Origin of the sequence: Pseudomonas grandcourensis, from assembly GCF_039909015.1 — a bacterium.
Taxonomy (GTDB): Bacteria; Pseudomonadota; Gammaproteobacteria; order Pseudomonadales; family Pseudomonadaceae; genus Aquipseudomonas; species Aquipseudomonas grandcourensis.
On record NZ_CP150919.1, the window covers coordinates 1,937,228 to 2,049,616 of the forward strand.

Annotated in this window: 121 protein-coding genes and 1 pseudogene (1 of these 122 running past the window's edge); 72 read left to right on the plus strand and 50 right to left on the minus strand. The window is 59.2% G+C overall.

Annotated features, from left to right (window positions below; translation table 11 throughout):
• Positions 1–44: 44 nt before the first annotated feature.
• From AABM52_RS08630 to minC, 6 genes are all read right to left on the minus strand, one after another.
• On the minus strand, positions 45–332 hold the full coding sequence (locus AABM52_RS08630; protein WP_347912717.1) for a hypothetical protein: 288 nt from the start codon (positions 330–332) through the stop codon (positions 45–47).
• 56 nt (positions 333–388) lie between these two features.
• Positions 389–1,678: a M18 family aminopeptidase gene (locus AABM52_RS08635; protein WP_007974949.1), complete on the minus strand. Its 1,290-nt coding sequence runs from the start codon at positions 1,676–1,678 to the stop codon at positions 389–391.
• A 213-nt stretch (positions 1,679–1,891) separates the two neighbouring features.
• Positions 1,892–2,527: an RluA family pseudouridine synthase gene (locus AABM52_RS08640; RefSeq protein WP_347911331.1), complete on the minus strand. Its 636-nt coding sequence runs from the start codon at positions 2,525–2,527 to the stop codon at positions 1,892–1,894.
• Positions 2,528–2,618: 91 nt separating this feature from the next.
• On the minus strand, positions 2,619–2,873 hold the full coding sequence (gene minE / locus AABM52_RS08645; protein ID WP_007974947.1) for a cell division topological specificity factor MinE: 255 nt from the start codon (positions 2,871–2,873) through the stop codon (positions 2,619–2,621).
• Between the two features lie 3 nt (positions 2,874–2,876).
• Positions 2,877–3,689 (minus strand): septum site-determining protein MinD, encoded by an 813-nt coding sequence (gene minD / locus AABM52_RS08650; protein WP_218436028.1) that lies wholly within the window; start codon positions 3,687–3,689, stop codon positions 2,877–2,879.
• Between the two features lie 202 nt (positions 3,690–3,891).
• Positions 3,892–4,629, minus strand: a complete 738-nt coding sequence (minC, locus tag AABM52_RS08655; RefSeq protein ID WP_046037759.1) for a septum site-determining protein MinC — start codon at positions 4,627–4,629, stop codon at positions 3,892–3,894.
• A 118-nt stretch (positions 4,630–4,747) separates the two neighbouring features.
• Here minC and AABM52_RS08660 point away from each other — a divergent pair, with 118 nt between their 5' ends.
• Together AABM52_RS08660 and AABM52_RS08665 are read left to right on the plus strand one after the other, a co-directional pair.
• Positions 4,748–5,680: a lipid A biosynthesis lauroyl acyltransferase gene (locus AABM52_RS08660; RefSeq protein ID WP_347911332.1), complete on the plus strand. Its 933-nt coding sequence runs from the start codon at positions 4,748–4,750 to the stop codon at positions 5,678–5,680.
• A gap of 34 nt (positions 5,681–5,714) precedes the next feature.
• A complete protein-coding gene (locus tag AABM52_RS08665; protein ID WP_347911333.1) occupies positions 5,715–6,887 on the plus strand; it encodes a patatin-like phospholipase family protein in 1,173 nt (390 codons plus the stop codon).
• 90 nt (positions 6,888–6,977) lie between these two features.
• On the opposite strand, the gene AABM52_RS08670 is transcribed toward AABM52_RS08665, so the two are convergent.
• The 8 genes from AABM52_RS08670 to puuE all read right to left on the minus strand — a co-directional run bounded on the left by AABM52_RS08670 (position 6,978) and on the right by puuE (position 15,034).
• Positions 6,978–7,763 (minus strand): outer membrane protein OmpK, encoded by a 786-nt coding sequence (locus AABM52_RS08670; protein ID WP_046037576.1) that lies wholly within the window; start codon positions 7,761–7,763, stop codon positions 6,978–6,980.
• Positions 7,764–8,140: 377 nt separating this feature from the next.
• Positions 8,141–8,926 carry a hypothetical protein gene (locus tag AABM52_RS08675; RefSeq protein ID WP_347911334.1) on the minus strand — a complete coding sequence of 262 codons (786 nt, stop codon included), beginning with the start codon at positions 8,924–8,926 and terminating at the stop codon, positions 8,141–8,143.
• A gap of 87 nt (positions 8,927–9,013) precedes the next feature.
• The gene (locus AABM52_RS08680) at positions 9,014–10,372 is read right to left on the minus strand and encodes a nucleobase:cation symporter-2 family protein (protein WP_057715762.1); all 1,359 of its coding nucleotides are present in this window, start codon (positions 10,370–10,372) and stop codon (positions 9,014–9,016) included.
• A 164-nt stretch (positions 10,373–10,536) separates the two neighbouring features.
• A complete protein-coding gene (locus AABM52_RS08685; RefSeq protein ID WP_347911336.1) occupies positions 10,537–11,838 on the minus strand; it encodes a urate hydroxylase PuuD in 1,302 nt (433 codons plus the stop codon).
• Positions 11,839–11,888: 50 nt separating this feature from the next.
• Positions 11,889–12,392, minus strand: a complete 504-nt coding sequence (locus AABM52_RS08690) for an ureidoglycolate lyase (protein ID WP_085723223.1) — start codon at positions 12,390–12,392, stop codon at positions 11,889–11,891.
• Between the two features lie 117 nt (positions 12,393–12,509).
• The gene (gene alc / locus AABM52_RS08695; RefSeq protein ID WP_347911337.1) at positions 12,510–13,505 is read right to left on the minus strand and encodes an allantoicase; all 996 of its coding nucleotides are present in this window, start codon (positions 13,503–13,505) and stop codon (positions 12,510–12,512) included.
• Between the two features lie 90 nt (positions 13,506–13,595).
• Positions 13,596–14,111 carry a 2-oxo-4-hydroxy-4-carboxy-5-ureidoimidazoline decarboxylase gene (gene uraD, locus AABM52_RS08700; RefSeq protein WP_347911338.1) on the minus strand — a complete coding sequence of 172 codons (516 nt, stop codon included), beginning with the start codon at positions 14,109–14,111 and terminating at the stop codon, positions 13,596–13,598.
• On the minus strand, positions 14,108–15,034 hold the full coding sequence (gene puuE / locus AABM52_RS08705; protein ID WP_347911339.1) for an allantoinase PuuE: 927 nt from the start codon (positions 15,032–15,034) through the stop codon (positions 14,108–14,110). The genes uraD and puuE overlap by 4 nt, the downstream gene beginning before the upstream one ends.
• 434 nt (positions 15,035–15,468) lie before the next feature.
• Here puuE and uraH point away from each other — a divergent pair, with 434 nt between their 5' ends.
• Positions 15,469–15,822, plus strand: coding sequence for a hydroxyisourate hydrolase (gene uraH / locus AABM52_RS08710; protein ID WP_007988144.1), 354 nt, complete (start codon positions 15,469–15,471; stop codon positions 15,820–15,822).
• 192 nt (positions 15,823–16,014) lie between these two features.
• Here the strand turns inward: uraH and AABM52_RS08715 are convergent, their stop codons facing one another.
• From AABM52_RS08715 to AABM52_RS08725, 3 genes are all read right to left on the minus strand, one after another.
• Positions 16,015–16,641 carry a LysE family translocator gene (locus AABM52_RS08715; protein ID WP_347911340.1) on the minus strand — a complete coding sequence of 209 codons (627 nt, stop codon included), beginning with the start codon at positions 16,639–16,641 and terminating at the stop codon, positions 16,015–16,017.
• A gap of 72 nt (positions 16,642–16,713) precedes the next feature.
• Positions 16,714–18,063 carry an NCS2 family permease gene (locus AABM52_RS08720; RefSeq protein ID WP_347911341.1) on the minus strand — a complete coding sequence of 450 codons (1,350 nt, stop codon included), beginning with the start codon at positions 18,061–18,063 and terminating at the stop codon, positions 16,714–16,716.
• Between the two features lie 315 nt (positions 18,064–18,378).
• A complete protein-coding gene (locus AABM52_RS08725; RefSeq protein ID WP_347911342.1) occupies positions 18,379–18,825 on the minus strand; it encodes a MarR family transcriptional regulator in 447 nt (148 codons plus the stop codon).
• 82 nt (positions 18,826–18,907) lie between these two features.
• Between AABM52_RS08725 and AABM52_RS08730 the strand changes: the two genes are divergently transcribed.
• Positions 18,908–20,074, plus strand: a complete 1,167-nt coding sequence (locus tag AABM52_RS08730; protein WP_347911343.1) for a PLP-dependent aminotransferase family protein — start codon at positions 18,908–18,910, stop codon at positions 20,072–20,074.
• Positions 20,075–20,156: 82 nt separating this feature from the next.
• Here AABM52_RS08730 and AABM52_RS08735 read toward each other — a convergent pair whose 3' ends face one another.
• From AABM52_RS08735 to AABM52_RS08745, 3 genes and pseudogenes are all read right to left on the minus strand, one after another.
• Positions 20,157–20,528, minus strand: coding sequence for a glutathione S-transferase N-terminal domain-containing protein (locus AABM52_RS08735; RefSeq protein WP_347911344.1), 372 nt, complete (start codon positions 20,526–20,528; stop codon positions 20,157–20,159).
• Positions 20,529–20,632: 104 nt separating this feature from the next.
• Positions 20,633–21,178: a GTP cyclohydrolase I FolE gene (gene folE, locus AABM52_RS08740; protein ID WP_010456659.1), complete on the minus strand. Its 546-nt coding sequence runs from the start codon at positions 21,176–21,178 to the stop codon at positions 20,633–20,635.
• Between the two features lie 22 nt (positions 21,179–21,200).
• Positions 21,201–21,411: pseudogene (locus AABM52_RS08745) on the minus strand (site-specific integrase); the annotation flags it as partial.
• A gap of 296 nt (positions 21,412–21,707) precedes the next feature.
• Here AABM52_RS08745 and AABM52_RS08750 point away from each other — a divergent pair.
• Positions 21,708–23,534, plus strand: coding sequence for an NACHT domain-containing protein (locus AABM52_RS08750; RefSeq protein ID WP_347911345.1), 1,827 nt, complete (start codon positions 21,708–21,710; stop codon positions 23,532–23,534).
• 174 nt (positions 23,535–23,708) lie between these two features.
• On the opposite strand, the gene AABM52_RS08755 is transcribed toward AABM52_RS08750, so the two are convergent.
• From AABM52_RS08755 to AABM52_RS08775, 5 genes are read right to left on the minus strand one after another with little or no spacing between them, the layout of a single operon-like run.
• Positions 23,709–24,845: a tyrosine-type recombinase/integrase gene (locus AABM52_RS08755; protein ID WP_347912599.1), complete on the minus strand. Its 1,137-nt coding sequence runs from the start codon at positions 24,843–24,845 to the stop codon at positions 23,709–23,711.
• Positions 24,749–25,090 (minus strand): hypothetical protein, encoded by a 342-nt coding sequence (locus AABM52_RS08760; protein WP_347911346.1) that lies wholly within the window; start codon positions 25,088–25,090, stop codon positions 24,749–24,751. Before AABM52_RS08760 ends, AABM52_RS08755 begins: the two co-directional genes overlap by 97 nt.
• 2 nt (positions 25,091–25,092) lie before the next feature.
• A complete protein-coding gene (locus AABM52_RS08765; RefSeq protein ID WP_347911347.1) occupies positions 25,093–25,314 on the minus strand; it encodes a hypothetical protein in 222 nt (73 codons plus the stop codon).
• A 47-nt stretch (positions 25,315–25,361) separates the two neighbouring features.
• Positions 25,362–25,541 carry a hypothetical protein gene (locus tag AABM52_RS08770; RefSeq protein WP_110659265.1) on the minus strand — a complete coding sequence of 60 codons (180 nt, stop codon included), beginning with the start codon at positions 25,539–25,541 and terminating at the stop codon, positions 25,362–25,364.
• On the minus strand, positions 25,538–26,125 hold the full coding sequence (locus AABM52_RS08775) for a hypothetical protein (protein WP_347911348.1): 588 nt from the start codon (positions 26,123–26,125) through the stop codon (positions 25,538–25,540). The genes AABM52_RS08770 and AABM52_RS08775 overlap by 4 nt, the downstream gene beginning before the upstream one ends.
• Before the next feature lie 67 nt (positions 26,126–26,192).
• Here AABM52_RS08775 and AABM52_RS08780 point away from each other — a divergent pair, with 67 nt between their 5' ends.
• A complete protein-coding gene (locus AABM52_RS08780) occupies positions 26,193–26,369 on the plus strand; it encodes a hypothetical protein (RefSeq protein ID WP_347911349.1) in 177 nt (58 codons plus the stop codon).
• Position 26,370: 1 nt separating this feature from the next.
• Here the strand turns inward: AABM52_RS08780 and AABM52_RS08785 are convergent, their stop codons facing one another.
• Positions 26,371–27,294, minus strand: a complete 924-nt coding sequence (locus AABM52_RS08785; RefSeq protein ID WP_347911350.1) for a DNA cytosine methyltransferase — start codon at positions 27,292–27,294, stop codon at positions 26,371–26,373.
• Between the two features lie 88 nt (positions 27,295–27,382).
• On the opposite strand from AABM52_RS08785, the gene AABM52_RS08790 reads away from it, so the two are divergent.
• Positions 27,383–28,162, plus strand: coding sequence for a hypothetical protein (locus AABM52_RS08790; protein ID WP_347911352.1), 780 nt, complete (start codon positions 27,383–27,385; stop codon positions 28,160–28,162).
• On the opposite strand, the gene AABM52_RS08795 is transcribed toward AABM52_RS08790, so the two are convergent.
• The 4 genes from AABM52_RS08795 to AABM52_RS08810 all read right to left on the minus strand — a co-directional run bounded on the left by AABM52_RS08795 (position 28,145) and on the right by AABM52_RS08810 (position 29,435).
• Positions 28,145–28,303 carry a hypothetical protein gene (locus tag AABM52_RS08795; protein ID WP_347911353.1) on the minus strand — a complete coding sequence of 53 codons (159 nt, stop codon included), beginning with the start codon at positions 28,301–28,303 and terminating at the stop codon, positions 28,145–28,147. The genes AABM52_RS08790 and AABM52_RS08795 overlap by 18 nt on opposite strands.
• 81 nt (positions 28,304–28,384) lie before the next feature.
• Positions 28,385–28,846 carry a hypothetical protein gene (locus AABM52_RS08800; RefSeq protein WP_347911354.1) on the minus strand — a complete coding sequence of 154 codons (462 nt, stop codon included), beginning with the start codon at positions 28,844–28,846 and terminating at the stop codon, positions 28,385–28,387.
• Entirely contained in the window at positions 28,843–29,079 is a 237-nt protein-coding gene (locus AABM52_RS08805; protein WP_347911355.1) for a hypothetical protein, read from the minus strand. The genes AABM52_RS08800 and AABM52_RS08805 overlap by 4 nt, the downstream gene beginning before the upstream one ends.
• Positions 29,076–29,435 (minus strand): hypothetical protein, encoded by a 360-nt coding sequence (locus AABM52_RS08810; RefSeq protein ID WP_347911356.1) that lies wholly within the window; start codon positions 29,433–29,435, stop codon positions 29,076–29,078. Before AABM52_RS08810 ends, AABM52_RS08805 begins: the two co-directional genes overlap by 4 nt.
• Before the next feature lie 768 nt (positions 29,436–30,203).
• Here AABM52_RS08810 and AABM52_RS08815 point away from each other — a divergent pair.
• Positions 30,204–30,524, plus strand: coding sequence for a DUF1654 domain-containing protein (locus AABM52_RS08815; RefSeq protein ID WP_347911358.1), 321 nt, complete (start codon positions 30,204–30,206; stop codon positions 30,522–30,524).
• A 51-nt stretch (positions 30,525–30,575) separates the two neighbouring features.
• Here AABM52_RS08815 and AABM52_RS08820 read toward each other — a convergent pair whose 3' ends face one another.
• Positions 30,576–31,424, minus strand: coding sequence for a S24 family peptidase (locus tag AABM52_RS08820; RefSeq protein ID WP_347912600.1), 849 nt, complete (start codon positions 31,422–31,424; stop codon positions 30,576–30,578).
• A 112-nt stretch (positions 31,425–31,536) separates the two neighbouring features.
• On the opposite strand from AABM52_RS08820, the gene AABM52_RS08825 reads away from it, so the two are divergent.
• The 38 genes from AABM52_RS08825 to AABM52_RS09010 all read left to right on the plus strand — a co-directional run bounded on the left by AABM52_RS08825 (position 31,537) and on the right by AABM52_RS09010 (position 61,261).
• Positions 31,537–31,773, plus strand: coding sequence for a hypothetical protein (locus AABM52_RS08825; protein WP_347911359.1), 237 nt, complete (start codon positions 31,537–31,539; stop codon positions 31,771–31,773).
• A 73-nt stretch (positions 31,774–31,846) separates the two neighbouring features.
• Positions 31,847–32,269, plus strand: coding sequence for a phage regulatory CII family protein (locus AABM52_RS08830; RefSeq protein WP_347911360.1), 423 nt, complete (start codon positions 31,847–31,849; stop codon positions 32,267–32,269).
• A 389-nt stretch (positions 32,270–32,658) separates the two neighbouring features.
• Positions 32,659–33,366, plus strand: a complete 708-nt coding sequence (locus AABM52_RS08835; RefSeq protein WP_347911361.1) for a helix-turn-helix domain-containing protein — start codon at positions 32,659–32,661, stop codon at positions 33,364–33,366.
• Positions 33,359–34,738: a replicative DNA helicase gene (gene dnaB / locus AABM52_RS08840; RefSeq protein ID WP_347911362.1), complete on the plus strand. Its 1,380-nt coding sequence runs from the start codon at positions 33,359–33,361 to the stop codon at positions 34,736–34,738. Before AABM52_RS08835 ends, dnaB begins: the two co-directional genes overlap by 8 nt.
• Entirely contained in the window at positions 34,738–34,947 is a 210-nt protein-coding gene (locus AABM52_RS08845; protein ID WP_347911363.1) for a hypothetical protein, read from the plus strand. The genes dnaB and AABM52_RS08845 overlap by 1 nt, the downstream gene beginning before the upstream one ends.
• Entirely contained in the window at positions 34,944–36,239 is a 1,296-nt protein-coding gene (locus AABM52_RS08850) for a site-specific integrase (protein ID WP_347911364.1), read from the plus strand. The genes AABM52_RS08845 and AABM52_RS08850 overlap by 4 nt, the downstream gene beginning before the upstream one ends.
• Before the next feature lie 5 nt (positions 36,240–36,244).
• A complete protein-coding gene (locus tag AABM52_RS08855) occupies positions 36,245–36,565 on the plus strand; it encodes a hypothetical protein (protein ID WP_347911365.1) in 321 nt (106 codons plus the stop codon).
• Positions 36,566–36,574: 9 nt separating this feature from the next.
• Positions 36,575–37,138, plus strand: a complete 564-nt coding sequence (locus AABM52_RS08860) for a hypothetical protein (protein WP_347911366.1) — start codon at positions 36,575–36,577, stop codon at positions 37,136–37,138.
• A gap of 638 nt (positions 37,139–37,776) precedes the next feature.
• The gene (locus AABM52_RS08865; RefSeq protein WP_347911367.1) at positions 37,777–38,106 is read left to right on the plus strand and encodes a phage holin, lambda family; all 330 of its coding nucleotides are present in this window, start codon (positions 37,777–37,779) and stop codon (positions 38,104–38,106) included.
• A complete protein-coding gene (locus AABM52_RS08870; RefSeq protein ID WP_347911368.1) occupies positions 38,106–38,444 on the plus strand; it encodes an HNH endonuclease in 339 nt (112 codons plus the stop codon). The genes AABM52_RS08865 and AABM52_RS08870 overlap by 1 nt, the downstream gene beginning before the upstream one ends.
• A 129-nt stretch (positions 38,445–38,573) precedes the next feature.
• Positions 38,574–39,050, plus strand: a complete 477-nt coding sequence (locus AABM52_RS08875) for a terminase small subunit (RefSeq protein ID WP_347911369.1) — start codon at positions 38,574–38,576, stop codon at positions 39,048–39,050.
• A gap of 3 nt (positions 39,051–39,053) precedes the next feature.
• Positions 39,054–40,733, plus strand: a complete 1,680-nt coding sequence (locus tag AABM52_RS08880; RefSeq protein WP_150715327.1) for a terminase large subunit — start codon at positions 39,054–39,056, stop codon at positions 40,731–40,733.
• Positions 40,734–40,735: 2 nt separating this feature from the next.
• Positions 40,736–41,950, plus strand: a complete 1,215-nt coding sequence (locus tag AABM52_RS08885) for a phage portal protein (protein WP_347911370.1) — start codon at positions 40,736–40,738, stop codon at positions 41,948–41,950.
• Complete coding sequence (locus AABM52_RS08890) at positions 41,937–42,578, plus strand: HK97 family phage prohead protease (protein ID WP_347911371.1); 642 nt, start codon at positions 41,937–41,939, stop codon at positions 42,576–42,578. Before AABM52_RS08885 ends, AABM52_RS08890 begins: the two co-directional genes overlap by 14 nt.
• Complete coding sequence (locus AABM52_RS08895; protein WP_347911372.1) at positions 42,575–43,777, plus strand: phage major capsid protein; 1,203 nt, start codon at positions 42,575–42,577, stop codon at positions 43,775–43,777. The genes AABM52_RS08890 and AABM52_RS08895 overlap by 4 nt, the downstream gene beginning before the upstream one ends.
• Positions 43,778–43,830: 53 nt before the next feature.
• The gene (locus AABM52_RS08900; RefSeq protein WP_347911373.1) at positions 43,831–44,049 is read left to right on the plus strand and encodes a hypothetical protein; all 219 of its coding nucleotides are present in this window, start codon (positions 43,831–43,833) and stop codon (positions 44,047–44,049) included.
• Positions 44,050–44,349 (plus strand): head-tail connector protein, encoded by a 300-nt coding sequence (locus AABM52_RS08905; protein ID WP_347911374.1) that lies wholly within the window; start codon positions 44,050–44,052, stop codon positions 44,347–44,349.
• Positions 44,349–44,681 carry a head-tail adaptor protein gene (locus AABM52_RS08910; RefSeq protein ID WP_347911375.1) on the plus strand — a complete coding sequence of 111 codons (333 nt, stop codon included), beginning with the start codon at positions 44,349–44,351 and terminating at the stop codon, positions 44,679–44,681. Before AABM52_RS08905 ends, AABM52_RS08910 begins: the two co-directional genes overlap by 1 nt.
• Positions 44,682–44,690: 9 nt before the next feature.
• Positions 44,691–44,861 carry a hypothetical protein gene (locus tag AABM52_RS08915; RefSeq protein WP_347911376.1) on the plus strand — a complete coding sequence of 57 codons (171 nt, stop codon included), beginning with the start codon at positions 44,691–44,693 and terminating at the stop codon, positions 44,859–44,861.
• A gap of 3 nt (positions 44,862–44,864) precedes the next feature.
• The gene (locus tag AABM52_RS08920) at positions 44,865–45,443 is read left to right on the plus strand and encodes an HK97-gp10 family putative phage morphogenesis protein (protein WP_347911377.1); all 579 of its coding nucleotides are present in this window, start codon (positions 44,865–44,867) and stop codon (positions 45,441–45,443) included.
• Entirely contained in the window at positions 45,436–45,822 is a 387-nt protein-coding gene (locus AABM52_RS08925) for a DUF3168 domain-containing protein (RefSeq protein ID WP_347911379.1), read from the plus strand. Before AABM52_RS08920 ends, AABM52_RS08925 begins: the two co-directional genes overlap by 8 nt.
• A gap of 55 nt (positions 45,823–45,877) precedes the next feature.
• Positions 45,878–46,375 (plus strand): hypothetical protein, encoded by a 498-nt coding sequence (locus tag AABM52_RS08930; RefSeq protein ID WP_347911380.1) that lies wholly within the window; start codon positions 45,878–45,880, stop codon positions 46,373–46,375.
• A gap of 39 nt (positions 46,376–46,414) precedes the next feature.
• A complete protein-coding gene (locus AABM52_RS08935; RefSeq protein ID WP_347911381.1) occupies positions 46,415–46,744 on the plus strand; it encodes a hypothetical protein in 330 nt (109 codons plus the stop codon).
• Between the two features lie 41 nt (positions 46,745–46,785).
• Entirely contained in the window at positions 46,786–46,992 is a 207-nt protein-coding gene (locus tag AABM52_RS08940) for a hypothetical protein (RefSeq protein WP_347911382.1), read from the plus strand.
• Positions 46,993–47,034: 42 nt separating this feature from the next.
• Positions 47,035–47,370 carry a hypothetical protein gene (locus tag AABM52_RS08945; protein WP_347911383.1) on the plus strand — a complete coding sequence of 112 codons (336 nt, stop codon included), beginning with the start codon at positions 47,035–47,037 and terminating at the stop codon, positions 47,368–47,370.
• A gap of 54 nt (positions 47,371–47,424) precedes the next feature.
• Positions 47,425–50,820: a tape measure protein gene (locus tag AABM52_RS08950; protein WP_347911384.1), complete on the plus strand. Its 3,396-nt coding sequence runs from the start codon at positions 47,425–47,427 to the stop codon at positions 50,818–50,820.
• Complete coding sequence (locus AABM52_RS08955) at positions 50,820–51,164, plus strand: phage tail protein (protein WP_347911385.1); 345 nt, start codon at positions 50,820–50,822, stop codon at positions 51,162–51,164. The genes AABM52_RS08950 and AABM52_RS08955 overlap by 1 nt, the downstream gene beginning before the upstream one ends.
• A 54-nt stretch (positions 51,165–51,218) precedes the next feature.
• Positions 51,219–51,920, plus strand: coding sequence for a phage minor tail protein L (locus AABM52_RS08960; RefSeq protein ID WP_347911386.1), 702 nt, complete (start codon positions 51,219–51,221; stop codon positions 51,918–51,920).
• Between the two features lie 3 nt (positions 51,921–51,923).
• Positions 51,924–52,706, plus strand: coding sequence for a Mov34/MPN/PAD-1 family protein (locus AABM52_RS08965; protein WP_347911387.1), 783 nt, complete (start codon positions 51,924–51,926; stop codon positions 52,704–52,706).
• A complete protein-coding gene (locus AABM52_RS08970; RefSeq protein WP_347911388.1) occupies positions 52,703–53,287 on the plus strand; it encodes a tail assembly protein in 585 nt (194 codons plus the stop codon). Before AABM52_RS08965 ends, AABM52_RS08970 begins: the two co-directional genes overlap by 4 nt.
• A gap of 39 nt (positions 53,288–53,326) precedes the next feature.
• The gene (locus AABM52_RS08975) at positions 53,327–56,986 is read left to right on the plus strand and encodes a DUF1983 domain-containing protein (RefSeq protein ID WP_347911389.1); all 3,660 of its coding nucleotides are present in this window, start codon (positions 53,327–53,329) and stop codon (positions 56,984–56,986) included.
• 15 nt (positions 56,987–57,001) lie between these two features.
• The gene (locus AABM52_RS08980; protein ID WP_347912601.1) at positions 57,002–57,313 is read left to right on the plus strand and encodes a hypothetical protein; all 312 of its coding nucleotides are present in this window, start codon (positions 57,002–57,004) and stop codon (positions 57,311–57,313) included.
• A complete protein-coding gene (locus AABM52_RS08985) occupies positions 57,310–57,993 on the plus strand; it encodes a hypothetical protein (protein WP_347911390.1) in 684 nt (227 codons plus the stop codon). Before AABM52_RS08980 ends, AABM52_RS08985 begins: the two co-directional genes overlap by 4 nt.
• 21 nt (positions 57,994–58,014) lie before the next feature.
• Positions 58,015–59,202, plus strand: coding sequence for a phage tail protein (locus AABM52_RS08990; protein ID WP_347911391.1), 1,188 nt, complete (start codon positions 58,015–58,017; stop codon positions 59,200–59,202).
• 404 nt (positions 59,203–59,606) lie between these two features.
• Entirely contained in the window at positions 59,607–59,936 is a 330-nt protein-coding gene (locus AABM52_RS08995) for a phage tail protein (protein WP_347912602.1), read from the plus strand.
• A gap of 61 nt (positions 59,937–59,997) precedes the next feature.
• Entirely contained in the window at positions 59,998–60,423 is a 426-nt protein-coding gene (locus AABM52_RS09000; protein ID WP_347911393.1) for a cell wall hydrolase, read from the plus strand.
• On the plus strand, positions 60,420–60,746 hold the full coding sequence (locus AABM52_RS09005; RefSeq protein ID WP_347911394.1) for a DUF6527 family protein: 327 nt from the start codon (positions 60,420–60,422) through the stop codon (positions 60,744–60,746). The genes AABM52_RS09000 and AABM52_RS09005 overlap by 4 nt, the downstream gene beginning before the upstream one ends.
• A 2-nt stretch (positions 60,747–60,748) precedes the next feature.
• A complete protein-coding gene (locus tag AABM52_RS09010; protein ID WP_347911395.1) occupies positions 60,749–61,261 on the plus strand; it encodes a DUF2514 family protein in 513 nt (170 codons plus the stop codon).
• An 89-nt stretch (positions 61,262–61,350) separates the two neighbouring features.
• On the opposite strand, the gene AABM52_RS09015 is transcribed toward AABM52_RS09010, so the two are convergent.
• From AABM52_RS09015 to AABM52_RS09035, 5 genes are all read right to left on the minus strand, one after another.
• Positions 61,351–62,490 (minus strand): acyltransferase, encoded by a 1,140-nt coding sequence (locus tag AABM52_RS09015; RefSeq protein WP_347911397.1) that lies wholly within the window; start codon positions 62,488–62,490, stop codon positions 61,351–61,353.
• Between the two features lie 259 nt (positions 62,491–62,749).
• Positions 62,750–63,109, minus strand: coding sequence for a hypothetical protein (locus AABM52_RS09020; protein ID WP_347911398.1), 360 nt, complete (start codon positions 63,107–63,109; stop codon positions 62,750–62,752).
• Positions 63,110–63,457: 348 nt separating this feature from the next.
• The gene (locus AABM52_RS09025) at positions 63,458–64,015 is read right to left on the minus strand and encodes a Smr/MutS family protein (protein WP_347911399.1); all 558 of its coding nucleotides are present in this window, start codon (positions 64,013–64,015) and stop codon (positions 63,458–63,460) included.
• Between the two features lie 78 nt (positions 64,016–64,093).
• Complete coding sequence (locus AABM52_RS09030) at positions 64,094–64,414, minus strand: hypothetical protein (protein WP_347911400.1); 321 nt, start codon at positions 64,412–64,414, stop codon at positions 64,094–64,096.
• 131 nt (positions 64,415–64,545) lie between these two features.
• Positions 64,546–65,136, minus strand: coding sequence for a cysteine hydrolase family protein (locus AABM52_RS09035; protein WP_347911401.1), 591 nt, complete (start codon positions 65,134–65,136; stop codon positions 64,546–64,548).
• 238 nt (positions 65,137–65,374) lie between these two features.
• Between AABM52_RS09035 and prmB the strand changes: the two genes are divergently transcribed.
• Positions 65,375–66,283 carry a 50S ribosomal protein L3 N(5)-glutamine methyltransferase gene (prmB, locus tag AABM52_RS09040; protein ID WP_347911402.1) on the plus strand — a complete coding sequence of 303 codons (909 nt, stop codon included), beginning with the start codon at positions 65,375–65,377 and terminating at the stop codon, positions 66,281–66,283.
• A gap of 108 nt (positions 66,284–66,391) precedes the next feature.
• Here prmB and AABM52_RS09045 read toward each other — a convergent pair whose 3' ends face one another.
• Both AABM52_RS09045 and AABM52_RS09050 read right to left on the minus strand, forming a co-directional pair.
• Positions 66,392–67,183 (minus strand): hypothetical protein, encoded by a 792-nt coding sequence (locus AABM52_RS09045; RefSeq protein ID WP_347911403.1) that lies wholly within the window; start codon positions 67,181–67,183, stop codon positions 66,392–66,394.
• 88 nt (positions 67,184–67,271) lie between these two features.
• Entirely contained in the window at positions 67,272–68,270 is a 999-nt protein-coding gene (locus AABM52_RS09050; RefSeq protein WP_347911404.1) for an alpha/beta fold hydrolase, read from the minus strand.
• An 83-nt stretch (positions 68,271–68,353) separates the two neighbouring features.
• Between AABM52_RS09050 and aroC the strand changes: the two genes are divergently transcribed.
• The 5 genes from aroC to mtnC are packed head-to-tail and all read left to right on the plus strand — an operon-like array spanning position 68,354 to position 72,497.
• On the plus strand, positions 68,354–69,445 hold the full coding sequence (aroC, locus tag AABM52_RS09055; RefSeq protein ID WP_347911405.1) for a chorismate synthase: 1,092 nt from the start codon (positions 68,354–68,356) through the stop codon (positions 69,443–69,445).
• A gap of 29 nt (positions 69,446–69,474) precedes the next feature.
• On the plus strand, positions 69,475–70,626 hold the full coding sequence (locus AABM52_RS09060; protein ID WP_347911406.1) for an MFS transporter: 1,152 nt from the start codon (positions 69,475–69,477) through the stop codon (positions 70,624–70,626).
• A complete protein-coding gene (locus AABM52_RS09065; RefSeq protein WP_347911407.1) occupies positions 70,623–71,243 on the plus strand; it encodes a methylthioribulose 1-phosphate dehydratase in 621 nt (206 codons plus the stop codon). Before AABM52_RS09060 ends, AABM52_RS09065 begins: the two co-directional genes overlap by 4 nt.
• A 20-nt stretch (positions 71,244–71,263) precedes the next feature.
• Complete coding sequence (locus AABM52_RS09070) at positions 71,264–71,809, plus strand: acireductone dioxygenase (protein WP_347911408.1); 546 nt, start codon at positions 71,264–71,266, stop codon at positions 71,807–71,809.
• Between the two features lie 4 nt (positions 71,810–71,813).
• The gene (mtnC, locus tag AABM52_RS09075) at positions 71,814–72,497 is read left to right on the plus strand and encodes an acireductone synthase (protein WP_347911409.1); all 684 of its coding nucleotides are present in this window, start codon (positions 71,814–71,816) and stop codon (positions 72,495–72,497) included.
• 124 nt (positions 72,498–72,621) lie between these two features.
• Here the strand turns inward: mtnC and AABM52_RS09080 are convergent, their stop codons facing one another.
• The gene (locus AABM52_RS09080) at positions 72,622–72,900 is read right to left on the minus strand and encodes a DUF3509 domain-containing protein (RefSeq protein WP_046042946.1); all 279 of its coding nucleotides are present in this window, start codon (positions 72,898–72,900) and stop codon (positions 72,622–72,624) included.
• Between the two features lie 367 nt (positions 72,901–73,267).
• On the opposite strand from AABM52_RS09080, the gene AABM52_RS09085 reads away from it, so the two are divergent.
• The 10 genes from AABM52_RS09085 (at position 73,268) to AABM52_RS09130 (ending at position 82,227) form a co-directional block, all read left to right on the plus strand.
• A complete protein-coding gene (locus AABM52_RS09085) occupies positions 73,268–75,106 on the plus strand; it encodes a long-chain-acyl-CoA synthetase (protein ID WP_347911410.1) in 1,839 nt (612 codons plus the stop codon).
• Positions 75,107–75,203: 97 nt separating this feature from the next.
• Positions 75,204–75,722: an ankyrin repeat domain-containing protein gene (locus tag AABM52_RS09090; RefSeq protein WP_223459068.1), complete on the plus strand. Its 519-nt coding sequence runs from the start codon at positions 75,204–75,206 to the stop codon at positions 75,720–75,722.
• Positions 75,723–75,876: 154 nt separating this feature from the next.
• Complete coding sequence (locus AABM52_RS09095) at positions 75,877–76,407, plus strand: hypothetical protein (protein WP_347911411.1); 531 nt, start codon at positions 75,877–75,879, stop codon at positions 76,405–76,407.
• An 80-nt stretch (positions 76,408–76,487) separates the two neighbouring features.
• A complete protein-coding gene (locus AABM52_RS09100) occupies positions 76,488–76,679 on the plus strand; it encodes a PLD nuclease N-terminal domain-containing protein (protein ID WP_347911412.1) in 192 nt (63 codons plus the stop codon).
• Between the two features lie 160 nt (positions 76,680–76,839).
• Positions 76,840–77,715 (plus strand): polyamine aminopropyltransferase, encoded by an 876-nt coding sequence (gene speE, locus AABM52_RS09105; protein ID WP_347911413.1) that lies wholly within the window; start codon positions 76,840–76,842, stop codon positions 77,713–77,715.
• 176 nt (positions 77,716–77,891) lie between these two features.
• The gene (locus tag AABM52_RS09110) at positions 77,892–78,125 is read left to right on the plus strand and encodes a hypothetical protein (RefSeq protein ID WP_347911414.1); all 234 of its coding nucleotides are present in this window, start codon (positions 77,892–77,894) and stop codon (positions 78,123–78,125) included.
• A gap of 210 nt (positions 78,126–78,335) precedes the next feature.
• Positions 78,336–78,680, plus strand: coding sequence for a ribonuclease E inhibitor RraB (locus AABM52_RS09115; RefSeq protein ID WP_020796118.1), 345 nt, complete (start codon positions 78,336–78,338; stop codon positions 78,678–78,680).
• 368 nt (positions 78,681–79,048) lie between these two features.
• Positions 79,049–80,458, plus strand: coding sequence for a circularly permuted type 2 ATP-grasp protein (locus AABM52_RS09120; protein ID WP_007988088.1), 1,410 nt, complete (start codon positions 79,049–79,051; stop codon positions 80,456–80,458).
• A gap of 12 nt (positions 80,459–80,470) precedes the next feature.
• Positions 80,471–81,421: an alpha-E domain-containing protein gene (locus AABM52_RS09125; RefSeq protein ID WP_007971901.1), complete on the plus strand. Its 951-nt coding sequence runs from the start codon at positions 80,471–80,473 to the stop codon at positions 81,419–81,421.
• Positions 81,418–82,227, plus strand: a complete 810-nt coding sequence (locus AABM52_RS09130; RefSeq protein WP_347911415.1) for a transglutaminase family protein — start codon at positions 81,418–81,420, stop codon at positions 82,225–82,227. The genes AABM52_RS09125 and AABM52_RS09130 overlap by 4 nt, the downstream gene beginning before the upstream one ends.
• 118 nt (positions 82,228–82,345) lie before the next feature.
• Here the strand turns inward: AABM52_RS09130 and AABM52_RS09135 are convergent, their stop codons facing one another.
• A complete protein-coding gene (locus tag AABM52_RS09135) occupies positions 82,346–83,167 on the minus strand; it encodes a cytochrome c (RefSeq protein ID WP_347912603.1) in 822 nt (273 codons plus the stop codon).
• 602 nt (positions 83,168–83,769) lie between these two features.
• Here AABM52_RS09135 and AABM52_RS09140 point away from each other — a divergent pair.
• From AABM52_RS09140 to AABM52_RS09150, 3 genes are all read left to right on the plus strand, one after another.
• Positions 83,770–84,975 carry an acetyl-CoA C-acetyltransferase gene (locus tag AABM52_RS09140; RefSeq protein WP_347911416.1) on the plus strand — a complete coding sequence of 402 codons (1,206 nt, stop codon included), beginning with the start codon at positions 83,770–83,772 and terminating at the stop codon, positions 84,973–84,975.
• A 25-nt stretch (positions 84,976–85,000) separates the two neighbouring features.
• Positions 85,001–87,145, plus strand: coding sequence for a 3-hydroxyacyl-CoA dehydrogenase NAD-binding domain-containing protein (locus tag AABM52_RS09145; protein ID WP_347911417.1), 2,145 nt, complete (start codon positions 85,001–85,003; stop codon positions 87,143–87,145).
• Between the two features lie 95 nt (positions 87,146–87,240).
• Positions 87,241–87,969 carry an amidotransferase gene (locus AABM52_RS09150; RefSeq protein WP_347911418.1) on the plus strand — a complete coding sequence of 243 codons (729 nt, stop codon included), beginning with the start codon at positions 87,241–87,243 and terminating at the stop codon, positions 87,967–87,969.
• A 150-nt stretch (positions 87,970–88,119) separates the two neighbouring features.
• Here AABM52_RS09150 and AABM52_RS09155 read toward each other — a convergent pair whose 3' ends face one another.
• The 7 genes from AABM52_RS09155 to pvdM form a co-directional block, all read right to left on the minus strand.
• Positions 88,120–89,091, minus strand: coding sequence for a magnesium and cobalt transport protein CorA (locus AABM52_RS09155; protein ID WP_347911419.1), 972 nt, complete (start codon positions 89,089–89,091; stop codon positions 88,120–88,122).
• A gap of 160 nt (positions 89,092–89,251) precedes the next feature.
• Positions 89,252–89,974: a 1-acylglycerol-3-phosphate O-acyltransferase gene (locus AABM52_RS09160; RefSeq protein ID WP_347911420.1), complete on the minus strand. Its 723-nt coding sequence runs from the start codon at positions 89,972–89,974 to the stop codon at positions 89,252–89,254.
• 894 nt (positions 89,975–90,868) lie between these two features.
• A complete protein-coding gene (locus AABM52_RS09165; protein WP_347911421.1) occupies positions 90,869–93,286 on the minus strand; it encodes a TonB-dependent siderophore receptor in 2,418 nt (805 codons plus the stop codon).
• A 125-nt stretch (positions 93,287–93,411) separates the two neighbouring features.
• Positions 93,412–95,061, minus strand: coding sequence for a cyclic peptide export ABC transporter (locus AABM52_RS09170; RefSeq protein WP_347911422.1), 1,650 nt, complete (start codon positions 95,059–95,061; stop codon positions 93,412–93,414).
• 191 nt (positions 95,062–95,252) lie between these two features.
• Complete coding sequence (locus AABM52_RS09175) at positions 95,253–96,125, minus strand: formylglycine-generating enzyme family protein (RefSeq protein WP_347911423.1); 873 nt, start codon at positions 96,123–96,125, stop codon at positions 95,253–95,255.
• Positions 96,126–96,141: 16 nt separating this feature from the next.
• Entirely contained in the window at positions 96,142–97,422 is a 1,281-nt protein-coding gene (locus AABM52_RS09180; protein ID WP_347911424.1) for an aminotransferase class V-fold PLP-dependent enzyme, read from the minus strand.
• 29 nt (positions 97,423–97,451) lie between these two features.
• Positions 97,452–98,801 carry a pyoverdine-tailoring dipeptidase-like protein PvdM gene (pvdM, locus tag AABM52_RS09185; RefSeq protein ID WP_347911425.1) on the minus strand — a complete coding sequence of 450 codons (1,350 nt, stop codon included), beginning with the start codon at positions 98,799–98,801 and terminating at the stop codon, positions 97,452–97,454.
• 251 nt (positions 98,802–99,052) lie between these two features.
• Here pvdM and AABM52_RS09190 point away from each other — a divergent pair, with 251 nt between their 5' ends.
• A complete protein-coding gene (locus AABM52_RS09190; protein ID WP_347911426.1) occupies positions 99,053–100,672 on the plus strand; it encodes a PvdJ/PvdD/PvdP-like protein in 1,620 nt (539 codons plus the stop codon).
• 129 nt (positions 100,673–100,801) lie between these two features.
• Here AABM52_RS09190 and AABM52_RS09195 read toward each other — a convergent pair whose 3' ends face one another.
• From AABM52_RS09195 to AABM52_RS09205, 3 genes are read right to left on the minus strand one after another with little or no spacing between them, the layout of a single operon-like run.
• Positions 100,802–102,196 (minus strand): efflux transporter outer membrane subunit, encoded by a 1,395-nt coding sequence (locus AABM52_RS09195; protein WP_347911427.1) that lies wholly within the window; start codon positions 102,194–102,196, stop codon positions 100,802–100,804.
• Positions 102,197–102,203: 7 nt separating this feature from the next.
• Complete coding sequence (locus AABM52_RS09200; RefSeq protein WP_347911428.1) at positions 102,204–104,177, minus strand: MacB family efflux pump subunit; 1,974 nt, start codon at positions 104,175–104,177, stop codon at positions 102,204–102,206.
• Positions 104,178–105,350: an efflux RND transporter periplasmic adaptor subunit gene (locus tag AABM52_RS09205; RefSeq protein ID WP_347911430.1), complete on the minus strand. Its 1,173-nt coding sequence runs from the start codon at positions 105,348–105,350 to the stop codon at positions 104,178–104,180.
• 334 nt (positions 105,351–105,684) lie between these two features.
• On the opposite strand from AABM52_RS09205, the gene AABM52_RS09210 reads away from it, so the two are divergent.
• The 6 genes from AABM52_RS09210 to AABM52_RS09235 form a co-directional block, all read left to right on the plus strand.
• Positions 105,685–106,167 carry a sigma-70 family RNA polymerase sigma factor gene (locus AABM52_RS09210; protein WP_347911433.1) on the plus strand — a complete coding sequence of 161 codons (483 nt, stop codon included), beginning with the start codon at positions 105,685–105,687 and terminating at the stop codon, positions 106,165–106,167.
• Positions 106,168–106,300: 133 nt separating this feature from the next.
• Positions 106,301–107,638: a SidA/IucD/PvdA family monooxygenase gene (locus AABM52_RS09215; RefSeq protein ID WP_347911435.1), complete on the plus strand. Its 1,338-nt coding sequence runs from the start codon at positions 106,301–106,303 to the stop codon at positions 107,636–107,638.
• 570 nt (positions 107,639–108,208) lie between these two features.
• The gene (mgtA, locus tag AABM52_RS09220) at positions 108,209–110,923 is read left to right on the plus strand and encodes a magnesium-translocating P-type ATPase (protein ID WP_347911437.1); all 2,715 of its coding nucleotides are present in this window, start codon (positions 108,209–108,211) and stop codon (positions 110,921–110,923) included.
• 128 nt (positions 110,924–111,051) lie between these two features.
• On the plus strand, positions 111,052–111,768 hold the full coding sequence (locus AABM52_RS09225; RefSeq protein WP_347911439.1) for an MgtC/SapB family protein: 717 nt from the start codon (positions 111,052–111,054) through the stop codon (positions 111,766–111,768).
• 105 nt (positions 111,769–111,873) lie between these two features.
• Entirely contained in the window at positions 111,874–112,275 is a 402-nt protein-coding gene (locus AABM52_RS09230) for a chemotaxis protein CheY (RefSeq protein ID WP_347911441.1), read from the plus strand.
• A gap of 106 nt (positions 112,276–112,381) precedes the next feature.
• Positions 112,382–112,389 carry the 5' portion of a response regulator transcription factor gene (locus AABM52_RS09235; RefSeq protein WP_347911442.1) on the plus strand. 619 nt of this gene lie beyond the right edge of the window, so only the first 8 of its 627 coding nucleotides appear in the window; the start codon lies at positions 112,382–112,384; the stop codon falls past the right edge of the window.

Here is a 112,389-nt window from a genome sequence, read left to right on the forward strand (position 1 = left end):
AGTGTACGAGCCCGTCAAAATCAATGCGAGCCAAGGGCGATGAATTATTCGTTGAGTTTGGCGAGGATCTTGATCACCACGGTCGCGAGAATGGTCAGCATGCCGATCCACATGGCAAACACACCAGCATTTTTATCGCGAAAGTTGAAGCCGACGGCCAGCAGGAGCATCCCGGCAAGAATCGGAATCAGCATGGCGTGGAAGGTAGACATCGAAATCATGGAGACAGCCTTGTCAAAGGGATACTTGAAGTCTAGGCCGCTTTTGATGCGGCCGGTGTGATGTGTGTAGGAGCTGCCGAAGGCTGCGATCTTTTGATCTTCGGCGAACAATCATGGCGTCAAAATCAGAATCAAAAGATCGCAGCCTGCGGCAGCTCCTACCGGCGTTACGGCAACTCGCGGCAGGCGTAGAACGCGCTCAGCACCTTGACCAGATGCGCCAGGTCATGGCTGCCGCACAGTTCGCGGATCGAGTGCATGGCGAACGTCGGCAGGCCGATGTCCACGGTGCGCACGCCCAGGTGGCTGGCGGTGATCGGGCCGATCGTCGAACCACAGCCCATGTCGCTGCGCACCACGAAGCTTTGCACCGGCACTTCTTCAGCCATGCACAGGTGACGGAAGAACCCGGCGGTTTCGCTGTTTGTGGCGTAGCGCTGGTTGCTGTTGACCTTGATCACCGGGCCAGCGTTGAGTTTCGGGCCGTGGTTGGCGTCGTGCTTGTCGGCGTAGTTCGGATGCACGCCGTGGGCGTTGTCAGCCGAAACCAGCAGGGATTTCTGAATGGTGCGTACGAATTCATCACCTTCAGGCAGCAGGCGACGCAAGGTTTGCTCAAGCATCGGGCCGTCGGCACCGCAGGCCGAGCAGGAACCGACTTCTTCGTGGTCGTTGCAGACCAGCACGCAGGTTTCGTCGGTGTCGGCCGTCAGCAGCGCTTGCAGGCCGGCGTAGCACGACAGCAGGTTGTCCAGGCGCGCGCCGGCGATGAAGTCGCCATGCAGGCCAATGACCGCCGCGCTTTGGGTGTCGTAGAAACTCAACTCGTAATCGAGCACCACGTCGGCATTCAGGCCGTGTTCGCGGGCGAGCTGGTCGGTGAGCACCGCGCGGAAGTCAACGCGCTCGTCACCGGCAAATTGCGCGAGGATCGGCGGCAGTTCGGTCTGGGCATTGATTGCCCAACCCATGTTGGCTTCCCGGTTGAGGTGAATCGCCAGGTTCGGAATGATCGCGACCGGGGCCTTGAAGTCGATCAACTGGCTTTCGACCTTGCCATCACGGCGGAAGGTTACGCGGCCCGCCAGGGACAGGTCACGGTCGAACCACGGCGCCAGCAGCGCGCCGCCATAGACTTCGACGCCCAGTTGCCAGAAGCCCTGGCGTTGCAGTTCCGGTTGCGGCTTGACGCGCAGGCACGGGCTGTCGGTGTGGGCGCCGACGAGGCGAATGCCGCCGTGCAGCGGTGAGTGACGGCCCATCTTGATCGCGACAATCGAAGAGTCGTTGCGGGTGACGTAATAGCGACCGTTGGCTTCGGTATTCCACGGCTCACGCTCGTCGAGGCGTTGATAGCCCGCCGCTTCCAGACGCTGGACAAGGCTGGCGGTGGCATGGAACGGGGTAGGGGAGGCCTTGAGGAAATCGATCAGGCCTTGGTTCAACTCTTCGCGCATAAAGTAGCTCCAGACAGCAGTGGCGCCAGTTTAACGTATTAGCCATGGAATTGGCGGTGGGCTGATGTTGGGAGGGGCGCCGAAGTTGAATGTGAAGGCGAACCCTGTGGGAGCGAGCCTGCTCGCGAAGACGGAGTGTCAATCGACATTTGCATTGTCTGATACACCGCTTTCGCGAGCAGGCTCGCTCCCACACTGACTGCAGTTGTAGCTTCAGAACGGTGCCGGACACTCGAAGCGCAGGCGCTCGCCACTTTGCGGGTGGGTGAAGCTGAGCATGCTCGCGTGCAGGCACAATCGCGGCCAGGCCGCCAGCGCTTGTTCATGGGCATAGAGCCCGTCACCCAGCAGCGGATGGCCAATCGAGAGCATGTGCACGCGCAACTGGTGGGAACGGCCGGTGATCGGTGTCAGTTCGACGCGGCACCAGTTGCCGCAACGTTCGAGCACCTTCCAGAAGGTCAGCGCATGTTTGCCGAATTCATGGTCGACCACGTGGCGCGGCTTGGTCGGCGGGTCGTAGCGCAAGGGCAGGTCGATGCTGCCGCTGTCCAGTTCCGGCTGACCCCAGCACAGGGCGGTGTAGGCCTTTTCCGTTTCGCGGTCGTGAAATTGCCGGGACAGCTCGCGATGGGTATCCGGGTCGCGGGCCAGCAGGATGATGCCGGACGTCTCCCAGTCCAGTCGGTGGACGATTCGCGCTTCCGGGTAGCCGTTTTCCTGCAGGCGGGTAATCAGGCAGTCCTTGTTGTCATCGGCCCGGCCAGGGACAGAGAGCAACAGGGTCGGTTTGTTCACCACCAGTACGGCGGCATCCTGATGGATGATGTGGATGTTGGACAACGGCATTAAAACAGCCTCGTAACAAACGCCAACGGCGGCTCAGGTCCCTTCCGGTTGCAGAAGGGACCTGAGCCGCCGTGGCTCCTGGCGGATCGACTCAGCGATCAGGCAGGGTGATATTGAGTTCCAGAATCGAGCAACTGCCCTGGCTTTCCAGTGCGACATGCACGTCATCGGACCCGATATTGACGTACTTGCGGATCACCTCGACCAGTTCCTTCTGCAAGGCCGGCAGGTAGTCCGGGGTACTGCGTTGGCCGCGTTCGTGCGCCACGATGATCTGTAGACGCTCTTTCGCTACCGACGCGGTGCTTTGCTTTTTGTTGGCACGAAAGAAGTCAAAAAGGTTCATTGCTTAGTTGCCTCCAAACAGGCGCTCGAAGAATCCCTTCTTCTGTACATCAAGGAAACGATGCTCCACGGTTTTGCCCAGCAGGCGGTCAACGGTATCGCTGTAGGCCTGGCCGGCATCGCTCTGGTCGTCGAGGATCACCGGAACGCCCTGGTTGGATGCCTTGAGCACCGCCTGGGATTCAGGGATCACGCCGAGCAGGGTCACCGATAGGATTTCCTTGACGTCTTCGACGCCAAGCATTTCGCCTTTTTCGACACGCTCCGGGTGGTAGCGGGTGATCAGCAGGTGTTCCTTGATCGGGTCTTCACCGCGTTCGGCGCGACGGGACTTGCTGGCCAGCAGGCCGAGCATGCGGTCGGAGTCACGTACCGAAGAGACTTCCGGGTTGGTCACGACGATCGCTTCGTCAGCGAAGTACATGGCCAGGTGGGCGCCTTTCTCGATGCCTGCCGGGGAGTCGCAGACCACGAACTCAAAGTCTTCCTTGAGTTGCATCAGGACTTTTTCCACGCCTTCGACGGTCAGCGCGTCTTTGTCGCGGGTCTGGCTGGCGGCCAGCACGTAGAGGTTTTCCAGGCGCTTGTCTTTGATCAGGGCCTGTTGCAGGTTGGCTTCGCCGTTGACCACGTTGACGAAGTCATACACCACGCGGCGCTCGCAACCCATGATCAAGTCGAGGTTACGCAAGCCCACGTCGAAGTCGACGATCACTGTTTTGTGGCCGCGCAGAGCGAGGCCGGTACCGATAGCGGCGCTGGTGGTGGTCTTACCCACACCACCCTTGCCGGATGTAACCACGAGAATCTTGGCCAAGGTGTTTCACCCCTAAGGAAAAAGGACTTTTCAGTCCCTGAAAAACATCTCCTGAAAAACTACTGCAGTCGGACAGCCTTGGCTGGAATCCGGTTTTGAGCGGCGTTTACCCCCGGTAAACACTGCTTTCGGCCTTTTTCCTACTTCGTTTGAGCCGTTTTCGCTACGTTTTAGAGATGCTTGGAAAATGCGGCAGTATCCGTTAAAGCCGAATGATGTTCAACACGTCGCCGGACAGGCTGACCTGCACACCCGAACCCCATAGAGGGTCGCGGCGCAGATCTTCGGAAACCTTGTAATGCCCGGCGATGGAAATCAGTTCAGCACTCATTTGCTGACAGAAAATCCGCGCCTTGGTGTCGCCCTTGACGCCGGCCAACACGCGACCACGCATCGGGCCGTATACATGGATGTTGCCATCGGCGAGAAGTTCCGCCCCCGGGCTGACCGAGGAGATCACCACCAGATCGCAGCCCTGGGCATAAATCTGCTGACCGCCGCGTACCGGCGAGGTGATGATTTTCGTCGGCTTGATGGTCGGCTCGGGCGGTTTTTCCGGTTTTTTCTTCGGTTCGCCTTCGGTGAGGTCCAGTGGACGCTCCCGGGCACCGGACGGTGGCAACACCGGCAGGTCGACCGCGATGGCGGCGGCGATGTCTTCGATACGGCTGGCACGGATCGCCAGGGTACGCAGGCCATGCTGGCGGCAGACGCGCATCAGCCCTGGCAGATCGACCGCGCCTTCGTTGGCCGGGAGTTTGTCCAGGGCCAGTACCAGCGGCGCGTTGCTGAAGAAGTTGGGCGCCTGGGCGACCTTGGCGGCCAGTTGCCGATCAAGGCTTTCGAGGTCGTTACGGGCCAGTTCCAGCACCGTAATGGCCAGCATGCTGCCCTTCAACTGGAACACGGGATCTTGGTCTAGCGGTTCGGTTTGGCTCATGGTCGGCATACAACGACTTGTCACTAAAAGTGCCGAGACTTATAACGAGAACGCCCGCGGGCCGCAAGCCGGGTCGAACGATGTAGAATGCGCGGCCATTGTCATTCCGGAAGCATTAATGGACCGCCCGCGTTTTCGAAAAGCATTTCTATCTCCACGTTTCTGGCCGTTGTGGTGTGGCTTGGGGCTGTTGTGGCTGATCGTCCAGCTGCCGTATCCGGCACTGCTGTGGATCGGTCGTGTCCTGGGCGCTTTGATGTATCGGGTAGCCGGCGACAGACGGCGCATTGCCAAGCGCAATCTGGAACTGTGTTTTCCGGAAAAAACCGCCGCCGAACGCAAGCGCCTGCTCAAGGAAAACTTCGCCTCCACCGGCATCGCTTTCTTTGAAATGGCGATGAGCTGGTGGTGGTCGCGCAAGCGCCTGGCGAGTCTCGCTCATATCGAAGGGCTGGAGCATTTGCAGAAGGCCCAGCGTGAGGGCAAGGGCGTGATCCTGATGGCCCTGCACTTCACGACGCTGGAAATCGGCGCGGCGTTGCTCGGTCAGCAGCACACCATCGACGGCATGTACCGCGAGCACAAGAATCCGCTGTTCGACTACATCCAGCGCCAGGGCCGCGAGCGGCACAACCTCGATTCGCTGGCGGTGGAGCGCGAAGACGTGCGCGGCATGCTCAAATTGCTGCGCTCGGGTCGGGCGATCTGGTACGCACCGGATCAGGACTACGGCGCCAAGCAAAGCATTTTCGTGCCGCTGTTCGGCATTCAGGCCGCGACCGTCACCGCAACCAGCAAGTTTGCGCGCCTGGGCAAGGCGCTGGTGGTGCCGTTCACCCAGGAGCGTCTGGCGGACGGCAGCGGTTATCGCCTGGTGATCCATGCGCCGCTCGAAGGCTTCCCCGGCGAAACCGAAGAAGAGGACTGCCTGCGCATCAATCAATGGATCGAAAGCGTTCTGCGCGAGCATCCCGAGCAATACCTGTGGGCCCACCGCCGCTTCAAGAGCCGTCCACCGGGCGAGCCCAAGCTGTACGCCAAGCGCGGTTGAGTAACCGTTTTTCCAAGCACCATGGAGTGTTGCGATGAGTCCAGTTGAACCGGTTACAGGGTTGATTCTTTCCGGTGGCGGGGCTCGGGCGGCCTATCAGGTCGGGGTGCTGGCGGCGATTGCCGAATTGCTGCCGCCGGGGGCTCGCAATCCGTTTCCAGTGATTGTCGGCACCTCGGCGGGCGCGATCAATGCCGTCAGCCTCGCCAGCGGGGCGATGGATTTTCGTAACGCCATCGAACGTCTGACGGCCTTCTGGCAGGGCTTTCGCAGTCATCTGGTGTTGCGCAGCGACTGGCCCGGGGTGATCCGCCAGGCCAGCCGCTTTGTCAGCCACAGTTTGCTCGGCATCGGAAGGCACATGCCGGTGGCGCTGCTCAACAGCTCGCCGCTGCGGGATCTGCTCAACGACAAGCTGCATATGGGCGGCATCGCCGAAGCGATCGCACAGCAACAATTGCATGCGGTGGCGGTCACCGCGTTCGGTTATGAGTCCGGCCAGGCAGTCACCTTCTATCAGGGCGGCGGCAAGATCGATGCCTGGTTGCGCCATCGACGCATCGGCGTTCCCACCCAACTGTCGGTTGAACATCTACTCGCCAGTTCGGCGATTCCGCTGCTGTTCGCCCCGGTGAAAATCGGCGAAGAGTATTTCGGTGATGGCGCGGTGCGTCAGTCGGCGCCGATCAGTCCGGCGCTGCATCTGGGCGCCAGTCGGGTGCTGGTGGTGGGCGTCAGCGGCAACCCGCGCGGGGTTGACCCGCAACAACCCTTGCCGCGCAGCTACACCGGTCAGCAGCCGACCCTGGCGCAGATCGGCGGGCACATGCTCAACAGTACATTCATTGACAGCCTGGAAAGCGACATCGAACTGTTACAGCGTCTGAACCAGTTCAGTCACCTGATGCCCGACGGTACACCCATCCGCGCATTGGGCGTGGCGCCGGTTGACGTATTGGTGATTTCACCGAGCCAGCCGATCGATGAGATTGCCGCGCGCCATCGCCAGGAATTGCCGGCGGCGTTGCGCCTGTTTTTGCGCGGGCCGGGTGCGACCAAGACCAGCGGGGCGGGGGTTTTGAGTTACCTGCTGTTCGAGGCGGGGTATTGCAGCGAATTGATCGAACTGGGGCGACGGGATGCGTTGGCCAAGCGCGGGGAGTTGTGCCGCTTTCTGGGGTTGGAAGAGCCTGTGCTTTCGGTTTGAGACTTGTGGTGAGGCTTTCGCGAGCAGGCTCGCTCCCACAGGGATTTTCGTTCCACTGTAGGAGCGAGCCTGCTCGCGAAGCTTCTTAAATCAGAAGTGAACCTTGACCAGGAAGCTGGTCACGCTCTGATCGGTCTTGAAGCCCTGGCTGTCTTCGATACCGTACTTGTTTTTCCAGTAGTCGTACTCGACACCCACGTACAACTGCTTGGCACCCAGGTTCAACGCCTTGCCCAAGTCGTATTTGACCTGCGGATTGAAGTGCAGGTTGGCGTGGTATTCGCCTTTTTTGTTCACGTCGTTGTCGACGACCCAATCCATGAAGCCGTCGATCAGCACGTCCGAGCCGCCCACCGGGATGGTGTAGGACCAGACCGGCGTGACCTGCCAGATGTTATCGCCCGGGCGGTCGCCTTCGGTGTGGCGGTTGTAGAAGTTCAGCTGGAAGTAATCGAAGCCCGGGATGGCCAGGTCGAAACCAGGGCCGATCAGGTAGGACTCGGTATCGTCTTCACCGAACTCGTAGGTCATGGCCAGCAGGACGTCCTTGATCGGGCCGAACTCGAACTTCTGGTCGAAGATCTTGTTGAACGACAGGCGCGGGCTGAGCTCACCGTAGTGGCTGTTCTTGCCCGCGAAGGCGTCTTCCTTGCCGTTGTAGAAGATCTTGTCGATGAAGAAGAAGTTGTCGCCGTATTTCCAACCGTCGGCGTGTTCAAAGGTCACCGTTTGCTGGATGCGCGGGTTGACCTGGAAGTCCTTGCCATAGAGGTAGCTCAGGCTGTTGTTCTGCCATTGCAGCAAGTCGCCGGCCATGGCCTGACCCCCCGCCAGCAATGATCCCGCCAGCATCAGGCTAGTGCACGTACGTTTCATTCGGTTGCTCCCAAAAAGTAGGTGGTTCCACGTTGTTATTTTAAAGTCGGCGCTCTGGTGTGGCGCCTGTTTCCGTAGCGGTAAAAAATCATCCATTCGGTCAGCTTTAATGCTGTTAGCAAGAGCTGAGCCAAGGCTTTCAAAAAGCAAAAAAACTCCCGTTCGGCGGCTCAAGAGCGGTCGATTGAGAGGGGTTTTGGAGTGCCTTGGTGCCTGCCGAAGCCGGGATAAGTTGGCTTCCTGGTCAGGTTTTACATCCGGGCTTTTTTTTAAACCGGATTCGGGCGGCCGCGGAGAATACTGACTCCTCGGCCAGGTCTCAAGTGCTCCGCAACGGCGCACCGACGACAGGTTTGGGGCGCGGTTGCGGGGCAGCATCAGAAGTGCACCTTTACCAGCAGGCTGGTGGTGTTTTCATTGGTGTCGAAGTTGGAGCTGTTTTCGATACCGTACTTGTCTTTCCAATAGCTGTATTCGACGCCGACGTACACCTGTTTCTCCCGCCAGCCCATGGCCTTGCCCATGTCGTACTTGATCTGCGGGTTGAAGTGCAGGTTGGCGTGATAAGTGCCGCGGGCGTTCTGGTCGTTGTCCACGACCCAGTCCATGTAGCCGTCGATCAACAGGTTCGAGTTGCCCAGTGGAAGGGTGTAGGACCAGGCGGGCGTGATCTGCCAGACGTCATCGCCAGGGCGCGAGCCTTCGGTCTGGCGATAGTAGAAATTCAGGGTGAAAAAGTTGAAGCCCGGTACCGCGAGGTCGAAACCGGGGCCGATCAGGTAGGCCTCGGTGTCGTCTTCGCCGTTCTCGTAGGTCATGGCCAGCAGCACGTCCTTGATCGGGCCGAATTCGAAACGGCGGTCGAGGATCTTGCCGAAGGAGAGGCGCGGGCTGAGCTCGCCGTAGTAGGCGTGAGCGCCTTTGTTGCGGTCTTGTTCGCCGTTGTACCAGGTGCTGTCGACGAACAGGAAGTTGTCGCCGTACTTCCAGCGGTCGGCGTGCTCGAAGGTTATCGTCTGCTGGATCGACGGGTTGACCACGAAATCCTTGCCGTACAGGTAGCTCAGGCTGTTGGTCTGCCACAGCAGCAAATCGCCGGCCATGGCCTGACTCGCGGCCAGCAGGCCAGCACCCAACAGCAGGTTGGTTTGTGTCCGAATCATCTGTTGCTCCCTCTTGTTTTTATTTTTGAGGCGCAGGTTGTGGCCAGGGGGCTGGCCACAGGCAGGCCCCCTTGGTTATCCGTCAGATCAATGTGTGTGAGCGTGGCAGTCGTTGATGGCCGCGCGCTCGGCGCCACCCAGGATGTTGAACAACAGGTTCAGCGTTAGCGCGCTGAGGGTGGCCATGGCGATGCCACTGTGGGTGATCGGGCTCATCCACACGGGCAGGTGGGCGAAAAACTCCGGGCGTACGACCGGGATCAGGCCCATGCCGATGCTCACCGCCACCAGCAACTGGTTGCGACGGTCACCGATGTCGGCTTCCTGGAGAATCTTGATCCCCGTGGCGGCGACCATGCCGAACATCGCAATCGCTGCGCCACCCAGTACTGCCGGAGGAATCGACGCCACCAAAAACGCGGCTTTGGGCAGCAGGCTCAAGACGATCAGCAACCCGCCGGCAACGATGGTCACCGAGCGGCAGCGCACGCCGGTCATCTGCACCAGGCCGATGTTCTGGGCGAAGGAAGAGTGGGTGAAGGTGTTGAAGAAACCGGCGAAAAACGAGGCGCCGGCATCGCACAGCAAACCGCGACGCAGCATCCGTGGGCAGACTTCCTGGCCGGTGATCTTGCCCAGCGCAAGAAACATCCCGGTGGACTCGACGAAAATGATCACCACCACCAGGCACATCGACAGGATCGGCGCGAGCTCGAATTTCGGCATGCCGAAGTGCAGCGGAGTGACGAATTGCAGCCATGGCGCCTGAGCCATGCCACTGAGGTCGACCATGCCGAGCAGGCCGCAGAGCACATAGCCCAGGCACATGCCGATCAGTACGGAAATGTTGACCCAGAAGCCGCGCATGAAACGGTGCACCAGCAAGATGGTGCCCAGTACCAGTGCGGCGATGGTCAGGTAGATCGGTGAACCGAATTGAGTGGCGCTCGCACCGCCGCCGGCCCAGTTCACGGCCACGGGGAACAGCGACAAACCGATTGAGGTGATGACCGTACCGGTCACCAGGGGCGGGAAGAAACGTACGACCTTGGACATGAACGGGGCGATGATCATGCCGAAGAACCCGGCGGCGATGGTCGCGCCGAAGATCCCTTGCAGGCCGATACCGGGCATGCCGGCCATGGCGACCATGCTGCCGACGGCGGCGAAACTGGCGCCCATCATCACCGGCATGCGAATGCCCATGGGACCGATGCCGAGGGACTGGACGATGGTGGCAATACCCGCCACCAGCAGGTCGGCGTTGATCAGGAAGGCGATTTCTTCACGACTCAGGCCAGCGGCCTGTCCGATGATCAGCGGTACCGCGATGGCACCACCGTACATCAGCAGAACATGTTGCAAACCGACCAGGATCAGTTGCAAGAGGGGCAAACGCTGAATGGCGGGTGCGTCGGGGATGCGCGCTTCGGATAGCTCGGACATGCAACACCTCGGATCTTTTTATTCTTGTGATTTACAGCTGCAGTGCCGCTGGCAGCTGTATTCGAATCTGGTGGGCCGCTTTGCGGCCATTCGCGGGCAAGCCCGCTCCCACACAGGCCATGCAAAACCTGTGGGAGCGAGCCTGCTCGCGAAGCTTTTAACGATTAATTGGTCTGGGCTCCCTGCACAATCCAGGCACCGATCAGGTCACGTTCCTGCTGGGTCATCTGCGTGATGTTGCCCAGTGGCATGATCTGGCTGGTGACGGCTTGCGCCTGAATCCGCGGTGCGTTCTGGCGGATCTGCTCGGGAGTGTCGAACATCACACCGGCAGGGGCCGCACTGAACAGCGGACTGGTCGGCTTGGCCGAGTGGCAAACCGCGCAACGTTCTTGAATCACGCTGTGCACTTTGTCAAAGCCAGGGCCGGCGTTGGACGCTTGCGCCGGTGCGGCGGCTGGCGCCTCTGCAGGTTTGGCTTCAGCCGGTTTCAAACCACCGCCCACTGCTGTTTCCGGCAGCGGCTGGTATTCGATCTTCGCTGGGGCCTTGGCCACTTCCGGGCTGTTCAGCGGCGCAGGGCCGGTGACGTAAGCCAGGCTGATCATGCCGACGGCTGCCACGGGCAGGGTCCAGGCAAACTTGTGGCTGTCGTGACGGGTGTTGAAGTAGTGACGCACCAACACTGCCAGTACCGCGATCCCGGCCAGGATCAACCAGTTGTACTGGCTGCCGTAGGTGCTCGGGAAGTGGTTGCTGATCATGATGAACAGCACCGGCAAGGTGAAGTAGTTGTTGTGACGCGAACGCAGCAGGCCTTTGGCCGGCAATGCCGGGTCCGGCGTGCGGTTTTCGGCGATCGCCGCAACCAGTGCGCGTTGCGCCGGCATGATGATGCGGAACACGTTGCCGACCATGATGGTGCCGATGATCGCGCCGACGTGCAGGTACGCACCCCGACCGCTGAACACTTTGCTGAAGCCGTAGGCCGCGGCGATGATCAGGACGAATAGGATGCCGCCGAGCAGGGCAGGGCGTTTGCCCAGGGCCGAGTCGCACAGGAAGGAGTAGACGAACCAGCCGATGAACAGCGAGCCGATACCGATGGCCACGCCTTCAGGACCGCTAAGGGAACTGCCCGGAGCCAGCAGGTAGAGCGTCGGGTTGGAGTAGAACACCACGCACAGCAGCGCGATACCCGACATCCAGGTGAAGTAGGCTTCCCATTTGAACCAGTGCAGGTTGTCCGGCATGGTTGGTGGAGCCAGCTTGTATTTTTCCAGGTGGTAGATGCCGCCACCGTGGATTGCCCACAAATCGCCAGCCAGACCGCTTTTCGGGTTGACCCGATTGAGGTTGTTTTCCAGCCATACGAAATAGAACGACGCACCGATCCAGGCCACGCCAGTAATCATGTGAACCCAGCGCACGCTCAGGTTCAGCCATTCCAACAGATGTGCTTCCACAGTCTTTACCTCTCGCCTGTCACTCTGTTGTCGAGTGATCAGACCTTCTCTTATTGGTGGGGGGCGAGGATCAAACGCTCATCCTCTTTGAAAAAATGCTCATCGCAGTTATTGCCTGTGCCACTGCGATCAACCACCAGGAAGTCATCCCGCTTTTCGATCGTCAGCACCGGGTGGTGCCAAACGCCGCGATGGTAATTGATGCCCTGCCTGCCGTTGGTGACGAAGGCGCGGACCAAGCCTGATACAGGTTCATCGCCAAGTGGCGCGACCACGATCAGAAAGGGGTTGCCGAGCAGCGGAATGAAAGCCTGGCTGCCCAGCGGGTGGCGCTCCAGCATGCTGACGGTCAGCGGCATGTCCTGCGCGTCGGCGCGGAAGATGCTGATGATCGCGTTGTCCTCTGGCGTAGCGGTTTCGACCACAGCCAGTTTATGGAAGCGCATGGTCGAACCGTTGTTGATCATGAAGTGATCGCTGCCGTCGGTTTCGATCACGTCACCGAAAGGGGCGAAGGCTTCTTTGGTCAGCGGTTCAATCGTCAGTGTGCGCATGCTGTTCTTTTCCGAATTCTGTGTTGTTTGTTTTGACGCCATCGCGAGCAAGCTCGCTCCCACATTTGGAATGCAATCCCCTGTGGGAGCGAGCTTGCGCGCGATTGGGTTCAGCGCTTATTTAGCGACCTTGCCCAGTACACGCAGGCGGCTCACACCACCATCCGGGAACACGTTCAGGCGGATGTGGGTGATCGGGCCCAGTGCCTTGATCTGCTCGGCGAAGGTGTGTTCGGCGTGCATTTCCAGTTTCTGCGCCGGCAGCAGTTCGCGCCAGAACAGCGATTGGGTTTCGATCTGGCTGTCGGTGCCGCCCTTCACGAACGCGCCCTGAATCGAGCAGGTGTCCGGGTAGTTGCCCTTGAAGTGCAGGGTGTCGACGATGACTTTCTCGACTTCGCCGGCATGACCCAGCGCGACGATGACCCAGTCATTGCCTGGCGTGCGACGACGTGCGGTTTCCCAGCCGTCGCCCATGTTGATGCCACGGCCCGGGTTGAGGATGTTGCTCATGCGGCCGAAGTGTTCGTCGGAGCAGGCGAGGGCGCGGCCGCCGTTGAGGGCTGAGGCCAGGTCGACTTGCTCGTTGTCGCCGGTAGCCGACCAGTCACGGAACGGCACACCGTACACGCGCAGACGGGCCACGCCGCCATCCGGGTAGATGTTGAAGCGCAGGTGGCTGAAGGCCTGGTCGTTGTTGATTTCGTGGAAGTGGTGGCTGTTGCCTTGCAGCTCGACGGCGGACAGCACTTCAATCCACTGGGTGTTTTCGTTCGGCTCGCCTTCGGCCAGGAAGCAGGCTTCCAGGGACGCCGACGGCGGGAAGTTGCCGGTGAAGAATGAAGTGTCGATGTCGACGCCCTTGATCGAACCCGGTACGCCCAGGCGGATCACGGCGCTGTCGAAGCCTTCGAAGCGCTTGCGGCGCGACTCCCAGCCGTCCATCCACTTGCCGTTGTCATCGAACACGCCCTCCTTCCATACGGCCGGGGTCGGTTGGAACAGACGGTTGGCGTCTGCGAACCAGTCATCGGTGACCGAGATGATTTTGGTGCCCAGGCGGGCATCGGCCAGGTTGACGAACTTCTCGAAAGGTACGGCGTAAGCTTTCATTCTTCTTGTCTGCCTTTAAATAAGTGGCTTGGGATGCTTGCGAGGCCCTGGGTAGATTCGGCGTTCTTGAATCCGCTCAGGCCAGGCTTGCTATAGGGTCAGTAATCGGAACAGGGCGATCTTGTTGATCTCCGCCAGCGCGCATTTGAACTCGGTGTCGACCGGGTTGTGGATGCGCGTTTCGAACGCTGCGAGGATCTGATGCCGGTTGCTGCCTTTTACCGCCATGATGAAGGGAAACTTGAACTTGGCCTTGTAGGCGTCGTTCAGCTCGGTGAAGCGCTGGAACTCTTCGGCCGTGCATTGGTGAATACCGGCGCCAGCCTGTTCATTGGTGCTGGCTTCGGTCAACTGGCCCTGGACGGCCGCACGGCCTGCCAGGTCCGGGTGAGCGTTGATCAGTGCAAGCTGGCTTGCATGATCGGCGCTCAACAGGATGTCGCTCATGCGCTGGTGCAGGGGCTCGATCTGGTCGATCGAAGCGTCCTGGCCCAGGTCGAAGGCCTTCTCGGCCACCCATGGCGAATGTTCGTAGATGTCGGCGAAAGCGGCGACGAAGGCATCGCGGCTCAGGGCCGAAGGTTTTACGGTTTGAAAGGTGCTCATTTGGCAGCCCCTGTGTACGGGTGGGTTTCTTGCCAGTGGCGCGCGATGTCGACGCGACGGCTGAACCACACCTGTTCATGACTTTTAGCGTATTCGATAAAGCGCTTGAGTGACGCCAGACGCGCCGGACGGCCGATCAGGCGGCAGTGCAAGCCGATCGACAGCATTTTCGGTGCCTCGGCGCCTTCGGCGTAGAGCACATCGAACGCGTCTTTCAGGTATTCGAAGAAGTCGTCGCCCTTGTTGAAACCCTGGACCTGGGTGAAGCGCATGTCGTTGGTGTCCAGGGTATACGGGATCACCAGGTGCGGCTTGCCGGTCGGGTTGTTCGGTTCCCAGTAGGGCAGGTCGTCGTCGTAGGTGTCGCAGTCGTAGAGGAAACCACCTTCTTCCATTACCAGACGACGGGTGTTCGGGCCGGTGCGGCCGGTGTACCAGCCCAGCGGGCGTTCGCCGGTGATTTCGGTGAGGATGCGGATCGCTTCGAGCATGTGCTCGCGTTCCTGGTTCTCGTCCATGTACTGGTAGTCGATCCAGCGATAGCCGTGGCTGCAGATCTCGTGGCCGGCATCGACCATGGCGCGGATCACGTCCGGGTGACGCTGGGCGGCCATGGCCACGGCGAAGATGGTCAGGGGAATGTCGAATTCCTTGAACAGTTTCAGGATCCGCCACACGCCGGCACGGCTGCCATACTCGTAGAGGGATTCCATGCTCATGTTGCGCGCGCCTTGCAGCGGCTGGGCAGAAACCATTTCCGAGAGGAACGCTTCGGACTCTTTATCGCCGTGCAGGATGTTGCGCTCGCCGCCTTCTTCGTAATTGAGTACGAACGACAGGGCGATTCGGGCATTGCCCGGCCAGTGTGGGTGAGGAGGGTTACTGCCGTAACCGACCAGGTCGCGTGGGTAGTCAGCGCTCACTGCAGGCTTCCTTCTTATTCGATGATGACGGTTGGTGTGACGCAGCTGAAAATCGGGTGGCAGGCTGGCGTCACAGCGATGGGCTGATTGTATACAACTTTATATTCACTTTGTAAGCCTGATTTTTCGCATTTTTCACCGACTGTCATCTTTTACTGCTATTGGCGTGAGCCTGCAAGAAATCTGCCTGACTGGTCAATTATTGATTGAGGGGCTCATAGGCTGTGCGGTTTAGCGTGAATTTGACGGCAAATAGGCGGATGACGGGAGTAATGCGAAAAATGTCGTTTTTATTGTGTACAATTTTTTTGAAAAATGTCTTAATCAGTCGCTCGCCGCAGCTTTTCGTGCTCCGAATCGGTGCGGTCTCCTTTTCAACTGACTTCGGGAGGCGCGAAGTCTGACTGCTCCACGCAGGCAGGCGCGCAGAATCAATGGGACGTTTGACTACACACGTTTTGGACGCAGCACACGGTTGCCCGGGCAGCTCGATCAAGGTCGAGTTGTACCGCGTTGAAGGTTCGCAGCTGGAATTGGTCGCCAGCGCGATAACCAACAGCGATGGTCGTGTCGATGCACCGCTGCTGCAAGGCGATGACTACCGCACCGGGGTCTACCAGGTTCAGTTTCATGCCGGCGATTACTACCGCGCCCGTGGCGTCAAGCTGCCGGAACCGGCCTTCCTGGATGTGGTGGTGCTGCGTTTCGGCATCTCTGCCGAGCAGGATCACTACCACGTACCGTTGTTGATTTCGCCTTACAGCTACTCCACCTATCGCGGCAGCTGATCCCCCAAGCAGCAGCTGCACCCTGGAAGCGACTGCGCATATAGCTTCTTTGGTCTTTCGCCCGCTCACACTGCGGGCTTTTTTTCGTCTGTAGGAATGTGGCGCCTGTGCCGACGCCATCGCGAGCAAGCTCGCTCCTACAGGAGTACGCGTTCCAATGTAGGAGTGGGCCTGCTCGCGATGCTTTTGCTTTTAGCGACTTAGCAGGGACGCTGCACCCGCGCCACCAAACAACCCCGCACTGATCCGGTTGAACCAGCTCTGGCCCTTGCCGCTGCGCAGATACCGCGCCGCACCATGGGCACCGAGGCCATAAGCCAACTTGCAGGCCAGATCCAGCAGTGTCCAAGTGACAATCATCACCAGCAGCTGTGGCAGGAACGGCTGTTCGGCACTCAAGAACTGCGGCAGGAAAGCGGCGAAGAACAGGATGTCTTTCGGGTTGCTCGCGCCCAGCATGAACGCACGCCCGAACAGTGCACGAAAGCGTGGCACTGGCGCGGCCTGTGGCACTTCAGCGCCATGGGAAGGCAGGCGCGATTGCTGCCAGCTCTGCCAGGCGAGGTAGAACAGGTAAAGGGCGCCAAGAATCTTCAGAGCGCTGAACAGCTGTTCCGACGCCAGCAACAACGCACCCAGGCCCAGCGCCGAAGCACTCAGCAGGCAGATCGACGCCGACACACCGCCGAGAAAGGCCGGGTAAGAGCGGCGCAGGCCGTAATTCAGACTGTTGCTGATCATCAGCAACGACAGCGGCCCCGGGATCAGGATCACTATCAGCGCAGCGCCGCTGAACAGCAGCCAGGTTTCCAGACTCATCACTTTCCTCCATTTGCACAAAAGCCCCACCCGACGGGGTGAGGCTGTTTTCAAGCGTGTACCGCGTGTGGCTTACAAGAAGATGAACTTGGCGATGAAGATCGCGCAGAGCACCCACAGGCTCACGGAAATTTCCTTGTACTTGCCGGTACCGGCCTTCAGCGCCACGTAGGTGATGAAGCCCAGTGCGATACCGTCGGCGACCGAGAAGGTCAGCGGCATCATGATTGCGGTGACAATCGCCGGAATGCTGTCGGTCGCTTCGTCCCATTCGATGTGGGCCATGCCGCCCATCATCAGCATCGCTACATAAATCAGCGCACCCGCGGTTGCATAGGCAGGAATCATCCCGGCCAGCGGTGCGAAGAACATGGCTGCAATAAATAGCACACCTACGGTCACTGCGGTAAGACCAGTCCGACCACCCGCTGCAACACCGGCAGCACTTTCCACGTAGCTGGTGACCGGCGGAACGCCGACTACCGCACCGAATACGCTGGAAGCACTGTCGGCTTTCATGGCGCGGGAGAGGTTTTCGATGCGGCCGTCAGCACCGACCAGGTTGGCGCGCTGGGCAACACCCATCAAGGTACCGGCGGTGTCGAACATGTGTACGAAGAGGAACGCCAGGACCACGCTGATCATGCTGACGTTGAACACGCCGGCGACGTTCATGGCCATGAAGGTAGGGGCGAGGCTCGGTGGAGCCGACATGATGCCCTCGTAGTGCACCAGGCCCAGACCCCAGCCAGCGAGGGTCACGGTGATGATGCTGATGAGGATCGCGCCGAACACCTTGTGATAGCTGAGGATGGAGATCATCAGGAAGCACACGGCAGCGAGCAGCGGGCCAGGTTCGCGCAGGGAGCCGAGCTTGATCAGCGTGGCCGGGCTATCGACGACGATACCCGCGGTTTTCAGGCCGATCAGCCCCAGGAACAGACCCACGCCGGCGCCCATGGCGAAGCGCAGGCTGACCGGGATGCTGTTGAGCAGCCATTCGCGGATCCGCGAGAAGGTCAGGATCATGAACAACACACCGGACACAAACACCGCGCCGAGGGCGGTTTCCCAGTTGTAGCCCATGGTGCCGACCACGGTGTAGGTGAAGAAGGCGTTCAGCCCCATGCCTGGTGCCAGGCCGACCGGCCAGTTGGCGTACAGGCCCATCAACAGGCAACCGAGTGCCGCGGCGATGCAGGTGGCGACGAACGCCGCACCGTGATCGATCCCGGCGTCGGCCATGATGTTGGGGTTGACGAAAATGATGTAAGCCATGGTGATGAAGGTTGTCAGACCGGCAATCAGCTCGGTCTTCACCGTGGTGCCGTGCAAGCTGAGTTTAAACAGACGTTCCAGCAAGCCATTGTGTAATGGCGGCGAGAGATCCAGCGTCGATGCTTCGGATTTGCGGCTTTCCACAGCGAATACTCCTCAAGAGTTTTATTGTTATTTCCAGGGCCGGACCCATGAGGGTGGCAGCGGCCCTTTGAGGCACTTGCGAATTTGTTGACCGCTTGGTCAGGAACTCGCACGAAGTGGATTATGCTTTTGTATACAAAGAAAGCAAATAATGTTTTTGGTTTTGTTGACGATTTTTTTGAAGAAGGGGATATATCGTCTGTTCGGACGCTATCGCGAGCAGGCTCGCTCCTACAGTTGAGCGCGTATCCCTGTAGGAGCGAGCCTGCTCGCGATGGCGCAATATCTGTTCACGCAGTCCTAAAAGCTGAACAGTCATTCAGCCGGCGAATGAGTTCTCCCCAACGCCAGATTCACCGCCAGCCACCCATTTACCGCCGTCTCCCCAGCCTCGGCAAACACCCGCTCCAGCAATTTCACCTGCTCGCGCCGCAGCGCCTGTTCAAACCGCGCACCTTCAGCGGTCAACTCCAGCAGGCGCTTGCGCTTGTCGGTTTCGGACGCAACGCTCTCGACCAGATGCATCTCCAACAATTGTCGCAACGGCATGTTCAGCGCCTGCTTGCTCACGCCGAGCAACGCCAACAGCTCCTTTACGCTCAGGTTCGGATAGCGGGCGATGAAAAACACGATGCGCTGATGCACCCGACTCAGACCGCGACGTTCGAGCATTTCATCGGCCTTGGCGGTGAAGGCCTGGTAGCCGAAGAAAAACGCTTCCATGGCCTGCTGCTGGGAAAGCGGGCTTTTAAGGTCAAGCATATTGACGTATCCGTTCGAGGAAGCGTAATTTCGGTCAATAAGTTTGACTCATTTTCTACATGCCTTGCTACCGGTGATCCCCATGGCTTTTTCCGAACGTGTCTCACGCCTTAAAAGTTCTTTGATCCGTGAAATCCTCGCTGCGGCCCAGCGCCCGCAGGTCATGTCGTTTGCCGGCGGCCTGCCGGCCGAAGCCATGCTGCCAAAAGTAGATTGGGCCGAGATGCCGGTTTCCATGGGGCAATACGGCATGAGCGAAGGCGAGCCGGGACTGCGTGAAGCGCTGGCCGCCGAGGCGCGAGCGTTGGGAGTGGCCTGTGAGGCGAGCCAGGTATTGGTGGTCAGCGGCTCACAGCAGACCCTCGACCTGGCGGCCAAGCTGTACATCGACAAGGGCACTGAAATCCTGCTCGAAGCGCCGACTTATCTGGCGGCGTTGCAGATTTTCCAACTGTTCGGCGCCGATTGCCTGACCGTGCCGCTGGAGGCTGACGGGCCGAACCTGACGGAGCTACGCACTCGCCTGGAACAACACAGCCCGGCCTTCATCTACCTGATCCCGACCTTCCAGAACCCATCGGCGGTGCGTTACAGCGAAGCCAAGCGCGACGCGGTGGCGGCGTTGCTCGATGAATTCGGCGTGACACTGATTGAAGACGAGCCTTACCGCGAGCTGACCTTTGACGGTGGTAGCGCCACGCCGATTGTCAGCCGCTTGAAGAAGGCCAGCTGGATCTATACCGGGACCGTGTCGAAAACCCTGTTGCCGGGCTTGCGTGTCGGCTACCTGATCGCCAGCCCGGACCTGTTTCCACATCTGTTGAAACTCAAGCAGTCGGCGGATTTGCACACCAATCGGGTCGGCCAGTGGCAGGCGCTGCAATGGATCGGCACCGAGAAATATCAGCAACACCGTAGTGAGTTGCGCGACTTTTATCGGGGGCGTCGGGATGCTTTCCAATCGGCGCTGGAAACTCATTTCTCGGATCTTGCGGACTGGAACGTGCCGCAGGGCGGGCTGTTTTTCTGGTTGAAGCTCAAGCAGCCGCAAGACACCCGCACCTTGCTCAACGCCGCGCTGGCCAACGACGTGGCGTTCATGCCGGGCGAACCGTTCTTCCCCGAGCCGGATAATCATCCGGGGTATCTGCGGTTGAACTTCAGCCACATTGATCCGGCGCGGCTTGATGAAGGGCTCAAGCGGTTGGCGGCGGTGGTGCGACAGGCACAGGCGGCGCAAGCGGCCTGAAAACAAATAAACCGGCGCAAGGGCCGGTTTATTTTTGTCCGAGATTTGCATCGATAGGGCCATCAGCCCCACCACAAATACATCAGGCAGCCGCAAATCGCTTATCCAGATAATCAATGATCACCTTGGACTCATACATCCAGGTGGTCTGGCCATTCTCTTCGATACGCAGGCACGGCACCTTGATCTTGCCGCCTTGCTCCAGCAAGGTCTGGCGATCCTGTTCGTTGTTTTTCGCATCGCGCAAGGCCACCGGTACATTCAGGCGGCGCAGGGTGCGGCGGGTCTTCACGCAGAACGGGCAGGCGTGGAATTGATACAGGGTCAGGCCCTTGGCGGTGGATTCGACCTGGGCCTGAGCGGCGGCAGGGCGCTTCATCTTGCTTGGGCGAGTGATGAAGTCGATGAAGATGATCAGTTGGCCAAGGCCGACACGAAGCGCTTTTACGAACACGTTGAAAGCCTCACGGTGCAAACGAAGAAGGGCGCGCAGCTTACCTGATTTTTTGCAGGCGAAAAAAAACCGGCGATGAATGCCGGTTTTCTTCGTGCCGCGAATTACTTGATGAGGCTGAGGAATTCGCTGCGGGTGGCGGCGTTCTCGCGGAACTCACCGAGCATCACCGAGGTGATCATCGACGAATTCTGCTTTTCCACACCGCGCATCATCATGCACATGTGCTTGGCCTCGATCACCACCGCAACGCCCAGGGCGCCGGTGACTTGCTGGACCGCATCGGCGATCTGGCGGCTGAGGTTTTCCTGGATCTGCAGGCGACGGGCGTACATATCGACGATCCGCGCCACCTTCGACAGGCCCAGGACCTTGCCGCTCGGGATGTAGGCGACGTGAGCCTTGCCGATGAACGGCAGCAGGTGGTGTTCGCACAACGAGTACAACTCGATGTCCTTGACCAGCACCATTTCGCTGTTGTCGGAGCTGAAGAGGGCACCGTTGGTGACTTCTTCCAGCGTCTGTTCATAGCCGCGGCAAAGGTACTGCATGGCTTTGGCGGCACGTTTTGGCGTGTCGAGCAGGCCTTCGCGGGAAACGTCCTCGCCGAGCTGGCCGAGGATCGCCGTGTAATTCTGTTCCAATGTCACAGAGCTTTATTCCGTATGGGTTCTAGAGGGGTACGGTTTCTGTCTGTACCAATTTTGTACCAATCAAGCTGTTTTCGAGCTTACCGAGCTCACGCCAGTGCGTACTGGAGTTGATCCATCGGGCGTAGGTCGATAGCACCATCTGAGCGCTATGACCAAGCTGAGTGGCAATAAAACGCTGGGTTCATACCCGCCATGCAGCACATGGTAGCGCAACTGTGTCGGCAGTTGTATGCCAGGTGGGCGTGAATCCGCATTTCGGGCGGAACCTGGACGTGTCCGCTTATCAGATACCACGCCAGTTGGCCGTCTCTTGAACTCCCTGTTCTTATCAGAACGCTTTCACTGTTCCTGACCGATCCGGTAGGAGTTGCCTTGTGACAGTTGTCCTGCCAAAACCTTACATCTGCAATCAGGATGAGTGAATTCAGCATTTTTGCATGGATGATGGCAATATGGTCTTGCTGTCAGAAGTCACAGATGTCCTGTGTCAATGCACAAATTTTAACCAGTATCCAAAGGGAGCAGCATGAAAGAAGTAGATCTGAATGGAGTTGCAGTAGAACTGGTAAAGCAATTCGCGCAACCATTGTTCTCGGCGGCAAAAACACTGTCAAAAAATCTAACTGATAAAGTAAAAGTTAGGTTGGATATGTGTTTGACTGAGTATATTAAAACTAATTATGTGCGCTATTCGAGAACCAAGACGTTGCTTTACAGGGGTTCTCCAGTTGATTTAAGAGATTTTTATGTTCGGACCGATCTTTCGATAGATGGGCGAGTTGTATCAGAAGCTCAGTTTTTGGAACTTATTGAAAAAAACCAGCGCCTAGTCATCACAGGTACGGCGGGCTCAGGTAAGTCTACTTTCTGCAGAAGTGTTTTTGTTGATTTGGTCGAAAAGCCGCAGGGGATACTTCCAGTATTTATAGAGTTGCGCAATCTAAATGCTGAAGTCGATTGTAGTCTCTTTAATTATGTTTTAAGAGCGTTGCAAGAGTTTGAGCCTGATCTCACGAAAGGGCAGTTAGAGGATCTTCTCAAGCTTGGAAAGGTGTTGTTGATTTTTGATGGCTTTGATGAAATAAACAATGATAAGAGAGATGGGTATGAAGCAGAGCTTGTTGCTTTGGCTAATAAATATAGAAAAATAATGATTTTGGTGTCAAGTCGGCCTGATCAGCGCTTCGATTCATGGGAAAGTTTTTATCAGTACGATGTGCTGCCGTTAGATAAAGAAAAAGCTTTGGGGTTAGTAAGAAAGTTAAACTATGATGAACAAGTGAAGTCAAAGTTTTTGTCCGCGCTTGAGGATGATCTATATGCGCGACACAAGAGCTTTGCGCAAAATCCCCTGCTTTTGACAATGATGTTGCTAACTTATGAGCAAATCGCAGAAATCCCTAATAAGGTGCATTTGTTTTACGAGCAGGCTTTTCTAACGTTATTTAATAAGCATGACTCTTTTAAAAGCCTATATAAAAGAAAATCATGGTCCGCTTTGCCTTTGGATGACTTTAAGAAGGTCTTGTCAACGTTTTCCGTTCTTAGTTATGCGGACAAGAAGTACTCTTTCAGTGAGGAGGAACTTTTAAGCTATGTCAAAATGTCCAATGAGGCCTTTGATGTTGCCTATAAAGCAGAGGATTTTATTAAAGATCTTTTAGATAGTGTCTGTATTTTACAGCGCGATGGATTAAATTTTACGTTTACTCATCGATCGTTTCAGGAGTATTTTACAGCGCTGTTCATGGTTAATTATGTTTCAAGTGATAAATTTGACCTGTTTGAGCGGGTTGTATTTTCTAATAGTAGAGATGATGTTGTTTCGATGATTTTTGATATGAATAAAGATTTAATCGAGCAGGAGTGGATCATCCCGAGGTTGGAAAAACTGAAAACGATCGTGAAGCGTGAAACAGCAGTTGAAAAACTCGCTACTGTTAAAAAGATCTACTCTGCACTTAGGCGTCATACAACGCCGGACGGTATACAATATGGTTTTAGTGCGACCATAAAAAGCGAGTGGGCTATGTTTTTAAGTGTGGTTTTTGATTTGTATAGAACTGAGTTGCTCGCAAGTGTCGTACCAAAGTATCAGCAGTTGAAGTCATCTAATGATCGGTTGGATGAGCTGTTTGATACAGAAACCATTGGAGCTGGCAGTAGTAGTAGAATGTTGTCTTTAAGGGGTGTAAGTGGTCAGCCTGAAAAAATCGAGATTTTGGGCGGTTCGCAAATTTTTGAAAAGAGCTTTGTTCGGTTTGATTTTATGTTGGATAAGTTGGAGAGTCTGAAAATTCAGTACGCAAACAAACAAAGGAATTTCTCCTCAATGTTGAAAGCGAAACGCTGAGGATCAATAATTTGTAGGTTTGTGAGCGCGAGTTTTTTATGCGCTTTTTGCGAAGCCATAGTTTGTTGGGGTTGTTTTTTTGCGCCGCCTCTCCCCTGTAGTATGTGCGGGGAGGGGGCGAGTTTTGAATTGTTCAGGGGGTCACTAGTTGATGATAAGTTCGAATTGATAGCATCAATTTGAATGTAGTGCCTTTGTTGGTTTTGATAAGCTATTTTCGAGCTTCCCGACTTCGCTCCAGTCTTCACTGGAGTTTATCCACCGGGCATAGGTCGACAGTAGCATTTGCACGCTGTGGCCGAGCTGATTCGCAATGAACCCGAGGTTCATGCCTGCCATTAGGCACATGGTAGCGTAAGTGTGCCGGCAGTTGTATTGCCGTCTGCCCCTGATCTTTAACGCAACCAGGGCCGCCTTGAAGTGTTTGTCGGTCACGCTTGCCTGCTGGATGAACTCGAAGTTCTTGGTCGGCGGGAACACGTATGGCGACTGTTTGTGCTGTCGACGGTTCTGCTTTGCCCTCAATCCGGCCACACCTTTGGCCACCTCAATCGCATTCAATGCCCTGCTGTTCAGCATGACCCGCCGTGTCTCGCGGGTTTTCGTGCGCTCCTCAATCTTGTAGTCCGCCACGATTCTGCACACGTTGGCGACACGAGCGTCGGTATCCACCTCTTCCCAGCGTAATGCCGCTATCTCTCCTGGCCGCATCCCGGTGTAAAACGCGAACTCGAAGTAAGCCGCGTAGACCTGCATTGACCCGGTCAGCTCCATATATAGGTGCGCGATAATCGAATCAGCCTCTGCCACGGTAAACGGGTCTACGAGTTTTTTCGCTTTCGTTGGGAGCTCAATTGATCCGACAGGGTTTCGCGTGATCAGGTCATCATTGACCGCGCTTTCAAACATCGTGTGCAGGCGCTGGATCGCCGAGCGTTTGACCGTTGGGGATTTCCACTGCGTTTCGCTCACAATCTTTCGGAGCAATGCCGAGGTGATCTGATCAATCGGGATCATCGCCAGGACAGGCATCCAGTAAATATTGAGCGAGATCCGATAATTTTTTCGAGTTCCCTTCACAACTTCCCGGCTATCGAGCCAGGTCTGGGCGTAGCCCCCGAACAGTGGGGTTGCTGAGTAGGCGGCGTAGGTGGAGTTCGGGAATAGCTCGGCGTAACGCTGGTCGTCCATCACGCCGTGCTTGATCAGGCTGACTACTGTAGCGCGTAGATCTGCGGCTGCTTTAATGCCTTTCGGCGTTTGGGGATAGGGGAGGGTCTCACAGCGGCGGAATTTCCAGGTGAAGCGAATCCGGACTGACTGACCCGCGAATTCAACTCCGGCGGGCAATCCCAAAGGCTTTCTAGCCATGCCTCATATCTCCTGATGCTGTAAAAAATCTGGCCATCGATTTCGTTCCACACGCCTTTCGGGATGATGTTGCGCTGGCGCTTGCCCTGAAGAGCGCGGCGAGTCGTTCCGATCATCTCCGCGAAGTTCTTCTCGGCGATCTTGTCGGACAGGTACTCAACCGGTATCTGTTCTGCAGCTGCCATACCTACCTCCCGCTGCCCGCAGTGGGCCGCGCTGTATTGATGATGTGGACGATGAAGCCGCAGCTGATGATGAGCCAGACGCAGGTTCCGACGGCGGTTCCGAGTAATGTCTCGGTGGTGCCGGTGCTAAGCAAGTCAGGGCCGAGCCAGATAAACCAGCATCCGGTGCCGACCAGGTACAGCAAAGCGCCCAGCAGTATCAGGGTGAGTTTCATAGCGAACATGGGGTGTCCTTGCCGCGCGTGGCGGCTGGCTTTGAAGGGGGAGGGAGTTACGGGTAGTTTTTGCTGATGCGCTTGGCAATGGCTTCGAGCTGCTCGGCCATGCCCCACATGTCGTTGTTGTCGCGGCGCGATACGACTGCGGCGCGCTGAACGTTGCGGTCGATCAGGATCTTGGCGGCCAGAAGGATCAGCCAGGCTTCGAACTTACGGCGGATGAGGCGCTTCATGCTGCCACCTTCGGCGCGTAGGTCAACGTGCCGTCGAGGATCGCCGCCTTGATGGCTTCAAACTCCCAGGCGTAATACTGCGACCCGACGTAGACGCGCATTTCTCCGTAGTCGTGCTTTTTCCGGCGGATGAATGCCTCGGCAGCGTCCTTCGTGAAGTGGCTATTCACGATCTCCCAGCGCTTGTTCCATCCGGTGACGGTGTGATCATCAAGCTCGCCGAGCAGCTCCCACTGATCATCGGTGTCGAGTTCAAGGAAGTCGCATTCGTTGCCTTCTTGGACCCTGGCGTTCAATGCAGCCTGGTCTTCTTCGTCGCAATCCTCCCAGTATTCTTCAGGGCTGAACCACGAACAGTCCTCGCGACACACAACCAAGCCTTCCGCATAGTCCGGCTCGAAGCCGTAATCGATTCGCTTGGTCTGTACGGTGAAAAGCGCGGCCGCTGTGTGGTGCCATTTAACGCCGGCGCCGTTGCAGTCATATCGAAGGCGTTCTACGAAGTCGGTCCAAGTCGCTGCATTGAGGTCGGCACCGGTGGCCAGGCTTGGCAGCGGCTCGGCCGGTTTGTTTTCTGTGGGCATGGGGAGCTTCCTTGACGATTGAAGGCCGTGTGCCATAGTCATTTCTCCACTTTTCAAGGAGGTAGATATGGCCGTTAAAATTGATCTGCACGATGGACGCTCATTCGAGTACGAAAATGCCGTGCGCGTCGTGGACACGAAGCACGATTACGTCCTGTACGACGAGTCCGGGAATGTCGTAGCGCATTTGCACAAGTTCGATGTGAAGAACCTCCACACCAAAGACATTGATGAGAAGTACTGAGCTAGGCAGCTTTCATCAGCGCTTCAATAACCCGCTGTCCTGCCAGCGGTGGCACCGCGTTACCAGTCATGTGCATGGTCAGTCGGTGATTGTCCGGACGCAGGGTGTCGGTGGGGAATGACTGGGCCGCCATCGCTTCGTCAGCGGTGATCATCCGCATCTTGTCGCCGTCAACTGCGGCCCAGCGGTCCAGAGTAGTGATGGTGCCGATTGGGCGATCCAAACTTCGTCCGGTGAGTCCTGATCCCGATCCGTAGTAAGGCATCACGAATCGGTCGCCGAATCGCTCACGCCCATTTTTTACACGGGTTAGTGTCGACGCGGCGCGGCCTGGCTTGTTGATCGGTGACCACTTGCCGGCGTCGAAGTCGATGATTTGTCTGGCGGCCACGTGCTGATAACGCGGTAGCTGCAAGTGCAGCGGTGCCTTACTGCGAGAACAGACCATGAACAGGCGCACGCGGTGCTGCGGAACGCCAAGGTCGGCGCAGTCAACGATGTGCGGCGCAAGTTGATAGCCTAAACGTCGCATCGCATCTGCCCAGGCTGGGTACAGAATCCAGTCCATAAATTCGGGCACGTTCTCAATCACTGCGAAGTCTGGCCGATTGACCTCCGCGTTCGCCACCGGCGCCCAGGCCGTCGACCTCGAGTTATCATGCTTCGGGCTACCTGACTCCTTGCCGCGCGCTTTGGTGTGACCTTGGCAGCAAGGCGACGCCAGCATCACGTCATGCTTTGGCACCTGCGACCAGTCAGCCTGGTGCAGGTCCTGGCAAACATGCTTCGTGTCGGGGTGGTTTGCACTGTGCCACTCGACAGCAGACGGCCAATGGTTGGCAGCCCAAAGCACATCCAGGCCAGCGGCCTTGCCGCCAGTGGTCCATCCGCCAAACCCGGCGAACAAGTCGATTGCTGATTGCATAGGGGATCCTCGCCGGCTGGCGTGATTCGTTGAAGTGGGCTATTGATTGATGACCCGGCAAAAAGGCTGAATCAAGGAGAGTTGCGAGGTGTATATGTTTTCTTTAAAAGATTCTTGGCTCCGAATGGATCGAGCTAGGTACTTACTGTGGGAGATCTATTCTCATTTTGAGGGGTATTTAGACGATGACGATGAAGTAGTTTTTCCACTTAAACCTGTTGCAGATTACGAGGAGGGCAGTATTCAATTTGTGATTGAAAGAAGCCCCGAGCAAATGACCAATTTGGGTGTTTTGGTTGGAGAGATAATTCATAATTATCGCGCTGCACTAGATTATATGTGGTGGCAGTTTGCATGCAGGGGGTTGGGGCGCACACCTGATGAAAAAGAAGCAAAATTTGTACAGTTTCCCTTGGTTGAAAAAGAGGAGAGCTGGTCAAAAAATAATAAGTTTTTCAAATTTGTTTCTATGGTTGATGTTGAGCATCTGAAAAAATTTCAACCAGTGAGCCTTGATAATGGTGATGGTGAGCTGGTCGCACTGAAGTTGTTTATCGATTTGTCTAATAGAGACAAGCATAGAGCTTTGAATGTGTGTATTTTCCCATTGCTTAGAGTTAATTTTCACAATAATAGTGGAAAAGTTATAACCATGATTCCTTTGGATTTAGATGGGGAGTTCACTGTTGGTGCGGTGGTTGGTAAGTGTTTGATTGATCTTGATGGTGTGGATGCTTTAACTGCTGTAGATACAAAGTTCAATGCTTATATCGCTGAGTCGACATCCAAAGTGAATATACTATCCTTCTTACAGGCGATGGATACTCAGTGTGAGATGATGCTTATAGAATCAGCGAAATATTTTTAAGTGAAGTATCGCGGGTACCTGAAGTGCATCAGCAGGCGCCTTCGACACAATCAGCGAGTGCTTCTCGGCGCCGATCCGGTCCAGCAAAGCTTTCTCCTTGACGCGCTTGTCCCGCTGAATCTGCGCATTGTCTTTGGCCATGGCCTGTCTCTTCAATTCCGTGGACCGGTAGATCCAGCCATGTCTGTCGTCGGCGCTGGCGCACCTGGTTGCTGATTCGTCTCATGCTGCCCTCTGCTGATTCCAGACGCCCACGGCGTCGAACACCCGGGCGGCCTGTTCTTCTGTCAGCGAGATCTGGGCGGGAATGGCGATCCAGCCGGAAGCGACCCGATGATTCGGATTGCTCTCGGCGACCAGGTCCTTGTAGGTTTCCTCGATCACGTCTTCAAGGTGCGTGGCCAGATAGTTGCCTTGGGGCGCAACCTCTACCGATTTGGTGTAGCGGTGCCCGCGCTGATCGCGACACTGGACGCTGAGGTAGATCGTCCAACGGTGAGCAAAGTCGCAGACCGCGTCCGCGAGGCGCTGGCCTGGCGGGATGCTCTTGCAACTCTTCCAGTTGATCATGCCCTGGCGGCCGCTGGGATCGATGTTCACCACCGCGACGTGGTTGGTGCTGAGCAGTGCCCGGCAGGATCGCTCGACTCGTGCCCGCATGTTGTTGGGCTTTCGCTTGCTCATAGAGACTCCGTGATACGCCTCAATGCGATCCGTTCTGCGTGGGAGGGGGAAGGGCGACGGCGCTTCAAAATGGTGTCGCGGTCGATCTTGTCCGAGCGGGGTGGACGCGGCTCGGTCTTGAAGGCGGCAGCTGGTTCAGCCTTGCCGCCGGCGCCGAAGAACTGATCCAGTTTTCGGTTCAAGTCGTCGATCATCGAGTCCCGCGGGTGAGGCATTGGTACGCCGATCATCATTGCGCTCCGTAGTAAGCGAACACAGTGAGCATCACGGCCATGCCGGTAACCCAGCGAAGCGCGATACGGCCGAAACGGCGGGCAGTCATGCCAACGGACTGGACGAAGTCGGCGTTGTCTTCGAGTTCTTGCGCGTAATGGCAGGCGCTGTCGTGACCTGCTCGGGCGCCACGGGATAGACCGGTGGATCGCTCGACCACGTCGAAGCAGTTCTTGCCCAACGGCACGACATTAAAGCGTGGCACCCGCACCGGCTCGTCGCGACCGATCATCTGGTACATCTCCGAGGTGGACATTGAGAGGCGATCCCGCAACACCTGCAGGACCGCTTGTTTTTGGCGAATGGTCTGGTTCATCACGATTCCTTCATGTGAGCTGCGGTTATTCGTCAGCACTCGGGCCGCCTGCTGGTTGCCGTTGGGCGCAGGGGAGAGTGCTGGCGGATAAAGGCAGAGAAGGGGATACCCAGGCCCGCTACTGGCGTCGGCCTGGGTTTGTTTCATCAGCGGTGGTCCATATGCGCTCGGGCTGGCTACCAGCTCAGGGCTGGCCGATGCGCGGTGACATCGACGCCACAACTGTCCGCTGCCTGTCTGGATGTGCAGCGCAGCCTTCAGGCTTTCTGCGCTACGAAGGTGAAGCCGTTAATGCTGCATTGGTGCAAATCCTCCGTGCTTGAGATGGAAAACCTTTTCCGGTTAGGTGCAATTTGTTTCCGATTGCCGCCGGAAGGGGCGGGGCGCATTGCTTGCCGGGTCATTCACACGGTTCAGGCGTTTCACCATCGAGCAGCCGTCCAGGTTGTTCCTGTCGTTGGCAGGCTTTCGGGCCTGTCTGCTCGCCGGTCGCCGGTAGAGGCAATGCGGTCTGTTGTTTGTTGCGCTGACTGTTAAAGAGCGACGAGCCGGTTTTGCTCTGGCGCCCTGTTCGTTGGCGTTGAAGTGAATTTAGCCATGAGCTAAAGATTGGTCAATAGCTTCAAGCTAAATAATTTAGCTTTTAGTGAAATTTTAGAGCCGGGGGAGGTTGTGAGCGGTAATTCATCGTTGGTCTTTACGCGGGGATTAGCATCAAGCTAATATTCTGAAAGGCTGTACATGCATACAGTAATAAAGGAGTAGTTGATGGCAAGCCCGCAGAAGAAAAAACCGCAAGAGTCAAAGCCGATGTCCGGAGTGGAGCGCCTGACTCTCAGAGTTTCCAACATGATCAACCACCCAATAGCTCAGGATCGGAAGTGGGCGACGATCCATCGGCTTGACACCGATGGTGATAGAGAGTGGGAGGAGGTGATGGGTGCACTCGCCGATGTGGACGGTATCGAGATGACCTTCAACGACGAGGACGATTCGGTTACGCTGCGGTGGGAAGCTCCAGCGGATGAAGACCCGCGTGCAGAAGTTCAAGAAGAGTTCGATGCGCTGGAAGAGCCAGCACCTTTCTGACAGGCACAAAAAAGCCCGCTGAAGTGGCGGGCTTTGGCTTGTTGCAATCGGTCAGGCTTTTCTGGCGTTCCAGATCAGCAGCACCTTCGCGTGAATGGTTACGTCATCGATCCGTGCCGTCTGGTTTTCATAGTGCGGGTTGTCAGAAATCAGCCGGTAATGATCCTCGTCGATGCGCATAACTCGCTTGATATAGAGCTCGTGATGCCAGGTCAAAACGTAGATCCCTTCACCGATGAAGTCTCGTACACCCTTATCGACAATGACCAAATCCTTGTCATTAATGGTGCCCTCCATGCTCTGGCCCCACCCGTTGATCATCCCCAGGGATGTCTTGGACGTGTAGGTGATGCCTTTCTCGCGCAGGATTTCCTCGCGCACCACTAGATTTCGAACAACTTCCGTGTAGTCAGGTGGAACCTGGCCATGGCCCATTGCTGCTCGAATGTCGTACTGAGGAATGACGATTTCTTCATTGGTGGGGCGCAGGCTTGCGAGGCTCACCGAGAGCTGATGAGGCAGCCCATCGTCAGGCTCTTCGGCAGCGGCGACAATCCGATCTCGCGCCTCAATCGAGAGGCCCTTCACCTTTGCAAGCATTCGCTTTACTTGATCAGTGGCCGATGAATTTGATTCGGCGGCTGGCGCCACGGTAATTTCTTTCGAATCATGACTGACCGACTCCTCGTCGGTCGGTAGTGAGTCAAACCATCCTCGCGGCAACTTCTCCACCAACTCAATCCGGCGAGCAACGTCATCGCCCAGGTTCTTGGCGGTCTTATCCGAAAGGATTTGGCTCAAGTGCGCAGGCGCCATACCCCAGCGCTCGGCGCAGGCACCCTTTTTTTGATCGCCGATCAATTTGATCAGTTGGCGCTTGCGAATCGCGTAGATATCCATACGAGCAAGAATGCCATTCTTTAGCTCAATGCTAAATGTGCTCACAGCTAAATATTCCTTGCTCAGATATTAGCCCTGAGCTAAATTTCTCCTACGTTTTAGGAGAGTCCCTATGAATGACCACTTGCGCGATTGGCTAGCCAACGCAGCTGTCGATCGACGTCAGCTGGTTGCTGACGCCGCGAAGACCACCGTCGGACATCTTTGGCAGCTTGCAGGCGGTCACAGGAAAGCATCTGCCGAACTTGCCGAGCGTCTTCAAGACGCCTCGGATGGCGAGATCACCATCGCTGGTTTACGACCTGACCTTGTCGAGCTTGCACACAAGGTGCTTCGTGGCGCGGCCTGACAACGCTTCTGTGAGAAACATTTTGCAGTGCGTGATGGCACGCCGCTACTGAAACAAAAACGAGGTTTTACGAATGGACGAATTTCTGCGGGCTTGCCAAAGCGCGGTCCTCGATAACGAAGCAAAGGTGCTGGCCGGCCAGATGGGCGTCCCTCACGTGAGCCTGCTGCAGCGTGCGAACCCGGATAACGACGCCCACCACCTCACCATCGAGCATCTGTTCGGGATTCTGCTGCATACCGGCGATATGCGGCCGCTCGCCGCCTTGGCTGATCAGTTCGGTTTCGACCTGGTGAAAAAGGAAGCCCCAGCCCCGAAGACGCTCACGGCTTCGATGATGCACGTCGGCAAAGAAATCGCTGACCTGACCATCGCGGTGCACTCGGCTCTCGACGACGGGCACGTCAGTCAGATCGAGAAGCAGGGCATCCGCAAGGAAATCGAGCATGTCCGGAGCGAACTGAGCGTGATGGAGCAGTCGGTGAAGGTCGCTTGAGAAGTTGGGGCGCGACGATAACGAAACTGCACCGGCGGGGGCTGGTGAGCAATGAAAGCGTAGTTGGCAGTTAAGCCGATCGCGCCAGGAAGACCATTAGGGGAAAGGAAATGGACGGCAAGACATCAGGACGTGTGGGGACATTGAACGCTGAGAGCGGTAGCTCAGTCAGCGGGATTGGTCACGTCTGCAGGAAAGTAATCGCCTGAATCGCAGGCACAAAAAAGCCGGTGGCTAGACCGGCTTCTTCACAACGCAAAACACTGAGGGGGCATTATGAACACGATCGCTACTCCCGGCAACACCCGCTATGTCGTGACACTTTTCGATCAATCGGAAAGTGTGTCACGACACTATGTCACAGCAGTTTCTGAGACTGGAGATCAGCTGTGAGCACCATAATCATGAGCTTGTGCTGGCCACTCCAGGGCATGAGCGGGCCGCAGAAGGCTGTGCTGATCTCGTTGGCGGACAACGCAAACGATGAAGGCGTTTGCTGGCCATCGGTTGCCCGTATCGCGGAACGGACTTGCCTTGCTGAAAGGACCGTTCAGACGGCCATCAAGTGGCTGGGCCAGGTTGGCCTGCTGTCTGTTCGTGAGCGGATGGGCCGCTCGACGATGTACACCTTAACCCCGGCAGCATATGCACCCCCGCAAGAGTTGCACCCCGCAGCAGATGCACCATCACCCCCGCAGCTCACGACAGAAACCCCCGCAGCAGCCGCACCCAGAACCGTAATAGAACCACCAAGTGAACCGTCACCTCTTGGCGACGATGAGCAGCCACCCAAGATTTCGAAATCGAAGTGCCCAACTCAGGCAATCGTCGATTTGTTCAACAAAACGATCCCAGAGTTTCCTCGGGTCGTGATGCTGACCAAAGATCGGATCACCAAGATCACTGCCCGCTGGAACGAGAACAGCGTGCACCAGGATCTTCAATTCTGGGCTGAGTACTTCGCTCTGGTGCGCTCGAGCAAGTTCCTGATGGGGGAGGTTGCCTCCGCCGGCAGCAACCCATTCCGCTGCAACTTCGACTGGTTGATTGCCCCGAGTAACTTCGTGAAGGTCATTGAGGGTAATTACCATGCGTGATCCGTACAGCATCGAGGCCGAACACGGCCTGCTGGGCGCGATGATGCAGCGCCCTGAATTGATCGACTCCCTGAGCGACGACCTGTCCGCCGAATCGTTCTACTTCCCGGCAAACGCCGAGGTGTACCGGGGGATCATGGCGGTCCGCTCGGCCGGCAAGTCTGTCGACTTCCTCACGGTGGGTGACCACGTTGGCGACTTGCCGGATGGCAGTCCTGCTTTTGCCTACTGCGCCGAAATCGTAAACGGTACTCCCAGCGTTGCCAGCGCCAAGACCTACGCGGGAATCGTGCGAGAGCGGGCAATCGAACGGTCCCTGTTTGAACTTGGCAGCCAGGCCATGGATATCGCGCACAGCGATCAGGATGTGCAGGCGAAAATCGCCGCCGTCCAGGCTGCGGCCATGGCCATTGATTGCGGCTCGGGTGATGACGACATCGTGAAGGTTGGTGACGTGCTGGACGACCAGCTGGAAGTTTGGCAAGAGCGCCATGACCGTCATGCCCGCGGTGAAACACTGATCGGCCTGTCGACCGGCCTGAAGGACTTGGACGAAAAGCTGGGCGGCCTGCAGCCGGATCACCTGTACATCGTTGCGGGCCGTCCCGCCATGGGCAAGACCACGCTCGCCATGGGTTTCGTTGTCGAGGCGGCGGTGCGCCAGAGCAAGTCTGCGCTCGTCATCAGTCTGGAGATGAACAAAGGCCAACTGCTGGACCGGGCGGTGGCGTCCGAGGGTCGTATTCCGCTCACGCTGGTGAAGAACGGAACGGCATGCCAGAGCCACGGGGCTGAACTCTGCGCCGCCGCCGGTGTGCTTCGTCGCGCTCCGCTGTACATCGCCGATCGGGCCGGCTCGTCGATTGGTCGAATCCGCTCGCTGGCTCGCCGCCACAAGATGCGTTACGGCCTGGACCTGCTGATGATCGACTACCTGCAATTGCTGGAAGGCGAGGGCGGCAATCGAACGGAGGAGGTCAGCAGCATCAGTCGCGGCTGCAAGCTGCTCGCCAAGGAACTGGGCATCCCTGTTGTGCTACTGAGCCAGCTCTCCCGCAAATGCGAAGAACGCCCGAACAAGCGACCAATCCCCTCGGACTTGAGGGAATCCGGCGCCATCGAGCAGGACGCCGACGTGATCCTGTTCGTGTACCGCGACGAGGTCTATCACGAAAACACCGAAGCCAAAGGCATTGCCGAAATCATCATCGGCAAGGGTCGCGACATCGAAATGGGCACTGTCCGCGCGGCCTTCCTTGGCCAATACAACCGTTTTGAAAACCTTGCTGCAGGGTGGAAACCAGAGCCGGTCGAGCAACCGGAAAAGGTAACCAGTCTGGCCAGCCGTTACCGCCAAAAGGACAAGTTCTGATGGACTCGACGCGACTCGCTGTTCCCAATCCGACCAACTACCGCTTCGCGGTGTTCTGCTGCTCTTACAAGATGGAGTTGGGCAGTACTCCCGATCACGCCTTGGCGCTGTTTGCCGACGAGGCCATGGCCAATCGGTATGGCGCATGGATGTGGCCTACAACGTTCGAGGTGGTGGACCGTCTCGCCCAGTCGGAGACCACCGATTGAACATACTGATCAAGACCCTGACCGTGAAACTGTCAGATGCCGAGATTCAGCGCAACGCCAAGCTTGAGCATGTGCGCGACCTGCGTGATGCCAGTCACCCCGCGCTGCACTTTCGTTTTGCGAAGAATCGCGCGCGTGGCTCCTGGTACCTGCTGAACAAACGCCAGTGGCATCGCATCGGCGGCTTTCCGGACCTGAGCACCAAGCAGGTGGTCGCTGCGTTGCCGGCGGTGCGATTACGAGTGGCTGCTGATGGCGCGGCCAGCGTTTCGGGTTGGGTCACCGTCGGTGAGCTGCTCGATTGGTTCGCCGACCGCATGGCGCGCTCGCGTGCGCTCTCTGACAAGCGCCGGTCAGCCGGCAAGTCGGCCATCAGTTGCCAGCTCAAGCCGCGCCTGGATGATTTGCTGATTCGTGACGTCAATGCCCAGACCCTGGACAAGCTGCTGATGTGGCCGGCTCAGGAAGAGTTGTCGCTGTCGTACGTCCAGCAGCTATACCGCCTGCTCGCGGTGGCCTTTCGTCAGGCCCGCAAACTGGACCTGATCCCCGTCAACCCGATGGCCGAGCTCAAGTTCATCAACTTCACGACGGCGCGCATCTTGCCCAAGCCCGCCCGCCTGCGTGATGTTCAGTTGCCCGAGCTGGTGGCGCAACTGGCCGAGCGCTTCGAGCGTGCGCCGGCTGACGCCATGCTGGCCCTGATGATGCTCTGCCACGGTACCCGCATCGGCGAAACCCGCCAATCTCGCTGGGCCGACATTGCGCTGACTGAGCGTGAGTGGTTCCTGCCGGCCGAACATACGAAGAGCAAGACCGAGCTGCGGGTGCCACTGACTGACCAGGTGTGCGCGTTGCTGCGCCGCTACCGTGATCGACAGGCCGCCCAAGGGTACGAGGGGCCATTCCTGTTCCCATCTCGCCGGGGGAAGCCGCTGAGCGATAACCAGGCCAGTGCCGTGTTTACCCGATTGGGGCAGGGTGCCTGGACCAGCCACGACCTGCGCAAGGTGGCGCGTACCGCCTGGACTGACCTCGGCGTTGACGGGCACATCGGCGAGATGCTGCTGAACCACTCCCTCGGCAAGATCGCGTCGACGTACATCAACACTCAGGCCAAGGAGCAGCGTCGGCTGGCTCTGGTGAAGTGGCACAACTGGTTAGATGAGCGCGGCTTCAAGGCGATTCACGCGCAGACAGGCGTTAGATATGAAGATTCGCAAAACATCGTAGACGCCTTGAATGGCGCGGCTTGCGAGTCGATTCCGCAATTTGTTAAGGGCGAGGTTTAAAAGCGATGAAAAAGCAGCATGGCCCCGTCTTCAAAGCTGATCAGCTCGACCTGGCTCAGTGCTCAATTTGTCGGGGCAAGGCGGTTGTGAAGGGCGTCTTTCACGAATTGGCCTGCGTCCAGTGCAACGCCTCCGGCTGGGTGTCGGCTGACACTGGCGAGGCGCTGCCGCTGGAAGTGCTGGTCACGCAGTTGAGCATTCGACTTCAAGCTGCCGAAGAGCAGATCGCCAAGATTCACTGCTTCAAGCCTGCATCTGGGCCTGAGGCTGCATATGAACAGAACAACCGCCGCGGCGCCGGCGGCACCAACTTCACCGGGGATTGAGGGAACGCCATGGGCATCTACAAAGACGTAATGGGCACACTGGTCCGGGTACTGGCCGCCGACAACATCGACAACAGCACCAAGCAGTCTTGGCAGAAGCTGATCGACGCTGACCTTCGCCAAGGCGGTACCGGCAGTTCACTGTCGGTGCGCGACAAGTTCGACTATGACTGCTGCCTCTATGCGCTGCTGCACCGTCAGCTTGAACCGGCCCAGTGGGATGTGCTGGTCGCCAAGTACTCGACACACAAAGCCAATAAGGTTGCTGCCATCGGCCGCCTGGTGGCCCGCATGGTTTCCCCTGCGCCACAACTGTTCATCTACAAGGCGCTCACTGCATGGGCCATCCCCAAGCTGAAGGGTGTCCAGACCGGCAAGCGCTCCACCGACATGATCGTGCTGCCGGCCGAGTTCTACGACATGAACACCTGGGACGTAGAAGGAAAGCCAGAGTCGACGCGCCGGCGTTGGAAGACCGGTATCGCAAAGCGTCTGGAGTCGCTGGAAGATGCCGCTGTGATCCATGCAACCGAGATATTCGACCGAGAAGAAATCTTCATTGATGCCGCTTGACGTAGTGGCGGAATGATCGTAATTTACCCGCATCATGTCGATCTTGCGCGTTATGAGAGACGACTTATAAAGCCCGGCCATTGCGTCGGGCTTTTTTGTTGCCAAGATTTGTGGATGTGGCGATAGTCCGGTTACATCCAACTATTTCAAATCGAGGGCAACATGCTACGAAATAAAGACTTGGCTTTATCCCTTTTGCTGATTGTAGAAGGCCGATCTGACATAGGAGGGTTCGGGCTTCCACAGCTCAGAGAGGTTTATTTGGAGAGTAATGGTTCATTCGGAAACGAAGAAATCTACCATTTGGATCTCTTGGTCGCTGATGGATACCTGTTGAAGAAAGTTGCCTCTGAATTGCTCGCTGCTTCGGTCCAGTTGACATGGAAGGGGCACGATTTGATTGACGAACTCAGGTCAGAGCTAAATCGTTGATTCCGCTTTGACTACCCCGAATAAATCGGGGTTTTCACTCCAGTAAGGCTTGGATTTTGCCGGCCTTATAGCAAGACATCGAATCTATTTGAGCCTCGGCATTTGCCGGGGCTTTTTCGTTTCCGGCCCCACCACACCCATCGCTCCGAGCTGGGTGTGCTGCTGGGGCCGGACCTATACCGCTCCCCGCGAGGGAGGAATCCGAGATGCCGAACATGCCCGACAAACCAGATACCTGGCTGCTTGTGCTCGCCTGGCTGAGTCAGCATTCCCCAACGATCTATGCCGGTGCGTTATCGGCCATCGTCGGTGCGTTGCGGATTATCTACGGCGGCGGCACGCGGCGTCAGGCTTTGCTTGAGGCGTCGCTCTGCACGTTGATCACCATTGGCCTGATCCCATTGCTGGAGTACTTCGGCCTGCCGCAGAACTTCGCCACTGCCGCCGGTGTGTTCATCGGCTTCCTCGGGGTGAAGAAGATCGCTGACCTAGCTGATCGGTTCGCTGACTTCAAGCTGCCTCGGCGGGCTGAGTGATGGTCAGGCTGAAGACGTTGGGCTCAAGGGTGAAGGAAGGTGCAGGCTCTCGGCTCAAGGTCATCACCCCAGGCAGTTGGAGGAGTGACAAGACCAGCAGCCAGCGCGGGTACGGCTACAAGTGGCAGAAGGCGCGAGAGCGCTATCTGCTTGATCATCCGCTCTGTTTGTACTGTGCGCGCCAAGGCCTGACGGCTGCGGCCAGCGTGGTCGACCACAAGGTCCCGCATCGTGGTGATCAGGAACTGTTCTGGAGTGAAGCCAACTGGCAGCCGCTCTGCAAGCCTTGCCATGACTCGGTCAAGCAGGCCGAGGAAGCCGCCGGGCTCGCGGATTGACTTTCTGCCCCGTCTTGGTGCGGTTTCAGGCCTCTGACCCGGGGGGGGTAAAAATCTGGCCCCGACCGGGGACTAGACCGCCCTCGACCCCACGCACACATTTTTTCCCAATTTACGGAAAAGTTAACCATGGCTTTAACCGACAAAAAGCGACGGTTTGCTGACGCTTTGCAGTCGGGAGCCTCAAAAAGAGACGCGGCAATTGCCGCCGGATACTCCGAGAAAACCGCGTCGCAAGCGGGTTCCAAGCTGGCGAAGGACCCCGATGTTATTGCCGCGATTGCTCGCAAGACTCGAGTGAAGAACGCCACTCCGGCAGAAGTTAAAGCTGCGGGGAAAGTTAACTCGTCAGCGGTAGCTGGGGCACCCGAAGATGGCCTGGTCTTCGCCGAGTTCGATGACCCCCGCGACTTCCTGGTGGCGGTCATGAACGAGCAGGCCGCCGAGCCAAGGCTTCGGGTCGACGCCGCCAAGGCGCTGATGCCGTACATCCACGGCAAGGTTGCCGATCAAGGGAAGAAAGATGCCGTTGCCGATGCTGCGAAGCAGGCGGGGAAGGGCAGGTACGCACGGGGCAAGCCGCCCCTCACAATCGTCAAGGGGTGACTTATGCAGTGGACAACCGCCTGCCCGGACTGGTGGCGGCGGCTTTCTGCGGGTGAGTCCATCATTCCGCCGCCGTTGTTTCCAGCCGAAGCGGAAGAAAGTCTTGAGGTCTTCAAGGGCCTGAAGATAGTTGATGCGCCTGGAAGCCCGACGATTGAGTCAGCTTGCGCACCTTGGGTTCTGGCGTTCGCCGGCGCTGTGTTCGGTAGCTACAACAGCGAGACCGGCGAGCGGCTGATTCGGGAGGTCATGCTTTGCATCCCGAAGAAAAACAGCAAATCGACGATCGCTGCGGCGATCATGCTGACAGCTCTGGTGCGCAACTGGCGGCTATCGGCTGAGTTCATCATCCTGGCCCCCACCAAGGAGATCGCAGATAACGCCTTCGTCCCAGCCAAGGACATGGTCAACAACGACGATGAACTGAAAACACTGCTGCACGTCCAGCCGCACCTGCGGCTCATTACTCACCGCGAGACGGGAGCCACGCTGAAGGTAGTGGCTGCGGATAGCGATGTGGTTGGTGGTAAAAAAGCCGTCGGCGTTCTGATCGATGAAGCCTGGCTGTTCGGCAAGAACCCGAAAGCGGCGGACATGATCCGCGAAGCTACGGGCGGTCTGCTGTCCAGGCCCGAAGGTTTCATCATCTGGCTGACCACACAATCGAACGAACCACCGGCCGGCGTCTTCAGATCAAAGCTGAACTATGCCCGCGGCGTGCGGGATGGCCGGATCGATGACAACCGCTTCCTGCCGATCATCTACGAATTCTCGCAGGAGATGATCAAAAGCGGCGACGCGCGGAAGCCTGAAAACTTCCACCTGGTAAACCCGAACATCAACTACTCGGTCGACCGGCCAACGCTGGAACGCTTGTTCATGCAGGCGGAGATCGACGGCGAAGCAGAGGTGCGCGGCTTCCTGGCCAAACACCTGAACATCGAGATCGGCCTGGCGCTGATGTCCGACAGCTGGGTCGGAGCAGCCTTCTGGGAGCCGCAAGCGCTGTCGGGCCTCAGCTTCGATTCATTGCTCGAGCAGTGCGAGGTCGTTGAAGTCGGTGTCGATGGTGGCGGTCTCGACGACTTGCTGGGCTTGGCCGTGATGGGGCGCGTACGCGAAACCCGTCAGTGGTTGCACTGGGCGCATGCCTGGGCGCACCCATCGGTGTTGGAACGGCGCAAGTCCGAGGCGCCGCGGTTGCTGGATCTGGCGGCCGTCGGCGATCTGACCTTGGTTCAAAAGATCGGTGATGACGTTGAACAGCTCGCAGCAATCGTGGCGCGGATCAATGAGGCCGGTTTGCTCGACAAGGTTGGTCTCGACCCCGCTGGAATTGGTGCCGTGCTTGATGCCTTGGCAGACGCCGGCATCGAAGAGGACCAGGTCGTCGGTGTCTCCCAGGGTTGGAAACTCACCGGCGCGATCAAGACCACCGAACGCAAACTCGCCGAGGGCGCACTGCTGCATTGCGGTCAGCCGCTCATGGCCTGGAGCTGCGGCAATGCCAAGGGCGTGCCATCGGCCAACGCCTTTCTGATCACCAAGCAGGCTTCGGGTACGGCAAAGATCGACCCGCTCATGGCCACGTTCAACGCTGTCTCGCTGTTGTCCCTCAATCCCGAGGCGCGCGGTGGCCTGGACGATTACCTCAATAACGGATTCTTCGGACTAGTAGGCTGACCATGGCATTTCGTTGGTACAACCCCAGCACCTGGCGGTTCTTCGGCTACACCGATCCGACCACGGGCGACTATGTCGAAGTGGACATGGAGGTCGGCGGCAAGCGAACCAAGGCCGGCGTCACCATAACAACCAGGACCGCGCTGTCGATCAGCATGGTCTGGTCCTGCGTGAAGATCCTGTCGGAGTCGCTCAGCGGCTTACCGCTGAAACTGTACGACGACAAAGCAACAGGCCGGGAACAGGTACCGGAGACCGACCGTGCATTAAAGCTTCTGCGAAAACCCAATCCCTACATGACGATGCTGAACTTTCTGAAGTTCATCGTTGTGAACATGGCGATGAAGGGCAATGCGTTTGCGCTGATCGAGCGCAATGTCCACGGCACACCGATCGGTTTAGTGCCCGTCTCCACGGACACGGTGTCAATCGACACCGACGGTGAGCTGATTTATTGGGTGGCGCCAAAGGGTGGGGCCCCGTTCCCGGTATCACCCGAAAACATGCTGCACTTCAAACTGTTCAGTCTGGATGGCGTCACCGGGTTGTCGCCCATCGAGTACCAGGCCGAGACCATGGGTCTTGCCAAGGCGGGCCAGGATTGGTCTTCCCGTTTCATGCGCAAGGGTGGTTTCACCGGCGGCTATGTGATCTACGAGCAGTTCCTGACCAAGCAGCAACAGGCGCAGGTCATGGAGAAGTTCCCGGATGTCCGCCAGGGCGACTCGGCGGACATCGGCAAGATGGCCATTCTTCAGGGCAACCCTAAGATCGTGCCGGCGGGTCTCAGTCAGAAAGACGCGCAGTTCATCGAGTCGCAACAATTCCAAGAAGAGGCAATGGCCGGCATCTATGGCGTTCCGCTGTGGCTGGCCAACCGTGCCAATAAGACCTCGATCATGGGTTCGAACCTTGAGCAGCAGCTCACTGGGTTCATCACCTTCGGCCTCAAGCCCTACATCGACGCGGTCGAGGACGAGTTCAACGACAAAATGTTTCGTTCCTCCTCGCGATTCGTCGAGTTCGTGGTCGAGGGATTGCTGCGCGCCGACAGCGCTGGCCGCGCCACTTACTTCCAGGCGGCCCTCGGTGGTTCCGGCGGATCTGGCTGGATGTCGGTCAACGATGTTCGAAAAAAAGAGAATCTGCCGCCCCTGTCCGGAGCGGAGTACGACCGGGTCACCCGATGGGAGATGCAGACCAATGTCAAAGCTTGAAGTCCCGTTTGAACTCAAGGCGGTGGATGACGCTGGCAATTTTGAAGGCTATGCCGCGGTGTTCAACAACGTCGACCTCGGCGATGACGTCATCCTGCCAGGTGCTTTTACCCGGGTGAAGGCCACCCGCAGCGGCAAGTTGAAGCTTGCCCTTTACCACGACCTGACTCGGCTGGTCGGGGCTGCTGACTACACCCAGGACGATCATGGCCTGCTCCTCAAAGGGCGCGTAAATCTGGCAGTCAGCTATGCCCGCGATGCCTACGAGCTGATGAAGGCAGAAATCCTCGACAGCATGTCGATTGGCTTCAACACCATCAAGGCAGATTTTGAGGATCGCGCCGGGCGTCGCGTCCGGATCATCAAGGAGGCCGAATTGTGGGAAGCCTCCTTTGTGCCATTCGGCATGAACCCCGAGGCGCAAATTCTCACCGTTAAATCCGACATTCGACTTTTCGAGAGCGCCCTGCGTGAACGCATCGGGCTCTCGCAGAAGGAAGCGGCGGCAGTCGCTTCGCTCGGCTATCCCGCGCTACGCCGTGACGGCGGCAGCGAGGCCACGGCGATCGTGGAAGAGCTGAAAGAAATTTCCACCTTATTCGCTACTACATTCGGAGCAAAGCCATGAGCGAAGTGAAAGAACTGAAGGACTCCCTGGAGCTGCAGCTGAAAACCGGCTTCAAGGGGTTGCAAGAGAAATATGACTCGGCCATTGCCGAGGTGCAGAAGGGCAACGAAGTCGCGGGAGATCTGAAAAAGCAGATCGAAAACCAGAAAGGCGAGCTGCAGAAAGTCATCGACCAGGTGCAGGACCTGGAACAGAAAGGCGTCAAGCTGCGCGGCCTGCCCGGCGAGGGCAAGAGCTTCATCGATCTGGTCGGTGGTCACGAAAATTACAAGGGACTGCAACAAAAAAGCGTCAGCACCGCCGAGATAGAAGTCACCAAGTCCGACATGGCCAGCATGAAGGAAATGAAGGTCACCAGCGCCGGCGTCGTGGCGCCAAACTACGATCCAGTGATCCAGCCAGGCATTCGCCAGGAGCTGCGCATCCGCGATCTGTTGACGACCATTCCGGTGACCGGTCAGAACTACACCTACTTCCGCGAGAACTTGCACACCCGTGGCGCCGCGCCGGTGGCGGAGGGCGGCTTGAAGCCCACGAGCAACGTGACCTTCACCACCGAAACCGATCGGGTCAAAAAGATCGCTGTCTGGATGCCGGCCACCGACGAAGTACTGTCGGACGTGCCTCAGATGTTCGCCTACTTGCAGCAGCTGCTGCGCTACGACCTCAAACTTGAGGAGGAAGGGCAGATCCTCAAGGGCGATGGCACCGGCGAGAACCTGAACGGCTTGATGACCCAGGCCACCAGCTACGACACTGGCCTGAGCAAAGCCGGCGACACTGCAATCGACCTGGTTCGACGCGCCATTTACCAGGTCCGCAAACAATCGAAAATGTCCGCTGACGGCGTCGTCATGACGGAGCTCGACTGGATGAATATCGAGCTGCAAAAAGACGGCGAGAACCGTTACCTGTTTGCCAACCTGCAGGGCCTGGTCACGCCAATCCTGTGGGGCCGCCCAGTCATCACCTCTGACAGCATGGACGAAGGTGACGTGGATGCCGGTGGCGAATTCCTGGTCGCGAACTTCGCACGATCCACCACGTTGTTCGACCGCATGTCGTTCCAGTTCAAGATGGGCTTGATCAACGATCAGTTCATCCGCAACGAAATTGCCCTGCTGGTCGAAGAGCGTTTGGGCCTGGGCGTTCGCCGCAAAGAGGCTCTGGTCAAGGGCAACTTCCCAACCGCGGCCTAATTCACCCCTGCTCATGGCCGGCATATCGCCGGCCTTTCTTTTCTGGAGACAGCATGAAAATTAAAGCACTGTGGGGCTTCGTGGGTAATGCCGAACTGCTCGGATCGGACTCGCCCAAGGTCAAGCGTGGCCAGGAGTTCGAGAACGCCGACGGCGAGTACGCCCACGTTTTGCTGGGCAAGGGACTGGCTGTCGAACTCGATGCCAATGGCAAACCAAAAAGCACGAAGCCCAAGGAATCCAAACCGACGACGCCGAAAGAGGCCAAGTAAATGCTCGACCTTGCCCGCGTAAAGCTCCACCTACGGGTGGACGGCGATGAAGAGGATTCGATCATCACCGGTTACCTCGATGCGGCCAAGGCGCATGTCGCGATGCACTGCGACCGGGTGTTGGTCGAGGCCACCCCGGTTGAACCCGAAGAGATGGGCCTGACTCCGGACGTTGAGCAGGCCATTCTCTTGCTCGTCGGTCACTGGTACGCCAACCGTGAAGCTGTGGTCATCGGGACGATTTCCTCGGCTGTTCCGCTCGCAGTCGAACGGCTGCTCTGGTACAGGAAGCGATTCTGATGAGAGCCGGCCCGATGAAACACCGCTGCGCGCTTCAGAAGCAGGAGCGCGTCCCGAATGGATCCGGCGGTTCCAATGTGACCTGGGCAGAGATCGGGAAGCTGTGGGCAGAAATCACACTGCCCACTGGGCGTATTGCGCCGGTAGCGGAACAGGTGACGGCCATAGTCACTGCTGAGGTCCGTGTCCGTCCGCGGCGAGATGTGGTCGCCGGTTGCCGCCTGGTGGAAGTAGTTGGCGGTATTACCACCACTTACCTGATCGAAGCGGCATTGCTCGATAACGACCGAACAATGCTTCGGCTTCTGTGTTCAAACGTACCCAATCCATAGAGGTGAATCATGAAAGTCATAGCTTTGGGCAGCCTGTCCGGCGCCACTGGTGACCGGGAAAGGGGTGAGGAATTCACGGTAGACGACAAGCTCGGCGCCGACCTGGTCCAGCGGGGGCTGGTGGAGCCCGTCGCTGAGGTTGCACCTGCTTCCGACAAGCCTGGCAAGGTCAAGGAGTAACCCATGGCCGCCCGTCGTTCGCGGATGTCTGGTGACTTCAAGTTACGTCGGACCCTGCGCAACATCCACGCCACGATGGACAACGAGCTGGTGGGGGTGATGAAGGAGAGCGCTGACCGTATCCTGGCCACGATGAGGCAACTCATCCCCAAGGATACCGGCGCTGCGTCTGCGGCCCTGAAGGTGTTTGTTTCCAAGAGCGGTCTGAATGCCGAGATCGGCATCCGGGGAAAGCGCGACACCCAGCGTTTTTTCTACCTGCGCTTCCTTGAGTACGGAACGAAAGGGTACAGCGGCACCCTCTACCGGCGGGCTGATCGAAACGCGGTAGGTGGTGAGCACACCAACAACCGCGACAAATCGAAGCTGTCCGGGCGCCGCAACGCGTTGCGCGCTAGGGACACCAAGAACAAGTCGGACGGATCCACCTTCTATGGCAAGTACCCGGACATCCCGGCCCGACCGGCTCACCCTTGGCTGCGTCCATCAAAAGACGTGAATCGGGACTTTGTGCTGGCGAACATCCGCGCGGCTGTTGCTGATGCACTGCGCAAGGCAAGTGAAGGGGCGAGCAATGGCTGATCCATCTGTTGCACTGCAGGAAGCGCTGTTCGCGCGGCTGGAGGCCGAGATTTCGTGTCCGGTCTACGACGGTGCGCCAATGGATTCGCCGATGCCGTATGTCTCGTTTGATCGGGAGATATCCACCAACAGCTCGCCAATCGCTGGCAGGAAGCGCGAGCAGCGCCTGATCTACTTGTCTGTCTGGTCCGATGCTCATGGTCAAGCCGAAGCGAAGCGCATCATTGGCGAGATTGTTGCCGCCCTGGACGAGCGCAAACTGCCTTTGACGGTTGGCCGCGCTGTTTCGGTCAGGGTCGAGCAGACCGACGCCCAGCGCGATGCTGACGGCGTCACGTACCAGGGATCGATCACGGTCCGCGTTATCACCACCCACTGAACCCAAACCCCGGCCGCCCCGCGGCTTTATCCAATGTGCCTTTGGAGGAACCCCCATGGCCGAAGACAACCTCAATACAGCCGCCGGCTGCCGAATCTCTATCGGCAGCAAGAACGGCGCCGACACCGAAGCGCTCTACAAGGCCGACACCTACGTCGAAATTGGCGAGGTCGAAGACCTTGGCGAGTTTGGCGACACCTTCAGTTCCGTGACCTTCACCTCGCTGCGCGATGGCCGGGTGCGCAAGTACAAGGGCACTGCCGATGCTGGCGACCTGACCTTGGCCGTCGGCCTCGACAACGGCGACCTGGGCCAAGCCAAACTGAAAGTCGCTCACAAGGACCGCAGCAAGGGCGACTACAACATCAAGATCACGCTGAATGACGGCGATCCTGATGCCACCCCGGCGCTGTTGCCAACCACGTTCTATCTGCGCGGCAAGGTGATGAACAACACCGTCGCCGCTGGCGCCGCTGACAACGTGGTTCGCCGCAACGTCACGATCGGCATCAACTCCGACATCCTGGAAATCCTCCCGGCTGCCGCCGCCTAACCTGCGGGGCCTCGGCCCCGACTTACAAGGATTCGCCACATGAGCAAGACCCTGCTCGGTACCGTCGACATTACGCTCGATGGCGAGACTTACACCCTGAAGCCCACTCTTGGCGCGGTGCGAGCGATTGAGGCCCACTTTGGTGGTTTGCGCGGCGCGTCTCAGGCAATCAATGCCCTGAGCGTTGATGGTTGCGCTGTGATCATCGCCAGCGGTGCAGGCCTGACCGGGAAAGCCGCCGAGGCCATCCCTGAGCAGGTTTGGCAGGAAGGCGTCCTGGAAGTGTCCGTTAAGCTCAATGCCTACCTGGTGGTGCTGTACAACCCAAAGGGGCCCGACGCGGGAAAGAATCAGCCAGCGGTGGGGTAAGCGTCGTAGAGAACGGCAGCTATGTCGATCGGCTTTACGCGATGGCCACCGGCTGGCTCGGATGGCCGCCGGATTTGGCCTGGACTACTCCGCTTCCTGAGCTGTTCCTAGCCATGGATGCTCGGGTTGAGTGGGCGCAGATGACCAATCCCTTCGGCGGAAAGAAGGCACCCAAAGCAGGCAAACCATCACCGTCAACCGTAGCGGACAAGCTGCGCCACGCGCTGACGGGCAGGCAGGCGGCATAGCATTTTGATAGTCTTCACCAATTAATGGCGAGGGATTGACGAATGCAAAAGCTGATAGTGATGCTTCCGGTTTTTTTGTTGTTGGCGGCGTGTGGACAGTCAGATGCGGACAAGGCAAGGCAGAAGGCCGAAATGACTGAGATACGATATCAGCGTGTGGCTAGGGAGTTTGTATCAGGAGTTTTGAAAGATCCGGGCAGTGCCGAGTTTCGTAATCAGCGCGGGTTTTGTGGTGAGGTGAATTCGAAGAACTCATTTGGCGGGTATGTCGGTTTCAAGAGGTTTATTGCTGCAACCAAAGAGATGGTCGTTTTTGAGAAAGATGGACGTATGAGCTCAAGCGAATTTGAGCAAGCATGGTCTAAGCTTTGCAGTTAGTTTTTTTAACATTACCACCCGCTTCGGCGGGTTTTTTTATGCCTGGAGAAAAGCATGGCCGATACCGACGTACAGGGGATGCTCGTCCGCATCGAGGCGACCACTGCCCAGCTGCGTCAGGAGATGGCGCGTGCAGACTCCAGCGTTGCCCAAACGTCCGGTAAGATTGACAAGAGCCTGGGGCGGGTCGACACCGCCTTCGACCGTGCTGGTGAACGCGCACAACATGCCTCAGGGCTGATCAAGAATGCCCTAGCTACCGCTATTGGCGTAGCAGGGATTGGGACGATCATTGAGGCGGCCGACTCCTACGGCCAGATGTCTGACCGCATCGGTATGGCCACTGTGAGCGTTGGCGAATACGACCTGGTGCAGCAGCGGTTGCTGGATACCGCCAAGCGTACCTACCGCCCATTGAGTGAGGCGCAGGAGCTTTACATCCGGACAGCTGACAGCTTGAAGTCGATGGGATACGACACAGGCCAGGCGCTGGACGTGATGGACAGCTTCAGCTTTCTGCTGGTGACCAACTCGGCCTCAGCCGATAAAGCCAGTGTCGCCATCGATGCGTATTCGAAAGCGTTGCAGACCGGAAAGGTTGAGGCCGATGGCTGGCAATCGATCCTCGCGGCAATGCCGACAGTGGTCGACACGATCACGAAGTCTACTGGCAGGACAGCCGAGGAGATTCGCAGCCTTGGTGCCCAGGGCAAGCTCAGCCTGGACTTACTTACGGAGGGTCTGCAGAAGTCTGCGAAAGCAAATGGTGAGTTAGCCGACGGCATGAGTATTGCGGTCCGCGATGCTGTGCAGAACCTATCCAACGCATTCGGCGTTTATGTGGGGCGCCTGAACGAAACCACAGACTTCACCGGTGTTCTCGGAAAAGCCATCAGCCTTGTTGGGGACAACTTCGAAACCCTGGCCGACGTCGCGATCATGGCTGCCGTGGCAGCTCTTTCACGATATGGCGCACTTGCGGCGACATCAGCAGCGACCGCAACTTACTCTGCTTACAAGGATGTTGCGGCCAGGAAGGCTCAGGCAACGGCGGTTTTGTTGGTGGCGCAGGCTGAGCAGCAAAAGGCCCAAACATCGGTCTTCCTTGCGGAGAAGGAAGCCATTGCAGCGCGCGGCACTGCTGTCCAGACACAGATGTCGCTGCAGCTTGCTGAGGCTCGGCTGGCAGAGACGCGTGCTACCAAAGCTGTAGAGGCTGCACAGGTTGGTGTGAGTCGCGCCGGTGTAGGTCTGGTAGGAATGCTTGGGGGGCCGGTAGGTGTAGCGGCGCTGGCAATCGGTGCAGCCACCGCATTCCTCACTCTTCGCAATAACACCAGCGTCCTTGAGGAGAAGCTAGGCGATCTCAGCGACCCACTGGACAAGCTTGCGGAGAAGTTTAACAAGCTCAACAGGGCCACACAGTCCGTCACCTTGCGCGAGTTGCGCACGTCAATCGCGGATACAGAAAAGGACCTCGCCACAGCCGCCGGCTCGATCGCTTTCGAGTTTCAGGCAAGCTTGACCAACGCCGGTCTTGCCGGTGCTTCTGGTTTTATGGGCGGTATAGCTCCGCTACCAGCCGAGTTTCAATCGGCGATGGACCTCGTCAACAACGCCGTTGCCGACTCAGCAAAGGGGCAGGCAGTAGATTGGAAGGTCGTGGCGGATCAGGTCAGACTGATTCCTGGTGTCACAGAGGAAATGGCCCAGTCGATTGAGACCGGGCAAATCAAGGTTTCCGATCTCACAGTAACCCTCGATAAGCAGCGGCAGACGCTGGCAGAACTGACTGGCGAGACAGACGCCAATACCGCGGCTCGTGGAAAGAACAACGCCGCAATTGCTGCTGCGGATCAGGTCGGTCAGAAATACATCGAGCAACTACAAAAGCAGCTGGGTGCCGCCCAGGACAAAACAGCCCTCGAAGCAGCAAACAGGTTCATTGCCGAGAACACCGACCTTACGGAGGGCATGATCGTTGCCATCCGCTCGGCGGCAGCCGCCAAAGATGCACAGAAGGCCGCCGATGATGCAGCTGCCAAGGCGTCAAAAAAGAGTGCCAGCGAATCAGAGTCGGCTGCCAAGCAGCAGCTCAAGTCCTTCGGCACAGCCGAGGAAGGCTACAAGCGCCAGATCGATCTGATCAACACCAGCGGCGACAAGCAAAAAGACGCCACTGAGGTAATGAAGCTTTCCTTCGAACTGCAGGAAGGAAAGCTCGGGAAACTGAGCGAAGCGCAAAAGAAAAAGCTCATGGGCATGGCCGCCGAGCTGGACGCGCTGAACAAGCTGAAGAAAGCCAATGAAGACGATCTGAAGCTGACCGCCTTCAAGGCCGCCCAGGCTATTGGCACGCAAACCACACGGGATGGCTTCGATCAGGAGCTGGCCGGTATTGGCATGGGTGATAAGGCCAGGGATCGCATGCGTGCTGACCTGGCTCTTCGGCAGAAGTATGTCGCTGACCTGGCCAGTTTAAATGAGCAACGCAACACCGGGCAGATTTCGCCGGAGCTGTATGCCAACGAAACCATGGTTCTTCAGGATGAACTGGCGAAGCGACTGCGGGCGCAGCAGGACTTCTATGCTGCAACGGATGAGCAGCAAACCAACTGGATGAATGGCGTCAATGAGGCGTGGGCCAACTATGCCGACTACGCGCAGAACTACTCGGCCCAGGCCGCCGACTTCACGTCCGGGGCCTTGGACACCGCCACCGGTGAGATGGGTACGTTTTTTTCTGATGTGGCCCGCGGCGCAGAAGATGCCGGTGATGCTTTAGGCGACATGGTCGGCAACTTTGCCAAGTCGATGCTGAAGGCGCTGGGCGACATGGCCGCGCAGTGGCTTATCTACCAGGGCGTGCAGATGCTGGTCGGGAAGACCACTCAGGCAACAGCGGCAGGGACGCTCGGAGCCAATGCGGCGGCGATGTCTTTGCAGGCTGGGCTGAACGCCTACGCCTCCACTGCGGCGATTCCGATCATTGGCCCGGCGGCCGCGCCTGCTGCAATGGCTACGGCGTTGAGCGTCACGGGTCCACTTGCTTCGGCGGTTGGCATGACGGCCATGTCTGGTGTTGGCTTTATGGAGGGTGGCTACACCGGTAATGGGCGACGTGACGAAGTTGCCGGTCCGGTCCACCGTGGCGAGTACGTGTTCAACTCGGAGGCTACGGCGCGGATTGGCGTTGGAACCCTGGAGGCAATGGCCAACGGCAAGGCTGCGATGATCAGGCCGTCTGGCAGCGGCGGTGGTGATTCTTCATCCAGCGGGCCGGCTCCCATCGTTTTCAACGCTCCGGTGACCGTGCAGGCACAGCCAGGTATGAGTGAGCAACAGGCGCAAATGCAGGGCGAGTCAATCAGTGCCGGCCTTGAATCGCGGTTCGGTCAGTTTCTCGATCGGGAAATGCGCCAAGGTGGAAGACTCTGGAGGCGTAACTGATGGCCGAAGTATTCATTTACGACGTTCAGCTGGGAGCTGATGGCGATGTGTCGCAATCAACCTGGGAGAACGAATTCGGTGATGGCTACGTCCAGGCTGGAGGGATTGGCATCAACACGAAACGCCAGGTCTGGAACCTCACGCACACCGGATCTTTGGAGGTGGGCGATGAGTTGCCGTTGGTGCTGGCGTTCCTTGATCGTCACGAGGGTTACAAATCCTTCCTCTGGACACCACCGGGTGGCGTGCAAGGCCGGTACCGCTGTACTGGGTACAAGTCGCGTCCACAAGGCAGCACGATTTATACGCTGACCTTCGTCTTCAGGCAGGTCTACACCCCCTGATCCATCACTCAATCGAGCCCCGCCAAGTGCGGGGCTTTCTATTTCTGGAGGCTCATGAACTACAGCACTGATATCCAGAAGCTCGAGCCGGGCAACCAGATTCGGCTTTTCGAGCTCGATGCCACTCGCCTGGGGGCAAACCTCTGGCGCTTTCATGGACATGCCCAGGAGGGCGACATCATCTGGCAGGGGCAGGTTTATTCACCGCTCCAAATCACGGCAAAAGGTTTCGATATTCGGGGTGATGGCCGTCCGGCGTCGCCGACGTTGCAGGTGGCCAACGAGTTGGGTGGTGTTCCCGGCGCTATCACCGCGCTGTGCTTGCAGTTCCGTGATTTGGCCGGTGCCAAGGTGCGGGTCATCGAAACGTTTCGGCACTTTCTGGACGCGGCGAACTTCCCTGGGGGAAACCCTACGGCCAGTGATCAGAGCAAGATCAACCTCTGGTACATCGAGCAGAAGACCGAAGAAAGTCGCGCCGCTGTGGTGTTTTCGCTGTCGAGTCCCACGGACATGGAAGGCCAGCAACTGCCGTCGCAACAGATCACCAAGCTCTGCCGATGGGCTTGTCGCGGCGGGTACCGAGGAGAGGCCTGTGCGTACACCGGCACCGCCATGTTCGACAAAAAAAATCAGCCCACCGACAACCCTGCGCTCGATCGCTGCGGCGGCTGGTGGAGCAGCTGCAAGCTGCGCGGCAACACTCGCCGGTTCGGCGGGTCAATGGGCGCGAGCCTGATCGCAAGCTCGAGGTAATCCATGCGCATCAACAAACAATTGCAGGACGCGATTCGCGCTCACGCGGAACGCTCGTATCCGGCCGAAGCCTGTGGGCTGCTGATCAAATCCGCCGGCGGCCGTGAATATGTGCCGTGTGCCAACTTGGCGAAAACTGACCGGGAAAACTTCCAGATTTGCGAGCGGGACCAGGCCGCCGCAGAAGATCGCGGCGAAGTACTGGCGATTATTCACAGCCACCCGGACAAGGCACCGACACCAAGCATGGCCGATCGAGTCAGTTGCGAACTGCATGAACTGCCGTGGGGCATTGTCGGGTGGCCGGGTGGCGAGTTCGAATGGTTCAACCCATCGGGTTTCCAGGCACCGTTGTTGGGTCGGGACTTCTCGCATGGTTTGCTGGATTGCTGGGCCGCTTGCCGCGACTGGTATGCCCGGGAAGCCGGGCTGCAATTGCCGAACTTTGAGCGACATGACCTGTGGTGGGAGGACGAGGCAGGGCCGAGCCTGTACGAAGACAACTTCAAAGCCGCCGGTTTCTACCAGGTGGAAACGGCGCGGCGCGGCGACATGCTGGTGTTGCAGATCCCGACCCCGGGCCGAAACTGCTTTCATCCCAACCATGCGGCGATCTACTTGGGTGATGAGCCCGCTTTGGTCAGTGAGCCTGCGGCTACCCTGGGCGGCGTCGGCCCATTCATTTACCACCACATGCCCGGGCGTCTCGCCAGTCGTGAAGTCTACGGCTGGTCGCAGGCCAATCGGGTGAAGTTGATTCTTCGGCATAAGGACTACCGCCCGTGAAACGCACCATAAAATTGGGTGGCGTGCTGGGGAAGCGCTTCGGCCGCCAGTACGTGCTGGATATCCACGGCGTGCGCGATGCGATGAGCGCGCTGTGCAACATGAAGCCAGGCTTCGAGCAGTTTCTTCGCCAAGCTGAGGAGCGGGGCCTTGTCTTCGCTGTGTTCGTCGATGATCGAAACATCGCTGAAGCTGAGCTCGACCTGAAGGATTCCAGCGGCGGCGATATCCGCATCATGCCGATCATTCAGGGCAGCAAACAGGCGGGCATGTTTCAAACCCTGCTCGGTGTGGCGCTGATCGTGGGGGGGATGTTCACCGGTGGCACGACCTCAACGTTGGGCATGGCCTTGCTCGCCGGTGGTGCCGCTGTGGGGCTGGGGGGCGTAGTGCAAATGCTGTCGCCCACCACGAAGTCCAACACCGGCGACAAGAACGAGGACGGCAACAACCCCAGCTACGGCTTCGGCGGAGCAGTTACGACCATTGCTCAGGGCAACCCCTACCCGCTGCTTTATGGCGAACGGGAGATCGGCGGGGCGATTGAGTCCGGCGGAATCTACACCCAAGACAACATCTAACGACCCGCTTCGGCGGGTTTTTGCATTCTGGAGAGGCGAATGAGCGCAGCAACGAAGGCGAAGCGAACTGCACCGAGAACACCCCGCGCCGTCGCCGGTAGCAAGGGCGGCCAGGCCAAGCAGAAGCAGCCGAGCATTGCATCCAACAGCGTTCCGTCTATTGCAACGGCACGGATTGTTTACCTGTGGAGTTGGGGGCCGATCGTTGGTCTGGTGAATGGTCTTCGTTCGCTCAAGCTTGACGGTACGCCGGTGCAGGCTGAGGACGGAACGCTCAACTTCCCGGGCGTGAAGTGGCAGTTCCGTTCCGGAGAGCTGAACCAGTCACGCCTCGAAGGGATATCGGAAGCGAGCAATGAAATCTCCGTGAATCAGGCGTTGGTCAGCACCACGCCGTGGCTGCACACCATCAACAACTCGCTGATCGACGCCGTCCGCATTCGCCTCGCGTGGCCGCAACTGCAAAGCCAGGATGCCAGCGGCAACATCAACGGCGTCCGGATCGAGTATTCCGTTGAGATCTCGACCGACTCCGGACCGTACGTGCAAGTCCTCAGTTCTTTCGTCGACCGCAAGAACGTCACGAAGTACGAACGCTCTCACCGGATCGAACTCCCCGCCGGCAGTCGTTGGACAATCCGCGTTCGGCGCCTGACACCTGAGGCGAACAGCTCGCTGATTCAAGACGGGATGCTGGTTGAGGCTATCGCCGAGGTGGTCAACAGCGATCAGGAGTACCCGTTGACCGCTGTAGGCTGCCTTGAGTACGACGCCCAGCAGTTCGGTGGTGACATTGCCAAGGTCGCAGCACTGATGCGCGGGCGCATCGTGCGGGTGCCTGCCAACTACGACACCGCGACTAGGACTTACCGCACCAGTGGTGCTGGTACAAGCGGAGGTGTTTGGGACGGGACCTTTCGGGAGGCCTACACCAACAACCCGGCCTGGGTGTTTTACGACCTGGTGTTGCATCCGTACTACGGCCTCGGTGAGCGCATCGACGCAACCATGGTTGATCGGTGGTCGCTATACCGCATCGGTCAGTACTGCGACCAGATGGTGCCGAACGGCAAGGGCGGTCAAGAACCGCGCTTCACCTGCAACCTGTATTTTCAGAAGCAAGCCGAAGCCTATGCAGTGTTACAGGACCTGGCTTCGATTTTCCACGGCATGGCCTACTGGGACGGCAGCCAAATTGTCGTCAACGCCGATATGCCCGGCGACCCGGTCTACACCTACAGCCCGTCGCAGATCCTCAATAACGGTGAGATCAAGTATGAGGGAACCCGGGCGCGCGATCGGCATACGCTGGCGATGGTTGCCTGGGATAATCCGAATCAAGGTTTTGAGACTGACAAGGAGCCAGTGTTCGATGACGACGCGATGGCTGAGCTGGGCATGGTGCGCGAGCTCGCCGTCGACGCCATCGGCTGCACGTCACTGGGCCAAGGGCAGCGTGCCGGACAATGGGCGCTGTTGACTGAACAGCTGCAAACTCGTGGCGCCACCATGCGCGTGGGGCTTGATGGGCAAATCCCCAAGCCGGGCCAAGTGATTGCCATCGCCGACCCCGCCCTGGCTGGTCGTGCGAATGGCGGGCGTATTTCAGCGGTTGCCGGCCGAGTCATAACCTTGGATCGCGATACTCCGGTGCCCGCCGGTGCGCGACTCTTCGTCAACTTGCCCAGCGGCAAGTCAGAAGCCCGCGTGGTGAAGTCGGCAGTGGGGCGGGCGCTGACCGTCATGGCGGATTACAGCGAGGTACCTCAAGCCGAATGTGGGTGGGCGGTCGATTACGATGACCTGAAGCTGATGCAGTTCTATGTCCGCAACGTGACGCGTCCTGAGTGGCATCAGTTTCAGTTCGAGATGATTCAGCATGAGCCGAGTAAGTTCAACGCGATCGATTTCGGCGCGGTCGTTGATACGAGGCCAATTACGGGCATCCCGGTTGGAACGCAGGCCGCACCGGCTCGCGTGCTGCTCAGCCAGCATGTCGTCGTCGAGCAGGGTATTGCCGTCACGAACATGACCATTGCTTGGGATTCTGCGCCAGATGCTGTCGCGTATGACGTCGAATGGCGCTGGGGAGCCCGGGAGTGGGTCAAGGTTCCTCGCACCGGTGAATTAGCGGTGGATGTGCGGGGTATCTACTCCGGCCAGTATCTGGCCAGGGTTCGTGCTGTCAGTGCGTTGAATGTGTCGTCTATTCCGACCAATTCTGTACTCACCGACTTGAAGGGGAAAACCGGTTTGCCGCCGGCGGTGTCATTCCTGACGGCCACCTCGCTGTTGTTCGGTATTCGCCTCAAGTGGGGTTTCCCTGCGGGAGCCGCTGACACCCAGCGTACGGAGATCTGGTATGGCCCGGCCAACAACCTGGCCGCAGCTACCAAGCTCGCAGATCTGGCCTACCCGCAAAGCGACTACGCCATGCAGAGCCTGCTGGCGGGCACCTCGTTCTTTTTCTGGGCACGCCTGGTAGACCGGATCGGCAACCTCGGTCCTTTCTATCCGGTGGTGAACGGGGTGTTGGGCCAGTCGAGCTCGAACGCTGCTCCGATCCTGGAGATGATCAAGGGGCAGATCACCGAGACAGAACTCGGCCAAGACCTGCTAAGCGAGATCGATAAAATCCCCGGGCTTCAAACGCAGATCAATGCGCTCGACGAAACCTACGACCCGACCAAAACCTACATCAAGAATGCGATCGTGCGTTCCGGCCAGTTGCTGTATCAGGCCAAGGTGCCGGTGCCGATCAACACGCCACCACCGAACGGGACCTATTGGTTGGATGTGGGGCAGTCGGTGGAAACGGCCAATGGACTGGCCCAGCAGGTTTCGACAAACACTGCCGACATAATCGACCTTCATGGTGAGATCACTGCGCAAGCTACGGCGTTCGATGCGCTACGGGCGTCGTATCGGGACGACAACGGCGAAGGGGAACTGGCGGACGCACTCAAGAGCTGGACCAGCACCGCCGCAATTGCCACGGAGGAGAAAGTTCGCGCGTCAGAAACTGAGGCTTCGGCGAGAAGGCAGACAACGCTAGAAGCCAAGATCGGCGACAACGTGGCCAGCATCACCACCCTTGAACAGGTGGTGGTTAACAACCAGCAAGCCACTGCTCAGCAGATCACCCAACTGAGTACGACGGTCGATGGGCAGGGTTCGCAGCTCGACGGTCAGGGCGTGGAGATCGGCAAACAGAAGACGATGATCGAGACCAACGCCTCGATCATCAACGACGTGAACGGCAAGCTGGCTGCGACCTGGTCGGTGAAGATGCAATACAGCACCTCCACCGGGCAGTACATCGCCGCCGGGATTGGCCTGGGCATTGAGAACACCGCAGCCGGATTGCAAAGCCAGTTTCTGGTCAGCGCGGATCGCTTCGCCATCGTCAACACCATGGCCGGCGGCGCTGTGTCTGTTCCGTTTGCGGTGCAGGGCGGCCAAGTGTTTATGAACTCGACGTTCATCGCTGACGGCACCATCACCAACGCCAAGATCGGCAGCTATATCAGCTCGACCAACTACATCGCCGGCCAGCAAGGCTGGATCCTCAATAAAGACGGAACGCTGGAGATCAATGGCATTGTCCCTGGTCAGGGGCGACTGGTGATCAACTCGCTGAACGTCTCGGTCTACGACGCCAACAACGTGTTGCGTGTCCGACTCGGCTATCTGGGGTGAAAAATGGCTTATGGAATGCGGGTTTGGGGGCCTGATGGCGGGCTGCAGCTCGATGAGAACTCTTTCACCATGCGGGTTGTGCTGTCGACACAGGTCAGCTTTGCAACCAGCGTGAAAACGAGTCAGGACTTCTCGGTGCCGGGTTGCGATGCTTCCAACTCGGTGGCGATCGTTATTCCGGTAGGCCCTTACGACGCGGATAGATCTTTCCAGTTCGAAACCGAAATGCTCTCGGGGGTTGCGCGTGTTTACAACTACACGTGCACCTTCGAGGCCAGCCTTTCCACCAGCGGAACCATGCGATTGATGGTTATAAGGTTTGCTTGATGGCCTCGTACGGACTCACTTTCGTCAACAACAGTAACCAGGTGGTCATCGACTCGGAGTTTGCTCGGCTCAACGTGATCTGCAGCGGGCGTTATGCGCCGACGCAGGAGTCAGGGCTTGGATCGTCCACTGCCTTTCCTCGTGTCATCACCAGTCAGGAGCCGCCGCTGGTGTTTTGCCGTCCAGATACTGGAGGGATCGCAGGGCTCACCGCCATGCAGGTGATCGGGTCGGCCGGTAATTGGACAGGCTTTTACGTTAGGGCCTACGACGTGAACACCAACCAGCCGAACGGACGGTATTTCGCGGCGACATTCGGTGCACAACCCGTTGCCACTTATGGGATGCGGCTCTGGGACGGGTCTTCAAAGTTGCTGTTTGACTCCGGTACGCCGACGGCGCTGTTCACGAGGGCGTTTCAGAATTGGACTTATCAGCGGTCCGACACCAGTCAAACAGGTTCCTCGCGGAACTATTACACGGTGCCATTCAACTTTCCCGAAAACGAATACCTGCTGATCAATACGTTCGGCATGAACATGCTGACGGGGTCAGCTTCCGGTCGTCTCGTTAAAACCCTTTGGGATTTCAATTCCGGAGTGCTGTACGCCATTACGGACGGATTCAGCAATCCGTTCGCCTTCTTTATGCCTGCTGTTTTCGCAAAGCTCGCGGTTTAACCAATCAAATAGGAAGTAGCCATGCCCTGGTACAAATCAGGAACGGTCTCTGTCACCCTCAATTCGAGCGCCGTGATTGGTGCGGGCACCGCCTTCATTGCGAACGCGCGTGTGGGCGATGCCTTTCGCGGCCCCGATGGCGCCTGGTACGAGGTGACCAACATTGCCAGCGACACGGCGATGTCGATTTCGCCTAACTACAAGGGCGCGACCAATGCCGCCGGCAGTTACGCCCTCGCGCCGATGCAAGGTTACGTCAAGGACTCGGCGGATGCGCTGCGGGCCTTGGTCAATACCTACGGGGCAAAGCTCGCAGCGCTGGGTACGACCGGTAACTACGATGTTCTGCCGGTAAGTAAAGGTGGTACCGGGCTAACTGCCGTTGGGACCGCCATTTCATCAGACGTCATGACCAGTGACGTAGATACGACGGCGGGGCGACTGCTCAGGGTTGGCGACTTTGGTATCGGCGGTACCTCAGGAGGGATGGGTGTTACCGACGCCAACCTGGCAATAATTCCGGGTTTTGTACGTCTCAACACGCCTTGCACTAACGCGCCAATCGCGGGGGTGCCTTTCTCGATGCTCGTGACTCGTTACAATCAAGAGGTTACTCAGTTGGCCTTCCAAGAAGGCACAGCCGTTCCAGTTGTTTTTGTTCGCAAACGCCTTGGAGCCACAACTTGGGGCAACTGGCGTGGCGTTGCAATGAATGGTGCCAATACCGATATCACCAGCCTTACGGGCCTGACTACGGCGCTGAGTACTGCTCAGGGCGGGACAGGCAACACCATCGGTATGGCCACAAGGCTCGCTGCGGCCGCCATTATCGGCACGGTTTCACAATCAGGTGGAGTGCCGACAGGGGCTATCATCGAGCGTGGATCAAATGCAAATGGATCGTACGTAAAGTTTGCAGATGGCACGATGATTGCCAGTGCCGCAACTTCACAATCTTTCAACTTGGCCACTGCGTATGGGTCAAGTGGCGCTAAATATTCGGTATTCGGATGGTCCTTTCCTATTCAGTTCGCGGCAATCCCTCAGGTTTTCTGTAGTGCCCAAACGGCAGGTCGACTGATTCTAACGGGTTCAGTATTTGGTAACCCTACAGTCTCGAGCCATAGCGCTTTTGCTATCGATGTATCCGGGGATGCAGGTGTGCAAACTTATTACTTTAACTTCTGTGCCATAGGGCGGTGGTACTAATTATGCGAATCGAACTTTCACCACAGATTCGAAGTGATAACTTGAAAGTCATCAAAAGCGGCAGCGTACTCACCGTCAATGGTGAGCGTTTTGACTTCTCACGAATGGGAGTCGGAGACACGTTGCCACGTAACGCTATTCAATCCGACTGGTTCGGCAGGCCGACCGACGATGTTTCAATGCAGGATGGGGGGCTGGTGCTGACCCTGACGCTGCCGTTGCCGGACAACTACAGCCAGGAGCAGGCCTTCCCAGTACCGCTGCAAAACGTGCTGGATGGCGAGGTGATGTTCCCGCAACCACTGCCGAGCTATGACCCTTTGGAAAGTCCAGCGTCAGAGATTCTGCCTCAGGGACAATCCACCGCTGGTGTCATCGACTGGTCGCTGCTGGTCACTGCCGCGATGAAGGCGTCAACCGTCGCTGCTGCGCACCTGCTTGAGGTGAAAACCGAACTGGCCGTGAGGAACGCCAAAGCCGCCGCGCAGATCACTCGTATTCAGGACCGCGTCAACACGTTGGGCTACGGCATCGACAGCGGCGACGCCACAGTCGAGGACGAAGCCGAACAAACGGCGCTGGTCGTCAGCCTTGCCGTGTGGAAGGCCTACAAGTTTGCGTTGGGTAAGGTCACGAAACAGCCAACATGGCCAGCCACTCCTGTATGGCCAGTAGAGCCAGCTGTGCCGGACATAGTCGCTGATCCCGAAGCTATAGCTGCCGACGTGATGTAACACGCAGCCACCGCACAAAGCACCCGCCATCGCGCGGGATTTTTTTGTCTGGAGAAAAGTGATGACCGTATCCGAGAAAGACCGCGACATCCTCGCCCGTACGCTGTGGGGCGAGGCCCGCGGCGAATCCCTGGTCGGCCAGATTGCCGTGGCCTGTACCATCCGCAACCGCGTGAACGACGGCAAGGACAAGTCGTGGTGGGGGGAGGGCTATGCCGGTGTGTGCCAGAAGCCGTACCAGTTCAGCTGCTGGAACAGGAGCGACCCAAACTTCGCCTACCTGAGCGGCGCAAGGCAGATTCCTTTCCGTGAGCTCGCGCAGGCGCGCATTGCTGCAGACCAGGTAATCGATGGAAAGATGCCGGATCCCACCGGCGGTGCCACCCATTACTACGCGACCACCATGCCGAAGCCACCGGCATGGGTGAAAGGCGCCAAGGAGACGTTGAGGCTCGGTCACCACGTGTTCTTTAAGGATGTGCCATGAGTCGCCAATCGAAAGTTCTGAGACACAGCAATGACAATGGTCTGACGTTCTGGTGTCCTGGCTGCGATGGCGCACACGCCATTCAGCATGGCACCGGGGCCGGTCCACGCTGGGGCTGGAATGGCAGCGCGGAAGGTCCGACGTTCTCGCCTTCGATCCTAGTCAGGTATCCGGCTAACCCTGATGCCATTGAAGAGTTCAAAGAGTGGCGTACGGAGCGTGTATGTCATTCGTTCGTGACCGATGGCCGCATCCAGTTCCTGGACGATTGCACCCACGCGCTAGCCGGACAAACGGTCGTTCTGCCGGACTGGGAGGACTGAGCATGACGCACTATCTGAAAGCAGGTGCTGTTCTGCTGCTAACCACCCTGGTGCTGGGTGCGCTGTTCGGCGCCTATCACCACGGCGTGACGGTCACGGCTGGAAAGTGGCAGTCGGAGTGGAATGCTCGTGACACCCGGGACGCCGAGGCGAGGGCGCTCAATGAGGCTGCCGAGCGCACCAAAGAGCATGCCTACCAACAGTCAATCAACAAGGCGGTTCAAGATGGGCAACGAAACATCGATCAAGCAATGGCTGATGCTGCTGCCGCTCGCGCTTCTGCTGGCGGCGTGCAGCTCGCCGCAGCCAACCTTGCCCGTCGACTCGCAGCCAGTGAAGCCAGCGGCAATTCCTGCGCTGCCGCCGCAAGCAAGGCAGCTGCCCGTGCCGCCGCAGTGCTTGCCGACGTGTTCAAGAGCGCTGACCAGCGAGCGGGCGACCTGGCTGCAATTGCTGATCAAGCGCGAGTCCGGGGATTGATCTGTGAGCAGGTGTACGACGGCCTTGGTAAATAGATTTGTCGCGGCGTGATCAGGTCGGCCCAGGCACGAAGTATTTCGTTGGATGAAACGAAAAGGCCGCAGCGGTTGCTGCGGCCTTTTAATTACGCTTTTTGTAGCTCTGTTATGTTCGCCGGCCTGCGCTTTATCAGCTTCAGCATCATGCGTTGGCAGGGTTTCTCGATCAGAACCCACAGCAAATAAGACGCGGCAATGGTGACTGTCCAGTAGCCGATCATGACCACAACAGGGTCAATGCCCGCTGTCCATGTGGGGTTGATCATCAGCGAACGAATAATCATCTGGTGAATCAGGTAAATGGAAAAGCTGATTTCTCCCAGCAGAACGAGCGGTCGCCAGCTCAAGATGTACGTAACCGTACCGGTGCTCGATGCCAGCAGGAACAGGCCGATCGCATAGAACACGGACGAACTACTAACCGTTATCCACCCTCTCAAAGCCGGGCCAATCAAGCCTTGTCGCTCGAGGCTCCAGCCGATTGCAGGCATATAGTAGGAGCCAGCGAGAATCACCAGCAGCGCCACCAATCCGACCGATTTAAACCCTGATTCCTTTACCTTGTGCCCATATACAAGGAATGCCTTGCCCGCGACCATGCCGAGGACGAATTCAAACAGTCGGGCAGGCGGCCAGATATAAACCCAAGAGGCCGTGGTTACCACGTCACCGGAGGCGTAGGCCGGGGCGTTCGTCGATACTGCGATGAAGACTGCGGCCATTGCCAATGCAAACGATATCGCCAGCTTGATATGCCAAGTCTTTGAAAAGTTCAGAATCAGCAATGGGAACATCGCGTAAAAAAACATTTCGACTGACAGCGTCCAGGCAACCCCGTTGAACGCGAAGAAGTTAGATGGGAGTTGGCTCCACGCTTGTGTCAGCGTGGCGCTGAGCAAGGTCTGCTCAGCAGTGACAACAAGCCCGGTGGCGTATGGATATGCCCACAAGTAGTACAGCAACCCCATTGTGAAAATGTGAGCTGGCCAAACGCGGGAGATCCGAGCCCAAATAAATTTAACGGAATTCCCTACGCCTGAAAGGTTGCTGTGGGCATAAGTCAAGATGAAGCCAGATAAAACGAAGAAAAACGTTACACCCTGGATGAGGGTGAAAGTCTTCGTGAAATCTTCCCAGATATGGAAATAGCTGGCTGAGTGCTGTATCACGATCATCGCAGCTGCGAAAAATCTCAGCGACGTGAGTGCTGGGATTGATGTTTTCATCATCTGTCCTTGAGGTGCAAAGCTTCCCTGCACCTGGTGTGCCGGTAACTGATGGCGCGAATTCTATCCGATTGTACGGAAATGTGTAATTTTGGATTCATTGCGTTCGATGGATGGTCGCGCAGGATTGATTTGCTGGCTAAGAACCCGTTGCAGGTCGTCGCCCTTGCCCCAGTGCATGCTCGTCGCATTATCGGAATCACCGGCGTCGGTGACCAAGGGCTGATGGTATTGGCGGCGTGCCAAGTCTACGTGCAGACTATTGATTCTCCCTCTCACGCTTCTCCATGAGCAGTTTCTGGTTCTCTCGAAACAAGTGATCCCGCTGGTCAGAAACGAGCATAAGGCTGCGGACTGTCCCGGATAACGCAGAGTTTTCGACGTGGAGGCGGGATGCCTCGGCCTTGGTTGTGGCCAACTGTGAGCGCAGCGCATCACGTTCACCTGCGGCTTCGGCATGCATTTCGACCAGCTTGAAGATCTTTTCCCGGGCCTGGCGCAGTTGCAGGGTCAGTTCCTCCACTTCGTTTTCATAGATTCCGAGCTGATGTCGACAGGTTTCGATCGGTGTCGGGCAGCCAAGCCAGTCGCTGGTGTCTTGGATTTCGTATTGATCCATGATTGCGCCTCATTAGAACTGTTTGTATATACAGTAATGGGGTCGCAACAATTGGGCGAGTGGAGGGTGACGAGCAGTAAAATTTTGGAGTGACGAACGATCGGCAGGACGCCGTAGGGGGGAATGAAACTTGTACCAATTTTTGTACCAATGACCGCGTAAGCAGGGGGTAAACCGGGTATTCCAAAGTAAGGAAGTGCCCGGTTTCATTGGCCCTGATTACTTTGCCTTACCCCTTTAGAATCGCCGTGTAATTCTGTTCCAGGGACATGAAACTACCTGTGGGATTTTACGCAAAGGGCAAGGGTACGGTGACGGACACGACGCTGCAAGCGTGACGCGTCAGCTTTACTCGTCGCGGCCTTCCATCATGGTGCGTTTGAGCATCACATAAACCGCGCCGGCACCGCCATGTTTCGCCTGGCACGAGGTGAAGCCGAGTACCTGAGGATGCTGGCGCAGCCAGGTGTTGACATGGCTTTTGATCATCGGCCGCTTGCCGTCCAGGCGAACAGCCTTGCCATGGGTGACGCGTACGCAGCGGATTTCGAATCTGGTGGCTTCGGCCAGGAACGCCCAGAGGGTTTCCCGGGCTTTTTCCACGTTCATGCCGTGCAGGTCGAGGCTGCCTTCGAACGGAATCTGTCCGATCTTGAGCTTGCGCATCTGGCTTTCCTGCACGCCATCGCGGGCCCACATCAGCTCGTCTTCAGGGCCGACGTCGATGACGAACTGATCGGACAGCCCGTCGACGGTGGTGGATTCGGTGCGTACGGTCGCCGCTTGACGCAGCTTGGCAATCTGCGCGCGGTCAGCCTTGGGTTTGCCGGTTTCGGCGCGATCGTGCTTGATCGGCTTGACGCCTTGGATCGCGCTTTTGAACAGGGAAAAATCGTCGTCTTGCATGTCAGCCTCCGCGAAGGGCGGCCAGTTTACCCAACTCGAAGCGAATCGGGCGCGACAAAAACGCGTGCGACGCCAGGCTCAGTCGTGTTTTTTCATCAGGTGCGGGGACATGGCCAGTTCCCGCGACTGTCGCGAGCGACGACGGCAACGGCGCCATAGCCAGACACCGAGGTACAGCACGAACAGGCCGATGGCCAGGATCACGCCAGCACCGGTGCGGCTTGTGTTCAATTCACCCAGGGCGGGTGCGTGGCCGAGCAGGCTGGCGGCACCGGCCATGGCGAGCAACACGCCGCACATCGCCAGCAACGCCGCGAACGTCGCGCCGATTCGAAAACGCCAGTTTCTTTGGCCTTTGGGCCGCAAGCGGCGAGCGTCAAAACCATCGGATAACTTCATTCCGACCTTCCTCAATGGGTATCGGCCCTTCGACCGGGAGTTGACCGGGATGTTCCTGAGGCTAAGACAATTACGGCAAATGGGAGGCTTTTGCGGATGAGCGGCGTTCCAGGCCGCTCATTGAGCGTCGATCAGATCAGTTCACGGGTCAGCGCGAGGGTGGCGAAGTTATCGCCCATGATCGCCATTTCCGTCTGATGAACGTGTGCGGCACTGAGCACGCCGCCCTTGTAGGGCAGGTCGCGGGTGGCGCAGGCGTCTTCCACCAGGGTGCAGCGGAAGCCCAGGTTCTTGGCGGCACGCACCGTGGTGCTGACGCTGGAGTGGCTCATGAAGCCGCAGACGATCAGGTCAAGGGCGCCGAGGTCTTCCAGGCGTTTTGCCAGTTCGGTGCCATGAAACGCGCTTGGCAACATTTTGCCGATAACGGTTTCATCGCTCTGTGGCTCCAGGCCCGGAATGAACTCACCACCTACGCCCTGGGGGTTGAACAGCCCGCCGAGCGTACCGAGGTGGCGGACATGCACGATCGGTCGGCCGGCGGCGCGGGCAGCGGCGAGCAATTGCGTGATGTTCGCGACAGCTTCATCCATGCCGCTCAGGGCCAGGGGACCGCTGAGGTATTCTTTCTGGGCATCGATGATGACCAGGGTGGCATGGCTCAGATTGGCCGCCGCATAACCGCGGCCGCTGAGTTGAAACATCGTTTTTGGAACAGACATTCTGGGGCTCCTTGGAGTGGGGCTTTTGCGCCATTGTCCTCTGGCTGAGCGGTTCTGTGAATGGCTACGATCGCAGGTGCCGTCGTTGCTGGCCTGTAGCCTTGTCAATAGTCACGTTTTGTTCAATAGCCTAACGAAAAAATGGATAACTCCTACATTTGAATCGGTAGTTTCCCGCGTCGTCGTGACGTCGTTTGACTGGTAGAATCCCCCGTCGATTTTTCTGGAGTTTGCCGTCGTGATCACTTCCCGCCTTCGCACCCTGCGTGACCATATCCGTTGGGCCGTCAGCCGCTTCCATGGGGAGGATCTGTTTTTCGGCCATGGCACCGACAACGCCTGGGACGAAGCCCGGCAATTGGTGTTGGGCGCGCTGCACCTGCCGTGGGAAATCGCCGACAGCTACCTCGACTGCAATCTGGAAGAAGACGAAGTTGCTCACCTGCAGCTTTTGCTCAAGCGCCGCATCGAAGAGCGGGTGCCTACGGCCTATCTGCTGGGTGAGGCCTGGTTCTGTGGCATGTCGTTCATCGTCGATGAGCGCGTACTGATCCCGCGCTCTCCTATCGGCGAACTGATCGAAAACCGTTTTACTCCGTGGCTGGCTAACGAGCCGGCGCGGATTCTCGACCTGTGCACCGGTTCCGGTTGCATCGGCATCGCCTGCGCCTACGAGTTCCAGCATGCCGAAGTGGTGTTGGCGGATCTGTCGTTCGAAGCACTGGAAGTGGCCAATCAGAACATCGAGCGCCATGGTGTCGATGAGCGCGTGTACACGGTACAGGGCGACGGTTTCGAGGGTTTGCCGGGTCAGCGTTTCGACCTGATCGTGTCGAACCCGCCCTACGTCGATGCGGAAGATTTCGCCGATATGCCGGACGAGTACCAGCACGAACCGGAACTGGGCCTGGCCTGCGGTGATGACGGTTTGAACCTGGTGCGGCGCATGCTCGCCGAGGCGGCGGATCATCTGACCGAGAAGGGCTTGCTGATTGTCGAAGTGGGCAACAGCCAGGTGCACGTCGAGGCGTTGTACCCGGAAGTGGACTTCGCCTGGCTGGAGTTCGAGCGTGGTGGTCATGGTGTGTTCATGCTGAGCGCGCAGCAGTGCCGTGAGCATCAGGCGTTATTTGCTTCTCGCGTGTAAGCGTTAAATGCTTCGCGAGCAGGCTCGCTCCTACAGGGGATTTGTGGCGTTCACAAAACCTGTGGGAGCGAGCCTGCTCGCGAATAGCCGCAACTCGGTCTCAAGTTTTTACCGGTGCGTGGCAATCCAGATCAACAACCCCGCCTGAAACACCGCAAACGCCACCAGGCAGGTGATGGTGAATCGCAGCCCGGCGTCTTCGCGTTTGTATTTGCTGACTTTCTCTTCGTGTTTCTTGAGTTTGACTTCCTGCTCGGCCAGGTTCTGTTCGGCTTGCTGGAGCATCTGCGCCGCCTCGAGAATCTCCACGACCTGCAGTTTTTCGCTGTTCCAGTCGCCAGACAAGTCGCCGACCTTGACCGGCTTGACGCTGCCTTTCAAATGCTGGGCATCGGCATACACCACGTCGAACCCATGCACGCGCAAAAAATGATCGCGGCGCAGGCGGGTGTCTTCGTTCAATGCATCCTTGTTGTTCAGGTCAAAGCCGTCGACGGTGTAGGTCGGCCAGCGTTTTTTAGCCCAGTTGATGCCCTGGGCCGCCATGTAGCGACCAATGCCACGGTTCAACGGTTCAATCTGCAATCCGCTTTCCGGTCCGAAATGCACGCGTTTTTCGGCGTGATCGACCCACACGTCCAGATGATTCTGTTCTTTGCGTACGCGCTGACCGGGCAGGGTGATGCTCATGCGCATCAGGCTGCGTTCCTTGTCGTTGCGTTCGGCATAGCCGAGCTCGACAAAGCGCAATGGGCGCCCGCCCGTGTTGCGGTCAGTCTGCAACGGTGCCAGACGGAGCATCTTGTGGTGCTCGACGTGGACGTCCGCCCAGGGCAGCTCGACCGCTGGCGGTGCGTCTTTTTCAGCGCTGGTGTCGGGTGAAGTCTGGGTGTCAGTCATAACGGCGAGATCCTGTCCAAGCTCAGCTTGTCGCCAACCAATGTGTTGGCGACAAAGGCTTATCGGCCGTTTTTTTCAAGACTGGAGGTTAACTGGCGCGAAGTCCGTCAATAAACCCGAGGATTCGCGTGCCCAGTTCCGCCGCCAGGGGCAACTGCGGGTCTTTATAGGAGGCCATTTGGCGTTTGACGTCGTTGGGCACGATGCGCATGACATGGTTCATGCCCTCGATCAGCGCCAGTTCGGCGTCCGGCTTGGCCGCCTTGAGCAGCCTGGCGTCATTGACGCCGACCTGGATGTCGTTGCTGCCCTGGATGATCAGCGCCGGCATCTTCAGCCTGGCAAACGCTGCGGCCGGGTCCTGGCGGAACAGGGAAATCAGGTAAGGCTGCACGCTCGGGCGGAAAATCGCCTGCAAGGGTGGCGGCACATTGTCGTCGGGTTTCCCGGCCTTGAGGCTGTCGAGCAATTCATTGCTGCGCAGCATCAGCGGTGGCGGCAGGCGATTGCCCAGTTGCTCGCGAATGACCTGATCCACCGGCCTTGCGCTGCCGGAGACAGAAATCACCGCGTCGGCATCGATGTCCGGCGCAGCGAGGCTGGCGATCAAGGCGCCTTCGCTGTGACCCAGCACGATCAGTTGGCCGAAACGCGGATCGGTCTTGAGCTTGCGGCCCCAGGCTTGGGCGTCGGCCACGTAGGCGTCCACCGTCAGGTTGCGTTCATCGGGGGTCGCCGCCAGGCTCGCGGCCACGCCGCGCTTGTCGTAGCGCACGCTGGCGATGTTGTGTTTGGCCAGCACCCAGGCCAGGCGCTTGAGGCTGTCATTGCGCCCGCCGTCGGTGTTGTTTCCGTCACGATCCGTAGGGCCGGAACCGGAAATGATCAGGACAACCGGCACGGGGTTGTCGGATTTTGGCAGCAACATCGAGCCGAAAAGCTCGCCAGTGCCCGTATCCAATGTGATCGGTCGTTGCAGGACAGTCGCCTGGGCGAAGCCGGAAATCAGGGTAAGGCTCAAGGCTAGAACTCGCAGCATCATCGCGCCATCATCAAGAAGATGCCGGTTGGACTCACAGGCACCCATAAGGTTCGAGGATGAACTACTTGGGTAGCCTGCGTATACTGGCGCGCATTACGTATTCAGGTTCATTTCACGGAGCGTCCTGCATGTCCGGCAATACCTACGGCAAGCTGTTCACTGTCACCACCGCGGGCGAAAGCCATGGCCCGGCGTTGGTCGCCATTGTCGATGGCTGCCCGCCGGGGCTGGAGATATCCCTTGAGGATCTGCAGCGTGACCTGGACCGCCGCAAGCCCGGCACCAGCCGCCACACCACCCAGCGCCAGGAAGCCGACGAAGTCGAAATCCTCTCCGGCGTGTTCGAAGGCCGCACCACTGGCTGCCCGATCGGCCTGCTGATCCGCAACACCGACCAGAAGTCCAAGGACTACTCGGCGATCAAGGATCTGTTCCGCCCGGCCCACGCCGACTACACCTACCACCACAAGTACGGCGAGCGCGACTACCGTGGCGGCGGTCGCAGCTCGGCCCGCGAAACCGCGATGCGCGTCGCGGCCGGTGCGATTGCGAAAAAATACCTGGCCAGCCAGGGCATTGTCATTCGCGGCTACATGAGCCAGCTGGGGCCGATTGAAATCCCGTTCAAGACCTGGGATTCGGTGGAAGAGAACGCGTTCTTCAGCCCGGACCCGGACAAAGTGCCGGAACTGGAAGCCTACATGGACCAGTTGCGCCGCGATCAGGATTCGGTTGGCGCGAAAATCACCGTGGTCGCCGAAGGCGTGATGCCGGGCTTGGGCGAGCCGATCTTCGACCGTCTCGACGCAGAATTGGCCCATGCGCTGATGAGCATCAACGCGGTCAAGGGTGTGGAAATCGGCGCCGGTTTCGCCAGCGTTGCCCAACGTGGCACCGAGCATCGCGATGAAATGACCCCGGAAGGTTTCCTCAGCAACAACGCGGGCGGCATTCTCGGCGGTATTTCCTCCGGTCAGCCCATCGTTGCGCACCTGGCGCTGAAGCCGACGTCGAGCATCACCACGCCGGGCCGTTCCATCGACATCCATGGCAATCCGGTGGAAGTGATCACCAAGGGCCGTCACGATCCGTGCGTGGGCATCCGCGCCACGCCGATTGCCGAGGCGATGATGGCCATCGTGCTGATGGATCACCTGCTGCGTCACCGTGGGCAGAACGCCGATGTGCGTGTGAGCACGCCGGTGCTGGGTCAGCTGTAAATGGCTGACATCATGGTCGCAGCCGTCTGATGGCGACTGCGGCGCTCCCGTACTGGCGGCTCTCCAGTTTCTATCTGTTCTATTTCGCCTTGCTCGGTTCGACAGCGCCGTTCCTGGCGCTGTACTTCGATCACCTGGGTTTCAGCGCCGCGCGCATCGGCGAGCTGGTGGCGATCCCGATGCTGATGCGCTGCGTGGCGCCGAACATCTGGGGCTGGCTGGGCGACTACACCGGTCGGCGGCTGGCCATCGTGCGCTTTGGCGCGGTGTGCACGCTGCTGACCTTTTCGCTGATTTTCGTCAGCAAGACCTACGCCTGGCTGGCGATGGTCATGGCCTTGCATGCGTTCTTCTGGCACGCGGTGTTGCCGCAGTTCGAAGTCATCACCCTGGCGCACTTGCAGGGTCAGACCTCGCGCTACAGCCAGATTCGCCTGTGGGGCTCGATCGGTTTCATCATCACCGTGGTCGCGCTGGGCCGTTTATTCGAATGGCTGAGCCTCGATATCTACCCGGCGGCGCTGGTGCTGATCATGGCCGGCATCGTGGTCAGCAGTTTGTGGGTGCCTAACGCGCAACCGATTCAGGGTGAACGGTTGACCGGGGAGGGATTCCTCCAGCAACTGCGCAGCCCCGGCGTGTTGGCGTTTTACGGTTGTGTGGCGTTGATGCAAATGAGCCACGGACCGTATTACACGTTCTTGACCTTGCACCTTGAGCGCCTGGGTTACAGCCGTGGCGTGATCGGCATGCTCTGGGCGGTCGGGGTGGTCGCCGAAGTTTTGATGTTTTTGGCCATGAGCAAGATCCTCGCGCGGTTTTCCCTGCGCCGGGTGCTGATGGCGAGTTTTCTGCTGGCGGCGTTGCGCTGGTTGCTGCTCGGGTCGTTGGCCGAATTTTTGTGGGTGCTGTTGTTTGCCCAGGTGCTGCACGCGGCGACATTCGGCAGCTTTCACGCCGCTGCCATTTCATTCGTGCAACGTAGCTTCGGTGCGCGCCAGCAAGGCCAGGGCCAAGCGCTGTATGCCGCATTGGCCGGCACCGGCGGTGCGTTGGGCGCGTTGTATTCCGGCTACAGCTGGAATGCCCTCGGCGCGGCATGGACCTTTAGTATTGCCAGTCTCGCAGCCGTCGCGGCTGCCGTTATCATTGCCACACGTATGCAAGAGGACAGGCCATGAGCCTTACCCGTGAACAACTCGCCCAGGAAATCATCGACGCCGGGCGCTTTCTGTATGGTCGCGGCTGGTCGCCGGCCACCAGCAGCAATTACTCGACCCGCCTGTCGCCGACCGAAGCCTTGCTGACCGTGTCCGGCAAGCACAAGGGGCAACTGGGCATGGATGACGTGTTGGCCACCGACTTGTCGGGCAACAGCCTGGAACCGGGCAAGAAACCGTCCGCCGAAACCCTGCTGCACACCCAGCTCTACAGCTGGCGCCCGGAGATCGGTGCCGTGCTGCACACCCACTCGGTGAATGCCACCGTGCTGTCGCGCATGACGCCGCAAGACTTCATCGAGTTCGAAGACTACGAACTGCAAAAGGCCTTCAGCGGTGTGACGACCCACGAATCCCGGGTGCGGGTGCCGATTTTCGACAATGACCAGGACATTGCGCGCCTGGCCGCCAAGGTGCAGCCTTGGCTGGACGCCCATCCCGATTGTGTCGGCTACCTGATCCGTGGCCATGGCCTGTACACCTGGGGCGCGCGCATGAGCGATGCCCTGCGGCAGATCGAGGCCTTTGAATTTTTGTTCGAGTGCGAGTTGAAGGTGCGCTCGCTCTTTAAAGCATGAACCGTTAAGGAGTTGCCCTGATGAGCAGCCTGTCCGTCTATCACGTCTCCAGCCCTGAAATCCCCAACAAGGTGCTGACCCATTTCGAAGACATCGCCTCGACCCTGGCCGAGCAGGGCGTGCGTTTCGACCGTTGGCAAGCGGCGGCAAAGATCCAGCCGGGCACCAGCCAGGAAGAAGTGATCGCCGCCTATCAAGAGCAAATCGACCAGCTGATGACCGAGCGCGGTTATGTCACAGTCGACGTGATCAGCCTCAGCAGCGATCACCCGCAAAAAGCCGAACTGCGTGCCAAGTTCCTCGACGAACATCGCCATGGCGAAGATGAAGTACGATTTTTCGTCGCCGGCCGTGGCCTGTTTACCCTGCACATCGACGATTACGTCTACGCGGTGCTGTGCGAGAAGAACGACCTGATCTCGGTTCCGGCTGGTACCAAACACTGGTTCGACATGGGCGAACATCCGCATTTCGTCGCGATCCGACTGTTCAACAACCCGGAAGGCTGGGTGGCCAATTTCACCGGCGAAGACATCGCCAGCCAATTCCCGCGCCTGGAGGACTGAGTCGATGCCGATCAAAGCGATTCTCACCGACATCGAAGGCACCACCAGCGCGGTGAGTTTTGTGTTCGACGTGCTGTTCCCCTATGCCGCCAAACATCTGCCGGCGTTTGTTCGTCAGCAGGCCGAGCGCGCCGATGTGGCGGAGCAACTGGCTGCGGTGCGCCGCGACAGCAACGAACCGGACGCCGACGTCGAGCGGGTCATCGAGATCCTGTTGGGCTGGATCGCTGAAGACCGCAAGGCCACGCCGTTGAAAGCGTTGCAAGGCATGGTCTGGGAGCAGGGCTATCAGGCCGGGCAGTTGAAGGGGCACGTGTACCCGGACGCCGTTGAAGCGCTCAAGCGCTGGCATCAGGACGGATTTCAACTGTTTGTTTACTCGTCCGGTTCGATCCAGGCCCAGCGGTTGATCTTCGGTTGCTCGGAGGCGGGGGATTTGACGCCACTGTTCAGCGGCTATTTCGATACCACTTCGGGCCCCAAGCGCGAGGCGCAGTCCTACGCCAACATCGCCCGGGCGATCAGCGTTGAGGCGGGGCAGATTCTGTTTCTGTCGGACATCGTCGAGGAACTCGACGCGGCGCGCACGGCGGGGATGGCTACGTGCGGGCTGGTTCGTGAGGGTGGAGAGCTGGTAGGACACGTCACGGTCGACAGCTTTGCGCGGATAAATCCTGCTGCCTTCTAAGCACTACACAACATGTAGGAGCGAGCCTGCTCGCGATTGCTGAGTGTCAGTCAACATCAATGTTGAATGACAGATCGCTATCGCGAGCAGGCTCGCTCCTACAGTGTTTTTTCCACAATGTTTTTTACAGCGAATGATAGGTCGGCAGGGCAAACCGTTGCTGGCTCTGCAGCATGGAAATCTGTGGCAGTTCACTGGCTTGTTCGGCGAGGTCGCGGCGAATCGCGCTTATGACCCACGTCAGTTGGTCGCCATTGTGCAATTGCTGGTAGGAAATCGAGCGCTTGAACACTTTGCCTTCGCCGCCGCTCAGGGTCAGCAGGATCCCACCGTCAGGACGAGCCTGGGTGGTGACTTCGAAGTTGGAGAACAGGGACGAAAATTTTTCCTGAATCAAGTTCATGTCTTTCAGCTCCGTTGGCGCTTGAATGGCAAGCATACGGAGAGGGTTGCAGTGATTGTGCCAGCCTTGGCTGATTATAAATAACCTTATAAAACAATTAGTTAGTATCTTTAGTGATTTTTGCTTTCGTGCATTCTGCATGAACGGCCATCGTGCATCCTGCATTTTGCGAGGTCGCTCGGCGCTTCGATGGAACCATTGCGTGTGCGGGGGTTCAGGATCGTCCCGCATCACAGCGGATCAGATCGCAGATCAAGATCGCGGATACAAAACATTTCAAAAACCGCGTGTACAGCTCAAGAACCGTTGACGTATTTTCGGGCTCAGTCATCGCAGCCCGACAATAAAAAGATCGAACGGGAGCAACATGAGTCGCACGTCGAACGACACGATTACCTGGGGCATGATGCTCCGCAAGCTGCCTTCCATTGCCAAGGCCATCCCCCGGGTGGTGAAGGGCATGAAGGCCGCCAACGTCAAGGACCCGACCCAAGCGTGTGGTTTGGGCTGGAGTTTCGAGCAAGCCACGTTGCGCAACCCGGATGGTCCGGCGCTGTTGCAAGGCGACGTAACGCTCAGTTACTCCGAGGTCAACCAATGGGCCAATCGCATCGCCCATCACCTGATCGGCCAAGGCATCGGCAAGGGCGATGTGGTGGCGGTCTTCATCGAGAACCGCCCGGAACTGCTGGTGACGATTCTGGCGGTGGCCAAGGTCGGCGCGATCAGTGCGCTGCTCAATACCTCGCAGACCCGCGATACCCTGGTGCACAGTGTGAATCTGGTGGCGCCGGTGGCGATCATTGTCGGTGAGGAACTGGTCCCGGCGTACCTGGCGGTGCGTGATCGGGTGTCGATCAAGGCCGACCGAACCTGGTTTGTCGCCGATCAGGACACCTCTCGTCAACCGGGTATCGCGCCTGAAGGTTTCATCAACCTGATGACCGTCAGTCTCGATGACGCCAGTGACAACCCGGCCAGCAGCCGGCAGATTTTCTTCGACGATCCCTGCTTTTATATCTACACCTCGGGCACCACGGGGCTGCCCAAGGCCGGCGTGTTCAAGCACGGACGCTGGATGCGCAGCTCGGCGAGCTTCGGCATGATCGCCCTGGACATGCGCCCCGACGATGTCGTCTATTGCACCTTGCCGCTGTACCACGCCACGGGCCTTTGCGTGTGCTGGGGTTCGGCCGTCAGCGGTGCCAGCGGGTTCGCTATCCGCCGCAAATTCAGCGCCAGTCAGTTCTGGAACGACGCGCGCAAGTACCGGGCGACCACCATCGGTTATGTCGGCGAACTGTGCCGCTACCTGGTCGATCAACCGCTCTGCGCCGACGACAGCCGGCACGATGTGAAGAAAATGATCGGCAACGGCTTGCGTCCCGGCGCCTGGTACGAGTTCAAGACTCGCTTTGCGGTGAATCACATCTGCGAGCTGTACGCCGCCAGCGACGGCAACATCGGTTTCACCAACATTCTCAATTTCGACAATACCATCGGTTTTTCCCTGATGTCCTGGGAGCTGGTCGCGTACGACCATGACAGCGGCGCGCCGATTCGTCAGGCCAATGGCCTGATGCGTAAGGTCGCCAAGGGCGAGCAGGGGTTGTTGCTGGCAAAAATCGACGACAAGGCTCCGCTGGATGGCTACACCGATCCGCAGAAAACCGCCAAGGTCGTACTTGAGGATGTGTTCGAAAAGGGCGACCGCTACTTCAACACCGGCGACTTGTTGCGCAACATCGGTTTTGGGCATGCGCAGTTTGTCGACCGCCTAGGCGACACTTACCGCTGGAAGGGCGAAAACGTCTCGACCACGGAGGTCGAAAACATCCTCCTGCAACACCCGCTTATTTCCGAAGCCGTGGCCTATGGCGTGGAAATCCGCAACACCAATGGCCGGGCCGGGATGGCGGCGATCACTCCCGCCGAATCCCTGGCAACCCTGGACTTCAGTGAGTTGCTGGCCTTCGCCCGCGAGCAAATGCCGGCCTATGCAGTGCCGTTGTTCCTGCGGGTAAAAGTGAAAATGGAAACCACCGGGACGTTCAAATATCAGAAGACCCGACTCAAGGACGAGGCCTTCGACCCGGGTAAAACCGGCGATGACCCGATCTATGCCTGGCTGCCGGGGACGCAGACTTACGTGCAGGTCACGGAGCAGTTGTTGTCCGACATTCACGGCGGCAAGTACCGCTATTGAATCTGGCTATGGCGGCCCATGAGAAAAAACAAGTGACAGTGCCGGGGGCGCTCGGGAAACTGTCGGCTTTTACGAATGACAGAAAAGGGAGTGCCCAATGTCAGACAAAAGCCGCCAGATGACCCCCGAAGAAGCCGCCGAATTCACCGAACAGGTATTCAACAAGGCACGGGAGGGCGATGCGGCAATGATGGCCGCGCTGCTGACCAAGGGTTTGCCGCCGAACCTGCGTAACCACAAGGGCGATACCCTGCTGATGCTGGCCGCGTATCACGGTCATGTGGACACGGTAAAAGTCCTGCTGGAGCACAAGGCCGACCCGGAGATCCGTAACGACAACGGCCAGAGCCCGATTGCCGGCGCCGCCTTCAAGGGCGACCTGGCGGTAATCAAGGCCTTGGTCGATGGCGGCGCCCAGGTTGAAGGCTCGTCCTTCGATGGCCGCACGGCGCTGATGATGGCGGCGATGTTTAACCGCGTCGAAGTGGTCGATTACCTGATCAGCAAGGGCGCCGACCCGAAAGCCAAGGACGCCAATGGCATCACCGCGTTGGAAGCGGCTAAAACCATGGGCGCTTCCGATACCGTTGCGCAGCTTGAGAAGCTGATTGGCTGATTGCTTAAAAAGATCGCAGCCTTCGGCAGCTCCTACAGGCTTACACCACTCAATGTAGAGGCTGCCGAAGGCTGCGATCTTTTTTGGGCATTCGAATCTATCCTTGCGGTATCCTTCGCGCCCTCAAAATTCACCTCGCTACAGGATCCTCCCCATGAAAGTCGCACTCGTCGAACTCATCAGCAAAATCAGCTCCGGGTGCATGGGCGAAGACGAAATCCTCAAGGTCGCGGACGAAGCGGCCCGGGCCTACGCTGATCCTGAGACTTTTCTGACAGCCAATCCGGACATCAACTACGACGAAACCTTCCCGATCCCGCTGGGTGAGTGGGTGGTGGTCGGCAGCCTGCCGGAAACGGTGCTGTTCCAGGCTGACACCTACATGGACCTGTTCGCGCAGATCGTCGCCTCGTTCGGCCCGGGTGTGGAGTTCAATCTCAAGCCCAAGCAACTGGCCAAGACCGAAGCCCTGACCGCGCTCAACCGCATCCAGGTGCAGATGAGCAGCATGAACAAGGAAAACGGTGGTTACACACTGGTGAACTTCAGCCAGTTGCTCGATGACGAGTTGCAGGTGGTCCTGGTCTACGGCAATGACGTGCCACGGGTGCTGGAATTGTGCGCAGAAGTCGGCATCGCAGCCGCGCCATCCCTGGAAACCCTGAAAGTGGCGATCCACGTCTGATCCAGACACTGTCAATAAAAAGGAATCCTCGCGACGACCGTCTATCCTGAGGGGGCATATCACTCTTTGGGAGCGTCACCATGGGTTCCACGTTCAACAGCCTGGTTGCCTTGATCATTTTTGTCCTGGACATCTGGGCCATCATCAACGTCTTCAAAAGTAGCGCCGAGACCGGGATGAAAATCATCTGGGTACTGCTGATCGCGCTGTTGCCGGTGCTGGGACTGATCATCTGGGCCATCGCCGGACCACGGGGCAACGTCAAACTCTGAACAGGCGACACGGAACCTGTGGGTACTTCGATGACGAAGGTTCGACCTGTCATGTTCCGCGACGTAGAATGCGCGCCTTTCCCGGTCAATCGAGACACTCGATTGACCATCATGGGCGGGTAACCGTCCGTTGCCACCCGCATTCATCGGAGCACTTCCCATGAGCAACACCACGACCAGCGACTACCTGGAAACCCTCTACGAAGGCTACGGCCAGCGTTTTCGCATGGAAAAACTGCTGCACGAAGTGCGCACCGAGCACCAGCACCTGGTGATCTTCGAGAACCCGCGCATGGGCCGTGTGATGGCGCTGGACGGCGTGATCCAGACCACCGAAGCCGACGAATTCATCTACCACGAAATGCTGACCCACGTGCCGATCCTGGCACACGGCGCTGCCAAGCGCGTGCTGATCATCGGCGGTGGCGACGGCGGCATGCTGCGTGAAGTGGCCAAGCACCGCAGTGTCGAGCACATCACCATGGTCGAGATCGACGGCACCGTGGTCGACATGTGCAAGGAATTCCTGCCGAACCACTCCAAGGGCGCGTTCGATGATCCACGCCTGAACCTGGTGATCGACGACGGCATGCGTTTCGTCGCCACCACCACTGAAAAGTTCGACGTGATCATTTCCGACTCCACCGACCCGATCGGACCGGGTGAAGTGCTGTTCTCGGAAAACTTCTACCAGGCCTGCCACCGTTGCCTGAACGAAGGCGGCATCCTGGTGACCCAGAACGGTACGCCGTTCATGCAGATCGAAGAAGTGAAGACCACCGCCGGTCGCCTGCGCAGCCTGTTCCCCGACTGGCACTTCTATCAGGCCGCTGTGCCGACCTACATCGGTGGCTCGATGACCTTCGCCTGGGGCGCCACCAATACCGCCTATCGCAAGTTGTCCCGCGAAACCCTGCAACAGCGCTTCACGGGCAGCGGCATCGTCACCCGCTACTACAATCCAGAAATCCACATCGGCGCCTTCGCCTTGCCGCAATACGTGTTGCAGGCGGTGAACAAGCCAAGCAACGACTAAAACCCTGTAGGAGCGAGCCTGCTCGCTCCTACATGGATTGCGCTCGACGCAATGGCAGTGGGTGTTGTGAGTCTTTGATTACATCCGCCGACCTATGTAATACGGTGGAACAATTAGCCAGCTAACAGGTCGAGATAGAGGTAGGCCCATTCATGGGTTTTATCGAGGAGGCACCAATGCAAAAGTGGAAAGTCACTTTCGTGGATGATCATGGCGAAACCATCAACGAAGTCTTTGAGTGCATCGAACGCCCGGACTACGAGCACGCCGCCAAGCTCATCAAGGCCCGGCTTCTCCCTGTCGCCGCCGAACTGGATCTGAACGATCTGGAAGGGCGGACCGCCGATGCGTGCGTCAAAGAGCTCAAGTCCCAGAACAGCATTCAAATCCTCGGCATTGCTCCAATCTGAACCACACCTGTCGCATTCACATCCAGGCCTTGGCAGAGGCTCTATCTTGAGGCTACTCTGCAAGCGAGATCAGCGAATGAATCGCTAAGGTCTGGTCTTGTCAGCTCCATGCTTGTTTCCCGCCGGCACATCGGTTGCCGTCGCTCGCGCTGTTCGGTTGCGGGTGAGGGAGTACGGAAAGTCTATCCATCGTTTTGAGGAGGACGTTTCATGAGCACAGCCTATCAAGAAGACATCAGCAGCAGCGTGCTGCGCCGCATGAAAGAAGGCGGTTTTGACTTTTCGCGGTTTCATCCCATCGAGTTCTACGCCATTTTCCCGGACGAGGAGCGGGCACGCAGGGCGGCAGGTCATTTCCACCGTGGTGAATCCCTGGATGCGCAAATCAGTGTGCGTGACGACGGTGCCTGGGCGCTGGAGTTGTGCAAGGTCATGTATGCCACCTACGACGATATCGGCGACTTCGAACAGGGTTTCGAAGCAGTGGTCGAGCCTCTGGGCGGCATTATCGAAGGCTGGGGTGTGAAACAGGAGGTACGAGGGCGACTCGCATAACCTTATGAACAGTGACAACCAGCAATGACGGCTGACCTTCGGGTTGGCCGTTTTCATTTGTGGGCGTTGGACACCAACAAAAAAAAGCCGCCAGGGCAGGCGACTAAAAGGGAAGTTCGGTGAGCTTTTCAGCGAATGCGTGGATTATCCGCACCCGTTGCCGGGCAGTGAAATCAACTCTGACTATGCTGGTGATAGGCGACCACCACGCCTTGCAATGAAGCGGGGGCGATCAGGTTGGGGCATTTACCGCACAGGATTGGTGCGGTGAGTGCGCGTTGATTATCCAACCGATTGAAATTTAAGCGTTTATGCCGATGGCACGGGCCTTGCGAAGGTCTGGACGTCCGAGTGACAAGGAGTACGGCATGATCCGCACCTATTTTGATGAGATGTACGATGCCGGCGGCCAGGTCCGCCCGCATTATCGGGAGTTTGCCCGTTGGCTGGCCGAGACGCCTGACGAGCTTCTGGCACAACGGCGACGCGAGGCCGATCTGTTGTTTCATCGCGCCGGGATTACCTTCACGCTCTACGGGGACGAGCAGGGCACAGAGCGCCTGATTCCCTTCGACACCATCCCCCGCAGCATCCCCGCCAGTGAATGGCGGATTGTCGAGCGCGGCTGCATCCAGCGGGTCAAGGCGTTGAACATGTTCCTCGCCGACCTCTACCACGAACAGCGCATCATCAAGGCCGGCATCATTCCGGCCGAGCAGGTGCTGGCCAACGAGCAGTACCAGTTGGCGATGCAAGGGCTGGATCTGCACCGCGATATCTATTCGCACATCTCCGGCGTCGATCTGGTGCGCGACGGCGACGGCACGTATTACGTGCTCGAAGACAATCTGCGTACGCCGAGCGGCGTCAGCTACATGCTCGAAGACCGCAAGATGATGATGCGCCTGTTCCCCGAGCTGTTCGCGGCGCAACGCATCGCCCCCATCGACCACTACCCGAACCTGCTGCTCGACACCCTGAAGAGCTCAAGCCCCATCGATAACCCGAGCGTGGTGGTGCTGACGCCGGGGCGCTTCAACAGTGCGTTCTTCGAGCATGCGTTCCTGGCGCGGGAAATGGGTGTGGAACTGGTGGAGGGCGCGGACCTGTTCGTGCGTGACGACAAGGTCTACATGCGCACCACCGACGGGCCGAAAGCGGTCGACGTGATTTATCGTCGCCTCGACGACGCCTTCCTCGATCCCCTGGCCTTCAACCCGGAATCGATGCTCGGCGTGCCGGGGCTGCTGTCGTCCTACCGTTCCGGCAACGTGGTGCTGGCCAATGCCATCGGCACGGGGGTGGCGGACGACAAGTCGGTGTATCCGTTCGTTACCGACATGATCCGTTTCTACCTCGATGAAGAGCCGATCCTGAAGAACGTTCCTACGTGGCAATGCCGTAATCCGTCTGAGCTTTCCCACGTGCTGGCCAATCTTCCAGAACTGGTGGTCAAGGAAACCCAAGGCTCCGGCGGGTACGGAATGCTGGTGGGGCCGGCGGCGACGGCAGCGGAAATCGAAGCCTTCCGCGCGCGGATCATCGCCAAGCCCCATGCGTATATCGCGCAACCGACGCTGTCGCTGTCGACCTGTCCGACCTTTGTCGAAAACGGCATTGCGCCACGCCATATCGACCTGCGGCCGTTTGTCCTGTCGGGTCGTGAAACCCGGGTCGTGCCCGGCGGCTTGACCCGTGTCGCCCTGCGCGAAGGCTCCCTGGTGGTCAATTCCTCCCAGGGCGGCGGAACCAAGGACACCTGGGTGGTCGAGGATTAAAGGAAGCCTGTCATGTTAAGTAGAACTGCCTCGGATTTGTATTGGATGTCGCGTTACCTGGAGCGGGCGGAAAACCTCGCCCGGATGCTCGATATCAGCTATTCGCTGTCGCTGATGCCGCAGGACGGTCGTGGCGACGGTTTGCACGAACTGGCCATGCCGCTGTTGATCACCGGTACCCTGGACGATTACCTGGAGCGCCATGGCGAACTGCATGCCGAACGGCTGCTGCATTTCTTCGCCCTGGATGCGGCCAACCCGGCGAGCATCTACAGTTGCCTCGGTGCCGCACGGGCCAGCGCCCATGCGGTGCGTGGGCGGATCACCGCCGACATGTGGGAAAACATCAACGCCACCTGGCTGGAAATTCGCGGCATCGCCGAGCAGGGGCTGAGTCGCTACGGCATGAGCCGTTTCTGCGAGTGGATCAAGGAACGTTCCCACCTGTTCCGGGGCGCGTCCTACGGCACCATCATGCGTAACGATGCGTTTCGCTTCATTCGTCTGGGGACCTTTATCGAGCGGGCGGACAACACCTTGCGCCTGCTCGATGCCCGCTACGAAATGGCCGGCGACCAGGCCGAAGCGGTCAGCGATGGCACCGCTCACGCGTATTACCAATGGAGCGCGTTGCTGCGGGCGTTGTCGTCGTTCGAGGCCTATACGGAAATCTACCGCGACGCCCCCGGCGCCCGGCATGTGGCGGAGTTGCTGTTGCTGCGGGCCGATGTGCCGCGATCCCTGCGTGCCTGCACCGAAGAAATCGACCAGATCCTTGCGCAATTGCCGGGGGCCAACGGCCGTCCCGCACAACGCCTGGCGGCAGAAATGGACGCACGCCTGCGCTACACCGGCATCCATGAAATTCTCGAAGAAGGCCTGCACGCCTGGCTGACCGAGTTCATCCCGCTGGTGCGCCAGTTGGGTAACGCGATTCACAGTTCTTATCTGGAGGCGGCATGAGACTTTCCATTAGCCACGAGACCACCTATCACTACGAAGACAAGGTGCGGGCGAGCATCCAGTATCTGCGCCTGACTCCCCACGACAGCGAGCGACAGCACGTGCTCAGCTGGCAGCTCGACCTGCCGCGTCCGGTGCGGGCGCAACTCGATCCGTTCGGCAACATCCTGCATGTGCTGACCATGGACGAGCCCCACGAGGCGATCATCATTGGCGCCCGTGGCCAGGTCGATATCGACGAATGGCGTGAGGCCGAACACGAGAGCCAGTCGGCACTGCCGTTTCTGCGCTTTACCCGTTTGACCGAAGCCGACGCCGCCCTGCGGGCGTTCGCCGAGAAGGAGTGCAAGCAACGCCGCGATCGCACGGCGCTGATCGATCTGATGCATGGCCTCAACCAGCATATGACCTACACGCCGGGTTCCACGGAAGTGGATACCAGCGCGGCCCAGGCCTTTGCCGGAGGCGCAGGCGTGTGTCAGGACCACACCCACGCGTTTCTCGCCTGCACCCGCAGCATGGGCATTCCAGCGCGTTATGTGTCGGGCTATCTGTACAGCGAAAGCAGCGAGCACCTGGCCAGCCACGCCTGGGCCGAAGCCTGGCTGGATGACGCCTGGTACAGCTTCGACGTGACCAATGAACTGGCCCGGCCGGAACGCCACCTGAAACTGGCAGTGGGCTTGGATTACCTGGATGCCTGCCCGGTGCGCGGGATGCGTCGGGGTGGCGGGTGTGAGCAGATGCACGCCAAGGTGCTGGTTTCACCGACGCCCGCGCCGGTGATTTCAGTGCAGCAGCAATAACGGAAACACCGCCGAACCCTGTAGGAGCGAGCCTGCTCGCGATGGCGTCATGTCAGTCAATACTTCGCTGGCTGACACACCGCTATCGCGAGCAGGCTCGCTCCTACAGGTAAATGCATCACGGCTTCACCTTGCGCCCGACCATATGCTTCAAATACCCCACCAGCATCTGCAGATCACCATCCGGCAACACCTCGGTCGAGAACCCGGGCATCTTCGCCTGTGGCCACTGGCGCAAACTCTGTGGATCGCGAATGTAGCGCTTGAGGAAGTCCGCGCCGAAGTATTCGGTCGGGTTGTACGGAATATTCAGGTCCGGCCCGAATTGCGCATCCCCGGCGCCATTGAGTCGATGACACGCCAGGCAGTTCTTCTGGAACAACGCAAATCCCTTGTTCACCGGATCTTCCGCCTTCAAGGCCGGATCGGGCAGCAGGGCAGGGAAGCGCTCGGCCACGGGCGCCAGGCGTTTGATGCTCGCCACCTGGAACGGCCATTGCTCGGGGCTGATGTTGCCGGCCTGCGGATTGCTCCAGACCAGATAGAACGGCCCGGCGCCCGGCTTGCCTTCCGATAGCGGTGGCCAGGGTTTGGCCGGGTCTTCGATTGCCAGCCACGCCTGTGCACCCTGGGTATTGAGCAACGGCGCTGCGGCCATTTCGGCGGCAAAGCCGTCCAGGGCCACGGCCTGCAGGTGGTCCTCAGGCTTGATGCCGGTCAGCAGTGCGGACAGCGGCACGGCGCGGTAACTCATGTCCCGCTTGTACGAAACGTCGTTGCTGATGTTGATGGTTTGAACCTGAGGATGCTTGAGCAATTGCTCGGTCTGCCAGGTGCGACTGTTCGCGCCCAGCTCCAGGTTCAGCTGTGCGGCATAGAGGGGCGAGCCGAACAGCATGGCCCCGAACAGAATGAGCATTTTCAAGTGATCGCCGTCCATGTCGTGCAAGTGCCGCAAGATTGGCACAGCCACGCTGGCCCGGGTAGCGGGCCAGTCACATTTTGAGAGTGGCAATTCAAAAACTGTGACGCCGTATCTTTTAGACGCGACTAGCCGATGACCTTGGTCAGGTTCGGCAATATCAACAACAGCGTGGTGGCGAAAAGGATTAGCCCGGCTTGACGTACTTTCGATTGTTTGAACATGGCTTGACCGCCTTTTTTGTTATTTCCTGATGCCTGCCCGCATAGCTCCATGATGGCAGCGCGTTGCACTTCCTGTAGTGACGAGCGCCTCGGCAAAACCCGACGACAACTTCGTACAAGTTCACCTTAGAGCCCGCGTTAAGCTTGGCTTAGATCCATTTCGTATGGTGTTCTTTAAATTGGCTTTAAAAAAGGCATGAGGCCTATTGCCAGCTTCTTTGGCACCCGTTGGCTAGACAGCTTGCTGTCCTGAACCGGTTAATCCGGTAGCTGACTACCGTCCGTCTGAGCGTGAGCGTCAACGTCTGTGAGCGCTGCGGTCATTGAATCAAACGCGGCTCGGGCCAAGAGTGGGCACTCGGTATTTACCCACCTGCACTACGGTTCGAGGACGTCATGACCCAAGCATTGATTTTCGACGCGTTACGCACGCCCCGTGGCAAAGGCAAGGCCGATGGCGCCTTGCACAGCGTCAAACCGGTGAACCTGGTTGCCGGTTTGCTCACTGCGCTGCAACAGCGCACGGCGCTGGACACCAGCCAGGTCGATGATGTGGTGCTCGGCTGCGTGACACCGGTTGGCGATCAAGGTTCCGACATCGCCAAGACCGCCGCTCAGGTGGCCGATTGGGATGTCAGCGTGGCGGGAGTACAGATCAACCGTTTCTGTGCTTCGGGGCTGGAGGCCGTGAACCTCGGTGCGATGAAAGTGCGTTCCGGCTTCGAAGACCTGGTGGTGGTCGGTGGTGTCGAGTCGATGTCCCGGGTGCCGATGGGCAGCGATGGCGGGGCCTGGGCGCTGGACCCGGCGACCAACCTGCACAGTCACTTCACGCCACAGGGCGTGGGTGCCGACCTGATCGCCACCCTTGAAGGCTTCAGCCGTCAGGACGTCGATGCCTACGCCCTGCATTCCCAGCAAAAGGCTGCGCGGGCGCGGGCCGACGGCTCGTTCAACAAGTCGCTGGTGCCGGTGCAGGACCAGAACGGCATCATCCTGCTCGATCACGATGAGTTCATCCGCGCCGAATCGACCCTGGAGGGGCTGGGCAAGCTCAAGCCGAGCTTCGAGATGATGGGGCAGATGGGCTTCGATGCCACCGCGCTGCGGGTCTACAGCCATGTCGAGCGGATCAACCATGTGCACACCCCCGGCAACAGCTCCGGGATTGTCGATGGCGCGGCACTGATGCTCATCGGCTCCGAAGCCAAGGGCCGGGCGCTGGGCTTGCAGCCCCGGGCGCGGATTGTCGCCTCGGCAGTCACCAGCACCGATCCGACCATCATGCTCACCGGCCCCGCGCCGGCGACCCGCAAGGCGTTGGCCAAGGCCGGGCTGCGGGTCGAAGACATCGATCTGTTCGAGGTCAACGAGGCGTTTGCGTCGGTGGTGTTGAAATTCATCAAGGACATGGCCGTCGATCCGGACAAGGTCAATGTCAACGGCGGCTCAATCGCCATGGGTCACCCGCTGGGCGCCACCGGTTGCGCCATTCTCGGCACGCTGCTCGATGAACTGGAAGCCCGACGCTTGCGTTATGGCCTCGCGACCCTGTGTGTCGGCGGCGGCATGGGCATTGCCACCATCATCGAACGCCTCTGAGCCTGGACTTCAAGGAACCCTAGTTATGAACGAAGCCATTCGTTACGAAAAAGGCCAGGACCAGATCGTTGTCCTGACCATCGACATGCCGGGCCAGAGCGCCAACACCATGAACGCGGTGTACCGCGAGGCCATGGCGGACTGCGTTGCGCGCCTGGTAGCCGACAAGGACCGCATCGCTGGTGTGATCATCACCTCGGCCAAGAAGACTTTCTTCGCAGGCGGCGACCTCAATGAACTGATCAAGGTCGGCAAACCCCAGGCCAAGGCCTTCTACGACATGGTGCTGAGCCTCAAGGGCCAATTGCGCACCCTGGAAACCCTCGGCAAGCCTGTGGTCGCGGCGATCAATGGCGCAGCATTGGGCGGCGGCTGGGAAATCTGCCTGGCCTGTCATCATCGCGTGGCGCTGGACAACCCGTCAGTGCAACTCGGCTTGCCGGAAGTTACCCTCGGCCTGCTGCCGGGCGGCGGCGGCGTGGTGCGCATGGTGCGCATGTTCGGCCTGGAAAAAGCCCTGCCTTATCTGCTTGAAGGCAAGAGGCTGCGACCGCAACAGGCGTTGCAGGCAGGATTGATCGACGCGCTGGCGAGCGATCACGAAGACTTGCTGGCCAAGGCACGGGCGTGGATTCTGGCCAACCCGGCGGCGGTACAGCGCTGGGACGTGAAGGGCTATCAGATACCGGGTGGCACACCTTCAAACCCGAAAGTCGCGCAGATGCTGGCGATTGCACCGTCGATCCTGCGCAGCAAAACCCAGGGCACGATGCCTGCGCCGGAGAAAATCCTCTGCGCGGCGGTCGAGGGCGCCCAGGTGGACTTTGACACGGCGCACCTGATCGAAACCCGCTACTTCACCGAACTGACCACCGGCCAGGTTTCGAAAAACCTGATTGGCACGTTCTGGTTCCAGCTCAATGAAATCAATGCCGGCGGCTCGCGGCCTCAAGGTTTTGCGCCTTATGTCACCCGCAAGGTCGGCGTGCTCGGCGCCGGGATGATGGGCGCCGGTATCGCCTTTGTCAGTGCGTCGGCGGGTATCGAGGTGGTGCTCAAGGACATCAGCCTCGCGGCGGCTGAGAAGGGCAAGACGCATTCGGCGGCGCTGCTGGACAAGAAGGTCGCACGCGGACAAATCAGCATCGAGCAACGCGACACCGTTCTGTCACGCATTCAAACCAGCGAAAGCGATGCCGACCTGGCCGGTTGCGACCTGATCATCGAGGCCGTGTTCGAGGATCGGGATTTGAAGGCGAAGGTCTCGTTGGCAGCGCAGAAGGTCGTCGGCGCGGACGCGGTGATCGCCTCCAACACCTCGACCTTGCCGATCAGCGGACTGGCGTGCGCCGTGCCCGACCAGGGCAAATTCATCGGCCTGCATTTTTTCAGCCCCGTGGAAAAAATGCCGCTGGTGGAAATCATCAAGGGCGCCAACACCAGCGACGAAACCCTGGCCCGCGGCTTCGATTACGTCCTGCAAATCAAGAAAACCCCGATTGTGGTCAATGACAGCCGCGGTTTCTTCACATCGCGGGTGTTCGGCACCTTCACCAACGAGGGCATCGCCATGCTGGGCGAGGGCGTGAGTGCGGCGATGATCGAGACTGAAGCGCGCAAGGCCGGCATGCCGGTAGGACCGCTGGCGATCTCTGACGAAGTGTCCCTCAGCCTGATGAACCATATCCGTCTGCAAACGGCCAAAGACCTGCAAGCAGAAGGTAAACCGCTGACAGAACACCCGGCATTCACCGTGATTGACTTGCTGCTCAATGAGTTCAAGCGTCCGGGCAAGGCTGGCGGTGGAGGTTTCTACGAGTATCCGGCGGGGGGCCAGAAACACCTGTGGCCTGAGTTGAAATCCCGCTTCGAGAAAGCCGACGGTCAGATTTCACCTAAAGATGTGCGCGATCGCTTGCTGTTCGTGCAAGCCATCGAAACCGTGCGTTGCGTGGAGGAGGGCGTGTTGACCTCGACGGCGGATGCCAACGTCGGCTCAATCTTCGGCATCGGTTTCGCCGCCTGGACCGGCGGTGCGCTGCAGTTCATCAACCAGTACGGCGTGCAGGACTTTGTTGCCCGCGCCCAGTATCTGGCCACGCAGTATGGCGAGCGGTTCGCGCCACCTGCCTTGCTGCTGGAGAAGGCCGCCAAAGGGGAGGCGTTCTAAGGGGCAGATGATGCATTTCGGGGCTTGCCTTGTCACAGCGTTTCAAGGCAGGCTCTGGGGTGTGCATTATTCCCATCACGTGTCAGGTATTTTTTATGTCGTTACGCATCTGCATTCTGGAAACCGACCACCTGCGTCCGGAATTGGTTGACCAATATCAGGGCTACGGGCAGATGTTCAAACACCTGTTTTCGCAGCAGCCGATTGCCGCCGAGTTCACCGTCTACAACGTGGTGCAGGGCGAATACCCAAGCGACGATCTGACGTTCGATGCCTACCTGGTGACGGGCAGCAAGGCCGATTCCTTCGGCACCGACCCGTGGATCGAAACCCTCAAGACATATCTGCTGACCCGCTACGAGCGCGGCGACAAGTTGCTGGGCGTCTGCTTCGGTCATCAGTTGCTGGCGTTGCTGCTCGGTGGCAAGAGCGAGCGTGCGACCCAGGGCTGGGGCGTCGGCACCCACAACTACAAATTGGCCGCCAAGGCGCCATGGATGAACCCTGTTCGCGAAGAGTTGACGCTGCTGATCAGCCACCAGGATCAGGTCACGTCGCTGCCGGAGAACGCCACGGTCATCGCTTCCAGCGATTTCTGCCCGTATGCCGCCTACCACATCAACGATCAGGTGCTGTGCTTCCAGGGGCATCCGGAATTCATCCACGACTACTCCCGCGCCCTGCTGGAAATTCGCCAGCAGGCACTGGGCGAGCAGGTCTACTCCAAAGGTATCGCGAGCCTGGAACAGGAACACCACGGCGCCACGGTTGCCGAGTGGATGATGCGGTTTGTGGCGCACAAGCCAGCGGCTGATCGAAATTAAAAACATCGCGAGCAGGCTCGCTCCCACATTGATCTCTGCAACTGCGAAGATCCACTGTGGGAGCGAGCCTGCTCGCGAAGGTCGTGAACGATAGCGCGTTGAACCAGGCACACAGCGGTGCCCTTGGCTTTTTCGCGCGCGAGCTCGCTCCTACAACCAACCCGACTTCTTGAAACTCGCCCACAACCCCAGACAACCCACCGTAATAAACCCCAGAACCCCGAAATACCCGTAGTGCCAGTTCAACTCCGGCATGTTCTGGAAGTTCATCCCGTAGATCCCCGCCACCGCCGTCGGGAAGGCCAGGATCGCCGCCCAGGCCGCAAACTTGCGTTGCACCACGCTCTGGCGTGAGGCCTCCAGCAGCACCCCGACCTCAATCGTCTGGCTGGCAATATCCGCCAGCGTCGTCAGGTCTTCCATCTGCCGCGTTACATGAATCTGCACATCGCGAAAGTACGGCCGCATGTTCTTGTCGATGAACGGGAAGCTCAGCCTCTGCAATTCCTCTCCTATCTCGATCATCGGGGCCACATAACGACGCAAGCGCAAGACATCACGACGCAGGCCATGTAGCTTCTGGATGTCGTAGTCATTCAGAGAGCCGCACAACACGTTGCGTTCCAGCTCGTCGATTTCCCCATGAATGGCTTCGCCCATCGGCTGGTAGTTCTCGATCACGAAATCGAGGATGGCATAGAGTACGAAATCTTCCCCGTGTTCGAGCAATAGCGGACGCGCCTCACAGCGTTGTCGGACATGGGCGTAGGACGCGGAGTGGCCGTTGCGCGCAGTAATGATGTAGCCATTGCCGGCAAAGATATGCGTCTCGATGAACTCGAGTTTACCTTCATGGCGGATGGGCGAATACGTCACGATGAACAGCGCATCGCCGAAGGTTTCCAGCTTCGGTCGGCTGTGCTTTTCCAGGGCGTCTTCGATCGCCAGTTCGTGCAGGTTGAACTGGCGTTGCAGGTTGTAGAGTTCCTCGGCGTTCGGCTCTTCGAGGCCGATCCAGACAAAGTGCCCGGGCTTTGCCGCCCAGGCTGCGCCTTCGTCGAGGGTGATATTGGTGACTCTCTTACCGGCGCTATAAACCGCAGCAGCAACAACTCTACCCATGGTGGTGGTTCACTTCTTTTGGCAGCTTTTAATTGGCAGCAAATGCAATGGCAGTGTTGATCAGCTTAGCCTCGCAGTGTTTGAGAGTCAGCTAAATCTGCCGGGTTCTGGGGAAAGACTTGCGGGCAAAAGAAAACCCGCACCAGGCGGGTTTTCTTTTTCAGGCGGCTTGCAGTTGCCGGTCCATCGATTCGATGCATTCACGCATCTGCTCGCGGCACTGGGCGATCAGCATGGGCATGTCGTCCAGGCTCAATCCGGCGGTGGGAATCGCCGGCAACGAGCGAATCAGGATTTTCCCGCTGCGCCAGCGGTTCAACCGCATGTGTTTGACGTAACTGCTGACGCACACCGGGACAATCGGCACCCCGGCGGCAATGGCCATCTGAAAGGCGCCTTTCTTGAAAGGCAGCAAGTCTTCACCCAGGTTGCGGGTGCCTTCCGGGAAGACCCAGATCGAGGTGTCTTTTTTTTGCAGGGTGTGGGTGGTGGTCAACATCGACTGGCGTGCCTTTTGCGCATTGCCACGGTCGATCAGCACATTGCCGGCCAGCCAGAACAGCTGCCCGAACAGCGGCACCCACTTCAGGCTCTTTTTGCCGATGCACACGGTACGGCGGGGCACCACGTTGCCAAACACAAACAGGTCATAGTTGGACTGGTGATTGGCGATGATCACGCAGCTGTCGGGCTTATCCATCAGCGGCCCGACGTCGGTCTTCACCCGCAAACGCAGAATACACATGGCCGGCCATGCGTACAGGCGTGCGCACAGGCGGCTGTTGTCCGGATTGAATGGCCGACACAGGCCGAGAATCACCCCCAGCACACCCGCCACGATAAAGTGCAGGCCCATCAATGACATACGGAACAAAAACAGCATTTACAGGCCCCACCGGGACAAAAGGTGGCGCAGTGTACGGATGTGCACTGTTTTCGGCAATTGCTCCCAGGGAGGTGGGAGATGGTCGATGTTTGAGCTGATGTTTCCGACTATTTGGTCAGATGCGGTCTAGAGCGGTTACAGACGTTTAACACAGACATATATGAAAAAGCCCGACACGACGGTCGGGCTTTTCGTTGGTGCGCCAGGCATGGCGCATTGCGCGCAAGCGCAACCAGTTTGGCTGTGGTGGCCACGCTGGTGACTTGGAGGTGAAAGTCCTCTACACACCCGGCAAGGGGAAGTGTTAGCCAGAGGCAAGGGTGTCGCGGGTGACTGCGAATCTGAAGGAAGCCCGAGGCAAAATGCTGGCCTGACGAACAGGAAGCGGATTAGGCGGTGCAGCGGGGTAAGAAGGCCAATATCTTCAAAGCCCAATACTTGCACGGAACGCTGTGACGTAGATCCGACAGGCATAAGCAGGAAGGTCGCGCGAATTACCCTGGGAGATCTGTTTAGCCTGCCATGTGCTACCGGCGTCGCGAGATGACGGGATGGGCGACAGAAGTCAGCAGAGGCCGTAGTAGTTGCTCGAAACCGGAGTAATGAAGGGCTGAACCTGCCATGAGTGGATAGTCGGGTGTGATCTCTGCTGGAGCGTAAAGCAGAAACTCCGCGTAGCGGGGGTCGAGACCATCAGGAGGTAGGGGCCGGAAGCTCCGAGGGCCGGTCTGGGCGCTTAGATACCGCAGGCGACACATCAACGGAACCAAGCTCGCTGACGTTGTTTATCAGTAGGCAGGAACCGCCGTATACGGAACCGTATGTACGGTGGTGTGAGAGGACGGCGGGGGCAACCCCGCCTCCTACTCGATCAGATGAAGCTTTGAGCAATCAGTACTGCGCGCGCAGGCTCAAGGTCAGGGTGCGCGGGTCGCCGTAGAAGTTGGTGCCCCAGGAGGCATCGACGCGGTCGTAGTACTTGCGGTCGAACAGGTTGTTGGCGGTCAGTGTCGACGACAGGTGTTCGTTGAACTTGTAGCCGACCTGGGCCGAGGTAACGGCATAGCCGCCTTGTTTGAACTTCACATCACGCTGGTAGTAGGTGTCGCTGACCACTCGCACGCCACCGGCGACGCTGAAGTCCTTGAGCGCACCGTCGGTGAACTCGTACTTGGTCCACAGGTTGTAGTTGTGCTTGGGCGTGATGGTGCTGAAGGTCTTGCCTTTGTTGGCCTGATCTCCGTCCAGGAACTTGGTGGAGGTGTAGGCGTAACCGGTGACGATGCTCCAGTTGTCGGTCAGGTTGCCGCTCAACTCGGTTTCCCAACCCTGGCTGCGTGCCTTGCCTTCAGTCATGTAGGCACCGGAGGTGTTGTCGTATTCGGCGCGGTTTTCATCGTAGATGCGAAAGGCGGCGAGGCTGGCGTTCAGGCGACCCTCGTAGAGCTCGCGCTTGAGGCCGATCTCGTACTGCTTGCCTTCGCGCGGGCCGACCGGCTGGCCGTTTGTGCCGATTTCGCTCTGCGGCTTGAACACGCCGGTGTAGCTGAAGTAGGTCGACAGTTCAGGGGTGATCTTGCCGATGATGGCGCCGTACGGCACGACCTTGCGGTTGATGCTGGTATGGGCCTCGCCGAAGTTGTTGAAGAAGGCGTTGGCGTTCTTCGCATCGCTTTCGTACCAGGTGACGCGGCTGCCGCCGATGACATCGAGCCAGTCGGTGACGTTGATCTTGGCGCGGGTGTAGACGCCGTACTGGTCGGACTTGGACCAGTTGCCGTTGACGTGCGCATAGTCGTTGCGGGGGATGTCGATGCTGCCCGGATCGAACACGTTGATCGGGAAGTACTCGCCGCCGCCGTAGGTGAAGTCCTTGTCCAGGTGCTGGTACTCGGCGCCCACGGTGAACTCGTGGCGGCGGTCGGCGAATTCGAACGGCGTGGTGACGAAGCTGTCGACGCCGATGGTCTTGATGTGGGTGTAGTAGTCGTAGGCCACGGCCCAGCTGTCACCGGTGGCCGGGTCGACCGCACCGTCGGCCCAGGTGAAGTTACGCTCCGGGGTTTCGGCATCGCGGTAGGTCAGGGTGGTCTTGAACTGACCGCCGTTGTCCAGTTCGTGGTCGAGTTCGGCGAAGGATTCCCAGACTTTTTCGTTGAGGGTGTTCCACTTGGCATCGACGAAGGTCGAGCGCGGCACGTCGAGCAACGAGCCGTCGGCGTAGGCCGGCAGGCCGAAGGCCGGGGTGGAGTTGTTCTTCTGGTAAGCGCCGCCGACCGACAGGGTGGTGGCCGGGTCGAGGTCGAATTCCAGGCGACCGTAGACCATCGGGCGTTCGTTCTGCGCGTAGTCGACGAAGGACTGGTTATTCTCGTAGGCGGTGATGAAGCGACCGCGCACGGTGCCCTGTTCGTTCAACGGGCCGGTGACGTCCACCGAAGAACGGTAGCGATCATAGGAGCCGGCGGCCAGTTCGCCACCGAGGGCGAATTTGCTCAGAGCACGCTTGCGCACCACGTTGATCGTACCGCCGGGTTCACCCGCGCCCTGGTACAGGCCCGACGGGCCGCGCAGTACTTCGATGCGATCGTACATCGCCAGGTCGAAGCTGGTGGCCATGTCGCCCTGGCCGGTGGGCTGCGAGACGCCGTCGACCTGCACCTGGTCGACGAGGAAGCCACGCATGTAGACGTCGTTGAGGCTGGAGCCGGAGTTGTAGGTCTTGATGGTCACGCCGGTGACCTGACGCATGGCGTCCTGCAGGCTGTTGAGGTTCTGGTCGTCCATGCGCTGGCGCGTGACGACGGACACTGACTGCGGGATGTCCTTGAGCTTGATGTTGCCTTTGCCGATGGTCACTTCATCGCTGGTGTAGGAGTGCGAGCCTTCGGTGGTCGGCCCCAGCGCCACGCCGGTGATGGACGTCGCGCCCAGCTGCAGTGCACTGGAGTCACCGGCCGATGGCACCAGCGACACGGTATTGCCATTCAACTGAAAATTGATGCCGCTCCCCAGCAGCAAGGTTTTCAGTGCCTGTTCCGGTTCCATGTTGCCGGACACCGCCGTGGACTTGATGCCGTTGACCATGTCCTGGCTGTAGAGAATCTGCAGGTTGGTCTGCTGGCCCAGTTCGCGTAATGCACTGGCCAGCGACTGAGCCGGCACATTGACGTTCACCGGGGCTGCCTCGACCTGGGACGTACCCAGCAGCAACAGAGTCAGCAGCGCGCCCGGCACGACCGTTCGGAATTTCTTTTGCCGTTCGATGGCTAATGCCAAGGGTGCGCGGGACAGAGTAAGGCTTTGCATTGCTCGAATCGCTCCAGAATGGTGTGTGCAGTTTTTAGTTAATGATAATTATTATTAGACGGACCACTTTGGCTAAACCGGAAAACAAACTTCAAAAAACAATGATTTGCGTGCGGCAACGGCGCTCAGGCGGTTGCGCGCTCGGTGATGACCCGGCCCGATTCCATGCGCACCAGTTGATCGGCCATGTCGAAATAGCGGTCGTCGTGGGAGATGACGATGATGGTTTTGCCCAGGCGTTTGAGGTCCGGCAGCAGCTCGGTGTAGAAGATGCGGCGGAAGGTCGGGTCCTGGTCGGCGGCCCATTCGTCGAACACCAGCACCGGGCGTTCTTCCAGCCAGGCATTGACCAGCGCCAGGCGCTTGCGCTGGCCGGTGGACAGGTCGGTGGTGGTGAAGCTGCCGTCCCTGACGCTGACCTTGTGCGCGATCTCCAGCCGTTGCAGGTATTTGTTCGCATCTTCGGGGATGTGCTGGTCGCCCTGGACCACGTCATCGAACAGGTAGTAATCGGCAAAAATCGTGGTGAACAATTGGCGGTAGTCGTCGCGATTGTGCGCATCTATGCCTTGGCCGTTGAGCAGGATCGAACCCTGTTGCGGCGCGTAGAGGCCCAGCAGCAACTTGATCAGGGTGGTCTTGCCGCAGCCGTTTTCGCCGACGATGAAAATGATGTCGCCTTGCTCGATGGTCAGGTTCACCGGGCCCAGGCGAAACGCCTCGCTGCCCGGTGCGGCGGGGAAGGCGTAGCTGACGTTGTCCAGTTGCAGGCGGTTGACCACTGTCGGTGGGGTGCCTTTGTCGTTGAGCAACAGGTGCGGCTCGGGGGAGGAAAACTGGCTGGACAGTTCGGCGATGCGGCGGAAGGCAATGCGCGCGCGGCTGACGATCGGCAAGGTGCTGACCAGGTGCTCGATCGGGCCTTTCATGTACAGCAACACCAGCACGAAGCCGCTCATCACCGCCTGGTCGGCACTGGGCCAGAACGATTGCAGGGCCAGTGCCAGGCCAATGACCACGAAGAACAGCATCGAGCCCAGGGTCTTGGCGATCACGAAGGTGTTGATCGAACGCACCTGGGTGTTACAGATGAAATCGGCGGTGCCCTGGATGCCCGATTCGAACATGCGCTGGCGGCGCGGGCGGTGGATGCGCAACTCCTTGGCGCCACCGGCAATGGCGTTGTAGTGCTTTTGCAAATCGTCCTCGGCGTCGCGGGCGGCCATGAAACCCAGGATGCCCTTGCCCTGGGCGTAGAACTGGATGCCGGTGCCGATGGCAATCGCCAGCACCATCATCAGGAACATCGGCCACGACAACATCGCCAGGTAACCCATGCAGCCGAGGGTCACGGTCAGGGAAATCGCCAGCGGCGCGAAGGCGAAGGCGAAGTCGCTGATGGTGTCGACGTCGTGGGTCAGCACCGGGATCAGTCGGTGGCTGCGGTAGCGCTCGATCTGTTCGATGGGCGCCGAGAGGACTTTCTCCCCCAGCATTTTGCGCAGCCTGGCAATGATGTGCTGGCCGACGTAGTTGGTGCCGATGTCCGAACAGATCGAGCTACCCAAGGCCAGCAGGCACAGGCCGCCGAACAGGGCGACCACGCCTTGGGTCAGGCCATCCGCCGAGTGCAACGCGTTGTTGATGGTGGCCAGCAACACCGTGACGCTCAGGCCGCCCACCATGCCCAGGACAATGGACGCGGCAACGATCAGTCGAAACGGTTTCAACAGGGCCAGTAATTCGCCGATGGCACCTCGGGTAGGCTGGGTCATGGCAAGCAGTTCCTTGGGTCGTAAGGCAGATACCCAGTAGAACGTCTGATGGAGGGCTTTATTTAAACGGCGGGAGACACAAAACCTGTGGGAGCGGGCTTGCTCGCGAAAGCGGTGGATCAGAAAAATTGATGTTGACTGACACGACGCCTTCGCGAGCAAGCCCGCTCCCACAAGGGGTGGGGGAGGGATTAGAGCGTGCGTACTACACGAAATCCGATCCAGTCGCCACGGGTCTGCGGGTCGATGTCATTGCGGTTGCCCGAGCGGGAAAACACCGGCGCTTCGCCCCAGTCGTTGCCGCGGATGCGCAGGGTGTCGCAGTTCGGTTCGGTCCAGGCGCTGCCGTCGGTGGGCGCGCCGACGTAGTCCGGGTGGTAGCAGTCGGCGATCCACTCGTAGACATTGCCGTGCATGTCGTACATGCCGAAGGCATTCGCCGGATAGCTGCCCACCGGTGAGGAATAGCTGTAGCCATCGGTGGGGCCGTAGGTGTTGGCATGGGTGGCGATGCTGTACTCGGTGCCGGGGTCGAACGGGAAGGGGAACGCTCCCTTTGACCCGGCACGGGCGGCGTACTCGCGCTGGGCCTCGCTGACGATGTGGTAGTGCTGGCCGGTCTTGATCGACAGCCAGGCGACGTAGGCGCTGACCTCGGCGAAGTTCATGCACACCGCCGGCTGACGCGGGCCCTGTGGATAACGCGGCTTGCTGTTGATGCACTCGCGGCCGGGGCGGGTGTCGCCATCGGGCAGGGTGATCCCGGTTTCCTTCATGTATTGGGCCCATTCGCCGGCGGTGATCTGGTAGCGGCTCATGGCGAAGGGTTTGTCGAACGTCACCTCATGCATCGGGCCTTCATCAGGTTCGCGGCCGACCTCGTCGTCCGGGGTGCCCATGGTGAAGGTGCCGGCGGGCAGCACCACCATTTCCGGGCAGTTACGGCAATCCTTGAAGACCTTGCCGGGCAATGGCGCGGTGTAGGCCTGGGCGAGGCCGGGCAAGGCGCTGCCGAGCACGGCCAACAGCGTCAGGGCGCCGAGTTTTTTCAGGGTGCTTTTCATAATGGCTCTCGCTCAGTCAGACCTGGTTGGCCAGCAGTTCCATCAGGCGGTCGATATGCGCTTCGGTATTGAGCAGCCCCGGCGACACGCGAATGATCGGCCCGACATCACGGTCCACGGCGTCACACACCACGCGTTGATCCATCAGGTAATTGGCGACTGCTTCGCAATCCCGGTTCTTGATGCGGAAGAAGGTGAAACCGGCGGAATACTCCGGCGACAGCGGTGTGACCAGTTCCACCGACGGGTGTGCCTGCAAGCGTTTCTTCAGGTAGCTGTTGATGGCGTGAATGCGCGTCGCGACCTCGGCCTTGCCCAGTTCCAAATGCAATTTGAAGGCTTCGGTCAGCGCCCAACGGTGTTCGAACGAGTGGTAGCCGCCGTAGGTCATCACCGTGGAAAACTGGGTGGCTTCGGAGAAGGTCGGGATGGTCGGGGTCACGTCCTTGAGTTCGTCGGAGCGGGCGCAGATGATCCCGGTGCCCCGTGGGCCGAACATCCACTTGTGCGTGCCGGCGATGAAGAAGTCGCAGTGCATGTCCGGGAAATCGACGTTCTCCACGCCGAAGCCGTGGACGCCATCGATCACGTAGAGGATGCGGTCCTTGTCGGCGCGGCCACGGTTTTTCTCCTCCACCAGTTTGCCGATCTCTCCGATGGGCAGTTTCACGCCGCTGCCGGAATGCACCCAGGTCATGCCCAGTACGCGGGTCTCGGGGCGGATGTTGCGTTCGATCGCGGCCAGCACTTCGGCGGTCGAGACCTTGTACGGGTCTTCGAACAATTTGATCTTGCGAACCTGGGTGCCGTCCTTCTGTGTGCGGTATTCGAACACGCTGTTGGCGGCGTAGTGCTCGTGTTCGCTGGTGAGGATTTCCTGGTCCGGGCGCACGTGGATGCCGGCGTAGATCATCGCCAGGCCTTCGGTGGTGCTGCCGGTCAGGGCGATCTGCGACGGCTTGGCTTTCAGGTAACGACCGGCCCACACGCGCACCTCTTCTTCGCGGCGTTCGGTTTCGCCGCGATGCCAGTCCATGGCCAGACCCGGGTTGCGATCCAGATTGGCGCGGTGCATCTCGATGGCTTCACGCACGGGAAGTGGGTGCGAGGTCACCAGGAAGTTGGCGAAGTGCAGATAGTTCGGATCTTGGGTGAAAAGTTGGCGCAACTGGTCCCATTTGTCCTTGGGCAGTGGCGCGGGGCTGGCGGCCCGTGCCGGCAGGCTCACGGCGGAGGCCAAGGGGATGCCGGCCGCGAGGATGCCGGCCTGCTTGAGGAATGAACGACGGTTGGTCATGGATTCGGTTCGCTTTGGCAAAGGAGAAATCAGTTTTGAACGACAGGCCGGGAGGACTTCTGCACCTGGTCCCAGACCCGCAGGAAGTTGCCGCCCCAGAGCTTGGCGATGTCGGCCTCGCTGTAGCCTCGGCTGATCAGTTCGGCGGTCACGTTGCGGGCCTCGCTGACGTCTTTCCAGCCGTCGAGACCGCCGCCGTCGTTGAAGTCGGAGCTGATGCCGACGTGGTCGATGCCGATTTTCTTCACGGTGTAGTCGATTGCATCGCCGTAATCCTTGAGGGTGGCCTTGGGTTCTTCGTCGAGGATCGAATAGAGCTGGCTGGCGTACTCGCCGAAGCGCTGCTCGGGCCAGACGGTGATCACCGGGTCGCCGGGCATCAGAGCCATCTCCAGGCCTTGCAGCGGTTGCAGGTCGAAACGGGCGCGCAGGGCGTTGAGCTTGTCCTGAGTGGCCTGGCTCAGCGGGCGGATGTAGGTCGGGAAGCCGACGATCTGCACCACGCCGCCGCTGCTCTTGATCAGCTGCATTTCCGCGTCGCTGAGGTTGCGCGGGATGTCCACCAGGGCGCGCGGCGCCGAGTGGGAGGCGACCATCGGCGTGCGGCTCAGTTGCGCCACTTGCTCCAGGGCCTTGGTCGACATCTGCGACACATCGATGATCACGCCCAGGTCGTTGAGGCGATGCACCGCTTGCTTGCCGATGTCCGACAGCCCGCCCAGGGCATCCCGGGAATCGTTGAAAAACGGCAGCGGCCGCGACGAGTCGGCCCAGGCGTTGTTGCCCACGTAGCTGAAGCCGAACATGCGCATGCCGCGCGCGGCCCACTTGTCCAGGGCATTGAGGTCATTGCCCAGCGGGTAGGCGTTGAGCATGCTGATGAACACCGCGAACTTGCCTTCACCGTGCAGGCGGCGGAAGTCGTCGGGGGTGTAGGCGATGGCCACCTGGTTGGGGAAGTCACGGACCATGGCGCTGATGATCTTGTAGCGGGTTTCCTGCTCGTGTCGGGCCTCGTCGACGAAGCCGGCGGTAGGGCGATGGGGCGCGTTGGGGCCGTTCCAGATTTCCGGCCAGCCGAAAATCGTCAGCGCCGCACCGGACAGGCGCCCGCGCCCGGTCTTGACCAGGTCGAACTGGCCTTCGCCGTCCTTGTCGACTTCGTTGCCGGCGGTGCCGAAATCCATGGGCACGGTGATGTGGCTGTCGAACGAGAGGATGCGCTCCTGCAACTGATCGGCCTGTTTCATCACTTTGACCGGGTAGCCGGGATTGTCCCTGAACCCGTAGTCCCAGGCCACGAAGCCTGCGCCCGCGCTGATCGCCAGGGCCAGCGGCAGGCCGATGAAAAGAGCCTTTTTCGAACGTGGTTTTGTCATTGCCGTCTCAGTCAGGTTCGCCGTCAGGGTGCAGGCGCGGGGGCCTTTGTTATCTGGGGGGAACGAGTGGCTGGCCATGGAATTTAGGTTGATCCCAAAAGATCGCAGCCTGCGGCAGCTCCTACATTGGATCGGCATGCACCTGTAGGAGCTGCCGAAGGCTGCGATCTTTCAAGGCACCGTAAATTTGTCGGTGCAACAAACGTTCTAGCTTGGATAAAGCCTGCTCCATGGCTGACACAGGTAGGGCAATGACGATTTCTCGACGATGGTTCCTCGCGGGTCTGGCGCTGACCGGTGCCGCCGTGCCCGCGGTGTATTACGGGCATCGCGAACTGACCAGGCCGGACCCGACGATCACCCCCGGCGAAGCCTCGTTCGACGTGGCGGATGTTGCCGGCCAACGCTTGGCGGATACCTTGCGCGGGGTCTGGCAGATTCGTTTCGAGGGTCGTGACGCCGGCATCGAAGGCTTGCCCCTCGAAGGCCTGGAGGTGTTCCTCGACATCGGCCACAAGGGGCGCGGTGTCATTGGTTATCTCGACACCGCCGAGCGTTTGCGCTCCACCGAAGATCCCCGTTACCGGGTACTCGGCGACCTGTCCGGGGCCAACCCGAAGCAGCTGGCCTGGCGACTGCTGGGCGCCAGCGGCTGTTGCGATTACGAATTCGACATGACCCTGGACGAAGTCTGGGCCGGTTTCGGTAACGCCGGCAGCGGCAGTCTCAGTGGGCGCGTGCTGGACCTCAATCGCCCGCTGATGCTGACGGCCCAGGACAATCGATTCATTGCCGTCAAACGGGTATTCCCTGAAGCTCGCGAGCGCGCCGGCCTCAATCCGACCCTGCTGACCTGGCTGGTATCGCCGGAGCACCGGTTGTTCCACCAGCTCTGGCATGCCACCCGGGACAAGTGGCACAAGCTGTCCGAAGACCAGCGCGGCGCCTTGCGTGGGCTCGGCTGGCAGCCCGGCCCTCGGGACCGGGAGCGCGATGCCCGTGGCGAACGCAAGGATCGCAACGGCTCGGGTGTGGACTTTTTCTTCATGCACCGGCACATGCTCGGCACGGCGCGGTCGATGCAGGACCTGCCGTCCTGGACGCACTTCCCGTTGCCGCAGCCGGAACTGGCGCGGGACCGGCTCGGCTTCGCCCGTTATTTCGACAATCACGACGGCACTGCGCTGCCGCCGACCTGGCTGGCCGAGGAGGATGACGAGTACACGCAATGGGTCAGCGACATCAAGACTGGCGAGACCTATCACAGCAACTTCCAGGTCTGGGAATCCCGCTACCGCGACCCGCGTTACCTGTCGACGCTGACCCTCGGCCAGTTCGGCTCAGAGGTCGAACTGGGACTGCACGACTGGCTGCACATGCGCTGGGCTTCGGTGCCCCGTGATCCGTCCAACGGTCAACCAGTACCGTTCGCCCGGGATCCGGCGGACTTTTCCGCACGCTGGTTTGCACCGGAAAACGATTTTCTCGGCGACCCGTTTTCCTCCCATGTGAGCCCGGTGTTCTGGCATTTCCACGGCTGGATCGACGATCGCCTGGAAGACTGGTTCCGCGCCCACGAGCGCTTCCATCCGGGGCAGGTCAGTCGGCTGCCGGTCAACGGCGTGCAATGGTTCGCGCCGGGGCGCTGGGTCGAGATCGATGACCCCTGGCTCGGGCCGATCACCCATGGCTGCAGCACCACGCCGGGGTTGCAGGCCGGCAAGTCAGTGGAAATGGACCCGGAAACCATGAAGCTGGCGCTGCGCATTACCTTTGGCGAGGATGAGACGAAGCTGAAGGATTTGTTCCGCAAGGTGCCGCAGCGACCGTGGTATGCGCGCAATCTGAAGGCTAGACAGAGCCAGGCTTGATACCGCGTTATCGTTCAATCGCGAGCAAGCTCGCTCCCACAGGTCATGCGTCGTGCCCGGATCATGCGGCAAATACAAAACTCTGTGGGAGCGAGCTTGCTCGCGATGGCGTCCTGACAGGCACCACAACTAACGAACCTGCCACCCCCCACCCAACGCCTTGTACAGGGCAATACTCGCCTGCATCCGCGACAGCCGTAGTTGCACGTTCAAATCCTGCGCCGCATACAGCGTGCGCTGGGTTTCCAGCACCGTCAGCAAATCCTCAGCCCCGGCCTGGTAGCGGCTTTGCGCGATGTTGAAGGCGGTCTGTGCCTGGCTCAGTTCCTCACTCTGCCACCCGCGCTGTTCATCCAGTCCGCGAATGTTGTTGAGGGCTTTTTCGACGTCGGCGAAGCCGTTGATGATCGCGCCGCGATAGGTCTCCAGCAGTTCTTCCTGGCGCGCCGTGGCCTTGTCGCGCTGGGCGCCGAGGCGGCCGTTGTTGAACACCGGCGCGAGCAGCCCGGCGGTGAGGTTGTAGAAGGGGCTGCGCAGGATGTCGTCGGCCCGGTCGGCGCCGGAGCCGATTTCGGCGGTGAGGGTCACGGTCGGCAGCATCGCGGCCCGGGCGACGGTGACGTCGGCCTGGGCGGCGGCCAGTTGCGCCTCGGCCCGGGCAATGTCCGGGCGGCGGCTGAGCAACTGGCTGGGCACACCGGCATCAATCGCCGGCCAGGTCAGTTGATCGAAGCGTTCCTGGCCCAACGACAGCGCCTGAACCGGGCGGCCGAGCAGGGCGGCGAGGCTGATCCGCGCATCCTCGGCCTGTTGCTGCACCAGCGGCAGCTGGCGTTGCTGCGCCGCCACCAGGCTTTTTTGCTGCGCCAGTTCCAGGGCCGTGGCCGAACCCGAATCGAAACGGGTCTGCACCAGTTTCAACACGCTTTGGGCATTGGCCAGGTTCAATTCGGCGATGCGGCTCTGCTCCTGCAACGACAAAGCTTGCGTGTAGCCGTTGGCCACGCCGCTGAGTAACGTTAACCCCACCGTGGCCTGATCGAACTCGCTGGCTTGCAGACTGAATTGCGCACTGTCGCGGCTGGCCCGTTGGCCACCCCAGAAATCGATTTCGTAGCTGGCAACAAGGTTCGCCGTGAAGTAGTCGACGGCGTCGTTATCGCTGTCGGCATCGAGCTGGCTGTAGCCACTACCCCGCAGCAGTTTCTGGCGGTTGACGTTGACCCCGGCCTTGACCTCGGGCAGTTGCGAGCCGCCGGCAATTACCGTGTCGGCCTGGGCCTGGCGCACTCTGGCGATGGCGGCGGCCAGGTCGTAGCTGCCGAGCCGCGCCTGTTCGATCAGGTGACCCAGTTGCGGGCTGCCGAAGCGGTTCCACCATTGCTGGTTGTCATGGACAGCGCCTGCGGCGTGCGGCGATTGCCAGGCGGTCGGCGCCTGGATGCCGCTGTCGGGACGTTGGGTTGGAGTGCCGCAGGCACTGAGCAACAGGCACAGGGTTAACACACTGAGTGGCGGCTTCATCAATCGATCATTCACTGGTAAGGGCCGTGACCGGGTCGAGTCGGGCAGCTTTGCGGGCCGGCATGTAGCCGAAAACGACACCGGTGACCAGGGCGCAGCCGAAGGCACCCAGCACCGCTATCAAGGAGAACGCGACAGCGACTTCGCTGAAAATCAGCACGCCACCGACGATCAGCGCCAGGGCAATCCCGGTGAGGCCGCCCACCACCGAGAGCATCACCGCTTCGGTGAGGAACTGGCGCAGGATGTCGCGCTGGCGGGCACCGGTGGCCATGCGGATACCGATCTCGCGGGTGCGTTCGCGCACGGTCATGAGCATGATGTTCATCACGCCGATCCCGCCCACCAGCAGGGAAATCGCCGCAATCGAGCCGAGCATCAGCGACAGGGTATTTTGCGTGCGCGCCTCGGCCTGGATCATCGCCGCGTTGTTGGTCAGTTCGAAATCGTGCTTGCCGTCATGCAGGCGCAGCATCAGTTGCTCGATGGCTTTTTCGGTTTCCTTGACCTTGCGCGCGTCGGCGGCGGCGATGGCGATGTACTCGGGATTGTGGGTGCCGAACAGCCGCACGCTGGCGGCGGAGTAGGGGATGGCGATGCGGTCGTCGCTGTCGGAGTCGCCGGAGCTGGCGCCTTTTTCCGCGAGCACGCCGACCACCTGGAAGGGTACGTTTTCGATCAGGATGTACTGGCCGATCGGGTTGGCCACGTCCTTGAGCAGTTTGGTCCGCACCTTGTGCCCGATCACTGCGACCGCCGCGGCGTTCTGTTCATCGGCGTGGGTGAAGTAGCTGCCTTCGACCACCGGCCAGTTGAAAATCGCCGGGAAGTTGGTGTCGTTGCCGCCGACGTAGCTCAAGTGATCGAGGTTGCCAAAACGCACCCCGGCCTCCTGGCCGTTGACCGGCATGATCCGCATCACCTGGGGCAAGCTGGCAATCGCGGCGACGTCATCGAGGGTGACGATGCCCATGGGCGTGCGCGGGTTGGGCGCCGAGCCGCTGAGGTAAATGATGTTGGAACCGAACGCGCCCATCTGCGCCATCACCTGGCGCTTGCTGCCTTCGCCGACGGCCAGCATCACCACCACTGAGGCGACGCCGATGATGATGCCGAGCAAGGTCAGCGCGGTGCGGAACTTGTTGATCCACATCACCCGCCACGCCGCGTGCACGGCATCGACCAGCTCGCCTTTCCAGGCACCGGTGGCTTCGGCGCCTTCGCTCAGGCGCTTGCGCAAATCGACGGCTTGCAGGGCGCCGGGGTTGGCCGAGTTTTGTGCGGTCGGGTTGTCCCGGGCGCTGTCGCTGATGATCAGGCCGTCGCGGATCTCGATGATGCGTTTGGCCCGGGCCGCCACTTCGCGGTCGTGGGTGATGAGGATCACCACGTGGCCCTGGCTCGCCAGTTCGTCGAGCAGGGTCATGACCTCGGCGCCGCTGTGGCTGTCGAGGGCGCCGGTGGGCTCGTCGGCCAGGATGATGTGACCGCCATTCATCAACGCGCGGGCAATCGACACCCGTTGCTGCTGCCCGCCGGAGAGCTGGTGCGGGCGGTTGCCGGTGCGCGAAGCCAGGCCGAGACGGTCGAGCAGGGCGGCGGCGCGGGCGTGGCGTTCGGCGGCGGGCAAGCCTGCGTAGATCGCCGGCATCTCAACGTTTTCCTGGGCCGAGCCGGATGGAATCAGGTGGTAGCCCTGGAACACAAAGCCGAAGGCTTCACGCCGCAGCCAGGCCAGTTCGTCACTGTCCAGGGCGGCGACGTTTTCCCCGGCGAAGCGGTATTCGCCGGAGGTCGGGCGGTCGAGGCAGCCGAGGATGTTCATCAGCGTCGACTTGCCGGAGCCGGAAGCGCCGACAATCGCCACGAACTCCCCGGCATGGATCGACAGGTCGATGCCACGCAGCACGTGGACTTCAGGCGCGTCACCACCGCCGTAGGCTTTGCGGATGTCCGACAGGTCGATCAGGGGCGTGTGCATTCAGCCGCCACTCCCGTCGACCGGGCCGATCAACAGGTGATCGCCTTCTTGCAGGCCGTCGAGGATCTGCACCCGCAGGCGGTCGCTGATGCCGGTGCGCACGCTGCGCTGCTCAATGCTGCCGTTGCGGGCGACCACTTGCGCTGTCTGCTGGTCTGATTGCGTGCCGGCCTGCAGGGCTGCGATGGGCGCGGTGAGTACGTTCTGCGCCTGATTGGCGACGAAAAATACTTGTGTGGTCATTTCCGCCATCAGGGCGTTGTCGGCGTTGTCGACGTCCAGCAACACGGTGTACAGCACCACGCGGGCACTCCCGCTTTTGCTGGTGCTGGCGGGGCTGCCGCCGCCCTGGCTGGTCTGGTCCAGGGGCTTGGGCGGGACGGGGAGGATTTGCCGCACGGTGCTGGTCCAGCGTCGGGTGCCGCCGCTCAGGGTGGTGAACCAGGCGTGCATGCCGGGTTTGACGTGGCCGATGTCGGCCTCCGAGACCTCGGCCCACACGGTCATCGGCGACAGTTTGGCGATGCGCAGGATCAGCGGCGTTTGCTGCTGGGCGTTGAGGGTCTGGCCTTCGCGAGCATCCAGCGCCACCACGGTGCCTGCCATCGGTGCATAGATCCGTGTGTAGCCGAGCTCCGCCTGATCGCTGCGCAGGCTGGCTTCGGCCTGGCGGATCTGCGCCTGGAACATGTCGACCCGTGCCTGGGTGGCGCGCAGTTCGGCCTGGGCGGTCTGCACGTCTTCTTCACGGGTGGCGCCGCCGGCGGCGAGTTTCTGTTGGCGTTGGTATTTCTGCCGGGCCAGGTCGTGTTGCGCCCGCTGTTCCTGCAGCTGCGCCTTGAGATTTTCGACGGAGAAGCGCCCGGCATCGAGTTTGGCCTGTTGCGTGGACGGGTCGATTTCCACCAGCAACTGGCCTTCCTTGACCTGGTCGCCGACTTCCACGTGGATCTTGTGGATCTGCCCGGAGGCCTGGGCGCCGACGTCGACATAGCGCCGCGGTTGCAGGGTGCCCAAGGCCGTGACGCTGCTTTCAATGTCGGCGCGGCTGACCTGGACGGTGGCGAACCCGTCGCGGCCCGGCGGAATGAACTGCCAGGCGGCGACGGCAGCCACGGGGATCAGACAAAGTGCTGCAAGCAGGGCGCGTCGGGTCTGTCGGGGACGTTTCATGCAGGGTTCCGGCCTGGGAAAATCGGCCCGTCGTTCAGCGGCGGGACGATGGCTGAACGCTGCCGGCAGGGCCGGACAGGGACGGGGAGCTGTCCTGTAAACGATGAACCCGGCGGGAAATTTAACCGGCGACACAAGGTGTAACACCTGTAGAAGCGGTGTACAGCCGCTAGACCATGACTATTTATCGGGCAAGGCGACGCAGTACTTTAAATCTATATGAGAATTACTATAAATTACGCGACTCGAACTGCCACTATCGTGCCACTGTGTGATTCAGCAGTCGCCGAACCGGCTCAAGGACAGAAACCGCACCCCCGTGCGGACGGGAGTCATGTTGGAAAACTACTATCGCGAACTGGTGTGTTTCCTCAACGCCAGGCTGGGCAACCGTCAGGTGGCCGAAGATGTGGTGCATGACGCTTACCTGCGGGTCCTGGAGCGTTCCAGTGATACGCCGATCGAGCAGCCCCGGGCATTCCTCTATCGCACCGCCCTCAACCTGGTTATCGACGACCATCGACGCAACACCCTGCGTCAGGCCGAACCCCTGGACGTGCTCGACAATGAGGAGCGCTATTTCACCCCTTCGCCGCAAAACGTGCTCGATCATGGCCAGCGCCTGGAAATGCTCCAGAGTGCCCTGGCGGAGTTGCCGAGGCTGTGCCGCGAGAGTTTCCTGTTGCGCAAGATCGAAGGCCTGTCCCATTCGCAAATTGCCGAGCAACTGGGCATTTCCCGGGCAATGGTCGAGAAGCACATTGTCAACGCCATGAAGCATTGCCGCATACGGATGCGACAGTGGGACGCCCAGTGATCCTGCGCGGTTAAATTTTTTTTCACGGTCCTCGTTCCTACTCAACAGACGACCTGTTGTGCGGCCCTTGGTGGGTCAGGTCACTTAGGTTCAATGCCCCGCCTTTGAGGGGAACATCCAGAGGACACTGGAAATGACACAGGCAATTGCTTCGCCCCTCGTTCACGACCTGATCGGCGTCGGTTTCGGCCCGTCGAACCTGGCACTGGCCATCGCACTGCAAGAGCGCGGGGCGAGCCAGGGCAACCTGGATGTGCTGTTCCTCGACAAGCAGGCCGACTACCGCTGGCACGGCAATACCCTGGTGACCCAGAGCGAGTTGCAGATTTCCTTCCTCAAGGACCTGGTGACCCTGCGCAATCCGACCAGCCCTTACTCGTTCGTCAATTACCTCAAGGCCCACGGGCGCCTGGTGGACTTCATCAACCTGGGCACCTTCTATCCGTGCCGCATGGAGTACAACGACTACCTGCGCTGGGTCGCCGGACAGTTCACCGCGCAAAGCCGCTACGGCGAAGAAGTGCTGACCATCGAGCCGGTATTGCACAACCATCAGGTCGAGGCGTTGCGTGTGATTTCCCGCGATGCGACAGGGCATCAACAGGTGCGCACCACCCGTTCGGTGGTGGTCAGCGCCGGTGGCACGCCACGCATTCCCGAAGTGTTCAGGGCGCTCAAGGATGACGGCCGGGTGTTCCACCATTCCCAGTACCTGGCGCAGATGGCCAAGCAGCCGTGCGTGGACAACCGGCCGATGAGCATTGCGATCATCGGTGGTGGGCAGAGCGCGGCGGAGGCCTTCATCGATTTGAACGACAGCTTCCCGTCGGTGCAGGTGGACATGATCCTGCGCGGCTCGGCACTCAAGCCGGCCGACGACAGCCCCTTCGTCAACGAAGTGTTCTCGCCGGAGTTCACCGACCTGGTGTTCCAGCAGCCCGACAGCGAGCGCGAGCGTCTGGTCAACGAGTACCACAACACCAACTATTCGGTGGTGGACATCGATCTGATCGAGCGTATCTACGGCATCTTCTATCGGCAGAAAGTCTCGGGCATCGCCCGTCATGCGTTCCACACCCTGACCACGATCGAAAAGGCCACCGCCAACGAACGCGGTATCGAACTGGTGTTGCGCAACAACGCGACTGGCGAAGTCTCGGTGCGTCACTACGACGCCGTGGTGTTGGCCACCGGTTACGAGCGGCAGATGCACCGCAAGTTGCTGGCGCCGCTGCAAGAGTACCTGGGGGATTTCGAGGTCGATCGCAACTACAAGCTGATCACCGATGAACGCTGCAAGGCCGGCCTCTACATGCAGGGTTTTTGTCAGGCCAGCCATGGGCTGAGCGACACCTTGCTGTCGATCCTGCCGATTCGTGCCGATGAGATTGCAGGCTCCTTGTATGAGCATGGCAAGCATCGCGGGCAGGGGCGGTCGGTGGTGGATTTGTTGTTGGCGACGGCCAGTTAAGTCCTGCGGTGCCTGTCAGGCCGCCATCGCGAGCAGGCTCACTCCTACAATGGATCTGTGTTCGCAGGACAAATGTAGGAGTGAGCCTGCTCGCGATGGCGGCCTGAAAGAACACCGCAAATATTAATTCCTGAACCCTTCCTGAAGAACCCCGCGATTCCCCCTGCAAGCTTTTGTAACGGGTTTACTCTCCAAACATCGGGGCGTAAGCTTCGCGCGTTTTCATCCATTACGGAGACCCACAGTGGGTACTTGTTCGAGTGACAGTTGTCGGCCGGTCTCGGTAACCGGCATTTTCTCGGCAAGATAACGCGCAGTCTCCTGTGCCGTTGTCTCGCCGACAAGCGAGCAGCGGCATCCCGATCATGGCCAGTCCCGGCCGTGTCCCGACGTCCCTCTCATCGACGCTGAACAGTGCGTGGTTTCGACTTTCTGTCGTGGCCGCCGCTCTATCGACACGCCTGTCATTCGTGACCGGCGCGCCAGGCCTTGCTTTGCCGGTTGTTCCGGCGGCAGCGGCGTGGACCTGCCTGCTCGACGGTTTCCCGGCTGACCAAAGGGGCACCAGCCATGAAACTTACCCTCAAGGAATTCTTCGCAGGCTTCCTGCGTAACCGCCACATCGCCCGGCACTTCCGTCGCCTGGCGTTGCTGGAAACCTTCACCGACACCACGGTCAGTCGTGAAGTCCCGCCCAGCCTGGCGCAAACCCTGGTGGCCGCTGCCGGCAGCGACACCGGTCAATTGCTCAACATCCTGGGCAGTCACACCGACGGCTTGAGCGAATTCGAAGCCGATGCCCTGCGCGAGCAATTCGGTCTCAATGAAGTCGAGCACGAACAGCCGCTGCCGTGGTGGACCCACTTGTGGCACTGCTACAAGAATCCGTTCAACCTGCTGCTGACGTTGCTGGCGGTCATCTCCTGGCTGACCGAAGACATGAAAGCCGCCGTCGTGATTTTCTCCATGGTGGTGCTCTCGACCTTGCTGCGTTTCTGGCAGGAAACCAAATCCAACCAGGCCGCCGATGCCCTCAAGGCCATGGTCAGTAACACCGCCACGGTGATGCGCCGGGACCTTGAGGACCGTGGCGCACAGCGTATCGAATTGCCGATCAGGCAACTGGTGCCGGGCGACCTGATCGTGCTGTCTGCCGGTGACATGATTCCCGCCGATTGCCGGGTGCTCAGCGCCAAGGACCTGTTCGTCAGCCAGGCAGCCATGACCGGCGAATCGATGCCGGTGGAAAAATTTCCCCGTCAGCAGGATCGCGACACGCTCAATCCTCTGGATCTGGACAACATCCTGTTCATGGGCACCAACGTGGTGTCCGGCACGGCCATGGCGGTGATTCTCACCACCGGCAACAGCACCTATTTCGGTGCCCTGGCCCAGCGCGTGGGCGCCACCGACCGGGCGCCGACGTCGTTCCAGACCGGGGTCAACAAAGTCAGCTGGCTGCTGATCCGCTTCATGTTCGTGATGGCGCCGCTGGTGTTGTTCATCAACGGTTTCACCAAGGGCGACTGGACCGAAGCGCTGCTGTTCGCGCTGTCGATCGCCGTGGGCCTGACCCCGGAAATGCTGCCGATGATCGTCACCTCGACCCTGGCCAAGGGCGCGGTGTTCCTGTCGCGCAAGAAAGTCATCGTCAAACGCCTCGACGCCATCCAGAACTTCGGCGCCATGGACGTGTTGTGCACCGACAAGACCGGCACCCTGACCCAGGACAAGATCTTCCTGGCGCGCAACGTCGACGTCTGGGGCCACGCCTGCGATGACGTGCTGGAAATGGCCTACCTCAACAGCTACTACCAGACCGGCCTGAAGAACCTGCTGGATGTGGCGGTGCTCGAACATGTCGAAATCCACCGTGAGCTGAAAGTCGGCACGGCGTTTCGCAAGGTCGACGAGATTCCGTTCGACTTCACCCGCCGACGCATGTCGGTGGTGGTCGCCGAGCGCGATCAACCGCACCTGCTGATCTGCAAGGGCGCGGTGGAAGAGGTGCTGGCGGTGTGCTCGCGGGTACGCCATGGCGAAGTCGATGAAGCCTTGACCGAAGAACTGCTGGCGCGCATCCGTCAGGTCACGGCCGCGTTCAACGCCGAAGGCCTGCGGGTGGTTGCGGTGGCGGCACGGCCAATGGTCGAAGGGCGCGACACCTACAGCCTGGCTGATGAACAGGCACTGACGCTGATCGGTTACGTGGCATTTCTTGATCCGCCAAAGGAAAGCACCGCGCCCGCCCTCAAGGCCCTGGCCGCCCATGGCGTGGCGGTGAAAGTGCTGACCGGCGACAACGAACTGGTGACGGCGAAGATCTGCCGCGAAGTCGGCCTGGAACAGCAAGGCCTGCTGATGGGCAACGACATCGAACGCATGAGCGATGCCGAGCTGGCGAAAGCGGTGGAGACCACCAACGTCTTCGCCAAACTGACGCCATCCCACAAGGAGCGCATCGTCCGTCTGCTCAAGGGCAACGGCCATGTGGTCGGTTTCATGGGCGACGGCATCAACGACGCCCCGGCCTTGCGTACCGCCGACATCGGTATTTCGGTGGACAGCGCCGTGGACATCGCCAAGGAAGCGGCCGACATCATCCTGCTGGAAAAGAGCCTGATGGTGCTGGAGGAGGGCGTGCTGGAAGGGCGTCGGACCTTCGCCAACATGCTCAAGTACATCAAGATGACCGCCAGTTCGAACTTCGGCAACGTGTTCTCGGTGCTGGTGGCCAGTGCGTTTATCCCGTTCCTGCCGATGCTGCCGATGCACCTGCTGGTGCAGAACCTGCTTTATGACATCTCGCAGATCGCCATCCCGTTCGATAACGTCGATGACGAAATGCTCAAGCAACCGCAGCGCTGGCAGCCGGCGGATGTCGGGCGCTTCATGCTGTTTTTCGGGCCGATCAGTTCGATCTTCGACATCACCACGTTCGCCTTGATGTGGTACGTGTTCGATGCCAACACCCCGGATCACCAGACCCTGTTCCAGTCCGGCTGGTTCGTGGTCGGGCTGCTGACCCAGACGCTGATCGTGCACATGATCCGCACACCGAAGATCCCGTTCCTGCAAAGCCGCGCGGCCATGCCGTTGCTGGTGATGACCGGGCTGATCATGGCCGTGGGGATTTTCCTGCCGATGGGACCGCTGGCCCATTACTTCAAATTGCAGGCGCTGCCGTCGCTGTACTTCGTGTTCCTGCCGGTGATCCTGCTGGCGTACATGGCACTGACCCAGGCGGTGAAGGGGTTCTACATTCGCCGGTTTGGCTGGCAGTAATGCTGCCAGATGTAGGAGCGAGCCTGCTCGCGATAGCGGTAGATCAGTCACTTTAATGTTGGATGTGCCGCCGTCATCGCGAGCAGGCTCGCTCCTACAGGGATCGTGTGTTTTTCCAGGAGTTTTATATGCAAGCACTTAACAACCTCAACCTGAGCTCCCTGCTCGACACCCTGGTCAGCCTCAGCGCGGCCTTCATCCTCGGCGGCCTGATCGGTTTCGAACGCCAGTACCGGCAGCGCACCGCGGGCCTGCGCACCAACGTGCTGGTGGCGGTGGGCGCGGCGATTTTCGTCGACATGGCCAACCGGCTAGCCGGTGCCGAAGGCGCCGTGCGGGTCGTAGCCTACGTGGTTTCCGGCATCGGCTTTCTCGGTGCCGGGGTGATCATGCGCGAAGAGGGCAATGTGCGCGGCCTCAATACCGCCGCCACGCTCTGGACTTCGGCGGCGGTCGGTGCCTGCGCCGGTGCCGACCTGCTGGCCGAGGCACTGCTTGGCACCTTGTTTGTGCTGGCGGCAAACACGCTGCTGCGGCCGATCGTCAACAACATCAACCGTCAGCCGCTGGATGTGATTTCGGCGGAAGTCACCAACATCGTCTATGTCATTGCCCGACGCACGCAGCAGAAAAGCGTGCTGGCCTTGCTCGAAGCCGAACTGGAACGCAGCAACTATCCGGCCAGCGATGTCGATGTGCATGCCTTCGGCGCGGATGAAATCGAAATCGAAGCCACCCTGGCGACCACCTCGGTCGATGGTGATGAACTGGATGCGCTGGTGGCACGGATTTCGACCTCGACCCTGGTGGTGCAGGCGTTCTGGAGTCCGAGTACCACGGAGTAAAGTCAGATTAACCGGCATTTATTTAGGAATATTCCTACATAAACCTAGGAAGGTCTTCCGTAGGCTTTGCGACCTCTTGAAACCGACATCCTTTTGGAGGTCACCATGCCGAACAAATCCTTGCGCATCCTGATCGCCGATGCGCAGCACTTCAACCGCCTGCGGATCGAGCGGCTGTTCAATCAGCTCGGCTACTTTCGCGTGGCACCGGTGCAGAGTCTCGACGAGCTCCTTCCACTGGTGGAGTACGGTTGCGAGCCTCTGGACCTGGTGCTCATCAATGGAGCGATGGCCAGCGAAGGGCTGGACCTGTTGGATTTTTTTGCCGATAACCCGCAGGTCCATCAGGCCTTTATCTTCAATGAGCAGCAGGCGCCGTTGCCGCCAATCGCGGGTAATGTCCAGGTCAGCCGGACTGCCCTGCCTGACCTGGTGTGCATTACGCAGCTGATGAGCGCCGTCGATCGGCGCCTACCGTTCGTCGGAACTGTCATTTCTGTCAGGTAGTTCTTTCCAGCCTTCCATGCAAAAGTCTATGCGCAGCGTTGTGCCCAACCGCTGCGGTGCCTGGAGGGCATTTTGCCCGATCGTGTTGTTTTGCACGGGAGTTGTCATGAAGTC

Coding starts and splice junctions, on each gene's coding strand:
- AABM52_RS08955 (WP_347911385.1), top strand. CDS start 50,820: ATGGCCGAAGTATTCATTTACGACGTTCAGCTGGGAGCTGATGGCGAT.
- AABM52_RS09110 (WP_347911414.1), top strand. CDS start 77,892: ATGCAAAAGTGGAAAGTCACTTTCGTGGATGATCATGGCGAAACCATC.
- AABM52_RS09030 (WP_347911400.1), bottom strand. CDS start 64,414: ATGAAGTTATCCGATGGTTTTGACGCTCGCCGCTTGCGGCCCAAAGGC.
- AABM52_RS09100 (WP_347911412.1), top strand. CDS start 76,488: ATGGGTTCCACGTTCAACAGCCTGGTTGCCTTGATCATTTTTGTCCTG.
- AABM52_RS08930 (WP_347911380.1), top strand. CDS start 45,878: ATGGCCGAAGACAACCTCAATACAGCCGCCGGCTGCCGAATCTCTATC.
- AABM52_RS08895 (WP_347911372.1), top strand. CDS start 42,575: ATGAGCGAAGTGAAAGAACTGAAGGACTCCCTGGAGCTGCAGCTGAAA.
- AABM52_RS08880 (WP_150715327.1), top strand. CDS start 39,054: ATGCAGTGGACAACCGCCTGCCCGGACTGGTGGCGGCGGCTTTCTGCG.
- AABM52_RS08725 (WP_347911342.1), bottom strand. CDS start 18,825: ATGCTTGACCTTAAAAGCCCGCTTTCCCAGCAGCAGGCCATGGAAGCG.
- pvdM (WP_347911425.1), bottom strand. CDS start 98,801: ATGACAAAACCACGTTCGAAAAAGGCTCTTTTCATCGGCCTGCCGCTG.
- AABM52_RS08990 (WP_347911391.1), top strand. CDS start 58,015: ATGCCCTGGTACAAATCAGGAACGGTCTCTGTCACCCTCAATTCGAGC.
- AABM52_RS09020 (WP_347911398.1), bottom strand. CDS start 63,109: ATGGATCAATACGAAATCCAAGACACCAGCGACTGGCTTGGCTGCCCG.
- AABM52_RS08860 (WP_347911366.1), top strand. CDS start 36,575: ATGGGCATCTACAAAGACGTAATGGGCACACTGGTCCGGGTACTGGCC.
- AABM52_RS08690 (WP_085723223.1), bottom strand. CDS start 12,392: ATGCGCACACTGACGATTGAACCGCTGACCAAAGAAGCCTTCGCCCCT.
- AABM52_RS09000 (WP_347911393.1), top strand. CDS start 59,998: ATGACCGTATCCGAGAAAGACCGCGACATCCTCGCCCGTACGCTGTGG.
- AABM52_RS08925 (WP_347911379.1), top strand. CDS start 45,436: ATGGCTGATCCATCTGTTGCACTGCAGGAAGCGCTGTTCGCGCGGCTG.
- AABM52_RS09225 (WP_347911439.1), top strand. CDS start 111,052: ATGCAAGCACTTAACAACCTCAACCTGAGCTCCCTGCTCGACACCCTG.
- AABM52_RS09195 (WP_347911427.1), bottom strand. CDS start 102,196: ATGAAGCCGCCACTCAGTGTGTTAACCCTGTGCCTGTTGCTCAGTGCC.
- AABM52_RS09200 (WP_347911428.1), bottom strand. CDS start 104,177: ATGCACACGCCCCTGATCGACCTGTCGGACATCCGCAAAGCCTACGGC.
- AABM52_RS08915 (WP_347911376.1), top strand. CDS start 44,691: ATGAAAGTCATAGCTTTGGGCAGCCTGTCCGGCGCCACTGGTGACCGG.
- AABM52_RS09205 (WP_347911430.1), bottom strand. CDS start 105,350: ATGAAACGTCCCCGACAGACCCGACGCGCCCTGCTTGCAGCACTTTGT.
- AABM52_RS08715 (WP_347911340.1), bottom strand. CDS start 16,641: ATGAGTCTGGAAACCTGGCTGCTGTTCAGCGGCGCTGCGCTGATAGTG.
- AABM52_RS08780 (WP_347911349.1), top strand. CDS start 26,193: ATGGCCGTTAAAATTGATCTGCACGATGGACGCTCATTCGAGTACGAA.
- AABM52_RS09035 (WP_347911401.1), bottom strand. CDS start 65,136: ATGTCTGTTCCAAAAACGATGTTTCAACTCAGCGGCCGCGGTTATGCG.
- AABM52_RS08980 (WP_347912601.1), top strand. CDS start 57,002: ATGCGGGTTTGGGGGCCTGATGGCGGGCTGCAGCTCGATGAGAACTCT.
- AABM52_RS09010 (WP_347911395.1), top strand. CDS start 60,749: ATGACGCACTATCTGAAAGCAGGTGCTGTTCTGCTGCTAACCACCCTG.
- AABM52_RS09090 (WP_223459068.1), top strand. CDS start 75,204: ATGTCAGACAAAAGCCGCCAGATGACCCCCGAAGAAGCCGCCGAATTC.
- AABM52_RS08825 (WP_347911359.1), top strand. CDS start 31,537: ATGAATGACCACTTGCGCGATTGGCTAGCCAACGCAGCTGTCGATCGA.
- AABM52_RS09125 (WP_007971901.1), top strand. CDS start 80,471: ATGTTAAGTAGAACTGCCTCGGATTTGTATTGGATGTCGCGTTACCTG.
- AABM52_RS08815 (WP_347911358.1), top strand. CDS start 30,204: ATGGCAAGCCCGCAGAAGAAAAAACCGCAAGAGTCAAAGCCGATGTCC.
- AABM52_RS08945 (WP_347911383.1), top strand. CDS start 47,035: ATGCAAAAGCTGATAGTGATGCTTCCGGTTTTTTTGTTGTTGGCGGCG.
- AABM52_RS09095 (WP_347911411.1), top strand. CDS start 75,877: ATGAAAGTCGCACTCGTCGAACTCATCAGCAAAATCAGCTCCGGGTGC.
- AABM52_RS09170 (WP_347911422.1), bottom strand. CDS start 95,061: ATGACCCAGCCTACCCGAGGTGCCATCGGCGAATTACTGGCCCTGTTG.
- AABM52_RS08750 (WP_347911345.1), top strand. CDS start 21,708: ATGAAAGAAGTAGATCTGAATGGAGTTGCAGTAGAACTGGTAAAGCAA.
- AABM52_RS08765 (WP_347911347.1), bottom strand. CDS start 25,314: ATGTTCGCTATGAAACTCACCCTGATACTGCTGGGCGCTTTGCTGTAC.
- AABM52_RS09045 (WP_347911403.1), bottom strand. CDS start 67,183: ATGACTGACACCCAGACTTCACCCGACACCAGCGCTGAAAAAGACGCA.
- dnaB (WP_347911362.1), top strand. CDS start 33,359: ATGCGTGATCCGTACAGCATCGAGGCCGAACACGGCCTGCTGGGCGCG.
- AABM52_RS09215 (WP_347911435.1), top strand. CDS start 106,301: ATGACACAGGCAATTGCTTCGCCCCTCGTTCACGACCTGATCGGCGTC.
- AABM52_RS08855 (WP_347911365.1), top strand. CDS start 36,245: ATGAAAAAGCAGCATGGCCCCGTCTTCAAAGCTGATCAGCTCGACCTG.
- AABM52_RS08870 (WP_347911368.1), top strand. CDS start 38,106: ATGGTCAGGCTGAAGACGTTGGGCTCAAGGGTGAAGGAAGGTGCAGGC.
- AABM52_RS09145 (WP_347911417.1), top strand. CDS start 85,001: ATGAACGAAGCCATTCGTTACGAAAAAGGCCAGGACCAGATCGTTGTC.
- AABM52_RS08795 (WP_347911353.1), bottom strand. CDS start 28,303: ATGGCCAAAGACAATGCGCAGATTCAGCGGGACAAGCGCGTCAAGGAG.
- AABM52_RS08940 (WP_347911382.1), top strand. CDS start 46,786: ATGGCCACCGGCTGGCTCGGATGGCCGCCGGATTTGGCCTGGACTACT.
- AABM52_RS08890 (WP_347911371.1), top strand. CDS start 41,937: ATGTCAAAGCTTGAAGTCCCGTTTGAACTCAAGGCGGTGGATGACGCT.
- AABM52_RS09050 (WP_347911404.1), bottom strand. CDS start 68,270: ATGGGTGCCTGTGAGTCCAACCGGCATCTTCTTGATGATGGCGCGATG.
- AABM52_RS09135 (WP_347912603.1), bottom strand. CDS start 83,167: ATGGACGGCGATCACTTGAAAATGCTCATTCTGTTCGGGGCCATGCTG.
- AABM52_RS09165 (WP_347911421.1), bottom strand. CDS start 93,286: ATGCAAAGCCTTACTCTGTCCCGCGCACCCTTGGCATTAGCCATCGAA.
- AABM52_RS09005 (WP_347911394.1), top strand. CDS start 60,420: ATGAGTCGCCAATCGAAAGTTCTGAGACACAGCAATGACAATGGTCTG.
- AABM52_RS08670 (WP_046037576.1), bottom strand. CDS start 7,763: ATGAAACGTACGTGCACTAGCCTGATGCTGGCGGGATCATTGCTGGCG.
- AABM52_RS08905 (WP_347911374.1), top strand. CDS start 44,050: ATGCTCGACCTTGCCCGCGTAAAGCTCCACCTACGGGTGGACGGCGAT.
- AABM52_RS08865 (WP_347911367.1), top strand. CDS start 37,777: ATGCCGAACATGCCCGACAAACCAGATACCTGGCTGCTTGTGCTCGCC.
- AABM52_RS08885 (WP_347911370.1), top strand. CDS start 40,736: ATGGCATTTCGTTGGTACAACCCCAGCACCTGGCGGTTCTTCGGCTAC.
- AABM52_RS09230 (WP_347911441.1), top strand. CDS start 111,874: ATGCCGAACAAATCCTTGCGCATCCTGATCGCCGATGCGCAGCACTTC.
- AABM52_RS08995 (WP_347912602.1), top strand. CDS start 59,607: ATGAAGGCGTCAACCGTCGCTGCTGCGCACCTGCTTGAGGTGAAAACC.
- AABM52_RS08810 (WP_347911356.1), bottom strand. CDS start 29,435: ATGAACCAGACCATTCGCCAAAAACAAGCGGTCCTGCAGGTGTTGCGG.
- AABM52_RS08875 (WP_347911369.1), top strand. CDS start 38,574: ATGGCTTTAACCGACAAAAAGCGACGGTTTGCTGACGCTTTGCAGTCG.
- AABM52_RS08900 (WP_347911373.1), top strand. CDS start 43,831: ATGAAAATTAAAGCACTGTGGGGCTTCGTGGGTAATGCCGAACTGCTC.
- AABM52_RS09080 (WP_046042946.1), bottom strand. CDS start 72,900: ATGAACTTGATTCAGGAAAAATTTTCGTCCCTGTTCTCCAACTTCGAA.
- AABM52_RS09155 (WP_347911419.1), bottom strand. CDS start 89,091: ATGGGTAGAGTTGTTGCTGCTGCGGTTTATAGCGCCGGTAAGAGAGTC.
- AABM52_RS08660 (WP_347911332.1), top strand. CDS start 4,748: ATGGACCGCCCGCGTTTTCGAAAAGCATTTCTATCTCCACGTTTCTGG.
- AABM52_RS08680 (WP_057715762.1), bottom strand. CDS start 10,372: ATGTCCGAGCTATCCGAAGCGCGCATCCCCGACGCACCCGCCATTCAG.
- AABM52_RS08675 (WP_347911334.1), bottom strand. CDS start 8,926: ATGATTCGGACACAAACCAACCTGCTGTTGGGTGCTGGCCTGCTGGCC.
- AABM52_RS09160 (WP_347911420.1), bottom strand. CDS start 89,974: ATGCTGTTTTTGTTCCGTATGTCATTGATGGGCCTGCACTTTATCGTG.
- AABM52_RS08770 (WP_110659265.1), bottom strand. CDS start 25,541: ATGAAGCGCCTCATCCGCCGTAAGTTCGAAGCCTGGCTGATCCTTCTG.
- AABM52_RS08635 (WP_007974949.1), bottom strand. CDS start 1,678: ATGCGCGAAGAGTTGAACCAAGGCCTGATCGATTTCCTCAAGGCCTCC.
- AABM52_RS09060 (WP_347911406.1), top strand. CDS start 69,475: ATGGCGACTGCGGCGCTCCCGTACTGGCGGCTCTCCAGTTTCTATCTG.
- AABM52_RS09210 (WP_347911433.1), top strand. CDS start 105,685: ATGTTGGAAAACTACTATCGCGAACTGGTGTGTTTCCTCAACGCCAGG.
- minC (WP_046037759.1), bottom strand. CDS start 4,629: ATGAGCCAAACCGAACCGCTAGACCAAGATCCCGTGTTCCAGTTGAAG.
- AABM52_RS08950 (WP_347911384.1), top strand. CDS start 47,425: ATGGCCGATACCGACGTACAGGGGATGCTCGTCCGCATCGAGGCGACC.
- minE (WP_007974947.1), bottom strand. CDS start 2,873: ATGAACCTTTTTGACTTCTTTCGTGCCAACAAAAAGCAAAGCACCGCG.
- AABM52_RS09115 (WP_020796118.1), top strand. CDS start 78,336: ATGAGCACAGCCTATCAAGAAGACATCAGCAGCAGCGTGCTGCGCCGC.
- AABM52_RS08730 (WP_347911343.1), top strand. CDS start 18,908: ATGGCTTTTTCCGAACGTGTCTCACGCCTTAAAAGTTCTTTGATCCGT.
- AABM52_RS09065 (WP_347911407.1), top strand. CDS start 70,623: ATGAGCCTTACCCGTGAACAACTCGCCCAGGAAATCATCGACGCCGGG.
- AABM52_RS08935 (WP_347911381.1), top strand. CDS start 46,415: ATGAGCAAGACCCTGCTCGGTACCGTCGACATTACGCTCGATGGCGAG.
- AABM52_RS09180 (WP_347911424.1), bottom strand. CDS start 97,422: ATGACCAACCGTCGTTCATTCCTCAAGCAGGCCGGCATCCTCGCGGCC.
- aroC (WP_347911405.1), top strand. CDS start 68,354: ATGTCCGGCAATACCTACGGCAAGCTGTTCACTGTCACCACCGCGGGC.
- AABM52_RS08805 (WP_347911355.1), bottom strand. CDS start 29,079: ATGATGATCGGCGTACCAATGCCTCACCCGCGGGACTCGATGATCGAC.
- AABM52_RS09070 (WP_347911408.1), top strand. CDS start 71,264: ATGAGCAGCCTGTCCGTCTATCACGTCTCCAGCCCTGAAATCCCCAAC.
- AABM52_RS08640 (WP_347911331.1), bottom strand. CDS start 2,527: ATGCCGTTGTCCAACATCCACATCATCCATCAGGATGCCGCCGTACTG.
- AABM52_RS08665 (WP_347911333.1), top strand. CDS start 5,715: ATGAGTCCAGTTGAACCGGTTACAGGGTTGATTCTTTCCGGTGGCGGG.
- AABM52_RS09015 (WP_347911397.1), bottom strand. CDS start 62,490: ATGAAAACATCAATCCCAGCACTCACGTCGCTGAGATTTTTCGCAGCT.
- AABM52_RS09190 (WP_347911426.1), top strand. CDS start 99,053: ATGACGATTTCTCGACGATGGTTCCTCGCGGGTCTGGCGCTGACCGGT.
- AABM52_RS09150 (WP_347911418.1), top strand. CDS start 87,241: ATGTCGTTACGCATCTGCATTCTGGAAACCGACCACCTGCGTCCGGAA.
- AABM52_RS08775 (WP_347911348.1), bottom strand. CDS start 26,125: ATGCCCACAGAAAACAAACCGGCCGAGCCGCTGCCAAGCCTGGCCACC.
- AABM52_RS08975 (WP_347911389.1), top strand. CDS start 53,327: ATGAGCGCAGCAACGAAGGCGAAGCGAACTGCACCGAGAACACCCCGC.
- speE (WP_347911413.1), top strand. CDS start 76,840: ATGAGCAACACCACGACCAGCGACTACCTGGAAACCCTCTACGAAGGC.
- AABM52_RS08800 (WP_347911354.1), bottom strand. CDS start 28,846: ATGAGCAAGCGAAAGCCCAACAACATGCGGGCACGAGTCGAGCGATCC.
- AABM52_RS08785 (WP_347911350.1), bottom strand. CDS start 27,294: ATGCAATCAGCAATCGACTTGTTCGCCGGGTTTGGCGGATGGACCACT.
- AABM52_RS08910 (WP_347911375.1), top strand. CDS start 44,349: ATGAGAGCCGGCCCGATGAAACACCGCTGCGCGCTTCAGAAGCAGGAG.
- AABM52_RS08960 (WP_347911386.1), top strand. CDS start 51,219: ATGAACTACAGCACTGATATCCAGAAGCTCGAGCCGGGCAACCAGATT.
- AABM52_RS09175 (WP_347911423.1), bottom strand. CDS start 96,125: ATGAAAAGCACCCTGAAAAAACTCGGCGCCCTGACGCTGTTGGCCGTG.
- AABM52_RS08820 (WP_347912600.1), bottom strand. CDS start 31,424: ATGGATATCTACGCGATTCGCAAGCGCCAACTGATCAAATTGATCGGC.
- AABM52_RS09085 (WP_347911410.1), top strand. CDS start 73,268: ATGAGTCGCACGTCGAACGACACGATTACCTGGGGCATGATGCTCCGC.
- AABM52_RS08845 (WP_347911363.1), top strand. CDS start 34,738: ATGGACTCGACGCGACTCGCTGTTCCCAATCCGACCAACTACCGCTTC.
- mtnC (WP_347911409.1), top strand. CDS start 71,814: ATGCCGATCAAAGCGATTCTCACCGACATCGAAGGCACCACCAGCGCG.
- AABM52_RS08965 (WP_347911387.1), top strand. CDS start 51,924: ATGCGCATCAACAAACAATTGCAGGACGCGATTCGCGCTCACGCGGAA.
- AABM52_RS08920 (WP_347911377.1), top strand. CDS start 44,865: ATGGCCGCCCGTCGTTCGCGGATGTCTGGTGACTTCAAGTTACGTCGG.
- AABM52_RS09140 (WP_347911416.1), top strand. CDS start 83,770: ATGACCCAAGCATTGATTTTCGACGCGTTACGCACGCCCCGTGGCAAA.
- AABM52_RS09120 (WP_007988088.1), top strand. CDS start 79,049: ATGATCCGCACCTATTTTGATGAGATGTACGATGCCGGCGGCCAGGTC.
- AABM52_RS09130 (WP_347911415.1), top strand. CDS start 81,418: ATGAGACTTTCCATTAGCCACGAGACCACCTATCACTACGAAGACAAG.
- AABM52_RS09025 (WP_347911399.1), bottom strand. CDS start 64,015: ATGCAAGACGACGATTTTTCCCTGTTCAAAAGCGCGATCCAAGGCGTC.
- AABM52_RS08830 (WP_347911360.1), top strand. CDS start 31,847: ATGGACGAATTTCTGCGGGCTTGCCAAAGCGCGGTCCTCGATAACGAA.
- AABM52_RS08760 (WP_347911346.1), bottom strand. CDS start 25,090: ATGGCAGCTGCAGAACAGATACCGGTTGAGTACCTGTCCGACAAGATC.
- mgtA (WP_347911437.1), top strand. CDS start 108,209: ATGAAACTTACCCTCAAGGAATTCTTCGCAGGCTTCCTGCGTAACCGC.
- uraH (WP_007988144.1), top strand. CDS start 15,469: ATGGGACGTTTGACTACACACGTTTTGGACGCAGCACACGGTTGCCCG.
- alc (WP_347911337.1), bottom strand. CDS start 13,505: ATGAAAGCTTACGCCGTACCTTTCGAGAAGTTCGTCAACCTGGCCGAT.
- uraD (WP_347911338.1), bottom strand. CDS start 14,111: ATGAGCACCTTTCAAACCGTAAAACCTTCGGCCCTGAGCCGCGATGCC.